The organism is Bradyrhizobium sp. B117 (assembly GCF_038969555.1).
Lineage (GTDB): Bacteria > Pseudomonadota > Alphaproteobacteria > Rhizobiales > Xanthobacteraceae > Bradyrhizobium.
Window position 1 is genome coordinate 1306683 of sequence record NZ_CP152414.1, and the last position, 112943, is coordinate 1419625.

General features: G+C 64.8%; 105 protein-coding genes, 3 tRNA genes and 1 pseudogene (2 of these 109 cut by a window edge). 60 read left to right on the plus strand and 49 right to left on the minus strand.

Annotated features, from left to right (window positions below; genetic code table 11):
• Positions 1 to 811: the 3' portion of a phosphoglycerate dehydrogenase gene (serA, locus tag AAFG16_RS06370; protein WP_283084017.1), read on the plus strand. Its footprint begins 779 nt before the window's first position; 811 of the gene's 1590 nt are visible here — the last part of the coding sequence; its start codon lies off the left edge, out of view; it ends in the stop codon at positions 809 to 811.
• Between the two features lie 331 nt (positions 812 to 1142).
• Positions 1143 to 2315, plus strand: coding sequence for a thiolase family protein (locus AAFG16_RS06375; protein ID WP_130365359.1), 1173 nt, complete (start codon positions 1143 to 1145; stop codon positions 2313 to 2315).
• Positions 2316 to 2568: 253 nt separating this feature from the next.
• Here the strand turns inward: AAFG16_RS06375 and AAFG16_RS06380 are convergent, their stop codons facing one another.
• Positions 2569 to 5922 carry a PAS domain S-box protein gene (locus tag AAFG16_RS06380; protein ID WP_342738107.1) on the minus strand — a complete coding sequence of 1118 codons (3354 nt, stop codon included), beginning with the start codon at positions 5920 to 5922 and terminating at the stop codon, positions 2569 to 2571.
• A gap of 310 nt (positions 5923 to 6232) precedes the next feature.
• Between AAFG16_RS06380 and AAFG16_RS06385 the strand changes: the two genes are divergently transcribed.
• The 9 genes from AAFG16_RS06385 (at position 6233) to tenA (ending at position 13668) form a co-directional block, all read left to right on the plus strand.
• Positions 6233 to 6616 (plus strand): phasin family protein, encoded by a 384-nt coding sequence (locus AAFG16_RS06385; RefSeq protein ID WP_342738109.1) that lies wholly within the window; start codon positions 6233 to 6235, stop codon positions 6614 to 6616.
• A 450-nt stretch (positions 6617 to 7066) separates the two neighbouring features.
• Positions 7067 to 7501, plus strand: coding sequence for a phasin (locus AAFG16_RS06390; RefSeq protein ID WP_283084020.1), 435 nt, complete (start codon positions 7067 to 7069; stop codon positions 7499 to 7501).
• A 314-nt stretch (positions 7502 to 7815) separates the two neighbouring features.
• Positions 7816 to 7892, plus strand: a tRNA-His gene (locus AAFG16_RS06395).
• Positions 7893 to 8162: 270 nt separating this feature from the next.
• Positions 8163 to 9428, plus strand: a complete 1266-nt coding sequence (locus AAFG16_RS06400) for a metallophosphoesterase (RefSeq protein ID WP_342738111.1) — start codon at positions 8163 to 8165, stop codon at positions 9426 to 9428.
• Positions 9429 to 9625: 197 nt separating this feature from the next.
• Positions 9626 to 9925 carry a hypothetical protein gene (locus AAFG16_RS06405; protein ID WP_342738113.1) on the plus strand — a complete coding sequence of 100 codons (300 nt, stop codon included), beginning with the start codon at positions 9626 to 9628 and terminating at the stop codon, positions 9923 to 9925.
• The gene (locus AAFG16_RS06410; protein WP_342738115.1) at positions 9922 to 10287 is read left to right on the plus strand and encodes a hypothetical protein; all 366 of its coding nucleotides are present in this window, start codon (positions 9922 to 9924) and stop codon (positions 10285 to 10287) included. The genes AAFG16_RS06405 and AAFG16_RS06410 overlap by 4 nt, the downstream gene beginning before the upstream one ends.
• A 139-nt stretch (positions 10288 to 10426) precedes the next feature.
• Positions 10427 to 10945: a DUF4126 domain-containing protein gene (locus tag AAFG16_RS06415; RefSeq protein ID WP_342738117.1), complete on the plus strand. Its 519-nt coding sequence runs from the start codon at positions 10427 to 10429 to the stop codon at positions 10943 to 10945.
• Positions 10946 to 11192: 247 nt separating this feature from the next.
• Positions 11193 to 12782 carry an alpha/beta hydrolase gene (locus AAFG16_RS06420; RefSeq protein ID WP_342738119.1) on the plus strand — a complete coding sequence of 530 codons (1590 nt, stop codon included), beginning with the start codon at positions 11193 to 11195 and terminating at the stop codon, positions 12780 to 12782.
• A 223-nt stretch (positions 12783 to 13005) separates the two neighbouring features.
• Positions 13006 to 13668 carry a thiaminase II gene (tenA, locus tag AAFG16_RS06425; protein WP_342738121.1) on the plus strand — a complete coding sequence of 221 codons (663 nt, stop codon included), beginning with the start codon at positions 13006 to 13008 and terminating at the stop codon, positions 13666 to 13668.
• A 202-nt stretch (positions 13669 to 13870) separates the two neighbouring features.
• Here tenA and AAFG16_RS06430 read toward each other — a convergent pair whose 3' ends face one another.
• Positions 13871 to 14815 (minus strand): AEC family transporter, encoded by a 945-nt coding sequence (locus AAFG16_RS06430; protein WP_342738123.1) that lies wholly within the window; start codon positions 14813 to 14815, stop codon positions 13871 to 13873.
• A gap of 429 nt (positions 14816 to 15244) precedes the next feature.
• Here AAFG16_RS06430 and AAFG16_RS06435 point away from each other — a divergent pair, with 429 nt between their 5' ends.
• Positions 15245 to 15613, plus strand: a complete 369-nt coding sequence (locus AAFG16_RS06435; protein WP_342738125.1) for a hypothetical protein — start codon at positions 15245 to 15247, stop codon at positions 15611 to 15613.
• A 469-nt stretch (positions 15614 to 16082) separates the two neighbouring features.
• A complete protein-coding gene (locus AAFG16_RS06440; protein WP_235547902.1) occupies positions 16083 to 16760 on the plus strand; it encodes a ParA family protein in 678 nt (225 codons plus the stop codon).
• A gap of 76 nt (positions 16761 to 16836) precedes the next feature.
• Here AAFG16_RS06440 and AAFG16_RS06445 read toward each other — a convergent pair whose 3' ends face one another.
• The 5 genes from AAFG16_RS06445 to trxB all read right to left on the minus strand — a co-directional run bounded on the left by AAFG16_RS06445 (position 16837) and on the right by trxB (position 20802).
• Complete coding sequence (locus AAFG16_RS06445; protein WP_283084046.1) at positions 16837 to 16983, minus strand: hypothetical protein; 147 nt, start codon at positions 16981 to 16983, stop codon at positions 16837 to 16839.
• 133 nt (positions 16984 to 17116) lie between these two features.
• Complete coding sequence (locus tag AAFG16_RS06450) at positions 17117 to 17263, minus strand: hypothetical protein (protein WP_342738129.1); 147 nt, start codon at positions 17261 to 17263, stop codon at positions 17117 to 17119.
• Positions 17264 to 17553: 290 nt separating this feature from the next.
• On the minus strand, positions 17554 to 18462 hold the full coding sequence (locus AAFG16_RS06455) for a 4-hydroxy-tetrahydrodipicolinate synthase (protein ID WP_342738131.1): 909 nt from the start codon (positions 18460 to 18462) through the stop codon (positions 17554 to 17556).
• Positions 18463 to 18907: 445 nt separating this feature from the next.
• Positions 18908 to 19831, minus strand: coding sequence for a LysR family transcriptional regulator (locus AAFG16_RS06460; RefSeq protein ID WP_027563737.1), 924 nt, complete (start codon positions 19829 to 19831; stop codon positions 18908 to 18910).
• Between the two features lie 5 nt (positions 19832 to 19836).
• Positions 19837 to 20802, minus strand: a complete 966-nt coding sequence (trxB, locus tag AAFG16_RS06465; protein ID WP_283084049.1) for a thioredoxin-disulfide reductase — start codon at positions 20800 to 20802, stop codon at positions 19837 to 19839.
• A gap of 265 nt (positions 20803 to 21067) precedes the next feature.
• Between trxB and AAFG16_RS06470 the strand changes: the two genes are divergently transcribed.
• A complete protein-coding gene (locus tag AAFG16_RS06470; RefSeq protein ID WP_200498109.1) occupies positions 21068 to 21547 on the plus strand; it encodes an Lrp/AsnC family transcriptional regulator in 480 nt (159 codons plus the stop codon).
• A 141-nt stretch (positions 21548 to 21688) separates the two neighbouring features.
• Here the strand turns inward: AAFG16_RS06470 and greA are convergent, their stop codons facing one another.
• The 3 genes from greA to AAFG16_RS06485 form a co-directional block, all read right to left on the minus strand.
• The gene (greA, locus tag AAFG16_RS06475) at positions 21689 to 22162 is read right to left on the minus strand and encodes a transcription elongation factor GreA (RefSeq protein ID WP_027563740.1); all 474 of its coding nucleotides are present in this window, start codon (positions 22160 to 22162) and stop codon (positions 21689 to 21691) included.
• Between the two features lie 212 nt (positions 22163 to 22374).
• Positions 22375 to 25839, minus strand: a complete 3465-nt coding sequence (carB, locus tag AAFG16_RS06480; protein WP_342738135.1) for a carbamoyl-phosphate synthase large subunit — start codon at positions 25837 to 25839, stop codon at positions 22375 to 22377.
• 143 nt (positions 25840 to 25982) lie between these two features.
• The gene (locus tag AAFG16_RS06485) at positions 25983 to 27152 is read right to left on the minus strand and encodes an MFS transporter (RefSeq protein WP_342738137.1); all 1170 of its coding nucleotides are present in this window, start codon (positions 27150 to 27152) and stop codon (positions 25983 to 25985) included.
• Between the two features lie 113 nt (positions 27153 to 27265).
• Between AAFG16_RS06485 and AAFG16_RS06490 the strand changes: the two genes are divergently transcribed.
• Entirely contained in the window at positions 27266 to 27637 is a 372-nt protein-coding gene (locus AAFG16_RS06490) for a helix-turn-helix transcriptional regulator (RefSeq protein WP_283084052.1), read from the plus strand.
• A 134-nt stretch (positions 27638 to 27771) separates the two neighbouring features.
• Here the strand turns inward: AAFG16_RS06490 and AAFG16_RS06495 are convergent.
• Positions 27772 to 27847, minus strand: a tRNA-OTHER gene (locus AAFG16_RS06495).
• 54 nt (positions 27848 to 27901) lie between these two features.
• The gene (locus AAFG16_RS06500; RefSeq protein WP_342738139.1) at positions 27902 to 28603 is read right to left on the minus strand and encodes a methyltransferase domain-containing protein; all 702 of its coding nucleotides are present in this window, start codon (positions 28601 to 28603) and stop codon (positions 27902 to 27904) included.
• A gap of 114 nt (positions 28604 to 28717) precedes the next feature.
• Between AAFG16_RS06500 and AAFG16_RS06505 the strand changes: the two genes are divergently transcribed.
• Positions 28718 to 29242 carry a DNA starvation/stationary phase protection protein gene (locus tag AAFG16_RS06505; protein WP_027563745.1) on the plus strand — a complete coding sequence of 175 codons (525 nt, stop codon included), beginning with the start codon at positions 28718 to 28720 and terminating at the stop codon, positions 29240 to 29242.
• Between the two features lie 163 nt (positions 29243 to 29405).
• Here the strand turns inward: AAFG16_RS06505 and AAFG16_RS06510 are convergent, their stop codons facing one another.
• Positions 29406 to 29927, minus strand: coding sequence for a cupin domain-containing protein (locus AAFG16_RS06510; RefSeq protein WP_342738141.1), 522 nt, complete (start codon positions 29925 to 29927; stop codon positions 29406 to 29408).
• Positions 29928 to 30048: 121 nt separating this feature from the next.
• Positions 30049 to 31239 (minus strand): glutamine-hydrolyzing carbamoyl-phosphate synthase small subunit, encoded by a 1191-nt coding sequence (gene carA, locus AAFG16_RS06515; RefSeq protein ID WP_283084055.1) that lies wholly within the window; start codon positions 31237 to 31239, stop codon positions 30049 to 30051.
• Between the two features lie 227 nt (positions 31240 to 31466).
• Between carA and AAFG16_RS06520 the strand changes: the two genes are divergently transcribed.
• From AAFG16_RS06520 to AAFG16_RS06545, 6 genes are all read left to right on the plus strand, one after another.
• The gene (locus AAFG16_RS06520; protein ID WP_342738144.1) at positions 31467 to 31922 is read left to right on the plus strand and encodes a GatB/YqeY domain-containing protein; all 456 of its coding nucleotides are present in this window, start codon (positions 31467 to 31469) and stop codon (positions 31920 to 31922) included.
• A 126-nt stretch (positions 31923 to 32048) separates the two neighbouring features.
• Complete coding sequence (locus AAFG16_RS06525; RefSeq protein ID WP_342738146.1) at positions 32049 to 33188, plus strand: epoxide hydrolase family protein; 1140 nt, start codon at positions 32049 to 32051, stop codon at positions 33186 to 33188.
• Between the two features lie 261 nt (positions 33189 to 33449).
• Positions 33450 to 35060: an acyl-CoA synthetase gene (locus AAFG16_RS06530; RefSeq protein WP_342738148.1), complete on the plus strand. Its 1611-nt coding sequence runs from the start codon at positions 33450 to 33452 to the stop codon at positions 35058 to 35060.
• Between the two features lie 9 nt (positions 35061 to 35069).
• Positions 35070 to 35537 carry a MarR family transcriptional regulator gene (locus AAFG16_RS06535; protein ID WP_283084059.1) on the plus strand — a complete coding sequence of 156 codons (468 nt, stop codon included), beginning with the start codon at positions 35070 to 35072 and terminating at the stop codon, positions 35535 to 35537.
• 79 nt (positions 35538 to 35616) lie between these two features.
• Positions 35617 to 35985: a nuclear transport factor 2 family protein gene (locus AAFG16_RS06540; RefSeq protein ID WP_283084060.1), complete on the plus strand. Its 369-nt coding sequence runs from the start codon at positions 35617 to 35619 to the stop codon at positions 35983 to 35985.
• Between the two features lie 2 nt (positions 35986 to 35987).
• Entirely contained in the window at positions 35988 to 36428 is a 441-nt protein-coding gene (locus tag AAFG16_RS06545) for a hypothetical protein (RefSeq protein WP_342738150.1), read from the plus strand.
• A gap of 105 nt (positions 36429 to 36533) precedes the next feature.
• Here the strand turns inward: AAFG16_RS06545 and AAFG16_RS06550 are convergent, their stop codons facing one another.
• Positions 36534 to 38762, minus strand: a complete 2229-nt coding sequence (locus tag AAFG16_RS06550) for an ATP-binding protein (protein ID WP_342738152.1) — start codon at positions 38760 to 38762, stop codon at positions 36534 to 36536.
• A 245-nt stretch (positions 38763 to 39007) separates the two neighbouring features.
• Here AAFG16_RS06550 and AAFG16_RS06555 point away from each other — a divergent pair, with 245 nt between their 5' ends.
• Positions 39008 to 39781: a DUF2189 domain-containing protein gene (locus AAFG16_RS06555; protein ID WP_283084063.1), complete on the plus strand. Its 774-nt coding sequence runs from the start codon at positions 39008 to 39010 to the stop codon at positions 39779 to 39781.
• Positions 39782 to 40081: 300 nt separating this feature from the next.
• Here AAFG16_RS06555 and AAFG16_RS06560 read toward each other — a convergent pair whose 3' ends face one another.
• Genes AAFG16_RS06560 through AAFG16_RS06570 form a run of 3 tightly spaced genes read right to left on the minus strand, consistent with a single transcriptional unit; the run spans position 40082 to position 41368 of the window.
• Positions 40082 to 40594, minus strand: a complete 513-nt coding sequence (locus AAFG16_RS06560) for an SRPBCC family protein (protein WP_342738154.1) — start codon at positions 40592 to 40594, stop codon at positions 40082 to 40084.
• Entirely contained in the window at positions 40591 to 41061 is a 471-nt protein-coding gene (locus AAFG16_RS06565) for an SRPBCC family protein (protein WP_283084065.1), read from the minus strand. The genes AAFG16_RS06560 and AAFG16_RS06565 overlap by 4 nt, the downstream gene beginning before the upstream one ends.
• Positions 41054 to 41368 (minus strand): helix-turn-helix domain-containing protein, encoded by a 315-nt coding sequence (locus AAFG16_RS06570; RefSeq protein WP_342738157.1) that lies wholly within the window; start codon positions 41366 to 41368, stop codon positions 41054 to 41056. Before AAFG16_RS06570 ends, AAFG16_RS06565 begins: the two co-directional genes overlap by 8 nt.
• 265 nt (positions 41369 to 41633) lie before the next feature.
• Between AAFG16_RS06570 and AAFG16_RS06575 the strand changes: the two genes are divergently transcribed.
• From AAFG16_RS06575 to AAFG16_RS06590, 4 genes are all read left to right on the plus strand, one after another.
• Positions 41634 to 43079, plus strand: a complete 1446-nt coding sequence (locus AAFG16_RS06575; RefSeq protein ID WP_342738159.1) for a hypothetical protein — start codon at positions 41634 to 41636, stop codon at positions 43077 to 43079.
• Between the two features lie 2 nt (positions 43080 to 43081).
• Complete coding sequence (locus AAFG16_RS06580; RefSeq protein ID WP_342738161.1) at positions 43082 to 43615, plus strand: hypothetical protein; 534 nt, start codon at positions 43082 to 43084, stop codon at positions 43613 to 43615.
• 226 nt (positions 43616 to 43841) lie between these two features.
• Positions 43842 to 44462 carry a LysE family translocator gene (locus AAFG16_RS06585; protein WP_283084068.1) on the plus strand — a complete coding sequence of 207 codons (621 nt, stop codon included), beginning with the start codon at positions 43842 to 43844 and terminating at the stop codon, positions 44460 to 44462.
• Between the two features lie 68 nt (positions 44463 to 44530).
• Positions 44531 to 45514, plus strand: coding sequence for a DUF3592 domain-containing protein (locus AAFG16_RS06590; protein WP_342738163.1), 984 nt, complete (start codon positions 44531 to 44533; stop codon positions 45512 to 45514).
• Between the two features lie 213 nt (positions 45515 to 45727).
• On the opposite strand, the gene AAFG16_RS06595 is transcribed toward AAFG16_RS06590, so the two are convergent.
• Positions 45728 to 46531, minus strand: coding sequence for an N-formylglutamate amidohydrolase (locus AAFG16_RS06595; protein WP_342738165.1), 804 nt, complete (start codon positions 46529 to 46531; stop codon positions 45728 to 45730).
• Positions 46532 to 46732: 201 nt separating this feature from the next.
• Here AAFG16_RS06595 and AAFG16_RS06600 point away from each other — a divergent pair, with 201 nt between their 5' ends.
• Entirely contained in the window at positions 46733 to 47131 is a 399-nt protein-coding gene (locus AAFG16_RS06600) for a gamma-glutamylcyclotransferase family protein (protein ID WP_342738167.1), read from the plus strand.
• Between the two features lie 191 nt (positions 47132 to 47322).
• Here the strand turns inward: AAFG16_RS06600 and AAFG16_RS06605 are convergent, their stop codons facing one another.
• Positions 47323 to 47886 (minus strand): chlorite dismutase family protein, encoded by a 564-nt coding sequence (locus AAFG16_RS06605; protein ID WP_283084072.1) that lies wholly within the window; start codon positions 47884 to 47886, stop codon positions 47323 to 47325.
• A gap of 337 nt (positions 47887 to 48223) precedes the next feature.
• Between AAFG16_RS06605 and dnaG the strand changes: the two genes are divergently transcribed.
• The gene (gene dnaG, locus AAFG16_RS06610) at positions 48224 to 50242 is read left to right on the plus strand and encodes a DNA primase (protein ID WP_283084073.1); all 2019 of its coding nucleotides are present in this window, start codon (positions 48224 to 48226) and stop codon (positions 50240 to 50242) included.
• Positions 50243 to 50618: 376 nt separating this feature from the next.
• Positions 50619 to 52775: an RNA polymerase sigma factor RpoD gene (rpoD, locus tag AAFG16_RS06615; protein ID WP_342738170.1), complete on the plus strand. Its 2157-nt coding sequence runs from the start codon at positions 50619 to 50621 to the stop codon at positions 52773 to 52775.
• A 112-nt stretch (positions 52776 to 52887) separates the two neighbouring features.
• Here the strand turns inward: rpoD and AAFG16_RS06620 are convergent, their stop codons facing one another.
• The 3 genes from AAFG16_RS06620 to AAFG16_RS06630 all read right to left on the minus strand — a co-directional run bounded on the left by AAFG16_RS06620 (position 52888) and on the right by AAFG16_RS06630 (position 55110).
• Positions 52888 to 53124: a hypothetical protein gene (locus AAFG16_RS06620; RefSeq protein WP_235540456.1), complete on the minus strand. Its 237-nt coding sequence runs from the start codon at positions 53122 to 53124 to the stop codon at positions 52888 to 52890.
• Positions 53125 to 53638: 514 nt separating this feature from the next.
• Positions 53639 to 53977 (minus strand): hypothetical protein, encoded by a 339-nt coding sequence (locus AAFG16_RS06625; RefSeq protein ID WP_342740858.1) that lies wholly within the window; start codon positions 53975 to 53977, stop codon positions 53639 to 53641.
• A gap of 194 nt (positions 53978 to 54171) precedes the next feature.
• A complete protein-coding gene (locus tag AAFG16_RS06630) occupies positions 54172 to 55110 on the minus strand; it encodes an OmpA family protein (RefSeq protein ID WP_342738173.1) in 939 nt (312 codons plus the stop codon).
• A gap of 150 nt (positions 55111 to 55260) precedes the next feature.
• On the opposite strand from AAFG16_RS06630, the gene AAFG16_RS06635 reads away from it, so the two are divergent.
• Entirely contained in the window at positions 55261 to 56067 is an 807-nt protein-coding gene (locus AAFG16_RS06635; protein WP_342738175.1) for a lytic murein transglycosylase, read from the plus strand.
• 266 nt (positions 56068 to 56333) lie between these two features.
• Here AAFG16_RS06635 and AAFG16_RS06640 read toward each other — a convergent pair whose 3' ends face one another.
• On the minus strand, positions 56334 to 57164 hold the full coding sequence (locus AAFG16_RS06640; protein ID WP_342738177.1) for an SDR family NAD(P)-dependent oxidoreductase: 831 nt from the start codon (positions 57162 to 57164) through the stop codon (positions 56334 to 56336).
• Between the two features lie 119 nt (positions 57165 to 57283).
• On the opposite strand from AAFG16_RS06640, the gene AAFG16_RS06645 reads away from it, so the two are divergent.
• The 4 genes from AAFG16_RS06645 to AAFG16_RS06660 all read left to right on the plus strand — a co-directional run bounded on the left by AAFG16_RS06645 (position 57284) and on the right by AAFG16_RS06660 (position 60987).
• A complete protein-coding gene (locus AAFG16_RS06645; RefSeq protein ID WP_342738179.1) occupies positions 57284 to 57658 on the plus strand; it encodes a response regulator in 375 nt (124 codons plus the stop codon).
• A gap of 67 nt (positions 57659 to 57725) precedes the next feature.
• A complete protein-coding gene (locus AAFG16_RS06650; protein WP_342738181.1) occupies positions 57726 to 58337 on the plus strand; it encodes a LysE family translocator in 612 nt (203 codons plus the stop codon).
• A 770-nt stretch (positions 58338 to 59107) separates the two neighbouring features.
• Complete coding sequence (locus AAFG16_RS06655) at positions 59108 to 60325, plus strand: GGDEF domain-containing protein (protein ID WP_342738183.1); 1218 nt, start codon at positions 59108 to 59110, stop codon at positions 60323 to 60325.
• A 35-nt stretch (positions 60326 to 60360) separates the two neighbouring features.
• Entirely contained in the window at positions 60361 to 60987 is a 627-nt protein-coding gene (locus AAFG16_RS06660) for a peptidoglycan recognition family protein (RefSeq protein WP_283084082.1), read from the plus strand.
• Positions 60988 to 61046: 59 nt separating this feature from the next.
• On the opposite strand, the gene AAFG16_RS06665 is transcribed toward AAFG16_RS06660, so the two are convergent.
• From AAFG16_RS06665 to AAFG16_RS06680, 4 genes are all read right to left on the minus strand, one after another.
• The gene (locus AAFG16_RS06665) at positions 61047 to 61439 is read right to left on the minus strand and encodes a hypothetical protein (protein WP_283084083.1); all 393 of its coding nucleotides are present in this window, start codon (positions 61437 to 61439) and stop codon (positions 61047 to 61049) included.
• A 250-nt stretch (positions 61440 to 61689) separates the two neighbouring features.
• Positions 61690 to 62031 carry a hypothetical protein gene (locus AAFG16_RS06670; protein ID WP_283084084.1) on the minus strand — a complete coding sequence of 114 codons (342 nt, stop codon included), beginning with the start codon at positions 62029 to 62031 and terminating at the stop codon, positions 61690 to 61692.
• A gap of 508 nt (positions 62032 to 62539) precedes the next feature.
• A complete protein-coding gene (rpoH, locus tag AAFG16_RS06675; RefSeq protein WP_283084086.1) occupies positions 62540 to 63439 on the minus strand; it encodes an RNA polymerase sigma factor RpoH in 900 nt (299 codons plus the stop codon).
• 216 nt (positions 63440 to 63655) lie between these two features.
• Complete coding sequence (locus tag AAFG16_RS06680; protein ID WP_342738185.1) at positions 63656 to 64663, minus strand: RluA family pseudouridine synthase; 1008 nt, start codon at positions 64661 to 64663, stop codon at positions 63656 to 63658.
• Between AAFG16_RS06680 and AAFG16_RS06685 the strand changes: the two genes are divergently transcribed.
• The gene (locus tag AAFG16_RS06685) at positions 64662 to 65006 is read left to right on the plus strand and encodes a hypothetical protein (protein ID WP_283084088.1); all 345 of its coding nucleotides are present in this window, start codon (positions 64662 to 64664) and stop codon (positions 65004 to 65006) included. The genes AAFG16_RS06680 and AAFG16_RS06685 overlap by 2 nt on opposite strands.
• A gap of 57 nt (positions 65007 to 65063) precedes the next feature.
• Positions 65064 to 65138: transfer RNA gene (locus AAFG16_RS06690), tRNA-Glu, on the plus strand.
• Positions 65139 to 65494: 356 nt separating this feature from the next.
• Here AAFG16_RS06690 and AAFG16_RS06695 read toward each other — a convergent pair.
• Entirely contained in the window at positions 65495 to 66445 is a 951-nt protein-coding gene (locus AAFG16_RS06695; RefSeq protein WP_283084091.1) for an alpha/beta fold hydrolase, read from the minus strand.
• A gap of 258 nt (positions 66446 to 66703) precedes the next feature.
• Entirely contained in the window at positions 66704 to 67135 is a 432-nt protein-coding gene (locus tag AAFG16_RS06700) for a hypothetical protein (RefSeq protein WP_283084092.1), read from the minus strand.
• 407 nt (positions 67136 to 67542) lie between these two features.
• Here AAFG16_RS06700 and AAFG16_RS06705 point away from each other — a divergent pair, with 407 nt between their 5' ends.
• A complete protein-coding gene (locus AAFG16_RS06705) occupies positions 67543 to 69033 on the plus strand; it encodes an amidohydrolase family protein (RefSeq protein ID WP_342738189.1) in 1491 nt (496 codons plus the stop codon).
• Positions 69034 to 69036: 3 nt separating this feature from the next.
• Positions 69037 to 69963, plus strand: coding sequence for a GTP-binding protein (locus AAFG16_RS06710; RefSeq protein WP_342738191.1), 927 nt, complete (start codon positions 69037 to 69039; stop codon positions 69961 to 69963).
• A gap of 13 nt (positions 69964 to 69976) precedes the next feature.
• Here the strand turns inward: AAFG16_RS06710 and AAFG16_RS06715 are convergent, their stop codons facing one another.
• Positions 69977 to 70354: a tautomerase family protein gene (locus tag AAFG16_RS06715; RefSeq protein WP_283084095.1), complete on the minus strand. Its 378-nt coding sequence runs from the start codon at positions 70352 to 70354 to the stop codon at positions 69977 to 69979.
• 169 nt (positions 70355 to 70523) lie between these two features.
• Between AAFG16_RS06715 and AAFG16_RS06720 the strand changes: the two genes are divergently transcribed.
• Positions 70524 to 71123 carry a TetR/AcrR family transcriptional regulator gene (locus AAFG16_RS06720; RefSeq protein WP_342738194.1) on the plus strand — a complete coding sequence of 200 codons (600 nt, stop codon included), beginning with the start codon at positions 70524 to 70526 and terminating at the stop codon, positions 71121 to 71123.
• 143 nt (positions 71124 to 71266) lie between these two features.
• On the opposite strand, the gene AAFG16_RS06725 is transcribed toward AAFG16_RS06720, so the two are convergent.
• Both AAFG16_RS06725 and AAFG16_RS06730 read right to left on the minus strand, forming a co-directional pair.
• Positions 71267 to 71740, minus strand: a complete 474-nt coding sequence (locus AAFG16_RS06725; RefSeq protein ID WP_342738195.1) for a hypothetical protein — start codon at positions 71738 to 71740, stop codon at positions 71267 to 71269.
• An 11-nt stretch (positions 71741 to 71751) separates the two neighbouring features.
• Positions 71752 to 72252: a hypothetical protein gene (locus tag AAFG16_RS06730; protein ID WP_342738197.1), complete on the minus strand. Its 501-nt coding sequence runs from the start codon at positions 72250 to 72252 to the stop codon at positions 71752 to 71754.
• 165 nt (positions 72253 to 72417) lie between these two features.
• Between AAFG16_RS06730 and AAFG16_RS06735 the strand changes: the two are divergent.
• The 3 genes and pseudogenes from AAFG16_RS06735 to AAFG16_RS06745 form a co-directional block, all read left to right on the plus strand.
• Positions 72418 to 72618, plus strand: a pseudogene (locus tag AAFG16_RS06735) (chemotaxis protein); the annotation flags it as partial.
• Positions 72619 to 72810: 192 nt separating this feature from the next.
• The gene (locus tag AAFG16_RS06740) at positions 72811 to 76113 is read left to right on the plus strand and encodes a carboxyl transferase domain-containing protein (RefSeq protein ID WP_342738199.1); all 3303 of its coding nucleotides are present in this window, start codon (positions 72811 to 72813) and stop codon (positions 76111 to 76113) included.
• 277 nt (positions 76114 to 76390) lie between these two features.
• Positions 76391 to 78247, plus strand: a complete 1857-nt coding sequence (locus tag AAFG16_RS06745; RefSeq protein ID WP_342738201.1) for a sigma-54-dependent Fis family transcriptional regulator — start codon at positions 76391 to 76393, stop codon at positions 78245 to 78247.
• A gap of 200 nt (positions 78248 to 78447) precedes the next feature.
• On the opposite strand, the gene AAFG16_RS06750 is transcribed toward AAFG16_RS06745, so the two are convergent.
• Together AAFG16_RS06750 and AAFG16_RS06755 are read right to left on the minus strand one after the other, a co-directional pair.
• Positions 78448 to 79002: a flavin reductase family protein gene (locus tag AAFG16_RS06750; protein ID WP_342738203.1), complete on the minus strand. Its 555-nt coding sequence runs from the start codon at positions 79000 to 79002 to the stop codon at positions 78448 to 78450.
• 57 nt (positions 79003 to 79059) lie between these two features.
• Positions 79060 to 80157, minus strand: coding sequence for an LLM class flavin-dependent oxidoreductase (locus AAFG16_RS06755; protein ID WP_342740859.1), 1098 nt, complete (start codon positions 80155 to 80157; stop codon positions 79060 to 79062).
• Between the two features lie 217 nt (positions 80158 to 80374).
• On the opposite strand from AAFG16_RS06755, the gene AAFG16_RS06760 reads away from it, so the two are divergent.
• The 3 genes from AAFG16_RS06760 (at position 80375) to poxB (ending at position 83752) form a co-directional block, all read left to right on the plus strand.
• Entirely contained in the window at positions 80375 to 81289 is a 915-nt protein-coding gene (locus tag AAFG16_RS06760) for a 2-dehydro-3-deoxygalactonokinase (protein ID WP_342738205.1), read from the plus strand.
• Between the two features lie 13 nt (positions 81290 to 81302).
• A complete protein-coding gene (locus AAFG16_RS06765; protein WP_342738207.1) occupies positions 81303 to 81935 on the plus strand; it encodes a 2-dehydro-3-deoxy-6-phosphogalactonate aldolase in 633 nt (210 codons plus the stop codon).
• 80 nt (positions 81936 to 82015) lie between these two features.
• Entirely contained in the window at positions 82016 to 83752 is a 1737-nt protein-coding gene (poxB, locus tag AAFG16_RS06770; RefSeq protein WP_342738209.1) for a ubiquinone-dependent pyruvate dehydrogenase, read from the plus strand.
• Positions 83753 to 83809: 57 nt separating this feature from the next.
• Here poxB and AAFG16_RS06775 read toward each other — a convergent pair whose 3' ends face one another.
• Complete coding sequence (locus AAFG16_RS06775; protein WP_283084107.1) at positions 83810 to 84175, minus strand: hypothetical protein; 366 nt, start codon at positions 84173 to 84175, stop codon at positions 83810 to 83812.
• A 68-nt stretch (positions 84176 to 84243) separates the two neighbouring features.
• Entirely contained in the window at positions 84244 to 85152 is a 909-nt protein-coding gene (locus AAFG16_RS06780) for a PaaI family thioesterase (protein WP_342738212.1), read from the minus strand.
• Between the two features lie 141 nt (positions 85153 to 85293).
• Here AAFG16_RS06780 and AAFG16_RS06785 point away from each other — a divergent pair, with 141 nt between their 5' ends.
• Positions 85294 to 85605 carry a hypothetical protein gene (locus AAFG16_RS06785; protein WP_342738213.1) on the plus strand — a complete coding sequence of 104 codons (312 nt, stop codon included), beginning with the start codon at positions 85294 to 85296 and terminating at the stop codon, positions 85603 to 85605.
• A gap of 99 nt (positions 85606 to 85704) precedes the next feature.
• Here the strand turns inward: AAFG16_RS06785 and AAFG16_RS06790 are convergent, their stop codons facing one another.
• Together AAFG16_RS06790 and AAFG16_RS06795 are read right to left on the minus strand one after the other, a co-directional pair.
• Positions 85705 to 87174, minus strand: coding sequence for an amidase (locus tag AAFG16_RS06790; RefSeq protein WP_342738215.1), 1470 nt, complete (start codon positions 87172 to 87174; stop codon positions 85705 to 85707).
• Positions 87175 to 87285: 111 nt separating this feature from the next.
• Positions 87286 to 88386 (minus strand): ring-opening amidohydrolase, encoded by a 1101-nt coding sequence (locus AAFG16_RS06795; RefSeq protein WP_342738217.1) that lies wholly within the window; start codon positions 88384 to 88386, stop codon positions 87286 to 87288.
• Positions 88387 to 88718: 332 nt separating this feature from the next.
• Here AAFG16_RS06795 and AAFG16_RS06800 point away from each other — a divergent pair, with 332 nt between their 5' ends.
• The 4 genes from AAFG16_RS06800 to AAFG16_RS06815 all read left to right on the plus strand — a co-directional run bounded on the left by AAFG16_RS06800 (position 88719) and on the right by AAFG16_RS06815 (position 93825).
• Positions 88719 to 91049 carry a Tex family protein gene (locus AAFG16_RS06800; RefSeq protein ID WP_342738219.1) on the plus strand — a complete coding sequence of 777 codons (2331 nt, stop codon included), beginning with the start codon at positions 88719 to 88721 and terminating at the stop codon, positions 91047 to 91049.
• A 350-nt stretch (positions 91050 to 91399) separates the two neighbouring features.
• The gene (locus AAFG16_RS06805; RefSeq protein WP_342738221.1) at positions 91400 to 91978 is read left to right on the plus strand and encodes a hypothetical protein; all 579 of its coding nucleotides are present in this window, start codon (positions 91400 to 91402) and stop codon (positions 91976 to 91978) included.
• Between the two features lie 100 nt (positions 91979 to 92078).
• Positions 92079 to 92771, plus strand: a complete 693-nt coding sequence (locus tag AAFG16_RS06810) for a response regulator transcription factor (RefSeq protein WP_027563808.1) — start codon at positions 92079 to 92081, stop codon at positions 92769 to 92771.
• On the plus strand, positions 92758 to 93825 hold the full coding sequence (locus AAFG16_RS06815) for a HAMP domain-containing sensor histidine kinase (RefSeq protein ID WP_342738223.1): 1068 nt from the start codon (positions 92758 to 92760) through the stop codon (positions 93823 to 93825). Before AAFG16_RS06810 ends, AAFG16_RS06815 begins: the two co-directional genes overlap by 14 nt.
• Here AAFG16_RS06815 and AAFG16_RS06820 read toward each other — a convergent pair.
• Both AAFG16_RS06820 and AAFG16_RS06825 read right to left on the minus strand, forming a co-directional pair.
• Positions 93820 to 94191 (minus strand): helix-turn-helix transcriptional regulator, encoded by a 372-nt coding sequence (locus tag AAFG16_RS06820; protein WP_342738225.1) that lies wholly within the window; start codon positions 94189 to 94191, stop codon positions 93820 to 93822. The two genes, AAFG16_RS06815 and AAFG16_RS06820, sit on opposite strands and share 6 nt — an antisense overlap.
• Positions 94188 to 95054: a S1C family serine protease gene (locus AAFG16_RS06825; protein ID WP_342738227.1), complete on the minus strand. Its 867-nt coding sequence runs from the start codon at positions 95052 to 95054 to the stop codon at positions 94188 to 94190. The genes AAFG16_RS06820 and AAFG16_RS06825 overlap by 4 nt, the downstream gene beginning before the upstream one ends.
• Positions 95055 to 95295: 241 nt before the next feature.
• Here AAFG16_RS06825 and AAFG16_RS06830 point away from each other — a divergent pair, with 241 nt between their 5' ends.
• From AAFG16_RS06830 to AAFG16_RS06840, 3 genes are all read left to right on the plus strand, one after another.
• On the plus strand, positions 95296 to 96261 hold the full coding sequence (locus AAFG16_RS06830) for a VOC family protein (protein WP_342738229.1): 966 nt from the start codon (positions 95296 to 95298) through the stop codon (positions 96259 to 96261).
• Between the two features lie 77 nt (positions 96262 to 96338).
• Positions 96339 to 97214, plus strand: coding sequence for a dihydrodipicolinate synthase family protein (locus tag AAFG16_RS06835; protein ID WP_342738231.1), 876 nt, complete (start codon positions 96339 to 96341; stop codon positions 97212 to 97214).
• A 240-nt stretch (positions 97215 to 97454) separates the two neighbouring features.
• The gene (locus AAFG16_RS06840; RefSeq protein ID WP_342738232.1) at positions 97455 to 99785 is read left to right on the plus strand and encodes a xanthine dehydrogenase family protein molybdopterin-binding subunit; all 2331 of its coding nucleotides are present in this window, start codon (positions 97455 to 97457) and stop codon (positions 99783 to 99785) included.
• Positions 99786 to 100010: 225 nt separating this feature from the next.
• Here AAFG16_RS06840 and AAFG16_RS06845 read toward each other — a convergent pair whose 3' ends face one another.
• The 3 genes from AAFG16_RS06845 to AAFG16_RS06855 are packed head-to-tail and all read right to left on the minus strand — an operon-like array spanning position 100011 to position 103221.
• Positions 100011 to 101207: an acyl-CoA dehydrogenase family protein gene (locus AAFG16_RS06845; RefSeq protein WP_342738234.1), complete on the minus strand. Its 1197-nt coding sequence runs from the start codon at positions 101205 to 101207 to the stop codon at positions 100011 to 100013.
• A gap of 15 nt (positions 101208 to 101222) precedes the next feature.
• Positions 101223 to 102362 (minus strand): acyl-CoA dehydrogenase, encoded by a 1140-nt coding sequence (locus tag AAFG16_RS06850; RefSeq protein ID WP_342738236.1) that lies wholly within the window; start codon positions 102360 to 102362, stop codon positions 101223 to 101225.
• A gap of 4 nt (positions 102363 to 102366) precedes the next feature.
• Positions 102367 to 103221, minus strand: coding sequence for an enoyl-CoA hydratase (locus AAFG16_RS06855; RefSeq protein ID WP_342738238.1), 855 nt, complete (start codon positions 103219 to 103221; stop codon positions 102367 to 102369).
• A 169-nt stretch (positions 103222 to 103390) separates the two neighbouring features.
• Here AAFG16_RS06855 and AAFG16_RS06860 point away from each other — a divergent pair, with 169 nt between their 5' ends.
• The 3 genes from AAFG16_RS06860 to AAFG16_RS06870 all read left to right on the plus strand — a co-directional run bounded on the left by AAFG16_RS06860 (position 103391) and on the right by AAFG16_RS06870 (position 105553).
• Positions 103391 to 103999: a LemA family protein gene (locus tag AAFG16_RS06860; RefSeq protein WP_283084122.1), complete on the plus strand. Its 609-nt coding sequence runs from the start codon at positions 103391 to 103393 to the stop codon at positions 103997 to 103999.
• Positions 104000 to 104164: 165 nt separating this feature from the next.
• Positions 104165 to 105052: a YgcG family protein gene (locus tag AAFG16_RS06865; RefSeq protein ID WP_342738240.1), complete on the plus strand. Its 888-nt coding sequence runs from the start codon at positions 104165 to 104167 to the stop codon at positions 105050 to 105052.
• Between the two features lie 3 nt (positions 105053 to 105055).
• Positions 105056 to 105553 (plus strand): TPM domain-containing protein, encoded by a 498-nt coding sequence (locus AAFG16_RS06870; RefSeq protein WP_283084124.1) that lies wholly within the window; start codon positions 105056 to 105058, stop codon positions 105551 to 105553.
• Between the two features lie 133 nt (positions 105554 to 105686).
• Here AAFG16_RS06870 and AAFG16_RS06875 read toward each other — a convergent pair whose 3' ends face one another.
• Together AAFG16_RS06875 and AAFG16_RS06880 are read right to left on the minus strand one after the other, a co-directional pair.
• Entirely contained in the window at positions 105687 to 106499 is an 813-nt protein-coding gene (locus tag AAFG16_RS06875) for an MBL fold metallo-hydrolase (RefSeq protein ID WP_342738243.1), read from the minus strand.
• A complete protein-coding gene (locus tag AAFG16_RS06880) occupies positions 106496 to 106867 on the minus strand; it encodes a Crp/Fnr family transcriptional regulator (protein WP_283084126.1) in 372 nt (123 codons plus the stop codon). Before AAFG16_RS06880 ends, AAFG16_RS06875 begins: the two co-directional genes overlap by 4 nt.
• Before the next feature lie 291 nt (positions 106868 to 107158).
• Between AAFG16_RS06880 and AAFG16_RS06885 the strand changes: the two genes are divergently transcribed.
• The 3 genes from AAFG16_RS06885 (at position 107159) to AAFG16_RS06895 (ending at position 110041) form a co-directional block, all read left to right on the plus strand.
• Entirely contained in the window at positions 107159 to 108178 is a 1020-nt protein-coding gene (locus AAFG16_RS06885; protein ID WP_342740860.1) for a hypothetical protein, read from the plus strand.
• 93 nt (positions 108179 to 108271) lie between these two features.
• Positions 108272 to 109795: a hypothetical protein gene (locus AAFG16_RS06890; protein ID WP_342738245.1), complete on the plus strand. Its 1524-nt coding sequence runs from the start codon at positions 108272 to 108274 to the stop codon at positions 109793 to 109795.
• Positions 109796 to 109876: 81 nt separating this feature from the next.
• Positions 109877 to 110041 carry a hypothetical protein gene (locus tag AAFG16_RS06895; protein WP_283084128.1) on the plus strand — a complete coding sequence of 55 codons (165 nt, stop codon included), beginning with the start codon at positions 109877 to 109879 and terminating at the stop codon, positions 110039 to 110041.
• A gap of 125 nt (positions 110042 to 110166) precedes the next feature.
• On the opposite strand, the gene AAFG16_RS06900 is transcribed toward AAFG16_RS06895, so the two are convergent.
• The 3 genes from AAFG16_RS06900 to putA form a co-directional block, all read right to left on the minus strand.
• Positions 110167 to 110814, minus strand: a complete 648-nt coding sequence (locus AAFG16_RS06900) for a glutathione S-transferase family protein (RefSeq protein WP_342738247.1) — start codon at positions 110812 to 110814, stop codon at positions 110167 to 110169.
• 151 nt (positions 110815 to 110965) lie between these two features.
• Positions 110966 to 112171: a CoA transferase gene (locus tag AAFG16_RS06905; protein WP_342738249.1), complete on the minus strand. Its 1206-nt coding sequence runs from the start codon at positions 112169 to 112171 to the stop codon at positions 110966 to 110968.
• A gap of 183 nt (positions 112172 to 112354) precedes the next feature.
• Positions 112355 to 112943, minus strand: the final stretch of a protein-coding gene (putA, locus tag AAFG16_RS06910) for a bifunctional proline dehydrogenase/L-glutamate gamma-semialdehyde dehydrogenase PutA (protein WP_342738251.1). The gene runs 2411 nt beyond the window's last position; 589 of the gene's 3000 nt are visible here — the last part of the coding sequence; its start codon lies beyond the right edge, outside the window; it ends in the stop codon at positions 112355 to 112357.

Sequence of the window (112943 nt, forward strand, 5' to 3'; positions counted from 1 at the left end):
CTTCGTCGAGGAGCCCGCGACCTCCAACGTGCTGTTCGGCCATCCCAACGTGATCTGCACGCCGCATCTCGGCGCCTCCACCACAGAAGCGCAGGAGAACGTCGCGCTCCAAGTCGCAGAACAAATGTCGGACTATCTGCTCACCGGCGCGATCTCGAACGCGGTCAACTTCCCCTCGATCACGGCCGAAGAAGCGCCGAAGCTGAAGCCGTTCATCGCGCTCGCCGAGAAGCTCGGCTCGTTCGCGGGCCAGCTCACTGAAAGCGGCATCCGCAAGGTCGAGATCACCTATGAGGGCCACGTCGCGGAGATGAAGATCAAGGCGATCACCTCCGCGGTGCTGTCGGGCCTGCTGCGGCCGATGCTGGGCGAGGTCAACGTGGTGTCCGCGCCTGTCGTCGCCAAGGAGCGCGGCATGGTGGTGGACGAGATCGTGCGTGCCTCCCAGAGCGACTATGAGAGCCTGATCACCGTCACCGTGGCGACCGAACGCCAGGAGCGTTCGGTTTCCGGCACCGTGTACCATGACGGCAAGCCGCGCCTCGTCGACGTCAAGGGCATTCGTATCGACGCCGAGTTCGGCAAGTCGATGATCTACATCACCAACGAGGACAAGCCGGGCTTCATCGGCAAGTTCGCAAGCCTCCTCGGCGATGCCAAGATCAACATCGCGACCTTCCATCTCGGCCGCGTCGCCCCCGGCAGCGATGCCATTGCCCTGGTCGAGGTCGATGGCGCCGTGCCGGCCGACCTGCTCGCCAAGGTGCAGGCCCTGCCGCAGGTCAAGCAGGCCAAGGCGCTGACGTTCTGATCCTTCACCTCTCCCGAAGGGAGAGGTCGGATCGCATCGTAAGATGCGATCCGGGTGAGGGGTTAGGCTCTTACCGTATGCTGCGGCCCCTCACCCGGATTGCTGGCGCAATCCGACCTCTCCCCGATGGGGAGAGGTGACACAGCAAGCCGACAGAGTTGGATTTTATCGCACCAGTCACCGACATATTCCGACCTACGGAACGACGCCGCCTTCCAACGAGGGCGGCGTTTTTATTTTTCCCGCGCCCGGCAATCTCAGTGTACCAATGGCGTCAGGACAATTCGTTCAGAGAACGTTCCGCTCAAATCGTTCGACAAGGGAGAAAACAATGCGTGAAGCCGTCATCGTTTCCTATGCACGCACGGGCCTCGCGAAATCCGGCCGCGGCGGGTTCAACATCACGCCGCCGATGTCGCTGGCGGCCCACGCCATCCAGCACGCGGTCGATCGCGCCGGCGTCGACAAGGACTATGTCGAGGACTGCTATCTCGGCAATTGCGCCCATGGCGCGCCGAACATCGGCCGCCAGGCCGCGCTGCTCGCCGGCCTGCCGAAGACCACCGCCGGCGTCTCGGTGAACCGCTTCTGCTCCTCCGGCCTTCAGACCATCGCGATGGCCGCCAACTCGATCCGCTCGGACGGTGCCGACTGCATCGTCGCCGGCGGCGTCGAGAGCATCTCGATGCCGGGCGGCGGCACGCCGAAGGAATCGATCGATCCTGAATTGCTCAAGGTCGCCCCCGACATCTTCATGGCGATGATCGACACCGCCGACATCGTCGCCGAGCGCTACAAGCTCAGCCGCGAATACCAGGACGAGTTCTCGCTGGAATCGCAGCGCCGCATGGCCGCGGCGCAGCAGGCGAACAAGTTCAAGGACGAGATCGTCCCGATGAAGACCAAGATGAAGGTGGTCGACAAGCAGACCAAGGCCGAGAGCATCGTCGACTACGTCGTCGATCGCGACGAATGCAACCGGCCTGAGACCACGATGGAAGGATTGGCAAAACTCGAGCCGGTGAAGGGCCCCGGCAAGTTCGTCACCGCCGGCAATGCCAGCCAGCTCTCCGACGGTGCCGCCGCCGTGGTGCTGATGGAAGCCAAGGACGCCGAGAAGCGCGGCCTCAAGCCGCTCGGCCGCTTCGTCGCCTGGGCGACCGCCGGCTGCGAGCCGGACGAGATGGGCATCGGCCCTGTGTTCGCGATCCCGAAGCTCTTGAAGCGCACCGGCCTCAAGATCGACGACATCGATCTATGGGAGCTCAACGAGGCCTTCGCCAGCCAGTGCCTCTATTGCCGCGACCAGCTCGGCATCGATCCCGCTAAGTACAACGTCAACGGCGGCTCGATCGCGATCGGCCATCCCTTCGGCATGACCGGCGCCCGTCTCACCGGCCATCTGCTGCAGGAAGGCGCTCGCCGCAAGGCGAAGTGGGGCGTCGTCACCATGTGCATCGGCGGCGGCCAGGGCGGCGCGGGGCTGTTCGAGATCTACAGCTGAGATCAGGCTGCATGAATGCGAAAGGGCACGGCGCAAGCCGTGCCCTTTTTGTTTGGGTTTTGACGGCTGAACAGTAGGAGACGCGCCGCGCTCTCACTCCCTCCCCCGCTTGCGAGGGAGGGGTGGGGAGAGGGTGTCTCCGCAACGGGACAATCTCCCAGAGGAGCGAGCCCTCTCCCCAACCCTCTCCCGCAAGCGGGAGAGGGAGCGCACCTACGTCGCGGCGGCGATCGGGCTCGATCTGGCCGCAGTCCTACGCCCCCGCCACCACCGGCGCGAACACGACTTCGATCAGCGTGCCGGAGCTGCCTGCGCTCTTGATGTTGAAGCGGGCGCGGTTGGCTTCGACCAGCGCCTTGGTCAGCGACAGGCTGAGCGCCGAATTGTCCGAGGCGTCCCCGGGCGGCGGGGTGCGGAACGGCTCCATCGCGGCGGCGAGCTCGCGCTCGGAGAGGCCGTGGCCGGTGTCGCGGATGCGCAGCGCGATCTCGCGGCGGTCGGTCATCGCGGTGGAGACGATGACCTGGCCGCCGGCGCTCGCGAGCCGGATCGAGTTCGAGATCAGGTTCATGGTGATCTGCCGCATCGCGCGCGCATCGGCTGCGACCTGCGGCAGCGCATGGCCGAGCGAGGTGCGGATGATGATGCGCTCGCGGTTGGCCTGCGGCTGCATCACCACGACGCAGGCCTCGACCAGGTCGTTGAGGTTGAGGTTGGCGAAATTGAGATCGAGCTTGCCGGTCTCGATCCGCGACAGCTCCGAGAGATCGTCGATGATCGTGATGACGCGCTCGCCGGAGGCGCGGATGTCCTTCAGGTATTCGCCGTAGCGCTCGTTGCCGAGCGCGCCGAAGCGCTCGGAGATCATCACCTCGGCAAAGCCGATGATGGCATTGAGCGGCGTGCGGATCTCGTGGCTGATCCGCGCCAGCATGTCGGCCTTGGCGTTGGCGGCTCCGTCGACGAGGCGGCGCGCCTGCGTCAATTCGCTCTCGCCCTTCTTCGCGTGCGAGAGATCGCGGAACACGGCGAAGAAGTTCGGCCCGTCAGGCCGCGTGCGGCCCATGATCATCGCGAGAGGAATGACGCCGCCCTTCTTCTCGCGGCCCAGCACCTCGCGGCCGTGGTCGAGCAGGCTCGCAATGTCCTGGCTTTTCACGCTGTCGAGATAGTCGGCGACGATCTGCTGGCTCTCGGGCGCGAACAGGTTGACGAGGTTCTGCTCGAGCAGCGTTGCGCCGTCATAGCCGAACAGCGCCTCGGCGCTGCGGTTGCAGGCGTGGATGTTGCCTTCGGCATCGAACATGACGATGCCCTCGGCCGTGGTGTCGAGGATCGCGGCGAGATCCTCCGCATCGGCATCGCCGGCTTCGGCCTCAGGCTCGACCGCCACCATCGCGACCGCTTCAGCGGCGACAGGCGCGACGACGGCCTGCGGCAGCGCGCAGATCAGCGCATGCGCGCTGTCGCCGTCCCAGTCGATGGTGTGCAGATGCGCTTCGGTGGTCGCAAGCGGCGCCTCGCCATTGGCGATCGCCGCGCTGATCGTGATCGGCGTGCCGGCTTGCGAGGTGCTGCTCGCCGAGGACACGCCCATTTCGACATAGAGCGCATCGAGCCCGCCGGCATCTTCCAGCGCGTGGATGCTGGTGTAGCCCATGCGCGCGAGGAAGGCGGGATTGGCATAGAGCAGGCGGTCGAGGCGATAGATCAGGATGCCGGTCGGCACAAGGTCGAGCAGCGCGCGGTCGCGCATGCTGTGGCCGAGCGCGGGCGGGGCGGGCTCGGTCAACCATTGCGCTGCAGTTTGCGGCGCCTCGGGCTCAACCGTCGGCGCTGCGATCTCCGCGGCCATCGGCTCGGCCGCGCTGATCGCCTCGCGCTCGCGCTCGAGCCGCTCGGAGAGTTGCCGGGCGAGCTCGTTGAACGCGCTGTTCTCGACCGGCGTCAGCGTCGGCGATCGGGCGTCACCGGGCGGGCGGAACGGCACGACATTGGGCGAAGTTTCCAAGGGTGTTTCCGAGGGAATTTCCGAGGGCGTTTCCACTGGCGTTTCCGGATCGGTTGGATGTGAATTCGCGTCGGGAGTGGGGTCGGGCAGTTCGGCGACAGGCTCAGGCGTAGGTTCAGGCTCGGGGGCGGGCGGCTCGATCGGCGGCGGCTCTGCTTCAGGCTCAGGCGCGGCGATGTCGGCGGGCGCCTCGCGCTGCGCCATTGGTTCGACGAACAGCTCGAAGCGGCGCAGCGCATCGAGCCGGTTGAGGCCATCGAGATCGCGGCAGACGCCAAAGCCCCGAAAGCCCGCAAAGTTGCGCATCCGGTCGTAGATCGGCAGGCCCGCGAGCTCGACTGGAATGTGCTCGCCGCCATCGGCCGGCCAGTTCACGGTGATGCCGGCCCAGGTGTCGTGGCTCGCCAGCGCCTGCGCGACGCGACCCTCCGGGTCGAGCGAGAATTCGTCGTCGATCTCCCGCCAGGGCCGGCCGAAGCCGGCCGCGGTGTGCGTGCCCATCAGGCGGATGAACTCGTCGGAGCCGAGCACGAAGCGGCCTTCTGCATCCATCTGCCACAGGAAGCGCAGTGGATGCTGGCGCGGTGACGCTGCTGACGGCGACTCACCCATGCCGGATGTGATCGGCGCGGCTTGGGGCGGCACAATGGCTGCGGGCGGGTTTTCAACCGGAGTTTGGGCGTCGTCGTTCGAGTTCTGGACGGGCTCCTCAGTCGCTTTGACGGCGTCCTGGATCGGGACGATCTGTGCTGCCGCTTCGCGCGCAAGCGGCTCGGACGCGCTCTCGATGGTGTCGTCCACCGTCTCGACCGGCTCCGCGAAGGCATCGAACAGGTCGATACCGGCAGGCGCGTCCTGCGATGGTGGCGCTTCGCTCCGCATCTCGGCGGCTTGCTGAGCAGCCTGAATCGGCGCGTCCGGCACGCTTGCCGGCGCAGCCTGCTGCATAGCCGGCGTGATCAGCGCGACCAGGGCGACATCGGCGCCTGTGCCGACCCGTTGCAGCACCATCCGGCCGTGAGCGATCGCCGCCTCGGCGCGGCCGTATCTCAGCGCATCGCTGCGGGCGCGGTCGAGCCCGGCTTCACCGAGATCGTGACAGCCGAGCAGGGAACGGGCGGCCTCGCTGGCGCCGGCGAACATCCCGTCGGGCGCGAACGCCGCCATCGGCACCTTGGCGCCGGCGACGAGGCGATGCAGCCGCTCGGTCAGCGGCATGCTGCGCGTCGCGGCATCCATCGCGGTGATGAGCACGCCAAAACTTCCATCGGCAAACTCGAGCCGGGCGCAGGCGCAGGTCATCAGCGTGCCGAGCCGGGCGCCAAAACCTTGTAGCCGTTCCAGCCTGACCGCGCCGCCCACCGGCAGCCGCCGCGCCAGCCGCGCGACTTGGCGGCGATGGCGCTCGGCCGGGCCGAAGGTCTTTTCCGCCAGCGCTGCAGCATGGGCCGCGCCGAAGAACTTTGCGCCGACCGGATTGGCCCACAGCACGCGGGCGCCGTCGATCGACCAGAGCCAGCTCGGCAGTGGCGAGGTCGCGTGCACCGCCAGCCGGGGATCGCTGACGCCTCGCAACTGGAAATCCGAACTCGTCATCCGACCGGCTTTAGTCTTTCGCGTCAGCATCAAGGGGAAAGGATGCCGGGAATGGCAGCCTTAAGAAAGGGTTAGTATCGCCCGCGGGCGCGGGCAGGTCCACGGCCCCCCGTCCGCAGGGGCGGCCATAAGCCGCGATAACCTTAATGTGGCCGAACCCGCAAGCCGCAAGCCCGGTTGCATCCGCAGGAATCGGCGGGGACCGGCGCCTCGCGTCATACCGGCAATACCGTCCGCCGCTAGTCTTGGCGGTGGGCGCGCCCGGGGGACGGCCGGAATGGCCGACAGCAGCAGGACAGGAGTGGAAGGGATGACCGAGCAGGGACAAGACCGTTTCGAGCTTCCGCCGGAGATGCGCGCGATGGCGGAAACGAGCTTCAAGCAGGCGCGCGACGCCTTTGAGAAGCTGCTCGCCAATGCCGAGGCCGCCGCCGGCTCGATCGAGCAGCGCGGCGCCAGCATGCGCTCCGGCGCCCGGGACATCGGCGCCCGCGCGGTCGCCTTCGCCGAGACCAATGTGCAGGCTTCGCTCGACTACGCCCAGTCCCTGGTCCGCGCCAGGGATCTGTCCGAGGTGATGCGGCTGCACGGCGACTACGTCCAGGCCCAGATGAAGACCCTGGCCGAGCAGGCCAGCGAAATCGGCCAGATCGTCAGCCGCGCCACCATGGACGCGACCCGGGCGAAGCACTGAAGCCTGATGGGATGAGGCACTCGCGCCCCGACGGCGGTGCGTTCCCTCCCCCCTTGCGGGGGAGGGCTAGGGAGAGGGGTGGCCCAGAAAAAGGTGCCGGTGTTGATGCACCGGCGAGCGCGCGACCGACAGAATCCCCATGTTGCGCTCCTCTCCACGACCCTCTCCGCAACGCGGGAGAGGGTCCAAAATCAGCATCGAGATACCGCAACCCTGAGTTCCCCACCTCGGGAACTTCACCCTTCAAGATTAAATTATCGCACCGCCCCCCTGGATCACATTGCGGTGCACAATGTTGACATGATGGGCAGCAATAGTGATGGCGCTGGGCGAGCCATCTCCATTGTTTCGCGTTTCCAGTCTTTCGTACCCGCTGAATTTGAGGCCTTCGGGGCCCGGCGGGCGCGCCAGAAGGCTCACTCCATTTTTTCATCATCGTGAGGGACGACCATGACAGGTGCGACTGATCCGTTTTCTGCCTCGATCATTCCGTTCGAGGTCCCCGAGCAGATGCGTGCGTTCGCCGAGAAGGGCGTGTCGCAGGCCCGCGAGAACTACGCCAAGTTCAAGGATGCCGCCGAGACCCATAACGGCACCGTCGAGGCCGTGTTCACCACCGCCAGCAAGGGCGCGAGCGAGTACACCGCCAAGCTGGTCGAGTTCATGAAGGCCAACAGCTCGGCCTCGCTGGACTTCGCCCAGGAGCTGCTCGCCTCCAAGACCCCCTCGGATGCGTTCACGCTGTGGACCGGCCACGCCCGCACCCAGCTCGAGACCTTCCAGGCCCAGGCCAAGGAGCTGGTCGAGCTGACCCAGCGCATCGCCAACGAGACCGCCGAGCCGATCAAGGCGAGCGCCTCGAAGTTCTACAAGCCCGCCGCCTGATCAAAACGGCGGATCGCACGCTTAAGAAACCCGGGCCGCGAGGCCCGGGTTTTTCTTCACCTCTCCCGCTTGCGGGAGAGGCCGGGAGAGGGCTCTCTCCTCACGGGGAGTGTCGCCGCCAAGCGGGCGAGGAGAGCGCAGCACCGCTGTGGTCACCATCAGGCCCGATTTAGTCGGACGGAGTGTGATTTACGCTGGTTTTTCGTCCGTTTGCGGCCTTGCCAAAAACCCCCGTTGCACCTAGTTTCCGCCCCGTCCAGCCCCCCTCGGTGACCGGCCCTCCCAGGGCGTCCCAAGGCGCGGCTCGCAAGGATGCAGTTGTAGCTCAGTTGGTTAGAGCGCCTGTCTGTGGAACAGGAGGTCGGTGGTTCGAGCCCACCCAACTGTACCAGTCCAGTTGAATTGCCCCGCATAGATCTGACGTATTTGCGCCGCCTGGCGGGCGGTACCCACCCAACCAAGCGTGGGCAGCGGGCGCAACGACGTTGATTTGCATCAAGGGTACGACAGAAACAACGTCGATAACGGCAACGAGCCGCGAACGGTGCGGTGGCGCATTCGCCTCCCTCAATCAGCGGGGATCATCATGCCATGCTCCCGGCCTAACGATCCAAGCCGTCGCCTTGTTCTCAGCGCACTTGCGGCGCTCGCAACATTCTCCATGCCGGTCGTTGACAATGCGCAGGCGCAAACAACAACCGGGCAAGCACCCGGTCCGGCCGGGGGCGGCTTTTCATTCGCTGCGGTCGGCGATACCCGACCCATGATGTACCTCCCGTTGAAAGAAGGACAACCGGACCTCAGCAAGTTCTTCGTCGAGATGTTCGGGTTGGTCATGCCGGAAAAGGTCGCCGAGGCCGTCGTCGCGAAGGATGTGAAGATGATCTTCGATCCGGTCACAAAGGACCTGATCAAGATTGTCATGCCATTCGCATCCAAGACGGAAGTGATGACCCTGACGGTAGATAAGGGTTGGGTCACCGAGGCATCCGTTGAAGACGTGAAACTGCTCCCTGGAGTCCATCGGACGATGTTCCGGCTTCAGGGCGGCGAATGGGTGACCCGTGAAATCGTGAAGGACGTTCAATCCGGTCGCGCCAAATTCGTGGTGAATAGCGGTGACGCCGTCTGGTGGGGCAATCAGGGCTTGACTGTCAGCGAGAGCCCATACTGGAAGCGCGTGAATGATACGATGTTGAAGAAGCTACCCGCGCCGGATGACGAGATGCGCGCAGCCGGTCTGGATGGGCGCTTCTTCATGAGTGTGGGCAATCATGAGGTGTGGGCCGACCCGAAGATTGAGGGCGTTCTTTCGGCGGTGCCGTATCTGAGGAAATTCGGCGTCACGCCGGAAAACCTCATCTACAAATTCGATTTCAAGGGCGCCCGCCTCATCTATCTCTGGAGTGGCAAGTACGACTACCGTTCGCCGTCGCTGTGGGACGCTGATCGGCCAAAATATGCCGAGCAGATGACCCAGCTTCAAAAGTGGATGGACGAGGCGAAGGCCAATGGCATTCGGAAGGCGTTTATCGTCTTCCATTATCCCGTGTTTGCGCGGTCAGGTTTGGGCCCGATCCCGGCTCCCGATAACCCGCACAAGGCGATTGCGTCGTATGCCAAGGACATGGAGGTGGTCGTATTGAACGGGCATGTCCACACCACGGAAATCTATGACGTAGATGGGATAAAGTATCTGATGTTGGGCGGTGGGGGCGCGGAACAAGACCCAATCCTGCCGGGGCGAACCAGCATCAAGGTGCCCGCTGACTATCCGCAGGACCGCTACTGGAAGGGCCAGCCTCCGCAAGAGGAGTACAACTACGTGCTGGTGGACGTCGAACCAGGCCAGAAGACGAAATTCACCCTCAATCGCTTCCGGCCGTGGTCGGCAGAGCCATTCGGGACCGAGGAACTCTTCAAGTGAGCAGGGCACCTGTGTTTACGGAGTGAGGTTCTGGCGACAGCTATTCTGATCATTCACGGCTTGGTATCGCGGTCGCACTGCTTGGCGCGATAACACACCAGACTTTAGCGGCATGGGGATCGGCGGGCGCGCGACGCGGCTCGTTCTTTGGCCGCTTTCGTTCCATACCGTCAGTCACGTTCGCCAACGCCGTGGTCGTGCTGTACGCCATTTCCACGCTTCTGGGTGGGACCCTTTATCTCTATTTCCGTGTGGATGTCAGACCCGAATTAGAGCGTGCGGGTCACTGGCATGCCCTTGGCTTCTTCGACCTCAAGGAACATTTTGCAGCAATCGGGCTGGCGTTGCTGCCGGCCTATTGGGTCTGCTGGCGACGGCCGCTTGCCAGCGAACCTGTTCAGACGCGCACGGCGCTCACCTCGATACTTGCTTTCATCGTTTGGTGGGGCTTTCTGACCGGTCACGTCGCTAACAACATCATGGGTTTCGGCTCATGACATCATCAGCCTCGTTCCGCCGCTTTGCATTCGCATTCGGGACCACGTTCGCGGTCCTCTACGTGATCGCGCTCGCAAGGGACCTTGCTCTTTTCACCGTTTTCCCGTCGCTCGGCATCGTGCTCGCGGGCACGCATCATACGCGAGACGTTGCTGACCCTGCGATGGGATTTCTAGCTCCAGCGATGTACTGGTACGGGTGGGCCGCGACGGCCGCGCTCGGGGCACTGATCGTCGCCCTCGTTGCTGCGTCGTTCGCCGAACGCTTGGCGCGATACGTTTGGCCGGGATGGGTGTGGGTCATTCCTGTCCTCTCGATGATCGCTTGCGTCTATCTCACACTGCCTTGGTTTCGACTTTAGCTTGGTTCCTCGGCCGCATCGCGTCCAGCCTTCCCGAGGAAATTCGAGCGCAACAATCGTTGGGGATCTCATGTCGAACTCCGATCTCGCGTTGTCGATTGCGCTTGGTGTCGGTCTTGCGGCCGCGACGGGCCTCCGGGTGTTCCTGCCGATGCTGGTTGCCAGCGTGGCCGCTTACTCGGGTTCGCTTGCTGTGGGCGACGGTTTCGCGTGGCTTGGAACACCTGCTGCAATGCTGATGTTTGGCGTGGCCGCGCTCCTGGAGGTTGCTGCGTATTTCATTCCCGGCGTGGACAATTTGCTCGATGTCATCGCCGCGCCTGTTGCCGTGATCGCCGGAGCCATCGTGTCGGCGGCGACCATGGCAGATCTTCCACCGATGATGAAATGGACGGCCGCCATCGTCGCGGGTGGCGGCGCGGCCGGCATCGTGCACGGCGTCACCGCGGCTCTGCGGGCCAAATCGACAGTCATGACGGCCGGCCTCGGCAACTCGACCGTCGCGACCGCCGAATTGGGAGGTGCGCTCCTCGTCTCAATTCTTGCCCTGGCCGCGCCGGTAGCCGCATTCGCGATCGTCATTCTGATGCTCTGGCTGGCGATACGTTTGATCCTGCGCTTGCGGAGATCAGTTCCTCGCAAGGATGCACCGGGATGACCGCGTGACCGCTCGTGCTGCTACCTTACCCACACCACGATCACCACCACCGGCAACGTAACCGCCGCCAGCAGCGTCCTCAGCGCCACCGCGCCTGACCGCCGCATTAGCTGCCGATTCACAGGAAGAAAGGGCCTGAGGAGATCCCCGAATTGGGCGCTTCTCCATCGACAACTAATGATTGCCGTTGCTGGCGGCATCCAACACGGTTTAGACTGACCTTAGGAACACATCGCGGAGATGTGCCATGCGTCGGATTTGGTCCGAATTCCTTTCATTCGCATTTTTCATCAGTGTAGGAATGCCCTCGGGCAGTTGCGTAGCACAACCGGTCATTGACGCCGAAGTCGTGCTCCAAACTTGCCAAGCGTTCTCGAAAAAGTCCGCCGAGAACATGCCAGCGATCATTTTACCGGAAGCTGGCAAGTCGTTCATTGAAATTTATGGCAGGCTCTCCGGCTTACTTGAAGGCTGTTTGTCAGCGACCGAGACCAGCCGCAATTCAGGTGGCGTCACTTTTCTGGTCCAGAATACCCGTTACGAAAGCGTCTGGTACTTTTCCACTGACGAGGGATCGATCCGACGTATTAATATCGAACGATATAAACCAGTTACTTTGGCCGATGACGAGTTATGGCAATCTCCATTTGCCATTGCAGCAGCATCCCAGGCCGCTCTTGGTATAGCAGGTCTATTAGCGGGAACAGCCGAAACAGACTCTACAGCTCCCATAACTAAAGGTGGGCCGCCCAAAGCGATAGCCCCGCCGTCCGAGCCATATACCGTGGAGTTCTTCTATGCGACGGACCGAAAAGAGTCCTCTGACGCAATAGAGTTCGAGGGACGCACCAGCGCCCAGGCAAGCGACGGTTCTACCTATAGCTCGAACGGTTGGACAGCTGTTAGCGGCTACACGGGAGAGCGCAGCCATGATCTTAGCTTCGGTGCCATTCGGGTTCGCGTCCCGGAAGGGCATCATATTGGAAAGATAGAATTGCCATCGAACCGGAGAATCTTTGGCATTACCTTGTCAAGGGATGGCCCTGATCCCAAGAAGCATTTTACGATCCGCAGCATCGCAAAAACGAGCGAAGATCAGTGGATCAAATCGCTATCGTCGACCAAGAAAAAGAAAGCCCTAATATTCGTGCATGGGTTCAACACCAAATTTCGAGACGCCGTCTTTCGCACAGCACAGATAGTTTGGGATCTTCAATTCGGCGGTACTGCAGTTTTGTTCTCGTGGCCGTCTCGTGGCGAGATAGCGGACTATCTCTATGACAAAGACAGCGCGCTTAGTTCACGTGTAGCACTACTCCGCGTGATAGATAACCTTCGCAAGGCAAAATTCGAAACCGTCGACATCATAGCCCACAGCATGGGCAACCTGATTGTAGTGGATGCATTGTCAACTACTGCGGCAACAAAATCGCCTACTGTGATTGCTCAACTGGTTATGGCTGCGCCGGATGTTGACCGCGACATGTTCATTCAGGAAATTCCGCGAGTTGCAAAGGTCGCCAAAGGCTTAACACTCTATGCATCTAAGAACGACAAGGCCCTTCAGCTTTCGAAACGAGTTGCTGGCAGGATTCCTCGCGCTGGAGACGTACCGGAGTCCGGGCCGATTATCATCAAATCCGTATCGACCATCGACGTTAGCGCTATCGGCGACGAATTGTTCGGGCTCAATCACAACACATTCGCCACAACCCGAAACGTGCTGAATGATCTCAAAATACTCCTTGAAACCGGCGCACCACCGCCAAGGCTAACTGAAGTTCGCGGCGTTCCCGAGCCTCCCCAAACAGCCTCTTATTTTCGATATGCGCCTTAACTTAGAGTGCTAACGCGCTGGCGACGAGGCGCATCATTTTCGGCAAGTATCCCGAGAAGGAATGACGGTGACAGTGCACAAAACTTTCGACGCGGGGAGGGCCCTATCCGCGACGCTGCTCAAAGCCAATTTTGTGCGCTGTCAGCGTAGCTTTTAGGTCGCAATGCGATATCGGTAGCGAGCCAAGGGCGTTCATGGAAAAGCAAGCCAGGCGGAAAAGATCGTGAGTTTCTTCGAGCGTCTCAAGACAGAAGCTTCCGTTGAGTGGCGGGCCTACACCGAACATCCCTTCACGAACGGATTGGTAGACGGCTCGCTGCCCGAAGCGGCGTTTCGTCACTATCTCGTTCAGGACTACCTGTTCCTCATCGAGTTTGCTCGCGCCTACGCGCTCGCGGTCTACAAGTCGCCCAGACTTGCCGACATGCGTGAAGCCGCGGCCGGCCTTTCGGCCATCCTCGATGTCGAGATGAACCTGCACGTGAAGCTCTGTGCCGGTTGGGGTCTATCCCCGTCCGATCTTGAACAGGCCCCTCCGGCCGCCGAGATGCTGGCCTATACACGCTACGTGCTCGACGCAGGAATGCGCGGCGATCTGCTGGCACTCAAGGTGGCGCTTGCCCCCTGCGTGATCGGTTACGCCGAGATCGCAACGCGGCTCGCCTCGCGACCCCAAGCGGATGCTGCGACGAACCCCTATCGCGTTTGGATCGCCGAATACGCCGGCGTGCCGTACCAGGAGGTCGCTGCCAGAGCGCGGGCGCACATGGAGCATCTCGCCGATCTCTATGCCACGCCGGCCCGCGAGGCAGAGCTGATTGCGATCTTCAAGGAGGCCACCCGGCTCGAGGCAGACTTTTGGGAGATGGCCTGGCGCGCGGGCTAAAGCATGATCCGGAAAAGTGCGAAGCGGTTTTCCGGAAAGATCATGCGTAAACAACAACCTAAAGCGCGATGACGATTCATCCAAATCTCATCGCGCTTTAGCGTGCTGAATAGCGGTTTCGGCAATCGTTTGGGCTCATGACCTGAAGGTCATGCGATGAGGGTGAACAGCCTCTACGAGATCTCGAAGTGCGTTGTCGCCCCTATCTCACCCCCGCCACCATCATCACCACCATCGGCAACGTCAGCGCCGCCAGCAACGTCCCCAGCGCCACCGCGCCCGACACCGGATTCACCAGCCGCTGATACTGCGCCGCGAAGATGTAGGCGTTCGCGCCGGTCGGCATCGCCGCGAACAGCACGATCACGCCGGCGGCGACCGGCGGCAGGCCGAGCAGTTTTGCCAGCACGAACGCCGCCGCGGGCATCGCCACCAGCTTGAGCGCGCACATCACCAAAATGCTGAGCTTCTCGCCTTTCACCTCGAAGCGGAACAGGTTGATGCCGAGCGCGATCAGGGCCGCCGGCGATCCCGCCTGCGCGAGCAGCTCGACCGTCCTGTCGACGACGGGATTGAGGCCGAGGCCGGTGAAGCGCCACACCACGCCGAAGCCGATCGCCAGCATCAAGGGGTTGCGGGAGAGATCGGCGAGCACGGGGCGGATCACCGACAGCGGCGAGCCGGTGCGCTTGCGGCTGACCAGCTCCATCTGCAGGATGCCGCAGAGCCAGAGCAGCGGCGTGTTCACCGACAGGATCAGCGCCATCGGCCCCGCTCCCTCGTTGCCCAGCGCCGAGAGCACCAGCGGAATGCCGAGCATCACGATGTTGCCGTAGACCGAGCCGATCGCGAACACGACGCCGTCTTCGCGGTCCTCGCGCCGCGCGCGGAGCAGGGCCGAGAGCATCAGCGCCGCGATCCAGGTGAGCGCGAGCGCGCCGTAATAGGCGCCCCACATGCGCCACGGGCTGACGTCGGGGAATTCCGACACGACGATGGTGCGGAACAGCAGGGCGGGAATCGCGATGCTGAAGGCGAATTCGCTGATGCCCTTGTGCGCGGTCTCCGAGACGAAGCGGAACAGCACCGACGCATAGCCCGCCGCGATCAGGGCGAACACCGGCGCGACGATCAATACGGTGGCCATGCGCCCCTCAACCTCACGGGGATATGGCCTCACACCCCACGCGCCCTCGATGGTGCCATCATGCCCCTGTTTTGCCCGACGAGTCAAACGGATTTCGTAAAATCCGCAAAGGTTGCGAAATTCGCGAGGCGGCCCAGTGCCATGGCTACTGTGCATGGGGTTGTTTTCGAATTTTTTGTCCGACCCACCCACCGCCGTCATCCCCCGCGAAGGCCGTCATGCCCGGGCTTGTCCCGGGCATCCACGTTCTTTGATCTGCAAGCGAAGGTCGTGGATGGCCGGGACAAGCCCGGCCATGACGCGGTGGAAGGTCCCGGCCCCACCGCTGTTGCCGAGAGCGCACAGCGGCCCGTTTTCGCATCTCCCCTCGGTTGCCAACGAACCGCCGTTCACCCACTATTCCCTCCTGTTCGACATTTGGGGGGAACGATGCCGGTGTTTCGCTTCAGACAATCCATGGCTGCCGCAGGCCTCGCGCTTGCGCTGGCCGTCCTGGTCCAGCCAGGCTCTGGCTTTGCCTACACGCCCGAGCAGCAGCAGGCCTGCACGCCGGATGCGATGCGGCTGTGCGGCGAGTTCGTTCCGAACGTCGACGCCATCACCGCCTGCATGATCCAGAGGAAGTCGCAGCTCTCGCCGCAATGCGCGGTGTTCTTCCGCCGCGGCGCGGAGCGGGGCGAGGCGGCCGCGCCGCGCGCCGGCAGGCCGACCAACGTCGCGCCGAGAAGCGCCTCGACGACCTCGAAGAAGAAGCCGGCGGCGAAGGCAAGCAAGAAGAAGAAAACCGACGAGGGCTGAACGCGGCTAGCTGCGTTCCTCGCTTGAAACCTTGTGATGCCCGGGCGCTCCCCCGGGCATTTGCATTCCGTGCTCCGCTTGTGACCGATGTCACGCAGGCTTGCCGTTCCCGGGGCGGAACGACTCCCGCCCTCAGCCTCGCGACAGCTTCCGGACTCCTTTTGTTCGCGCGAGCGCCGCGCGGATTTGCGGTCATTACGGACGCGCGCGATGGAAAAGAGTCGGTCGAAGGTTTGCGCGGGCAGGTTGCATTCCGTTTTGCCCGCCGCGCTGCTCAAAAAGCGCACAGGCGCTTGCATTACAGGCGTTTCATTGCAGTTCGCGTCTCGTCGCTCCCGGCAGTGTGACTCAAAAGCCAACACGTCTTGTTATTTCGTGGCGGCGACGCAACTCCCGATAAATTTTTCTTTCCCGAATCAGCGGGGTGATTCATTTTCGTGGCCTGGGGTCAATCTGGGAGGCCGAAGGTATGAACGTTATTGTTTTTGCATCGCGTAAAGGCGGCTCGGGGAAGAGCACCCTGGCTGCACATCTCGCCGCGCAGATCAAGGCGACCAAGCCCATTCTGCTCGTCGATGCGGATCCGCAGGGCTCGCTCACGCTGTGGCACAAGCTGCGTGGCACCAACGAGCCGCCGATCAAGGCGGCGGTGAACTCCGTCAGCGGCATCGTCTCCGCTGCCAAGCGCGACGGCTATGAATGGGTGTTGATCGATACGCCGCCGAACCTGTCGGCCGTCGTCGACGACGCGATCAAGAATGCCACCATGGTTGTCATTCCCGCCCGTCCCGGCGTGTTCGACGTCAACGCGGTGCAGGAAACCATCCAGATGTGCCGTGCGGCGCGCAAGCCCTATGCGGTCGTGCTCAACGGTGCGCCGGCCAAGCGCGACGAAGCCGAAAGCCCGATCGTCACCATCGCCCGCGAAGCGCTGGCGAAATTCCGCGCTCCGGTGTGGGGCGGCCAGATCACCAACCGTTCGGATTTGCTGATGGCGCTGAGCCACGGCGAAGGCGCGCGCGAGTATCAGGCCGAGAGCCGCGCGGCCCAGGAGATCGCAAGGCTGTGGGCGGCGATCGAGCGTTCAGTGAAGGCTATTCGCGGCACGGCGTCGGCGTCCGGCGCAATGCACAAGCAGGCAGCATAATTTCACACATCACTCCCCGGACGACAAACGCGCGGATGCCCGCGCGTTTTGCGTTTCTGCCTCCGGTGAAGGTGAGCTACGCCACCATCAGCATGTAGAACACGATGACCGGCGACAGGGTCAGGATCACCGACCAGATGCCGACGGCCCAGAGAATGTCCCCGGTGGTAAAGTTCTGCTGTGTGGCGTCGTAATGCGACGCCGCCTCGTTATGACTATTCACAAACGCCCCCGCGATTTCTTCGCTTATGGGCGTCGACGATAGGCGGGATGCTTTAAGATTCCGTCCCGCAGGCCCCTGCGCTTTTCCAGCGCATTTGCCACCACGGATTAACCATCCGCGCGGCGCGCCGCCGTCAGGTGAGCCAGACCCGAAACAGCAGCACCGGCATCAGGCCGAGCACCACCGCCCAGAATCCGAACGACGACACCACGAGAATTCCCTGCAAAAGATCGGCGGGCGCGAACTGGCTTGCGGCCGTAGGCCGGTTGCGATTCCCCATTGGATATTCCCCCTTCGGTAGACTTTGAGGGAAACGATAGGCGCCATTGCGTAAACGAGACGTGGATGCGCCATGCGGCGCCTGCGAAGGCAATTCGCGCGCGGTTAACCACGGCGCCTCTTACCCTCTCCCCTTGCGGGAGAGGGTGGCTCGCCGCGTAGCGGCGAGACGGGTGAGGGGTCTCTCTCCTCACGGGCAGTCTTGCGCGTGGACAGAGACCCCTCATCCGGCGCTTCGCGCCACCTTCTCCCGCAAGGGGAGAAGGTGCAGCGTGCTTGGGGAGAGAGTGACTACGCCGCGACTTTCATCCGTCGCGCGATCTCGCGATCGATTGTCGCCGCGAGCTCGCTGCTCACCTCCACCATCGGCAGGCGCACCTCGGGGCTGTCGATCAGGCCGCTGCGCCACAGCCAATACTTCGCCGGCGCCGGGCTCGGCTCGGCGAACAACAACCGCGTCAGCTCCGCGATCTCATTCCAGCGCGCCTGCGCGGCATCGTGGTTGCCGCGCTTGTGCTCGCTATAGATCGCCGCGAACGCCGCGGTCTCGACATGGGCCGACAGCACGATGCCGCCGTCGGCACCGTCGGTGAGCGCCTCGAGATAGTTTGCGTCCTCGCCGGTCAGCACGCGAAAATCCTTCGGGCGGTCGCGCAGCAGCGCGATCGATTGCTCGCGGCTCCCGCCGCAATCCTTCAGCCCGACGATGTTGGGATGCTCGGCAAGCCGCAGCATGGTCTGGTTGGTGATGTTGACCGCGCAGCGATAGGGAATGTTGTAGAGCGCGAGCGGCCAGGCGGCGTGATCGGCGAGCGCCTCGAAATGCGCCGAGAGCCCGCGCTGCGATGGCCGCACGTAATAGGGGCTTGCGATCAAATAGCCGTCGATCGGCCAGTCCGCGGTCTCGTCGAGGCGATCCTTCAGCCGCGCCGTGTCTGCGCCCGACAGGCCGAGGCAGATCGGGATGCTGCGGCGGCCCGCCGCCATCTCCTCGCGCACCACGGCAACGAGGCGCTCGAGCTCGGCTTCGCGCAAGGTCATGCCTTCACCGGAGGTCGCCCCCAGGATGAAGCCGTCGATAGCCTGTCCGCAGTAATGCCGGGTCAGCCGCCGCAGCGAGGTCTCGTCGAGCTTGCCGCCTTGAAACGGCGTCACCAGCGGCAGCCACAGCCCGTGCAATTGATCGCGTAGTCCGGTCATGTTCCATCTCCTTCTCGGGAAAAAACCTGAGACGGAGGCACATGAAAAAACCCCGTCCAGGTGGCGGGGTTTTCGGGATTGGCTCGCGATGACGAAGTCAGCCTAGCGCGCGCACCATTCCGAGGTCCCCGGATGGGGGCCTTTTTTCGAAACGAGGGCGCACGACTTCGTGATCATGGGCAAATGATGCGGGGTATGCCTGGAACTGTCAATACACGCGGAGGGCGAAAGCCGAATGACAAGAAAAAAAGCCGGGCCCAAAGAGCCCGGCTTAGGTATTGGCCACGTGAGGCCGACACAATCACCTTCCAAGAGGGATTACTGAACTCCCGCGCCACTGGAGGAGGGGGACAAATGCGCAACGCGAAGGCTCAGCGTGCAAACAGTATGGGCTTCTCCAGCGCCATGCAGCAACAGCCGAGGCCGCATGTCAGACATGCGGAAATCAGGACGGCCAGCGCTGCGCCTTGCTCACCACAAAGTCGCGGAACACTTGCACGCGCGCGACCGTCTTCAACTCCTCGGGATAGACGAAGTAGGTGTCGAGCTGGATCGAATCGGACTCGCCGAACAGTTGCACGAGGCGGCTCTGCTCTTCGACGAGATAGTCGGGCAGCGCGGCGATGCCGAGGCCCTGCTGACAGGCGCGGACGAGGCCGAGGATGTTGTTGACCTTGAAATAAGCCTCGCGCGGACCCGAGCCGTTGCGCGCAGCTTCGACCAGCCAATTGCGGTTCTGAAGATGCGGCGCGAAGTTGCCGTCGGAGAGCGTGATGATGCGGTGGGAGTCGAGCTCCTCCAGCGTGCGCGGCGTGCCGAAGCGCTTGATGTATTCCGGCGAGCAATAGGCGTGGAAGCCCATCGCGAACAGCTTGCGCTGGATGAGATCGGGCTGCGTCGGCTTGCGGGTGCGGATCGCAACGTCCGCCTCGCGCATGGAGAGATCGAGCTCCTCGTCGGTGACGATCAGCGAGATCCGGATCTCCGGATAGAGCGCGGTGAACTCGCCGAGCCGCGGGATCAGCCAGTTGATGCCGACGCCAGGCGTGGTGGTGATCTTGAGGTCGCCGCTCGGCCGCTCGCGGCTGTCGGTCAGCTTGGCGCGCGCCGCCTGCAGCTGCATGAACACGTCATGCGCGGTGCGGAACAGGAGGTCGCCCTGCTCGGTGAGGATCAGGCCGCGGGCGTGGCGGTGGAACAGCGAGACCGAGAGCTCCTGCTCCAGCGCCGAGACCTGGCGTGACACCGCCGATTGCGACAGGCCGAGCTGCTCGCCCGCATGCGTGAAGCTGCCTGCTTCCGCCGCCGCGTGAAACACCTTCAGCTTGTCCCAGTCCATGTCTGTAAATCCGTCGCGTGTTCGAGGCATGATCGTTATTCCGCTGCAGCGCGCTCGCTGGCGCGCAGGGACAGGAATCGTTCGGCTTCGAGAGCTGCCATGCAGCCGAGGCCCGCGGCCGTGACCGCCTGACGGTAGGTCTCGTCGGCAACGTCGCCGGCGGCGAACAAGCCGGGCACCGAGGTCGCGGTCGAGTTCGGGGCGACCTCGACATAGCCCGACGGTTTCAGCTTGACCTGGTCTTTCACGAGCTCGGTCGCCGGCGCATGGCCGATGGCGATGAAGATGCCGTCGGTCTTCACGTCCTTGAGCGCGCCGGTCTTGACGTTCTTGAGGCGCACATGGGTGACCTTGTTCGGGTTCTCGGTGCCGCAGATCTCGTCGACGGCAGAGTCCCAGATCACCTTGATCTTGGGGTGCTTGAACAGGCGCTCCTGCAGGATGCGCTCGGCGCGGAAGTGATCGCGGCGATGCACGATGGTGACCTGCGAGGCGTGGTTGGTGAGGTACAGGGCCTCCTCGACCGCGGTATTGCCGCCGCCGACCACCATGACGTCCTTGTTGCGGTAGAAGAAGCCGTCGCAGGTGGCGCAGGCCGAGACGCCGCCACCCTGGAACTTCACCTCGGACGGCAGTCCAAGCCAGCGCGCCTGTGCGCCGGTGGCGAGAATCACGCTGTCGGCGAGATAGACGTCGCCACTGTCGCAGGTGAGGCGGAACGGCCGCTGCGAGGTGTCGAGCTTGATCACCAGGTCGGAGACGATCTTGGTACCGACATGGACCGCCTGCTTCTCCATCTGTTCCATCAGCCAGGGGCCTTGGATCACGTCGGCGAAGCCCGGATAGTTCTCAACGTCGGTGGTGATGGTGAGCTGGCCGCCCGGCTGGATGCCCTGGATCAGGATCGGCTCGAGCATCGCCCGCGCGGCGTAGATCGCCGCGGTGTAGCCGGCGGGGCCGGAGCCAATGATGACGACCTTTGCATGAACAGGAGCGGACATTTCGATGGACGCCTTTCACGGGGGATTTGCAGCGCGGGCGCGGAACGTGCCGGGAGGCCTCGCGGAGGCGCTGAAATATCAGAGCTAATCTAAGCCTTCTGGTGAGCCATGCAAGAATTGCATTCCCTCTCAGCGGATTTTTCCAACACGGAACAAAAGTCGATTGCGCTGCACGCGCAATAAAATTGCGCTGGCCGCGCGGACTGGGTATGAGGATTGCGACAAACCACCCAATACCGCCGCAAAGGCCAGGAGTTCCAATCACGTGTCGCGGAACCTAGACGAGATCGACCTGAAAATTCTGACCGAAATCCAGGCCGACGGTCGAATCACGAATGTCGAGCTGGCCAAGCGGGTCGGCATCTCGCCGCCGCCGTGCCTGCGCCGGGTCCGGACGCTTGAGGAGGAAGGCTATATCCACGGCTACCGTGGGCTCCTCGACGCCCGCAAGCTCGGCTTCGACGTCACCGTGTTCGCCGCCGTGCACCTCTCCAGCCAGGCCGAGGCGGATTTGCGCGCCTTCGAGGAGTTCGTCCGCGCCGAGCCCTTGGTGCGGGAATGCTGGATGCTATCGGGCGAGGTCGATTTCATCCTGAAATGCGTCGCCCCCGACATGGCGACCTTCCAGGATTTCGTCACGCACCTCACCGCCGCCCCGCACGTGCGCAACGTGCGGACCTCGCTGGTGCTGCATAATTCGAAATACGAGGCCGCCGTGCCGCTGGACGTGAAGGGAAGAAGGTAGGGCGCAAGCCTGTTGGATCCGTCATCCCTCGAGGCTCGCCGAAGAGGCGAGCACCTCAGGCTGACGGTGAAAGAGCGGCCCGCCAAAACAAAAAGGCCGCGCATCGCGCGGCCTTTTGAACATCAGCGCAGCGGGAAAACCCTACCGCCACTCTACCTTGGTGATCTCGTACGCCTTGGCGCCGCCGGGCGTATTCACCTCCACGGAGGCGCCCTTCTTCTTGCCGATCAGCGCGCGGGCGAGCGGCGATGTGATGGAGATGCGGCCCTTCTTGGCGTCGGCCTCGACCTCGCCGACGATCTGCCACACCGTCTTCTTCTCGGTGTCCTCGTCGACCAGCGTCACGGTGGCGCCGAACTTGATGGTGTCGCCGGAGAGCTTTGAGATGTCGATGATGTCGGCGCGCGCGAGCTTGTCCTCAAGCTCGGCGATGCGGCCCTCATTGTGCGACTGTTCTTCCTTCGCGGCATGATATTCCGCGTTCTCCGACAGGTCTCCGTGCGAGCGCGCCTCGGCGATATGCTCGATGATCCGCGGACGGTCCACGGACTGGCGCTGCTTCAATTCTTCCCCGAGCGCGACAAAGCCGGCCTGGGTCATCGGAACCTTTTCCATCTCTTCTCTCGTCCTTCGGCTTCGCGCCCCCGCAAACGGAGGGGCGCGGCAACCTTGATTCGTCGCTATGTCCGGGGCTGAGCACGCGGCCACGGAGGGTTATGTGGGTCTGGCGCCGGAACAGAACAACCACATGGCCGGACAGTTCCTCCGGCCATTGTGGCTTCATTGCCAATCACTTAGCGGAAAGGCTGAGCTTTCCGCGCCCGCGATCAGGTTTCCGAAAAGTAGCTCTGCAGGGTACGAACCTCAAGGTCCCCGCCCAGATAGGCGCGGATGCCCTGCGCGGCCGCCACGGCCCCGGAAAGAGTGGTGTAATACGGCACTTTATGCAAGAGGGCCGCGCGCCGCAGTGAACGGCTGTCCGCCAGCGCCTGCGGGCCTTCCGTGGTGTTGAAGACGAGCTGGACATCGCCATTGGTGATGGCATCGACGATGTGCGGCCGCCCTTCCAGCACCTTGTTCACCTTCTCGGCCGGGATGCCCTCGTCAGTGAGGAAGCGCGCCGTGCCTGACGTCGCCAGCACCTTGAAGCCGAGCGAATGCAGTTCGCGCACAGCGTCCGCGATGCGCGTCTTGTCGCTCTCGCGCACCGAGACGAACACCGTGCCCTTGCGCGGCACCCGCGTGCCGCCGCCGAGCTGGCTCTTGGCAAAGGCGACCTCGAAATTGCGGTCGATGCCCATGACCTCACCGGTCGAGCGCATCTCCGGGCCCAGCACGGTGTCGACGCCGGGGAAGCGTGCGAAGGGAAACACCGATTCCTTGACGCCGACGTGCTTGAACTCGCTCTTCTTCAATTTGAAGTCGGCGAGCTTCTCGCCGGCCATGATGCGCGCGGCGATCTTCGCGACCGGCGTGCCGATCACCTTGGCGACGAAGGGCACCGTGCGCGAGGCGCGCGGGTTGACCTCGAGCACATAGATCTCGCCGTCCTTGATGGCGTATTGCACGTTCATCAGGCCGACGACGTCGAGGCCGAGCGCGAGCTCGCGGGTCTGCCGCTCCAGCTCGTCGATCATCTCCGCGTCGAGCGAGTGCGGCGGAAGCGAGCAGGCGCTGTCGCCGGAATGGATGCCGGCCTCCTCGATGTGCTCCATGATGCCGACGATGAAGACGTCCTTGCCGTCGCAGAGACAGTCGACATCGACCTCCGTGGCGTCCGACAGATAGCGGTCGAACAGCAGCGGGTTCTTGCCGAGCACGGTGTTGATCTGCCCGGTCTTGTCGTTCGGATAGCGCGCCTTGACGTCGGCTGGCACCAGCTCCGGCAGCGTGCCGAGCAGATAGTCGTTGAGCTGGTTCTCCTCGCGGATGATCTGCATCGCGCGGCCGCCGAGCACATAGGACGGGCGCACCACCAGCGGCAGACCGAGATCGGCGGAGACGAGCCGCGCCTGCTCGACCGAATAGGCGATGCCGTTCTTCGGCTGCTTCAGCCTGAGCTTGTCGAGCACGCGCTTGAAGCGGTCGCGGTCTTCGGCGAGATCGATGGCGTCGGGCGAGGTGCCGAGGATCGGCACTTCGGCAGCTTCCAGCGCGCGCGCGAGCTTCAGCGGCGTCTGGCCGCCAAACTGCACGATCACGCCGTGCAGCGTGCCGTTGCTGCGCTCCTTCGCGATGATCTCCAGCACGTCCTCGGCGGTGAGCGGCTCGAAATAGAGCCGGTCGGCGGTGTCGTAGTCGGTCGACACCGTCTCCGGGTTGCAGTTGACCATGATGGATTCGTAGCCGGCGTCATGCAGCGCGAAGCAGGCGTGGCAGCAGCAATAGTCGAACTCGATGCCCTGGCCGATGCGGTTGGGCCCGCCGCCGAGGATGATGACCTTCTTCTTGTCGGACGGCGTGCTCTCGTCCGCAGGCAGGCCCGCAAACGGCGCCTCATAGGTCGAATACATGTAGGCGGTGGGCGAGGCGAATTCGGCGGCACAAGTGTCGATGCGCTTGTAGACGGGGCGGACGTCGAGCGCGTGGCGCTTCGCCGTCACCTCGGCTTCCGTCATATGGGCGAGCACCGCGAGGCGCGCGTCGGAGAAACCCATGGCCTTGAGCGTCCGCATGCCGAAGGCGTTGCCGGGCAGGCCATTCTTCCGGACCTTCTCCTCCATGTCGACGATGCCGCGCATCTCGCCGAGGAACCACGGGTCGATCTTGCAGGACTTGAAGATCTCCTCGTTGGTCCAGCCGAGGCGCATCGCCTGGGCGACCTGGAGCAGCCGGTTCGGCGTCGGCGTGCCGAGCGCGGCGCGGATCGCGTTCTTGTCGTCGTCGCGGCCCAAACCCTCGATCTCGATCTCGTCAAGGCCGGTCAGTCCGGTCTCAAGCCCGCGCAAGGCCTTTTGCAGGCTTTCCTGGAAGGTGCGACCGATCGCCATGACTTCGCCGACCGACTTCATCGACGTGGTCAGCGTGGTGGAGGCGCCGGGGAATTTCTCGAACGCGAAGCGCGGCACCTTGGTGACGACGTAGTCGATGGTCGGCTCGAACGAGGCGGGCGTCGCGCCGCCGGTGATATCGTTGGAGATCTCGTCGAGCGTGTAGCCGACCGCGAGCTTGGCGGCGACCTTGGCGATCGGGAAGCCGGTGGCCTTCGAGGCCAGCGCGGAAGAGCGCGACACGCGCGGGTTCATCTCGATGACGACCATGCGGCCGTCCTCGGGATTGACGCCGAACTGCACGTTGGAGCCGCCGGTCTCGACGCCGATCTCGCGCAGCACCGCCAGCGAGGCGTCGCGCATGATCTGGTATTCCTTGTCGGTCAGCGTCAGCGCCGGCGCGACCGTGATGGAATCGCCGGTGTGCACGCCCATCGGATCGAGGTTCTCGATCGAGCAGACGATGATGCAATTGTCTTTCTTGTCGCGCACCACCTCCATCTCGTACTCTTTCCAGCCGAGCACGGATTCTTCGATCAGCACTTCGTTGGTCGGAGACGCGTCGAGGCCGCGCTCGATGATGTCGAGGAATTCTTCCTTGTTGTAGGCAATGCCGCCGCCGGTGCCGCCCATGGTGAAGGAGGGACGGATGATCGCGGGCAGGCCGATCTCGGACAGCGCCATCATCGCCTGTCCGAGCGCGTATTCCTGATAGCGCTTGCGGCGATCGCCTTCGCCGAGGGTCCATTGCCGGTCGAGCTCTTCGAGCGCTGCGCCCGACAGCTTCTCGCGTTCGGCGTGGTATTTGTCGCGGAACGACTTCTTCAGCTCGGACGCGTTGGCGAGCCGCGACTTCGGCGTCTGCAGCCCGATCTTCTCCATGGCGTTGCGGAACAGCTGGCGGTCCTCGGCCTTGTCGATCGCATCCGCGGTGGCGCCGATCATCTCGACGTCGAACTTCTCCAGCGTGCCCTGCCGGCGCAGCGACAGCGCGCAGTTCAGCGCGGTCTGGCCGCCCATGGTCGGCAGCAGCGCGAAGCCGCCGGGAATGACGTGGCGCTCCTTCTCGATGATCTTGGCGACGATCTCGGGGGTAATCGGCTCGATATAGGTGGCATCCGCCAATTCCGGGTCGGTCATGATGGTGGCCGGGTTGGAATTGACGAGGACGATGCGATAGCCCTCTTCCTTCAGCGTCTTCACCGCTTGCGTGCCCGAATAGTCGAACTCGCAGGCCTGGCCGATCACGATGGGACCGGCGCCGATGATCAGGATGGTGGTGATGTCTGTACGTTTGGGCATCAACTCTCGCCGGACTGGAATTTGGGCACAAAAAAAGGGCGCGCCTGTTGCGCGTCCCTTTGGCCGAGAGCGCGGTGGTCTCCCTCGCGCGCGGGTGGGTCTTAGACCAGTTTTCGGGGCGGCGAAACCCCGAAAAACGCCCATCAACCGGCAATTTTAACGGGTTTTGGCCGTGCCTGCCAGCCGCGGGCGAGGTGCACCAGAAGCGAGGCCGCAACGCTCGATCCGCCGATCCAACCGAGGTCGGTTGCCGACAGGGTGGCGAGCACCGCGCCGCCGAGCGCCCCGCCGATGGCGAAGCCGAGATACATCGCGGAGGCATTGAGCGAGAGCGCGATCATCGAGGCCTGCGGCTCGATCCGGATGATGCTGGCGATCTGGGCCGGATAGAATGCCCACCCGGAGAGGCCCCAGAGGAAGATCGCGCCCAGCACCGCGTAATGCGCCTGGCCGGGCATCAGCTTCAGGACCAGCGAATGCAGGATTAGCGCGCTCGCCATGCCGGCGAGACCGAGGGCCGCGGTTGCGAGCGTGCCGAACCGGTCGGCGAGGATGCCGCCAAGCATGTTCCCGATCGCGGCGGCACCGCCGAACACCAGCAGCGCGAGGCTGATCTGCGGGGCATCGAAGCCGAGGCCATGCAGCGGGACCGCGAAATAGGTGAACACGGTGAAGCCGCCGAGCGCCCAGAGAATGGTGATCAGCAGCGCGATCACGACATTGCTGTGACGCGCGACCGCCAGCCGTTCGCCGAGCGAAGCCGTGTTGCGCGGCAGGCCACGGGGCAGGCCGAGCAGGAGACCCGCGAGCGCGACGGCGCCGATCAGCGCGACCATGGCGAAAGTCGCGCGCCAGCCGAGCAGGCTGCCAATGAGATTGCCGAGGGGGACGCCAATGACCGTCGCAACCGTGAGGCCCGAAGTGACCAGCGCCACCGCGCGGCCGCGCCTCTCGGGGGAGGCGACGGCCACCGACACGGCGAGCGCCGTCGGCATGCATAGGCCGGAACCCAGCGCCATCAGCATCCGCGAAGCCAGCAGCAGCGCATAGTTGCTCGCCACCATGGCCGCGAGATTGCCAGCGATGAAGGTCGTCAGCGCCAGCGCCAGCACGGTGCGGCGGTCGATATTGTTCAGCGCCACCGCCAGGATCGGCGATCCCACGGCATAGGTGAGGGCATAGGCGGTGACCAGTTGGCCCGCGGCGGAGACCGATATCGAGAGATCATTGGCGATCGCCGGCAAAAGGCCAGCAATGACAAAGCCTTCGGTGCCTATCGCGAAGGCCCCGAGGGCCAGCCAGAATACGCTCATGTGCAGTTGATCCCTATGTTCAATGTTTATTGAACTATCGAAAGCAATGGTTTCAGTGTCAGTTGGTTCAAGAACTATTGAACATTGCGGCCGCTTTGCTATGATTCCGGACCATGAGCCGCACGCCCCTCCATCCCACCCGCGAGCAGATCGAGCTGCCGATGGTTCTGGATTGCCTGAGCGATCCGATCCGACTGGCGATCGTTTACCAGCTCGCGCAGCAGGAACGTGTCAGCAGTGAACTCTGCTGCGGCGACTTCTCCGCGCTCGCCGGCAAATCCAACCTCGCCTATCACTTCGCAAAACTGCGCGAATGCGGCCTGATGCTGACGCGCGTCGCCGGCACCAACCGCTTCATGCGGCTGCGCCGCGAGGATCTGGATGCGCGGTTTCCGGGCTTGCTCGATGCCGTGATCAGCTCGGCGGCCAAGGATGCGGACCGGCTTCAGCTGCTTCCGGAGTGCGAGGTGGTTGAGGCGGACTGAAGTTGAGACGATTGCGTGCGATTTGGCCGGCAGTCCGTCTTCGCTTTCGCTTCGCTCCAGCTACGCCGGACACGCTTCGCCCCTTTCGGGCCTTGCGTGGCTGCGCCACGCGTAGCCCCGAAAGGGGCGAAGCGTGGAGACCCGGCCTGGATTTGAACCAGGATGAAGAGCGTTGCACCGCCCTCGCGTAGACGCTTCCGCCACCGGGCCGTCGCGATCATGCCTGATCAGGATACCGCGGGCCACCTCAGCTAATTATTATGCTTAACGAACCAAAGGCGGCCGCGCGATGAAGGTCATGCGCCAGCGATTGTGGCCGATATTGCCGTGGGCGCGCTGGACCGCGAAGCCCGCGGCCCTCAGCTTGGCGGTGATCTCGTCCTCACTGTAGCGCTGGAGCCCGATGCGCGAGCGCAAGTGACGGTAATCTGACAGCGCGGTGCTGATCAGCCCGACCAGCGCATCCTTCAGAAAACCGTGCCGCAGGCCGAAGCTGAGCAGCGCCATCACGTCGCGGCCCATGCCCACATTGGGCTGCAAGATATCGCCGAGCACGAGCTTGCCGGAGGGCTTCAGGATGCGGCGGATGTTGAGCAGTGCGGCGTCGAGCTCGTCGGGTGTCATGTATTGCGCGACCGAGTTCATCACCGCGAGGTCGATCGACTGGTCCTGCATCTTGCGGACGTCGTCGAGCGAGCGGACGCGGATCTTCGTGTTCGGGGCAAAGCGCGCGATCAGCCGGCCGCGCACGCCGGGGGCCGGCTCGGCGAGGATCAGCTTGCCGCAGGCCGATGCCACCTGGCCCGCCGACAGCGCCTCGCCGCAGGCATAGTCCAACACCGTCGCGTCGGGCGAGGGGATGTAACCAATGATGTCCCGCGCGATGATCTGGAAGTGCAAATCGCGATGCAGCTTGCTGACATAGATCGTATGCGTCGAGTCGTAATAATCGATCCAATCGTCCATGATATCCGAGGGTCCGGGCCGAATGGTTCCTGCCAAGGAACCGGCGCTGGCCGCCTTGCGTTAGGGGTGCGACGGCGCGCCGTCAATGTCCGCGTCCTAACAGGAAGGTTCATCGTGAGCAAAGCCCCCAGCAAGGTCTCGCCCGACCTCGACACCCCCACCGATTTGTCGTCCCAGGCGGTCAACAAGGTTTCGGAGGCGCTCAATGTGCTTCTGGCCGACGCGTTCGCGCTGTATCTGAAGACCAAGAATTTCCACTGGCACATCAGCGGCCGGCATTTCCGCGACTACCATCTGCTGCTCGACGAGCAGTCCGACCAGATCTTCGCCACCACCGACCAGCTCGCCGAGCGCGTCCGCAAGATCGGCGGCACCACGCTCAAATCGATCGGCCAGGTCGCAAAGCTCCAGACCATCAAGGACAACAACGAGGACTACGTCCCGCCGCGCGAGATGCTGCGCGAGCTGATGCAGGACAACAAGCATGTGGCCGCCGCGATGCGGAAGGCGCATGAGGTCTGCGACGAGGCCGGCGATGTCGCGAGCGCCAGCATCCTCGAAGTCTTCATCGACGAGACCGAGCGCCGGACCTGGTTCCTGTTCGAAGCCACACGGCAGGAAGGTGGCAACGAGGCGTAAGGGCCGGCTGCTGTAGCTCCGTAGGGTGGGCAAAGCGACTTGTCCGCCGTAGCTCGAAGAGCGAAGGCGGAAGCGTGCCCACGAACTGCATCTTGCCGGTAGGTTTGGTGGGCACGGCGCGCAAGAGCGCGCCTTTGCCCACCCTACGGCACCGTCTTTGTAGCTACCGCCACAACCGCATCAACGCGCCATTCTTGCCCGTCACCGGATCGGTCGGCGGCAGCGCCACCTTCGGAATCGCCTTCAATGCCTTGGCGTGATTTTCCGGCGTCGCGCGCGTGATCTCCATCTTCGCACCCGGCGGATAAGCACCGATCACGCAGAAATCACTACTCGCCCTGACGCACTGATGCCCGGTGCCGGCGGGCAGGATCGCGGCGTCGCCCGCCTTGATCTCCAGCTCCTGGCCGTGATCGCCGCCGAAGCGGACCCGCGCATGGCCGCGCGCGACGCCGAGCACTTCATGCACGGTCGAATGATAGTGGAGATAATCGTAGACGCCGTTGCGCCACGTGCCGCCCCAGTCATTCGCCTCGAACAGGTTTTCGATCGTCTCTTCCGGATGCTTGGGATCGAGCTTCACCGCACCCTGGTAGACCAGGAAGGGAAGGATGTTGTTCGGCACGAGCCCGTCATCCTCGAACACGATGGCGAGCGGCTCGGCCTTGTCGCGAACGACGGACATGGCTGGGGCTCCTGCGTGAGCGTAGCAGGGAACAACGAGGGGCGGGAGACGACGTTCCTCTGACGAAGAAGCCCGGGACCAGGCCCGGGCTCGATGCGTGACACAGCTTTGCGAGCGCGCCTTACGCGCTCTTCTTCTGCCGCATCAGATCGGCAAAGCGCTGGAACAGATAATGCGAGTCGCGCGGACCCGGCGAGGCCTCGGGATGGTACTGCACCGAGAACACCGGCTTGCCGTCGAGCTGGATGCCGCAATTGGATCCGTCGAACAGCGAGATGTGGGTCTGCGTCGCGCCCTTCGGCAGCGTCGTCTCGTCCACGGCAAAGCCGTGATTCATCGAGGTGATCTCCACCTTGCCGGTGGTCTCGTCCTTGACGGGATGATTGGCACCGTGATGGCCCTGATGCATCTTCTTCGTCTTCGCGCCGACGGCAAGACCCAGCATCTGGTGGCCGAGGCAGATACCGAAGGTCGGCGTGCCCGACTTGATGACGTCCTGGATCACGGGCACGGCATATTTGCCGGTGGCGGCCGGATCGCCTGGACCGTTCGACAGGAACACGCCGTCCGGCTTCATCGCCAGGATGTCTTCCGACGAGGTCGTTGCCGGCACCACCGTCACCTTGCAGCCGACACCGGCGAGCAGGCGCAGGATGTTGCGCTTGATGCCGTAGTCGATGGCGACGACATTGAACTCCGGCTTGTCCTGGCGGCCAAAGCCCTTGTCCCACAGCCAAGGGGTCTCGTCCCAGGTGAAGCGCTGGCCGCTCGTGACCATCGGCACGAGGTCCATGCCCTCGAGGCCAGGCCATTCGCGGGCTTCTTCCTTGAGGCCGTGCAAATCGAATTCGCCGGTCCTGGAATGCGCGATCACGGCGTTGGGCATGCCCTTGCTGCGGATCAGCGCGGTCAGCGCCCGGGTGTCGATGCCGGAGAGGCCGATGATGCCGCGCGCCTTAAGCCAGGCGTCGAGATGCTTGGTGGCGCGGTAGTTCGAGGGATCGGTGATCGCGGTGCGCAGGATCACGCCGCGCGCCCCTGGCGTCGCTGCCATGTTCACCGTCTCGATGTCTTCCTCGTTGGTACCGACATTGCCGATATGCGGGAAGGTGAAGGTGATGAGCTGGCCGGCATAGGAGGGATCGGTGAGGATCTCCTCATAGCCGGTCATCGCGGTGTTGAAGCAGACTTCACCGACGGCGTGGCCTTCGGCGCCGAGACCGAAGCCTTCGAGCACCGTGCCATCGGCGAGCACGAGGAGCGCGGTCGGTTTATGGTCCGGCCAGGCGGTATCGTTTTCATGTTGGGTCATGAGCCCGCTTCATAAGCCCCCCACGGGCGCCCGTCAAAGCGCAGAAGCGCCGATTCACATGCGTTTTTGCATATTTGACGGGCGGCTTCAGGCACTTAGGCAGGAACCAGCAACTTTGCGCCATTTCGGCCCCTGATGGGGAAACAAAGCACCGGCAGCCGGTCCAGTCTGGCCTCTTGGCCGCGAACGGCTTAGATCAGGCGCGACAGATTGAGAGGATCCCGGCCATGCTGCGCGACGACATCAACAATGCGGTCAAGGAGGCCATGAAGGCCAAGGACGAGCGCAAGCTGTCCACGCTGCGCATGGTCAACTCGACCATCAAGAACGCAGACATCGACGCGCGCGGGCAGGGCAAGCCGCCGCTGACCGACGCCGACCTGCTCGCAGTGCTCCAGAAGATGATCAAGCAGCGCCAGGAATCGGTCGAGCTCTACGACAAGGGCGGCCGCGCCGAGCTCGCCGCGCAGGAGCGTGAAGAGATCGCGGTGATCTCGGCCTATCTGCCGAAGCAGATGTCGGACGACGAGGTCAAGAAGGCGATCGCGGACGCCATCGGCGAAACCGGCGCTGCCGGCATGAAAGACATGGGCAAGGTGATCGCGGTGTTGCGCACGAAGTATGCCGGCCAGATGGATTTCGGTAAGGCGTCCGGATTGGTGAAGGCCGCTCTGACGGGCTAGCCGTCATTCCGGGGCGACGCGAAGCGTCGAGCCCGGAATCCATCGTGCTGCTCAGTCCGTTGCTTAATGGATTCCGGGCTCGCGCTACGCGCGCCCCGGAATGACAAGAAAGGGAGAGCAAAACCGATGACCGGCGCGATCAAGCCGTTCTACATCGCCATCAGCGACGACATCCTCGCCGACCTCAAATCGCGCCTCGACCGCACGCGCTGGCCGGAGGCGGAGCTGGTGGACGATTGGAGCCAGGGCGCGCCGCTGCAATGGATCAAGGAGATCTGCGGCTATTGGGCGAGCGGCTACGACTGGCGCGCGCGCGAAGCGAAGCTCAATCGCTTCGATCAGTTCACCACCGAGATCGACGGGCTCGACATCCACTTCATCCATGCCCGCTCGAAAGAACCGTCCGCGCTGCCGCTGATCATCACCCATGGCTGGCCGGGCTCGATCGTGGAATTCCAGAAGGTGATCGCGCCGCTCACCGATCCCGCCGCGCATGGCGGCAATCCCGCCGATGCGTTTCACGTGGTCTGCCCGTCGCTGCCGGGCTTCGGCTTCTCGGCCAAGCCGAAGAGCACCGGCTGGGGTGTCGACCGCATCGCCGCGACCTGGGCCAAGCTGATGGACCGGCTCGGCTATAACAGTTACGGCGCGCAAGGCGGCGACTGGGGCTCGGCGGTGACGACCTCGCTCGGCGCGCAGGACGCCGAGCACTGCGCCGGCATCCACATCACGCTCGCCTTCAACGCTGCGCCGAAAGTCGAGGGCGAGCCGACGGCGGAGGAGAAGCGCGCGCTCGCCGGCCTCAAGCACTATGTCGATCTCGACTCCGGCTATTCCAGGCAGCAATCGACGCGACCGCAGACGCTCGGCTATGGCCTGACGGATTCGCCGAGCGGGCAGGCAGCCTGGATCCTCGAAAAGTTCTGGGCCTGGACCGATTGCGACGGCCATCCCGAGAACATCTTCAGCAGGGACGAGCTGCTCGACAACGTCATGCTCTATTGGGCGACCGAGACGGCGACATCGTCGGCGCGGCTTTATTGGGAAAGCTTCGGCAAGCGCCGCACCACGCCGGTGGTCAAGGTGCCGACCGGCGTCGCAGTGTTCCCGAAGGAGATCATCACGCCGGTGCGGCGCTGGATGGAGCCGAACTTCCACAACATCACGCATTGGAGCGAGATGGAGAAGGGCGGTCATTTCGGCGCCTTCGAGCAGCCGGAGCTGTTCGTGCGCGATGTCAGGACGTTTTTTCGGACGGTGCGGTGAGGCCCCACTGTCATTCCGGGGCGCCCGCAGCGCGAACCCGGAATCCATCGGGCCGCAGCAAACGCTGCGCAATGGATTCCGGGCTCGACGCTGGCGCGTCGCCCCGGAATGACGCCTGAGAAACAAGATGCCTCCCCATCGTCATGCCCGGGCTTGTCCCGGGCATCCACGCGCTTAAAGTGGCTGTTCAAGCAAGAAGAACGTGGATGGCCGGGACGAGCCCGGCCATGACGCCGAGACTCCGGGAAGACGACCAAGCCCATGCTGACCGAAGCCGCAACCTACGACGAGCTCTATCGCAACTTCCGCTGGGACATCCCGGCCCGCTTCAACATGGCGGAGGCGTGCTGCGACCGCCATGCCGATGGCACCGGACGCCTCGCGCTGGTCTATGTCGACGAGAACGGCGCGACCACGCGCACCTCGTTCGACGAGATCGCGGACATGTCGCGGCGCTTCGCCAATGTGCTGAAGGCCGACGGACTTGTGCGCGGCGACCGCGTCGCGGTGTTCCTGTCGCAATCGCTGGAATTGCCGATCGCGCATCTGGCGGCATTCCGCGCTGGCCTGATCTCGATCCCGCTGTTTGCTCTGTTCGGCGAGGACGCGCTGGAGTTCCGCCTGTCGAATTCGCAAGCAAGAGCCATCGTCACCGACGAGGCGGGCTGGGAGAAGCTGACGAAGATCCGCGATCGGTTGCCGTATTTGCAGGACATCTATGTCACGAGCGGCGCGGTTCATGCCGGCGCAAAACCGTTCTGGTCGGCGATCGAAACCGCGTCCGAGGACTTTGCGACCGTCGATACTTCCGCCGACGATCCCGCGCTGATCATCTACACCTCAGGCACCACGGGCAACCCGAAGGGCGCGCTGCATGCGCATCGCGTCGTGCTCGGCCATCTGCCCAATGTCGAGATGTGCCACAACTTCCTGCCGAGGCCCGGCGATCTGATGTGGACGCCGGCGGACTGGGCCTGGATCGGCGGCCTCATCAACGGCCTGTTCGCATTCTGGTATCACGGCATTCCGCTGGTGGGACACCGAGCGCGAAAGTTCGAGCCGCAGGCGGCGATGCAGATGATGGCCGATCTTTCCGTCCGCAACGTCTTCCTGCCGCCGACAGCGCTCAAGCTGATGCGGCAGGCGGGCGTGAAGCATCCCGGCGTCAAGCTGCGCAGCATCTTCACCGGCGGTGAATCGCTCGGCGGCGAGCTGCTCGGCTGGGTGCGCGAGACCTTCGGCATCGACGCGCACGAAGTGTTCGGCCAGACCGAGTGCAATCTCGTGATCGGCAGCAACTCGAACCTGTTTCCGATCCGCCCGGGCGCGATGGGCAAGGCCACTCCAGGCTTCGACGTCCGCATCGTCGACGACAAGGGCGAGGAACAGCCGCGCGGCCAGCGCGGCATCATCGGCGTGCGCCAGCCGTGCCCATGCACGATGCTTGAATACTGGCGCAATCCGGAGGCGACGGCGAAGAAATATGCTGGTGGATTTCTCTTGACCGGCGATCTCGGCGTGCAGGATGAGGACGGCTATTTCTGGTATGTCAGCCGCGAGGATGACGTCATCACCACCGCCGGCTATCGCGTCGGCCCGTCCGAGATCGAGCACACCTTGATGAAGCATCCGTCGGTCGCGATGGCCGCGGTGGTCGGCATTCCCGATCCGATCCGCACCGAGTCCATCAAGGCGTGGATCGTGCTGCGTCCGGGCTTTACCGGCAGCGATGCGCTCGCGCGCGAGATCCAGGACTTCGTCAAGGTGCAGCTTGCCGCCCATGAATATCCGCGTTTCGTGGAGTTCGCCGAGACGTTGCCGATGACGGCGACGGGCAAGGTGCTGCGGCGCGAGCTGCGGGCGAGGGGATAGCTTCCGACAATGGCAAAGGCCTCTCAAGCCGCGGGGCTTCACCGCGCCTCGCTCGACAAGCTGCACGATCTCGATGCGGCGCTGGAGCTGATGTATTACGGCTGGCGCGGCATGACGCTGGAGGCCGACGAATATCTTGCGAAGCAGGGCCTGTCGCGTCCGCATCATCGTATCCTCTACGTGGTGGCGCGCCGGCCCGACATCGCGATCGGCGCGCTGATCGAAATCCTCGGCATTTCCAAGCAGGCCCTGAACCGGCCGCTCAATCTGCTGCTGGAGCGCAAGCTGGTGACGTCGAAGCGGTCGCCGGAGCAGCATCGCTCAAAACTGCTGCGCCTGACCGCCGCGGGCCAGCGCATCGAGCAGAAGGCCTCGGACCATGAGCGCAAGGTCCTGCGCGAGGCGTTCGACCGGGTCGGGGCGCCGGGGGCGGCGGCATGGATGGCCGTGATGGGATCGATCGCCGACAACAACTGACGAATCCTGAAGTCAACATAGTTGACATGAGGCGCGCGCTTTGCCACCTTCCCGGCAACGAGCCGGGGAGGGCTGCCTCATGGGCGCAAAGAAAATGGATCGCGCGGCCGCCGAGCGCTTCGTCGCGGCTTGGTGCGCGAACTGGTGCAAAGTCGACATCGACGCGGTCGTCGCGCATTTTGCCGATGACGCACAGATGCGCAGCCCTCTGGCGCTGTCGCTGACCGGTTCTCCCGTCGTCACGGGCGCCGAGAACATCCGTGCCTATTGGCGCCAGGCCTATGGCCACATCGAAAGCGCCGACCTGAAGATCCTGAGCTGGAGCTGGGACGAGGTCATCGCGCGCCTGATCGTGTGGTGGCAGCTCGGCGACACTCGCGCCAGCGAGTTCATGGATTTCGACGATGCGGGCCGTGTGGTGCGCAGCGAAGCTTTTTACGGAAAATGACCATGCACCTTTCGGATTTCGTCCTGCCGCTCAACGCGCTCTGGTTCGGCGGCGCCTTCGTTCAGTTCAGCATCGCCCAGCACAACACGCTGAAGATCTTGCTGCCGCGAGAAGAGCGTAGCAATCCGATCGCGCCGACGCTTGCGGCCAGCGTTGCGTTCCTCGGCGGGATGAATCTGCCGATCGGGTTGTTGTCGCTGTATCTTCTGGCCGCTCGCCCCTCGTTCTTCCAGCCGGTCGAGGCGCAGCTCGCGCTGTTCCTGTTCTTCGCCGCCTGCCACTTCAGCCAGTTCGCCTACAATCTTCCGGTCCTGATGCGCGGAGGGCGCGTCGGGGTGGCATACTGGCCGGTGCTCAAAGGCCCGATGCTCAGGATCTTCGTCATCGACGCGGCGCTGTTCGCGGCCAATCTCGGCGTGGCGCTGCTGCTCGTATCTCGCTGACTTGAGCATGATCTTTTCGGAAAAGTGCGCAGCGGTTTTCCGGAAAGATCATGCTCAAACATTGACCCAAAGCGCGATGACGATTCATCCCGATCTCATCGCGCTTTAGCGCGACGGCGCCGACAGGGCCGACCGCAGCGTCGCGGCGAGGTCCTGCCGCCGGAATGGCTTTGTCAGGATGCGGGCGTCGACCCCATCCGGCGTCTTCACCGGATTTTGGCTGTAGCCGGACGTGAAGAGCACCTTGAGCCCGGGCCGCAATTGGTTTGCTTGCCTCGCAAGCTCCGGCCCGAACATGCCGCCGGGCATCACGACGTCGGTGAACAGCAGATGGATGTCCCCGGGCTGGCGCAGCACCTCCAGTGCCGCAGGCCCGTTCGACGTTGCAATGACGCGGTAGCCGAGGGTTCTCAGCTCGCTCTCGACATAGGCTCGCACCATCTCGTCGTCCTCGACGACGAGAATGGTCTCGTGTCCGTCGGGGGCAACGATCGGCTCCGCTGGTAACGACTCCTCGCTCGGCGCCGTCGCAATACGGGGGAAGAACAGCCTGACGACGCTGCCCTGTCCCGGCTCGGACTGCAATTGCACGAGTCCGCCGGATTGCTGCGCAAATCCGTAGACCATGCTGAGGCCGAGGCCGGTCCCCTTGCCGACCTCCTTGGTCGTGAAGAACGGCTCGAACGCGCGGCTCGCGGTGTCCGCCTCCATGCCGCAGCCGGTATCGGTCACGGCCACCATGACATAGTCGCCCGGCCGCGGCTCGCCGTTGACGTCGAGATCGGATTCGCTGAGCGAGTTGTTGCGCACCTCGACCGTCAGCTTGCCGCCGTCAGGCATGGCGTCGCGCGCGTTGAGCACGAGGTTGAGCAGGGCGGTTGCCAGCTGACCGGGATCGACGCTGGTCAACCATAAACCCGGTCCGAACGCGAAGCTGCACTCGATGTGCTCGCCCAGCGTCCGACGCAGCAACTGCTCCATGCCGAGGACTCTTTCGGCAATGTCGATCTCGCGCGGCCTCAAGGGCTGCTTGCGCGCGAAGGCGAGCAGGCTGCGTGTCAGGTCGGAGCCGCGCTCGGCGGCGGTCGCGATGTCGTCGGCGATCCCTTGCAGTTCCTTGTTGCCCGCCAGCCTGTCGGCGAGATGCTCGGAGTTGCCGAGAATGACGGTCAGCAGGTTGTTGAAATCGTGCGCCACGCCGCCGGTGAGCTGGCCCATGGCTTCCATCTTCTGGGACTGGCTGAGCTTGTGGCTGAGGTCGGCGATGGCGGCACGTTGCTGCTCGAGCGACTCGGCGGTGCTGTTGAGGAGCATCATCAGTCCGCCGAGCTCGCCCCCCGGATAAGGCGGCGGAATGCGTGCGCTGAGATCGCCGAGCCCGAGCCGTTTCGCCATCGCGGCAAGCCGCCCGACCTGGCGCCCGACGCTGACGGTCGCGAGGATCCAGACGCCGGCGAGCAGCAGCAGCGAGGCCACCGCGAGAATCGCCATATCCTCGTAGAGCCGGCGGTTCGCCGCCGCGACCAGCCCGTCCTTGGAGCGTCCAACGATGATATAGAGGCCGGCCTTGCGCATCGACGGTGAGCGGGCGACGGCCCAGACCTGCGCGCGGCCTTCGCGATCGGTCAACTCGCGCGAGGCCTCGCCGTCGGACGAGGCCGCGAAGCGGAACAGGTCCGAGCCCGCGATCGACGCGCCGACGGGCTCGCGCCAGCCACCTAATCTGGGCGCGACCAGCACCGTGCCCTTGCTGTCGACGAGCAGGATCTCCTTCTCGGCGAGCAGACGCTTGTCGTGAAATTCCGCGAATTTGTTCAAATTGAACGAAGCGAGCAGGACGAATTTCAGCGCGCCAGCGTCCGAGCGCACGGGATAGGCGATCTGGAGCACCGATAGTCCGGTGAGGCGGCCGAACACCGGCTCCACCGCGACGACGCCTTGCGAGACCTTCGCCTGCTTGAAATAGGCGCGGTCATTCAGATCGAGCGTGCGGTTCGTCCGCAGCGAATCGCAGAACAGGCTGCCGTCGGGATCGATAGTCAGGATTCCGGTGAACTGCGGGTATTCCTCGCGCACATCGGACAGGAACGCCGAGCATGCCGCCTTGTCGCGCGTGTCAACGTCGCGGGCGCGGGCGAGGCCATAGTGGAGCTGGGCGGTGCCCTGGATCTTCTCGTCCAGGTCGCTGGCGATGTCCTCGGCGGATGCCGCGAGATTGGCCAGGGCCGCGTTGATCTCGCCCGTCCGGTTCTGCACGAAACGCAAGCCGACGAGGATTGCCGGCACGAGCATGGCCGCGATGACGAGGATCAGTAACCGGGTACGCAGGCTCATCGGTGGGGCGGATCCGCTCTTCGCGCGTGTTTGTTCGGAGGTACAATTTGCGGCACGATCGTCTGCTCAGTCCATAGGGATGGGCTCGAAAATCGCACGGAAGAGACAAGCATCTCGCTTTGCGCGTATTGTATCATCATTGCAATCTTCGCGTCATCCGCCATCGTTGCATGTGGGCGCGGCAGCGCTAATATTGTCATCCGCGCGCGACGAAAGATCGCGCCGGCAGACGAGGGAGGAAGCCGATGTCCATCTCGGGCAAGGTCGATCCGGTGGTGCGTGCCGTCGCGGCGACCGACATCGCGGAGGCGCTGGTCGAGGGCCTGCGCGATTTCCAGGCGCTGCCGCTCTACGGCCTTGTCTTTGGCGCGCTCTACGCCGTAGGCGGTATCGTCATCATGCTCTGCCTCACCGCCTTCGGCATGGTCTATCTGGTCTATCCCCTTGCCGCCGGCTTCGCGCTGATCGGGCCTTTCGTGGCGATCGGCCTTTACGAGGTCAGCCGCCGCCGCGAGCGCGGCGAGCCGGTCTCGTTCGGCGCGATCTGGTCGACGATACGCTCGCGCAGCGAGATCGGCTGGATGGCCTTCGTCACGCTGTTCGTGTTCGTGATCTGGATGTACCAGGTGCGGCTCCTGATCGCGCTGCTGCTCGGCCTGCATGCCTCGTTCTCCAGCCTTCAGGAATTCATGACGGTGGTGCTGACGACGAACGAGGGCCTGCTGTTCCTCGCGATCGGCAATGCGGTCGGCGCCGCGCTGTCGCTGATTCTGTTTTCGCTGACCGTGGTGTCGTTTCCGCTGCTGCTCGACCGCGAGGTCGATTTCGTCACGGCGATGGTGACGAGCGTGCGCGCGGTGGTGACGAGCCCGCTGCCGATGATCGGGTGGGCCGCCGTGATCGTGATGCTGCTGATCGTGTCAGCGCTGCCGTATTTTCTCGGACTGGTGGTGACGTTGCCGGTGCTCGGGCATGCGACCTGGCATCTGTATCGGCGGCTGGTGGTGCCGGTGTCGTAGTCATCCCGGCCTTCGCCGGGGCCACTCAGTGCCGTAGCGTGGGCAAAGCGAAGCGTGCCCGCCGGTCAGTCGTGGGCACGGCGCAAGGGCGCCTTTGCCCACCCTACGATTTTGATGGTGTCGTGTGATGGCGTTGGTGCCCATCAAGGTCGTCGCCCCCGCGAAGGCGGGGGCCCATAACCCCAGGGAGACGTGTCGGGCGAGCCGATAACCGCGAGTCTTCGCCAAACCTCTTCCTGTGGCTATGGGTCCCGGGCTCGCGCTTCGCGCGCCCCGGGACGACAGCTTGATCTGTAACGCCTACGGCGTCTTGATCCCCATTGCCTTCAGCGCATCGAGCATGCGCTGCGGCGGCCCCATTTTCACCACCAGCGGCTTGCCGGTCTCGAGCACGCTCTTGAGGCTGGAGAGAATCGCGGGCCAGCCGGAGCGGCCGCCGGCGAGGATGTCGTCGCTGAGCGGCCGGTCGTGGCCTTCGCTCATGGTCAAGCGCACCGCCTCGCCGACCTGTTCGATCTCGTAGGTGACGAGCGTCGGTCCAAGCTTCTCGATCAACTCGGGCCAGTTCACGTTGAACGTGACCGAGAGCTTTCGCGGCGGGTCGTAGGCGAGAACCTCGCCGCTGATGTGCAGGGCCCCATCGGGCGTGCGCACGACGAACGCGCCGCCAAGGCGCGGCTCGACCTCCACGCTGTTGCCGAAGAAATAGAGCTTGCTGAACCCGGCCGAGGTCAGCGCCTCCCAGACTTTCTCCGGCGTCGACGCGATGTAGATGGTGTAGACAGTCAGAGGCTTGAACTGATCGAGGTTCATTTTGCGTCGAATCCCTTGTTGAGGGCTGCGCGTGGGATGCCGAGCAGCTTGCCGGTCTCGAGCAGGCTCTTGAGCTGGGACAGGATCGCCGGCCAGCCATTGGAGACGGCGCCGAGATATTTACCGCCTTCGACGAAGCCGTCATGCAGCACGGTCAAACGCACGAGCGAGCCGAAAGGTTCGATGGTGAAGACGACGCGCGAGATCGGCTCGCCGCGCAGTTCCTCGAATTTGTGGTGCTTGAAGCTGTAGGACAGGCGTCGCGGCGGATCGGCTTCGAGAATTTCACCGGAATCGGTGACCTCGCCGTCGAGCATGAGCGCGAAGGGAGAGCCGACCTTCCAGTCCGACTTCACCTCGGCGCCGAACCAGTATTGCCGCGTGAACTCGCTCGACGTCAGCGCCTCCCACAGCTTTTCCGGCGTGGTCTCGATGTAGCTCACATAGACGAATTGGGGCTTACTCATCGCGCTTCTCCAACTGGCGTTTCAACTCGCTGAGCGCGCCGAGCTTGCCGCGCTCGAACTTCTTGATCCAGCGTTCGCCGATCTGATGGATCGGCACCGGATTGAGGTAGTGCAGCTTCTCGCGGCCATGCCTGATGGTCGTGACCAGGTTGGCCTCTTCGAGAATGACAAGGTGTTTCGTAACGGCCTGCCGCGTCATCGCGAGGCCTTCGCAAAGTTCGTTCAGCGTCTGGCCGTTTCTGGCGTGAAGCCTGTCCAAGAGCGAGCGTCGTGACGCGTCGGCGAGCGCTTTGAAGACCTCATCCATGGTGGCAATGATAGGCAGCCAGATGGTTGCATGTCAAGTGCAGCGTCATTCCGGGGCGCGCCACCGGGTCCGCGCAAGGCGCGGCCCGATGACAGGCTCCGCGCGAACTATGGTGCGCAATTGCGCACCTGAGAATCTCGAGATTCCGGATAACCGCTGCGCGGTTTCCGGAATGACAACTTGAGAAATCGTGTTTTGGTCGCCAACAATCGGCCGTGCTAGCGTTGAAGCTCAGCCAACACAGATTGGTTCCGGGAGGACTTTGATGTTCCGTTGCGTCCTGACTGCTGCCTGCCTCGTCCTTTTTGCCGGCAGCACTGTTGCCCACGCGCAAAAGCAAACCATCGGCGCGCCGCCGGAAGCTTCCAACATGAAGCTGGTCGGCAGCAACGACCTCCAGGCGCGCAGTGCCTATCAGCCCACCATCCATCACCAGGGCGATCGCTGGATCGCCTATATCGGCCATCACGGCGGCACCGACGACGTGCCGGCTCCCGTCAATTCGATGACGGGGCAGGCGGAGCCGAACGGAACCTCGATCGTCGATGTCACCGATCCCGCGCGTCCCAGATATCTGCGGCATCTGCCGGGGCAGGAAGGCAAGTATGAATCCGGCGGCGCGCAGATGGTGCGGGTCTGCGACGGAAAATCGTTGCCGAAAGGCGATCCCAACGCGGTCTACATGCTGCGCACCTTCGGCAGCGAAGCGCATGAGATCTGGAACGTCGCCGATCCCGCCAATCCGGTGCTCCTCACGCGCATTGGCGGTCTGAAGGACACGCACAAGAGCTGGTGGGAATGCGACACCGGCATTGCGTTCCTCGTCTCGGGCGCGCCGGACTGGCGCACGCGGCGCATGACGCAGGTCTATGATCTCAGCGATCCCGCGCATCCGCAGAAGATCCGCGACTTCGGCCTGCCCGGCCAGGAGCCGGGTTCGACCGGCGCAGTGCCGACCGAATTGCACGGGCCGATCTCGACCGGGCCGAACGGCAATCGCGTCTATTTCGGCTACGGCACCAACAAGGGCGGCATCCTGCAGATCGTCGATCGCGAGAAGCTGTTGAACGGGCCGAAGGAGCCGACGCCGGACAATCTGCGCTATCCCGAGATTTCGCGGATGCCGATGTCCGCCTTCAACGGCGCGCACACGACGTTTCCGATGCTCGACATGCCCGTCGCCGAGTTCGCCGAGGACAAGGATGGCAAGACGCGGGACATCGTGATGATCGTGGACGAGGCGATCCTCAACGAATGCGGCGAGGCGCGGCAGATGGTGTGGTTTGCCGACGTTACCACCGAGACGCGGCCGATGATGATCTCGAGCTACACCGTGCCGGAGGAGAGCGGGCGGTTCTGCCAGCGCGGCGGGCGGTTCGGCTCGCATTCGTCGAACGAGAGCATGGCCCCGGTCTATTACAAGAAGATGGCCTTCATCGCCTTCTTCAATGCCGGCGTGCGCGCGCTCGACATCCGCGATCCCTATCATCCGAAGGAGGTCGGCTATTTCATCCCGGCGATCACGTCCGCCACCGACAAGCGCTGCATTCCCGTCGAGGGCGGCGAGCGCTGCAAGATCGCGATCCAGACCAACAATGTCGAGACCGATGAGCGCGGCTACATCTACATCGTCGACCGCGCCAATACCGGCCTTCATATTCTCGAGCTGACGGGACCTGCGCGCACCGTGGCCGGCCTGCCGAAGAACTGACGATGCGACGCGCGGCGATCATGCTGATGGTCATGCTGGCTCTCGGCGCGCCGTGGCGCGTGTGCGCAGATGAGGCGGAACGCGTCGGGCAATGGCGGGAGATCAACTGGCCGTTTTCCCGCGATGGCTGGCCCACGGGCCGCGCGTTCCGCTGCACCGCGGGCGGATGCAATGGAGCCGAGCTCTACGTCCGTGCCAAGCGCGGTTTCTGCAATTGCGACACCGGCGTTGCCGATGACGACGAGGTCGACCGCGTCACCGATATCGATCTGGTCAGCCCGCGCTTTACCGCGACTGCACCAGGTGAGGCGGTGCATGTCGGCGAGCTGCACGGTCGTGCGCGGCGCTATGATCTCGTCCTGTATGACGGCGCGAGCCACGTTGCGGTCGGCATTGCCGTTTCACGTCGCTGCGATCTCTTTGTCGCGGCGGCGCAGGGACAGGGCGATGCCAACGCGATGCAGCATGCGGCGCTCGCGTTCCTGGAGACGCAGGATATGAGAACGTGGGTGACAGCGGCGCTGGACGGAAAGTGAGGGAGACACGGTCGCGCGACCCATTCGGCTGTCATCACCCGCGAAGGCGGGTGATCCAGTACTCCGAGGCGGTCGTGGGGTACGGAGAAGCCGCAGCGTACTGGATACCCCGCCTTCGCGGGGTATGACACCGCTGGTTGGGCGCGCGCCCTGCGCTCAACTCACTTCCGTTCCCCTCCATCCCATGCATTAATATCCCCAAACCCTCCTCAGCCGAGTCCCGCCCATGATGTCCATGCAAGCCTATCTCGCCTTCGTCGCCGCCTGCATTGCGCTGGCGCTGCTGCCGGGGCCGATCGTCACTCTCGTCATCGCCAACGGCCTGCGCCATGGCACGCGCGCGGCGCTGACCAATGTCGCCGGCGCGCAAGCCGGCCTCGCCATCGTGATCGGCATCGTCGCGATCGGCCTGACCTCACTGATGGCGACCATGGGCTACTGGTTCGACTGGGTGCGCTTTGCCGGCGCGGCCTATCTGGTCTGGCTCGGCGTCAGGCTGATCTGGGCGCCGGTCGAGGGCGTCAATGTCGACGAGCCGCCGGCGCCGCCGCGCGGCGGCTTCTTCCTGCAAGGCTTTCTGGTGCTGCTGTCGAACCCGAAGGTGCTGGTGTTCTTCGGCGCCTTCATCCCGCAGTTCATGGACATGAACCAGCCGCACTTTCCGCAAGTCGCATTGCTGGGCGCCACCTTCATGGTCACCGCCGTGATGACCGACGCGCTCTACGCCATCGCCGCCGGGCGCGCCCGGAAATTCTTCTCGGCTCGCCGCACCCGGATGATGTCGCGCGTCTCCGGCGGCTTCATGATAGGCGGCGGTATCTGGCTGGCGCTGACCCGGGCCAAATGAGCCCCGTTGAACCTTCGTAGGCGGCAATGCGTCCAAGGGAGCATTGCCGCTGACGAAGGATTATTGCCGTGCCGAATTTACCTCCGCTCGTTTACGCGATGCTGCTTGCGCCGCTCGCGCTGATCCTGATTGCCGCTGTCGTGAAGACCTGGCAGGCGCGCGAGGCGCGGAGCTGGCCGCAAGTCGCCGGCAAGGTGGTCACCTCAGTCGCCGAAGTGCGCGAGGTCAAGGTCTCCGACGACGAGCGCGAGGACGGCTTTCGCACGGAGAGCCGCAATTTTGCGAATGTGACCTATGAATATGCGGTCGGCGGGCACAAGCTGAGCTGCAACCGCATCTCGATCGGCGAGGACCTCGGCAATTTCCAGGTCGCCGAGAAGCTTGCGAAATACCCGGCCGGCAGCATTGTCACCGTCTATTACAATCCGAAGCATCCCGATCAGGCGGTGCTGGAACGCGATCTGCCCAAGGGCCTGTGGGGCTGCCTTGGCATCGGTTCAGTGATCGTGATCGCCATCATCTTCGGCTCGACCTTCGGCCTCAACCAGAGCTACCAATATTTCGCGCACCACATCGGCCGGCCCGATCTTGCGGGTCTCGTCGTCGGCTTCGGCGCTTTCGGCCTGGTCATCGCGCTGATGGCGTGGGCAGTGCAGCGGCAGGCCTCGATGGCGACGCGCTGGCCGGTGGTGCCGGGCACCATCAAGCTGTCGGAGATGGAAGAGTATCACGAGGCGAGCGAGCGGGGCGAGGCGCGCGGTCTCGAGATGTTCGCGCGGCGGGTGTCCTACACCTACAGCTATCAGAACGTCCGCTACACCAATGAATGCGCGCGAGTCGCGGCGGAAACGCCAGCGGCCTCCGGCAAGATGCTGGAGAAGCTGATGGCGCGCTACCGGGACGGTGCCACCGTCGAGGTTCGCGTCAATCCCGACAACCCGGCCGAGGCCACGCTGGACGCCCGCGGCGACGGCCGCTTCGCCTACGTGCTATGGGGCATCGCCGCCGTCTTTGCCGCACTGGCGGTGTTCGTCGCGACGCGAGGCGGCTAGAAGTGAGAGAGGCCGATCAGTTCGTCGTACTCCGCTGCGCTCCCTCCCCCCTTGCGGGGGAGGGCAGGGGAGAGGGGTAGCCCAGCAAAGACTGTATCCGTCGTCGAGAAGAATTCTCGCTCTCATGAGAGAGCGCGCCGTGTGGCACCCCTCTCCCTAACCCTTCCCCGCAAGGGGGGAGGAACGCACCGCGTGTCGTGGCGGCACTTTGCCTTACACCAACAGCTCCGCCCGCAACTCCACCTCGATCTTTGCAAAGATCCTTCCCAGCCGCTCGGCCCATTGCTGCTGGCCGGCCTGGTCGGCGATGAGGTCCTGGCGGATCTCGATGCCGGTGTTGACGAGGCCGCGGGCTTCGCCATGCACGGGGATGGTGTAGTCGCTGAGGTCGCTGACCGCATAAGGCTCGTTGTCGCCGACGACGAGGTCACCCTCGCTGCGCAGATGTTTCAGCAAGAGCTGCGGCAGCACGGTGTCGCGGTTGTAGAGCGCGCCGATGTGCCAGGGCCGCGCGACGCCGGCATAAACCGGCGTGAAGCTGTGCAGCGACACCAGCACGGTCGGCCGCCTGTCGTGCAGGCGGCGGTCGATCGCGGCATCGATGCGATGATGATAGGGCTCAAAAATCTCGCGCCGCCGCGCCGCGCGCTCGCTCTCGGTGATGCCCTCGTTGCGCGGAACTCTGGTGGCTTCGGAGATCACGGGGATCGAGCTTGCAACGCCGGGCGAGCGGTTGCAGTCGATCACGAGCCGCGAATAGCGCTGCGCGATCAGATGCGCGTCGAGCATTTTTGCCAGCCGCTCGGCAACGCCGGCGATGCCGATGTCCCAGGCGATGTGTCTGACAAGCTCGCTCTCGGCGACGCCGAGATCGCCCAGCGCGCGCGGCAGCACCCGTCCGTAATGATCCGAGGTGAGCAGGAACGGCGATGCGCCTTCTGCATTCACTTCATGCACCGGTGGAATGTCCCCCTCGCCAAGAAGTTGATCGGCCGTGTCGACTGCGTCCAGCGTCATTCCTGATTGCCTAACGAAAATGCAATTGCCCCTCGAAATCAGGCAGGAATCGCCTGTCCGAAATTGATCCAGCTTGCCGGACGATGCCGCCACCCGCGATTCATCTCAAGACCGAATATCGCGCGCTCCCGCCCTTGATTGGGGCGACATTTGCCACGCGCGACGCTGTCGCTTCGCGTGATTGGCGGTTATAGACACGCCATGACCTCCGATCGTCTCTTCGTCTACGGCACCCTGATGCGCGGCTTCGACCATCCGATGGCGCGGCTGCTCGCGGGCCATGCGGATTTCCTCGGCGAAGCGACCTGCCGTGGCCGGCTCGTTCTTGTGAAGCATTATCCGGGCCTGCTGATGTCGGATGCGGCCTCCGACATCGTTCACGGCGAGCTGTTTCACCTGCGCGTGCCGGACGAGCTGCTGCGCGAGCTCGACATGTACGAGGCTTGCGGCGAAGGTTTTCCGGAGCCGACCGAATATCTGCGGCAGCTGATCGACGTGACAGGCGCGGATGGCAGCACAGGCAAGGCCTGGACCTACGTCTACAACTGGCCGGTCACCGACCTGCCGCGCATCGAGTCCGGGCGTTTTCTAGAGCACTAACCGCGGATGCCGACTTCACCTCGCCCCGCTTGCGGGGAGAGGTCGGATTGCATCGAAGATGCAATCCGGGTGAGGGGGAGCCTCCGCGAGTCCAATTCTCACCGTCCTTGCGGAGACTCCCCCTCACCCCAACCCTCTCCCCGCAAGCGGGGCGAGGGAGCAGACCGTCATCGTGGCTGCTTTCTGGCTCACTAAGCCGACAGCACTTCCTTCACCACGCGCACGTCGACCTCATGCTCGACATAGGTCCATTCCTCGGTTTGCCTGAGCATCCCGACCAGCTCCTCGAACAGCGAGGCGTCCGCGGGGGCGAATTCGAACCAGGTCAGGAAATCGAAGGGGCCGCCGAGGTCGCGGCAATGATAGAGCTGGCGCGCGATCGCGGGCAGGAAGCGAAGACTGCTCGCGATGTGGTGCGACTTGTCCTCGAAGATCTTGCGGCGCTCTTCCTGCGTCAGCTCCCACCACGCCTGCGATTTGCGGATCGGGATCAGCGCCGCGCTGGTGGCTTCCAGCCGGCCGAGCCCGGCCTGCACGGCCACGAGCTGCTCCTTCTCGGCCCGCTCGGTGTAGCGCAAGCTAGAGGGCACACCGACCAGCCGCCAGGCATTGCGCGAGGGTACCAGCGGCAACGAGACGGCATCGCTGTCGGTGACCGACAGCGCCGGCACGAAGGGCAGGGGCTCGCCCGTCACCGGTGAAATCGAGGTGACGCGCCAGCCCCCGCTGTGACCGCCTCGAAAGGTCCTGAACATGGAGCCATGGAAGCGTGGAAGCGGGCTGGGTTCAAGCCTTACCACCATCATTCCGGGATATTGGTCCCGTCATCCTGAGGTACTCACACTGCATAGCTGTGTGAGCCTCGAAGGATGAATCGGCCCGGATGCAGCCCGGCCGTCGCCCTTCGAGGCTCGCCGAAGGGGCGGCACCTCCAGCGACAATGGCTTCGCCATTGCGCGGGGGTGACGGGACCAGGCCCTGTGAATAGGTCGAATAAGCCGGATAACCCGCCTAAACCTGGCCTTTAACCCGGCCGCACCTATATCCCTGATCCTTCGCCCGACTCACCCCGGTTTGCGCTACACCCAGGCCATGCGCTTCACGCCCCAGTTCCTCGACGAGCTTCGTGCCCGGCTTTCGGTTTCCGAAGTCGTGGGCAAGCGCGTCAAGCTGAAGAAGGCGGGGCGGGAGTGGAAGGGGCTGTCGCCGTTCCAGCAGGAGAAGACGCCGTCCTTCTACGTCAACGACCAGAAGGGATTTTACCACGACTTCTCCTCCGGCAAGCACGGCGACATCATCACCTTCGTGATGGAGACCGACGGGCTGCCGTTCGCTGAAGCCGTCGAGCGGCTCGCGGGCATGGCGGGCCTGCCGCTGCCGGCGGTGACGCCGGATGCGGCGCGATTCGAGCAGCGGCGCAAGTCGCTGCATGACGTCATGGATCTCGCCGCGAAATTTTTCGCGGAGACATTGGCCTCGCGCGTCGGAGCCAAGGCGCGCGGCTATCTCGCCGACCGCGCCATCTCGCCGGCGACGCAATTGCAGTTTCGCCTCGGCTATGCGCCGCCGCCGCCCGAGCGCTTCGCGCTGAAGGAGCATCTCGGCAAGCTCGGTGTCTCCGTCGAGGACATGATCGAGACCGGCCTGCTCGTTGCGGGCAACGACATTCCCGTTCCTTATGATCGCTTCCGCGACCGCGTGATGTTTCCGATCACGGACTTACGCGGTCGCGTCATCGCCTTCGGCGGGCGCGCGCTGGAGAAGGACGTTCCGGCAAAATACCTGAATTCGCCGGAGACGCCGCTCTTCCACAAGGGCGACAATCTCTACAATCACCAGACCGCGCGCAAAGCCACGCATGATGGCGGCGCGCTGATCGTGGTCGAAGGCTACGTCGACGTCATTGCCATGGTCACCGCCGGTTTTCCAGGGGCCGTCGCGCCGCTCGGCACCGCGCTCACCGAAAGCCAGCTCGCGCTGCTCTGGAAGATGGCGGACGAGCCGATCCTCTGCTTCGACGGCGACCGCGCCGGGCAGAAGGCCGCGTATCGCGCTGCCGACCTCGCGCTGCCCTTCCTCGCACCGGGAAAAAGCCTGCGCATTGCACTGCTGCCGGAAGGGCAGGACCCCGACGATCTCGTCCGCTCAGGTGGGCGCGGCGCGATCGAGGAGGTGATCACAGCGGCCCGTCCGCTCGCCGACATGATCTGGTCGCGCGAGCTCGAAGGCGGCAATTTTGCCACCCCCGAGCGCCGCGCCGCGCTGGAAGCGCGCATCAAGGAGCTCACTGGCGGCATCCGCGACGAGGTGGTGCGGCGCTATTATCGCGACGATTTCGTCGAGCGGCTTCAGCGCACCTTCGCTCCGGAGGGCGGGCGCGGCTTTGGCGGCCGGGGCAATTTCCGCCCCGGTCAGGGCGGACGGTCGTTCCAGCCCAGGGGCGGGGCCGGCGCGAATCGATTCGGCGGCCAGGGATTCGGCGGCCAAGGGCGCCGCGGTCCGCCCGGTCCGACCCTGTTGCCGTCCGGCCCCTACCAGGCGGCCAGTCCCCAGCTGGCGGCCAGCCCGATCATGAAGGGCCAGCGCAGCGCCATCTCCCGCCGGGAGGCCCTGATCCTGCAATGCCTGATCAATCATCCCTGGCTGCTGCATGAGCACCTCGAGGAGGTCGCCGCCCTGGAGCTGGCCCACCCCGAGGCTCACAAGCTCAGGGCCGGCATCATCGCCGCCTTCGCCAACGACCATCACCACTCCCCGGACCCCGAGGAGCAGGCCGAGAAGATGCGTGGCGACCTCGAGAAGAGCGGTTTTTCGCAGCTCCTTCAAAGGGTTGAGAATGCCATCACCACCGCTGCGGTGTTCGGGGCCCGCGAGGGCGCGGCGCGGGATGACGTTCTTGCCACCTGGCACCAGCTCGTTGCCTTGCATCGGCAATACCATTCACTACTTAGAGAGCTGAAAGACGCCGAGCTGGCCTTGGGGGAAGACCCCAGCGAGGCCAATTTGGCGTGGCTGCGCGACGTGAAGGCTCGGCTGGCCGAGGTCGACGGTACCGAGGCCCTGATCGAGGGTTTTGGCGAGCTGTCGGGCCGGTTCCAGAAGAGCGTGTGATGAAAGAATCATGCGGACGGCCGGGGTCGGAACCGCTAAAAGACTCGCCAAATCCAAGGTTTGGCGGCAAAAACAGGGTTAATCGAGGCTTAACGGTCTTGTAGCACTTTGGCCACCAGGCGGCCGCAGGCAGAACAGACGCGTCAGGAATGAATCCGCGCAATCGCTGTTGGCACTACACCTGCATCCGCTGCGACAAAGAGGCTCACGAAGCGTTAGGCAAATCCGGCGAGAGAGAGTTGGGGGTGGCGAGAGACACGTGCGCCGCCTTTTCCGTGTCGAGAGCTGCCGAAGCGAGAGCGTCGAGCAACAGGTTCAAGTGGATTCACGCGGGGCGCGGCGATCGTCTCGCATGAAGCGCGTTTAGGAGCAATGGATGGCCACCAAGGCAAAGACGCTGCAGGCGAAGGACAAGGAAAAAGACGACAAGGCAGCGGATGCTCCCGAGAAGGATTCCCAGGACGCGCCCTCGCCGTTGCTCGATCTGTCCGACGCGGCAGTGAAGAAGATGATCAAGCAGGCCAAGAAGCGCGGCTTCGTGACCTTCGATCAGCTCAATGAAGTTTTGCCGTCCGACCAGACCTCGCCCGAGCAGATCGAGGACATCATGTCCATGCTCTCGGACATGGGCATCAACGTCACCGAAGCCGACGACAGCGAGGGCGAAGAGGAGAAGGACGAGGCCGACGACGAGACCGATAACGAGCTCGTCGAGGTTACCCAGAAGGCCGTCACCGAGGTCAAGAAGAGCGAGCCGGGCGAGCGCACCGACGATCCCGTGCGCATGTATCTGCGCGAGATGGGCACGGTCGAGCTGCTCTCCCGCGAAGGCGAAATCGCGATTGCCAAGCGCATCGAGGCCGGCCGTGAGGCGATGATCGCGGGCCTGTGCGAAAGCCCGCTGACCTTCCAGGCCATCATCATCTGGCGCGACGAGCTCAACGAAGGCAAGATCTTCCTCCGCGACATCATCGATCTCGAAGCGACCTATGCCGGCCCCGACGCCAAGGGCGGCATGAACACCGCGATGATCGCCGGTCCCGCCGGCGAGAACGGCGAAGCGCCGGCCGAAGGCGGCGAGGCTGTCGCCGCCACCGCTGCGCCCGCGCATGTCGCCCCGCCCGCCGCGCCTCCGTCGCCGACCCCGTTCCGCGCCGCGCAGCCCGCCCCTGGCGGTCAGGGCGGCGAGGAGAAGGATCCGGGCGAAGCCGCCGCCGAAGCAGACATGGACGAGGACGACGAGTTCGAGAACCAGATGTCGCTCGCGGCCATCGAGGCCGAGCTCAAGCCGAAGGTCGTCGAGATCTTCGACAAGATCGCCGAGAGCTACAAGAAGCTGCGCAAGCTTCAGGAGCAGGACATCCAGAACCAGCTCGAGAGCACCTCGCACGGTCCCTCGCTGTCGCCGCACCAGGAGCGCAAGTACCGCAAGCTCAAGGACGAGATCATCGTCGAGGTGAAGTCGCTGCGCCTCAACCAGGCGCGTATCGACAGCCTCGTCGAGCAGCTCTACGACATCAACAAGCGCCTCGTCTCGCACGAGGGCCGCCTGATGCGTCTCGCCGACAGTCACGGCGTCGCGCGCGACGACTTCCTGCGCAACTACACCGGCTCGGAGCTCGATCCGCGCTGGCTCAACCGCGTCTCGAAACTTTCCGCAAAAGGCTGGAAGAACTTCGTCCACCACGAGAAGGACCGCATCAAGGACCTTCGTCACGAGGTGCATCAGCTCGCGGCGCTCACCGGCCTCGAGATCATCGAGTTCCGCAAGATCGTGCACTCCGTGCAGAAGGGCGAGCGCGAGGCACGCCAGGCCAAGAAGGAGATGGTGGAAGCCAACCTCCGTCTCGTGATCTCGATTGCGAAGAAGTACACCAACCGTGGCCTGCAATTCCTCGACCTGATCCAGGAAGGCAACATCGGCCTGATGAAGGCGGTCGACAAATTCGAGTATCGCCGCGGCTACAAGTTCTCGACCTACGCGACGTGGTGGATCCGGCAGGCGATCACCCGCAGCATTGCGGACCAAGCCCGCACCATCCGCATCCCCGTGCACATGATCGAGACGATCAACAAGATCGTGCGCACGTCCCGCCAGATGCTCAACGAGATCGGCCGCGAGCCGACCCCGGAAGAGCTCGCCGAGAAGCTCGGCATGCCGCTCGAGAAGGTCCGCAAGGTTCTCAAGATCGCCAAGGAGCCGCTCTCGCTGGAGACGCCCGTCGGTGACGAAGAGGATTCACATCTCGGCGATTTCATCGAGGACAAGAACGCGATCCTGCCGATCGACGCCGCGATCCAGTCCAATTTGCGCGAGACCACCACGCGCGTGCTGGCGTCTCTGACCCCGCGCGAAGAGCGCGTCCTGCGCATGCGCTTCGGCATCGGCATGAACACCGACCACACGCTGGAAGAAGTCGGCCAGCAGTTCTCGGTGACGCGCGAGCGTATCCGTCAGATCGAAGCGAAGGCGCTGCGGAAGCTGAAACATCCGTCGCGGAGCCGGAAGCTGCGGAGCTTCTTGGATAACTGATTGTATCGTCATGCCCGGGCTCGACCCGGGCATCCATCCAAACGAAAACGGCGGGCCGAAAGCCCGCCGTTTTTCTTTTATGCCGCTGCTTCGCGCGACCCGCGCGCAGCGCCTACTTCTTCTTCGCGCCCACCCGCTCAATCCGCTTGATCTCGAGCGCCGGTCGCCCGCTCTTCTCCGCGATCTCGCGGTCCTGCTCCATGATGAAGTTGCGGGCGGGTTCGTCGCCGTCGAGGCCGCCGAGCAGCTCGGCGGGGACGCGGCGATTGGAGCGTTGGGAATCGTCTTCATAGACGACGTTGAAGAAGGCGAATTCGCCTTTGGGATTGGTTCCGGGTTTCTTGGCCATGGCGGCTTGTCGTCGATCAGGGCGCCGCAGTCAAATGACTTCGCGACTTGTCAAACGCGAAAGTCAGCGTCAGCCGCCCTTGCCATCGATCGACGATATCTGTTCGTGAGATTGAAGCGCCCGGCGCTTCGCGAGGTTCGAAGCGAGCCCTCAATAAACGGCGGGCCGCGAAAGCCCGCCGTCTATTTTTGGTCTTCAGCGTTGCCCGGGGCTGGCAGGGCAACAACCTAGAATAGAAGCGTATAGACTGCGTCATGCGGTGGCAAGACAAATCACGGGAGCGCCGATGTCGCAGCGAGCGCAGCAGATATGCGCTTGTCGTGGTGTCGAGTTCCAATGCAGCATCGAAGCAATTGTTTGGATTATCAAAGCAGTTTGTTCGCATCTGCGGCTCTTGCGATGCAGCGAGAGCGATCCGGCTTGTAGGAATACGCACCGATTTGCACGTTATCCCGTCCGCGTGTGGATCGCGCGATAACATATGTTAATGGCAGCGGCGCCACGCGACGTGCGTTCACCTTGTCCGGGCGCGCTTCGCCAGCTCCTGCGCGGCGAGTCGCGATCCCTGGCCGCCACGTCCGCCGTCATCGTCCTTGCGCCCCTGCGCCATGATCGCGCTGCCCATCGCCGTGGAACCGAAGGTGATGAGGAACGACGCCAGCAGCAGTCCAAGCGCAATCCCGCCGGCGTGGTCGGCGAAGATCAGCTCGCGCAGATGCGCGGGGTTCAGCCAGAGCAGTCCGCCGACGAGCAGCACTGCGGCGCAGGCGCCGATCGCGAGGTTGATGGCGAGCAGACGGAAGAGGGGACTGCGGAGGAGATGGGGCGGTCGAGGTTGCTGATTGTTGGGCATGGCCTGCTGCCTCATGCTGGCCCAACGCACCAACTGACGGCGCCGCGCGAGCATCGATACTATAGCGGCCAGTCTCTCATCCGTCACTCCGGGCGCGCGTTGCGCGAGCCCGGAATCCAAGTACTCACCACCTCTGCTGCGTGATGGATTCCGGGTTCGCCCTTCGGGCGCCCCGGAATGACGAGAGCAGGGGGTTACGGTGCCACCAGCTCGACCCGCCGGTTCAGCGCGCGGCCGGCGTCCGTTGCGTTCGAGCCGACCGGCGCCAGCAGGCCGACGCCGGCGGTGCGCAGCCGCGTCGGCACGATGCGAAAGCTCTTCACCAGCTCCGCTGCGACGGCCTCGGCGCGTCGCTTCGACAGATCGAGATTGTATTCATAGGCGCCCTGGCTGTCGGTGTGGCCGACGATGAAGACGCTCAGTTGCGGCTGGCTGGTGAGGAGCTTTGCGATCTGCTCCAGTGTCGGGCGGCTCTCGGGTTTCAGCACGGCCTTGTCGGTGTCGAAATAGATACCGTAGAGCGCGATGTGGCCGGTCTCGCCGAGACCTTTCGCCATCGCAGCGGCATCCACCATCTTGTTCGCGATCGCACCTAACTCGGCGACGGTAACCTGCGCATAGATGTCCTGGTTGTTCTGGCTGACGAGGACGCTGGCAAAAGTCTCGCGGCCGCCTTCGGTCTTGCGGCCGGCAAAGTAGCGGTAGTTGAAGCCGTCGACCCACATCTGCGGCACCGGGAGTGTGTCGATGCTTTCGGTGAAGGGAATGGCGCCGCAGGCATCGGTGTCGCAGGCAAGCAGCGTCTCGAAGCCGGCCTTGGCCAGCTGCGTCTCGAAATTGCGCGACACTTCCAGGATCGAGGGGCCGGGATTGGTGCGATAGGCGATGCGGACAATGCGGCCCTCGAGCCGCCGTGCGTCCGTCGGCTGGCCGTCTTTGAAGGGCGCCGCCTGCATCCGCGCCGCGTCAAAATCCTTCACGACATAGCCGGTGATGACGCTGCCGGCGAAGCGGCCGATGCCGGGATAGTCGCGGGAGCCTGCGACGTCGCGCGTCTGCGCGGAGGCGGCAACGGTGTGGAGCGAGAGCAGAGCGAGGACGGCGAGCATCCGGCAACGAATGGGCATGGTCATCTCGATCAGGTTGGGGCAGGGGTGAGCGCTGCTCCTTAGTCGCGTTCGCGGCGGGATCGGTTCTGGCGAGTTTTGCCGCTTTGACGCGAATCCGGTTCCCGGGCATGATCGCCTGCTGCTTTCCTACGCAAATTCCAAAAGGACCTCCGCATGTTGAGACCGCTTCTCGCCGCCGCCTCCATCCTCTTGCTGGCCGGCGGGTCGGCGCAGGCTGCGCGCTGCGGCGGCGACTTCAACAGCTTCGTCGCCAGCGTGGCTGCGGAGGCGCAAGGAGCCGGCGTCTCGGCGAGTGTGACCAGCGCGGCCTTCAGCGGCATCACCCAGGACGGCGCGGTGCTCGCCTTCGACCGGCGCCAGCGCTACACCTTCAACAAGAGCTTTGAGCAGTATGTCTCGACCCGCGTCGGCGCCGGCCGCATCAATGGGGGCCGCGCGCTGCTCCAGCGTCATGCCGCACTGCTCTCGCGCATCGAGCAGCAGTTCGGCGTGCCCAGGCAGATCCTGGTCGCGATCTGGGGGCTGGAGAGCGATTTCGGCAAGGGCGACATCGGCAAGCTGCCGGTGATCCGAACGCTGGCGACGCTCGCGCATGACTGCCGCCGCACCGATCTGTTCCAGGGCGAGCTGCTCGCCGCGCTCAAGATCGTGCAGCGCGGCGACCTGCCGCTGCGCGACCTCATCGGCGCCTATGCCGGCGAGATCGGCCAGACCCAGTTCCTGCCGTCGTCCTACATCAAATACGGCGTGGATTTCGACGGCGACGGCCATGTCGATCTCCGCCACAGCGTTCCCGACGTGCTCGCCTCGACCGCGAACCTGTTGCACACCAACGGCTTCAAGATGGGCCAGTCCTATGGCGAAGGCAGCGCCAATTTCGAGGCGATGCGCGAGTGGAACAGGGCGGTGGTGTACCGGAAGACGATCGGCTATTTCGCGGACCGGCTGATGGGGCAGTAGGGGCTGAGCGGCTGAGCGTGCGCCACACATTCACTGTCATCGCCCGCGAAGGCGGGCGATCCGGTACGCCGCAGCAGCTCGATTCTAGCCGCGCCGTCTCGGAGTACTGGATTCCCCGCCTTCGCGGGGAATGACAGTTCGTAGGGTGGGCAAAGGCGCAAGGCGCCGTGCCCACCATTTCCGTCCGTTATCGGAAGTCGTGGGCACGCTTTCGCTTTGCCCACCCTACGACAGCGGTGGGTGAGGTGACGCCATCGCGTCCCTGACTACGTCCCCTTCGCCATCTTCTCCAACCGCCGCTGCAACGGCGCCCAGTATGTCCCCGGGCGGAAGCGCTGGAGCAGGTCCATGAAGCGGGCGTCGTTGCCGATCAGGATGCGCGGCTCGTTCCGCTCGATGCCCTTGATGATGCGCAGCGCCGCGTCCTTCGGCGTGGTCTTCGCCGCGGTCTCAAACCGCTCGATCATCTGCGAGCGGCGCTCATTGTCGGTGACGCCGACGCCGGTGCGCGAAGAACGCGCAATCGCGGTGGCGACGCCGCCGGGATGGACGACCGACAGCTTGATGGGACTGCCCGCCACCGCAAGCTCGTGCCGCACGCTCTCGGAGAAGCCCCGCACCGCGAATTTCGCGGCGGCATAGGCCGATTGCCCGGGCGGGGCAATGATGCCGAAGATCGAGGAGAGGTTGACGATATGCGCCTCTGGCTTCGTCTTCAGATGCGGCAGAAAGGCGCGCGTGCCGTGCACCACGCCCCAGAAATTGATGTCGAACAGCCACTCCATCTGCGCCTGGTTGATCTCCTCGAACGTCCCCAGCAGCGCCACGCCGGCATTGTTCACGACAATGCCGAGCGCGGGATGCGCCGCGATCGCATCGGTCGCGAACTGCGCGATGTCGCTCGCTTCGCCGACATCGACGCGGTGCACGCTCACCTTTCGCTGTCCTCCGATCTCCGAAGCGAGCGTCTTCAGCCCGGCCTCGTCGCGATCGGCGAGCGCGAGATCGCAGCCGCGCCCGGCGAGCTCGATTGCGAGCGCGCGGCCGATGCCGCTGGCGGCTCCCGTGATGGCGGCAGCGCCGCGAATCGCAGTCATGATGTTCCCCCAAGCCCCTGATGATGGAACCACGATTTACATTTTTTTGAAACGAAACCGAACCCGTAGCCCCTCCCGGTTTTTAACATACGTTACGAAAGCAAGCATTGGAGTCGCTGATGGGACAAGCAAAACCATTTCGCGCGACAGCGCTGATCGTTGAAGACGATGTCATGCAGCGAGAGATGCTGTGTGTCCTGCTGGAAGAGAGCGGCTACCAGGTGATTCAGTGCGAAAGCGCCGAAGCCGCCGAGCGCATCCTCGACAAGAACGCGGGCGCGCTTTGCCTGATGATGACCGACGTGCAGCTCGCCGGCCGCATGAACGGGGTCGAGCTCGCGCACGTCGCCAAGGATCGCAACCCCCGGCTCGACGTGGTCGTCACCTCCGGCCGTCCCCTGAAGCAGCCCCTGCCTGATGGCGCGAAATTCTGGGCCAAGCCGTGGGCGCCGCTGGATGTGCTGCGCGAGGCCGAGCTGGCGCAGATGTCTTGATGGGCCCAGTTGTCCTGAAGGCCAAGTCCGGCTTTCTTGCAGTGAGGCGGACTGCTAAGGTCCGGCCATGACCTGGTCCTTCCTGCTCACTTCGCTGATCGTCGTCGCCTCGCCCGGCACCGGCGTGCTCTACACATTGGCGGCGGCGCTGACGCGCGGCTCGCGCGCCAGCGTGGCGGCCGCGTTTGGCTGCACGCTCGGGATCGTGCCGCACATGATGGCGGCGATGCTCGGGCTTGCCGCCGTGCTGCATACCAGCGCGCTCGCTTTCGCCGCGCTGAAATGGTGCGGCGTGCTCTATCTGCTCTACATGTCCTGGCAGGCGCTGCGCGAGACGGGGGCGCTTGCGGTCGAGGGCAGGATCAAGGAGCGGTCGGCCGGCCGCGTCATCGTCACCGGCTTCCTGATCAACATCCTCAATCCGAAGCTGTCGATCTTCTTCCTCGCCTTCCTGCCGCAGTTCATCGCCGCGGACGAGGTCCATGTGCTGGCGCGGATGTTGGAATTGAGCGGCGCCTTTATGGCGATGACCTTTGCCGTGTTCGTCGTCTACGGCCTCTGCGCCTCCTCCGTGCGCGAGCGCGTCATCTCCCGTCCCGCCGTCATGGCCTGGCTGCGCCGGAGCTTTGCCGCGGGCTTTGCCGCACTTGGCGCCAAGCTGGCGTTTGCGGAAAGGTAAATTCCTCACCTCGTCCCGCTGCTTCCTTCACCTCTCCCCGCCTGCGGGGAGAGCTCGCATCCCATCGCAGATGGGATGCGGTGAGGGGGGCAGGTCCATCGACGATCTCGCGTGTTGAGAGGCCCCTCACCCAACCCTCTCCCCGTAAGAACGGGGAGGGGGAGAAACAGCAGCGCAGCGCGCCCAATAAAAAAGCGGGCCTGTTGCCCGCCACCTTCAAACCAGCCGTGCCCGATACCCGGGCGGAGCGAGGCTCCACCCGGGCAAAGAAAAAGAAGCCTCGTTACTTCTTCTTCGCCTTCTTGGCCTTTTTCGCCTTCTTCTTCGTCGCCTTCTTCGCTTTCTTAGCCATAGGATCCTCTTAAGGGTTAATGGTGAAACGCGACACGAGGAACGCTCGGCGGAGGGCCAGCCTCGCAACATCCTCAAAGACGAACTCAGCAGATTCGCAGCTCTCTGCCCCGCGTTGTCACATCTGTGTCATCCCGTTATCCACAGCTCAGATGCATTTTTAGGTGATTTTGACCCGCGAATCCGCGTCGCGACGCGCGGCGAGGCGACCGTGCCTCGACACAGACGACGTGCCTAACGATCCGATAGTCGCGGCACGGCGTTCATGAATTCAAAACCAAGGGCGCGCTTTCGGCGATCGCAGTGAGGTTCCGTTAAGCGCAATCCGCGCATGATCTTCCGCAAGAACACGGGGACGGGGTCATGGACGAACTTCTGCCAGAGACAGGGGGCGGGACGCTGCGCGTATCGCGGGCGCCATGCTGAACGTACCGACGCTTTGGACCGTCATCATCATCAATTTTCTCGCGCTGGGTCTGATCTGGGCCTATGTCGCCCACGCCTATCCGAAGTTCGAGGCGGCGCGGTATTGGACCGCGGCTGCGGTGTTGGCGGCAGTCGGTGCGGCGATAACGATGCTGCGCGAAGTGATGGATCCGGGCTTTCCCTTGATCGCAGGCGGCGCCCTGATGATCTTTTCGTCGTGGCTCGCCTGCATGGGAGTGGCCAGATTTTATCACCGTCCGGTGTCCTGGACCGTGGCCGTCGCCAATTCTTTCTTATGCAGCGCTGGCCTCGCATTCTTCCTGCTCGTCACCGACAACATGCCGATGCGGGTCGTGATCTACTCGCTGGCGCAATCGACGCCGGTTGTGATGACGCTGCCGCTGCTCCTGCGCAGGCAGGAGGGCCGGGAAAATCCGGGTGCGCGTCTTGCTGCGATCGTGGGTTTTCTGCTGTTGTCCATCCACGCAGTCCGCTCTGCCGCGGTGCTGTTCGGCTATGGCGGGGCGATCACCGCGATCAACTTCAACGGTCTGCAAGCCCTGATGATCCTGTTGCTGGTGTTCCTGGCGATGGGCTGGAATTTCGCCTGTCTCCTGATGGCGATCGAACGATTGCGGGGCGAGGTCGCCGACCTCGCGCTGCTCGACGATCTCACGGGAGTGGCCAACCGCCGCCATCTGTTGCAGCGGCTGTCGGAGGAATGCGCCCGTTCCGAGCGCAGCGGCGAGCCGTTCTCGCTGCTGGTGATGGATCTCGACGGCTTCAAGACCATCAACGACACCCATGGCCATGCCGCCGGTGATGCCTGCCTACGGCACTTCACCCTGATGGCGCAGACGCGCCTGCGGCCCGGCGACATGCTCGCCCGCACCGGCGGCGACGAGTTCTGCGTCGTGCTGCCGTCCTCCTCCTTGCGCGAGGGAGCCACGATCGCCCGCCGCGTGCTCGAGGTGTGCCGGCAGGATGCCGTGAGCTGCACCGGCACCGACATCCCGATCGCGATCTCGATCGGCGTTGCCGAGTGGGACCGCAGCGTCGGCCAATTCCCTGACAGGCTGATCGCGCATGCCGACCACGCGCTCTATGCCGCCAAGAAGAACGGCAAGAACGATTTTGCGGTCTACGATCCGGCCCCGCCGCTCGCGCCCGAGCCGGGCGGCTTAGCCGAGACCGCGCGCAAATTCGCGTAAAGCCTGCTAGGGTTCGAGTTCGTTGTTGGACCCGCATGATGATCTCCCGCCTGCTCGCGGCGATTTTCGCCGCACTCCTCCTGACCGCACCAGCCGCCGCAACCGACACCGAGCTCGCAAAGCTCGCGCGCGCCTCCGGCACGCCCGACATTCCCGGCCTGAAGATCGTCTGGCTCGCGCCGTGGGGCGACGTCCAGAGCGCCCATGCGTGGCGCAACATCATCGTGCACCAGACCGAGGGGCCATCAGGCTCGGCGCGAGGCGGCGCGGCGGAGCAGGCGAAGAATCCGACCCGCCGCGGCGTCACGGTGTGGGTCGAGACCGACGGCACGGTCTATTGGGCGGTCGCGGAAAACCTGGTGCCGACCCATGGCGACGGCGCCAACCGCAACGACAACAAGTACATCGACAACAGGTCGACCTACCGCCAGGTGGTGCGCGACAATTCGATCGGCGTCGAGTTCGCCGGCAACTATCCCGATGTCACCACGGGTCCGACCGATGCGCAGGTCGCAGCCTGGAAGATCCTCGTGAAGGTGCTGCGCGCGCGCTACGACATCCCGCTCGACCACGTCTATGCCCACAACTGGATCGACCACAAGGACGCCCGCTATTGCGAAGGCTGCTGGCTCGCGACGCTGGCGCGGGTGTGGGGGGAGTAGAGCTAAAGCGCGATGACGATTCATCGAAATCTCATCGCGCTTCAGTGAGCCTTCCCCGTTCAGGGGAACGCCTTGGGGAGGTCGGCCGACGGCTTCGTGACGATCTGATGCGCATCGCGCCAGATCACCTCACGCTGGTGCGAAGTCGTGATCGTGCGCACCGGCAGGCCGCCCTCCTCGAGCAACCAGGCGCAGTAACGCGCGCGGCTGACCGCTTCGCGGGCCCGGGGATCGAACCAGCAAATGCCCCAGATCGAATCGCGCCGCTTGAAATGCCGCGCGATGCGCCCGGGAAGCGGCAGATGCTGTGCGAACCAGTCGAACTGGTCCGAGAGCTCCTGCCGGATCCAGTCGGGACAATTGGTCCGCTGGATGTACCAGGACGCACGGAAGAAGCCGCTCTCCACACGGCTGCGCGGGTGGATGAGCGGTGTAACGAACCGCAAATACATGACGACACGGCGTGACGCCGTGTTGCGTCACGCCCCTCGTAACCAGATGGGATGAAATGGAAGAACAGCCGCGAAGCGGCGTTCAGCTCAGGACCGGTTGCCGGTCGCGGATGGGCGGCGGCGGTCGGAACATGTCGATCTCAACTTCATGCCGCCTCCCTTGTGAGCGTGAGCAAAGCGGCGCGGTATTGCGCCGGGGCCGCAGCACATACACCAGCCGACGTCGTGGGACAAGCGTGGCGAGGTGACCTCACACCGGCTGCGCCATCCAGCCGAACAAGCGCCGGATCAATCCCGGTTGCCGCGGCACCTCCGGCGGGCCGTCCGCCGCCAGCACGCGCTTGAAGAAGTAGTCCAGGAAGACCATGTCGTTCGGCTCGGTGACGGTGAACGTCTCGTCGCCGAAAAACACGCTGTAACTGAAGAAGAACGGGCCCATGAGTGGGATCGTCGCTGTGCCCGCATAGTCCTTGGAGATCACGAACTCGGACGGCTCGAGCCCGTGCTCGCGCATGGCTTGCTCGACCAGCGGCAGCTTGCGCATGAACTGGGCGGAGAAGCCGCCGACGGTGGACTGCAGGATGATCGACACGGTGTCCGTCCATGGATGCTGTCGGTCATTTTGGGTCGGTTGACCGGCCGCGCGGGTTCAAGGCAAGCTTGGTTCTGAACGATGTTGGGTGAGGTTGATCACCCAATGGGCGGATCGGCAGGCCCGACTCGGTATAGGCATCAGGCATGGGAACACTGACATTCGAAGAACGCGCCGTGGAATATCAGTGGGCCAGCGATACGGCTTTCGACGGTATCCGATTGGAAGTTCTTTCGAGCGGAGGGGATGTGCTCTTCGACGTGAGCGTGCCGGACAGCGATCACTGTCAACACGTTCGGTAAAGACGTCGCCGCAAACCTGCTGATGGTCGCGATCGAGGTTGCGCAACGCCCGCGATAGTCAGTTCGCCTCTCTAGGAGCGGGCACGCCAACATCATATCCGGCGATCGCCGAGAAACCTGCACGTCGCCCAAACAAAAAAGCCGGCGTTGCCGCCGGCTTTCCGTCTGTCTCGATCCGCCAATTCGTAGGCGCTAAAATCTCGCTTTTACAGCGCGGCTTCCAGTGCGGCCTGTTCCTGCCTTGCGATCGTGCCCTTGACCGCGGACTGTACCTTCTCGAAGGCGCGGACCTCGATCTGGCGGACGCGCTCGCGCGACACGCCGAACTCGGCGGCAAGATCTTCCAGCGTCATCGGCTCATCGGCGAGGCGGCGGGCCTCGAAGATGCGGCGTTCGCGCGGGTTGAGCACGCCCATGGCGCCGTTCAGCGCGTCACGGCGGTGATCATACTCCTCGTGCTCCGCCATCAGGGCTTCCTGGTTGGGCGTGTTGTCGACCAGCCAGTCCTGCCATTCGCCGGCTTCGCCGTCGTCGCGGATCGGGGCGTTGAGCGACGCGTCGCCACCGAGGCGGCGGTTCATGTCGATCACGTCCTGGTCCGTCACGCCGAGGCGCTTGGCAATGGTCGCGACCTGGTCGGGGCGGAGATCGCCTTCGTCCAGCGCGTTGATCTTGCTCTTCGCCTTGCGCAGGTTGAAGAACAGCTTCTTCTGGTTCGCGGTGGTGCCCATCTTCACGAGCGACCAGGAACGCAGGATGTACTCTTGAATCGACGCCTTGATCCACCACATCGCGTAGGTGGCGAGACGGAACCCCTTCTCGGGTTCGAAACGCTTCACCGCCTGCATCAGGCCGACATTGCCTTCCGAGACGACCTCGGAGATCGGCAGGCCGTAGCCGCGATAGCCCATGGCGATCTTGGCGACGAGCCGGAGGTGGCTGGTGACGAGTTGGTGCGCCGCGTCGCGATCGTCATGCTCACGCCAACGCTTGGCGAGCATGTATTCCTGCTGGGGTTCCAGCATCGGGAACTTGCGGATCTCGGCGAGGTAGCGAGAAAGGCCGGATTCTCCATTGAGAATCGGCAAAGCAGCGGTACGGGCCATAGTGCGCCCTCCAAAGGTTCAGGCCCCCGATAGCGGCGGGCCAGGCAGACGACCGCTGTGTCAAAGCCGGCCGGGCTGCGATGTTCCGCGTTGGTGAATTTCAACGCAGGGGCAATATACCCCATGGGGGGTCGAAAAGGGAAGGATTGCTGACGTCACGTCCCCGTGTGGCAGCTATAACTTTTTGTAAGGTAACACTTTTCTGAAACGCCTGCGTCATAGCGCCGCTTTTAGCGTGCTCTGAAGGAGAAGCAAATCCTCCGGCAGCGGCGCTTCCCAGTGGAGTAATTCTCCCGTCCTGGGGTGCTCCAATACCAGCAGATAAGCATGCAGGGCCTGCCGTCCGAGCGCCGCGAGAGCGGCCTGCGACTCTGGGCCGAGCTGGTTCGCCTTGGTCTTGAAATGCGGGCCATAGACGGCGTCGCCCATCAGGGGATGGCCGATATGGGCAAGGTGGACGCGGATCTGGTGGGTGCGGCCGGTCTCGAGCTCGCAGGCGAGCAGGGCGGCAACGTCCTTGCCGTCGCGCCCGGCAAAGCTCTCGATGATCTCCCAATGCGTCACGGCCTCGCGGCCGCCCTGCCGCACCGCCATCTTCTCGCGCGCATGCGGATGGCGGTCGATCGGCGCATCCACCGTGCCGCGATGCCGGCCGGGGAGCCCCCAGGCAAAGGCCATATAGCCGCGCCGCATCTCGCCGGTGCGGCCGTGGTCGGCGAACTGCGCCGACAGCGAGGCATGCGCCATGTCGTTCTTGGCGACCACCATCAGCCCCGTGGTGTCCTTGTCGAGCCGATGGACGATGCCGGGCCGGCGCACCCCGCCGATCCCCGACAGCGAAGCGCCGCAATGGGCGATCAGCGCGTTCACCAGCGTGCCGGTCTCGTGGCCGGCTGCGGGGTGCACGACGAGGCCCTTGGGCTTGTTGATGACGATGATATCGTCGTCCTCGAACACGATATCGAGGGCGATCTCCTCGCCTTTGGGCTCCGCCGGGGCCGCCTCCGGCACGTCGATTATGATCGTATCGCCGGATGCGACGTGATAAGCGGGGTCCCGAATGGCGGCGGCCTTCAGGCTCACCGCGCCCGCCAGGATCAGGGTTTTGAGCCTCGATCGCGACAGGTCCGGCAGGCGCGCCGCCAGCACGCGGTCGAGCCGGGCCGAGCCCTCGTCGCCTTCGACCACGACCTCCAACCTTTGCGCTGACCCAGAGCTTTCCATGACGACGTCTGATACCGCTATTCCCGAACCGACCCCCGAGCAGGCCGCGCTGTTCGCGCGGGTGCGGCGGATGATGCTGATCGCGGGGTTGACCACGGCGCTGGCGATCTGCGCCGTCCTGATCGCGGTGGGCTACCGCCTTTTCAAGTCGGAGGGAAGGGCGGTTGAGACCGCCGGCGACGTCACCGCGACCCTGCCCAAGGGCGCCAGAATCGTCTCGACCGGGGTCGCGGGCGACCGGCTGGTGGTGACGCTCGATATCGGCGGGGTCACCGAGATCCGCACCTTCGATGCCCACACCCTTAAGCCCGCCGGAAAGCTGAAATTTGCCAATGAGCCGTAAAAGGGCGGTTCGGGTCCTTGCGGCGGACAAATTTCGAGGCTATTGGCTACCCCTCACGCTCCCTTCGTCTAGCGGTTAGGACGCGGCCCTCTCAAGGCTGAAACAGGGGTTCGATTCCCCTAGGGAGCGCCAAATCCGCGATATTCCTCGACTTTCTGCGACAACATACGACATCGGGCCGCGCGACGGCGCCCGGTCATAGGTTGCGCGCCGCAGCGTCGCCGCTGATGAAGTGATCGCGTGAACCCGCCTTGCATTCACTCCGGCGCAAAATGAACCACATCGCGCCGTCGCTGCTGCGCCGCGCGATGGTTGCATGACGAGCGCATGGCTCGGGCTCCTCTCAACGCCTGTTCGAGCCGTGATCGCGAGAGGAGCCCTGGCCGCAAGTCCTGGCCGCAAGTCCGGCCGCAGGTTCAGTGATGCGCCGAAATGCTCCTGACGGTGCGCGGGAGCAAGCTTGCGTACGGCTCGGCGCGGGCGCTCTCTCACGCCGTCGTGCCGTCGATCGAGCGGCGGATCACCCGCTGCACTTCAGCATTCGAAAGAAACAGATCGTGGTTGATGATGCCCCAGCCTTCCTGGGAGGCATCGACCACGCGCACGCCGAGCCGCTGAATGACATCCTTCTCGGCGGCGCCGACCCTGGTCATTCCACCTGCGATCTGGCCCGACAGCGCGAGTGCGCGATCGTTCGTCGCGGCGATCACGGTGATCTTGCCGGCGAGCGGACCGATGCGGTGGATTGCCGACGAGAATACGTCCATGTCGATATCGGGCGCGGCAAACACGACCGCGCCGATCTTGCTCGTCACCGTGTCGCCGTATCGCGCGTAGAGCTGACGCAGGCTTTCGAGCGTGAGCATGGTTCCCATGCTGTGTGCAACGATATGCACGCGGCCGCCTGGAGCCGACACCAGCGCAGAGAGCACGCGCTCGAAATCGTCGCGAGACCACATCGCGCTGTCGCGGTCATAGGCATAGTCGAACAGTCCTGCCTTGGAGGGCCAGGAGAATGCCATGGTCCGGCCGCGGAACTTGATCCCATCGGAGAGATGGGCGGCATCCAGCACCGCCGTCTCGAATGTCTGCTTGAAGCCGTGCACATAGATCAGCACGTCCCCTCCGCCGGCCTGCGCGGCGAGATCGCCGGCGTCGGCCGACACCGGCTCGATCCGGTCAAGGCGCCAATCGCCGAGCCCAACCGAGGCGAGAGACAGGCGGCTCTCGTCCGGCGCCACCAGCTTGGCCCGCGCGACCGTCATGCTCGTCGCACGTTCCGGCCCAAACCAGGGTTTGGTGCGGCCGCCGTTGATTGGCTTGCGCGTGGTGGTGACAAGCAAGGTGGGATCAACGGAGAGTGACGACGCGTCGAAACGCGCGCCGGTCGCGCCCAGGCCGGCGCATCCGCCGAGCGCGAGGGCACTGCCTGCCGACACAAGCCCGCCGAGCAGTGCGCGGCGCGAAACAGAAATATGAGAATCGCGTTGCAGATGACGTCGGACGATCACACGGAACCCCAGGGAACTTTGCCCACCGTAAGCCGCCCCGCCTGACTCCCTGAATGACAATGCGGGCGAGAAGACGGCAGAGCAACTTCGCGCTCGGTTGCGTGGACGTGGCGTTCGCGTACGGCGCCGCCGGACTTGCGAGCGTCCGGCGAAGTTCCCTAACCGTGTCCGAGAGTGGACATCAGATCAGCCGACGATTTCGATCTCATGCAGCGCGCACCACTCGCGCAACGCTCGCTCCGTGGCTTTCGCCTGGAACGCATGCCAGCGATCGATCGCGCCTCTTCTGGCAAGCAGCACTTTGAATTTCGGATAGGCGCCCCGTTTGCTGAAGAAATAACGGACGTCGTCGACATCGTCCGGCAGAAACTCGCGGGCAAAATCCAGCACCAGTGGCTTGCCCAGGCCGAGTTCACGCTTGTCAGGGAGCGGGACGTACTTCTCCTCGTCGTCGATGTCGTCAGGCGGGTCGTCGTCGAAATCTTCTGAGTCCAGGCCCTTGGTCTGATAGTAGATCTTTCCGGTCTGTCTGCACACGAAGGCACGAAACTGCGCCACGCCGCCGTCGGTGTTGGCGAACTCGAAGGCTTCGGTGATGTCCCCCAAACTCACTGGCACTGTGTTCTCCATCAACGACAAAATACAGCAACACGCAGATATTGTAACAGGGGTAAGGTCCTCGATCGCGAACTGCCCGTCGGACAAAACAGTCCGTCACTGCCAACGCCTTATGCCGAAATATTACCACGTTACCGAAATTCTGATTTGTCGCAGCTATCGGCCCTTCGTTCAGCGCAGGAGTTATGGGTGCCAGCTGGCGCCCGGTCTTCCCTGCGCCCCTTCTTTCGAGAGGCTGCGAAGAAGCGCAGAGCTCGGGCAAGTCATGCCGCGAGATTGCGAGCGCGTGTCTGCTATTCGCCTGCCAAAATGCTACCACATGCGGGCATGATGCATCGGCATCAACGAGGGTGGTCGTTGTTCGCGGAATCTGCCTTGATGCGATTTCAGCGCGGAGGAGTTTTGATATGAGCGGTTTGGTGATCTCTGGCGGCCGGGTAGTGGATCCCGCGAGCGGGATGGATGCCGTCGGCGACGTGGCGGTGGTGGACGGCAGGATCGCCGCGGTCGGTACAGGCCTCGGCGGCGCCGAGCGGGTGATCGACGCCGCCGGCCTCGTGGTCGCACCTGGCTTCATCGATCTGCACGCGCATGGCCAGTCGATCCCGGCCGACCGCATGCAGGCGTTCGACGGCGTGACGACCACGCTTGACCTTGAGGCCGGCGTGCTGCCGGTCGGGTCCTGGTACGAGCGCCAGGCGCGGAAGGGCCGCGTGCTGAACTACGGCGCCGCCACCAACTGGGCCTTTGCCCGCATCGGCGCGATGACGGGCTCCAATGCCGAGAGCTCGCTGGAGGCGTTCGGCAACGCGATGCGCGACCGCCGCTGGATGGACAATGTCGCGAGCGATGCGGAGGTCGCCGGCATCATCGAACGCCTTTCGCGCGGCCTCAACGAAGGCGGCATCGGCATCGGCATTTTGAACGCCTATGCGCCGGGCGCCGGCGTGCAGGAGCTGACCGCGGTCTGCCAGCTCGCCGCCAAGCAGGACGTGCCGACCTTCACCCACGTCGCCTACATGTCGCGCATCGACCCCGAAAGCGCGGCGGAGGCCTATATCCGCCTGATCGGCTATGCCGGCGCCACCGGCGCGCACATGCACATCTGCCATTTCAACTCGTCGAGCAAGACCGACATCGAGCGCTGCCGCGTGCTGGTCGAGAAGGCGCAGGCGCAGGGCCTGCCGATCACCGTCGAGGCCTACCCTTACGGCACCGGATCGACGGTGCTCGCCGCCGCGTTTTTCAGCGATCCGCAATTCGTCGAGCGCAACGGCACCGGCTACGACTCCGTGCAGCGCGTGACTGACGGCTATCGCTTCCACGACCGCGAGGAGCTGCTCAAGGCGCAGGCCGAGGAGCCGTCCTCGCTGGTGCTCTGGCACATCCTCGACACCGAGAACAATGCGCATCACCGCGACCTGCTCGACATGTCGGTGCTCTATCCCGGAGGCGCGATCGCGTCGGATGCGATGCCGTGGACGACGTCGGATGGCAAGACCTATACCGGTGACGCCTGGCCGCTGCCGGACGATGCCACCTCGCATCCCCGCTCGGCCGGCTGCTTCACGAAGTTCATTCGCGAATGGGTGCGCGAGCGCAAGACCGTGTCGCTGCTCGAAGGCGTGCGCAAATGCGCGCTGATCCCGGCGGAGATCCTGTCGCAAAGCACGCCCGCAATGCGCGCCAAGGGCAGGCTTGCGAAGGACGCCGATGCCGACATCGTCGTGTTCGATTATGAGAAGCTCTCGGATCGCGCGACCTTCACGGCGATGAATCGTCCCTCGGAAGGCGTGCGGCATCTGATCGTGAGCGGCCAGGTGTTGATCAGCGACGGCGTGCTCGATATCGCGGCGCGGCCCGGAAAGCCCGTGCGCCGCCCGATCGTCGAGGGCTGACCCATGCCGGTCCCCATTCTCCTGGTGACAGGCTTTCTGGGGGCAGGCAAGACGACTGTCGTCAATCACCTGCTGGCGAACGCGGAGGGGCGGCGGATTGCCGCCGTGGTCAACGATTTCGGTGCGATCAACATCGATGCGGAGTTGATCGCGGGCGCGAGCGACGGCGTGGTCAGCCTTTCCAATGGCTGCATCTGCTGCTCGCTCGAAGGTGATCTACTCCGTACGCTCTCGACGCTGCTGCGGCGCGATCCGAAGCCGGACTACATCGTCATCGAGACCAGCGGCGTCGCCGATCCCGGCGACGTCGTGCGCAATTTGATGGACCCCGTGATCCTGCGCGAGGCTCCGCTGGAGACTGTGCTCTGCGTGATGGACGCCGCGACGCCGCCGGCTGCGCTCGACGACGCCCTTCAGCGCTCGCAGTTGCGCGTCGCCGATATCGTCGCGCTGAGCAAGCTCGATCTGGCGGACGAAGGCGCGCGCGCGCGAATGCGCGAGGCCATCCGCGCGCGGCGCGTCCCCGCCGTGGTGGTCGATGCCAGGCACGGTGAGATTCCGTCCGCGCTGCTATTCCCAGCGCCCCCGGATCGCGCGTCCGCGCTGCGCGATCCGGGGCCGAAACGCCCGGCCGAAGAGCGCTTCGAGACGCTGAGCTGGACCTCCGAGCAGCCGCTCTCGCTGCCGCGCTTGCAACAGGCCATCGGCCGGCTCGCACCAAAGCTTGCGCGCGCAAAGGGCCTGTTCGAGACGATCGAGCAGCCCGGCCGGATGATGGTGTTCCAGTTCGCCGGCGGCCGCGCCACGCTGGCGCCGGGCGAAGCTCCGGCGGAAGGCGTGCCGCGCGCGCGGATCGTCTTCATCGCCGAGCTCGGCGTGCTCTCGAAGGCCGAGCTCGACGGGATCATGGACGCGTGCGTTGCGGGCTGAAGCTGTCGCAGCCTCACGCAAACTGCGCGATGCCGTTTCCGACCGACCAGTTCTCCGCGGGCGCATCGAGCACATTCACGAACACGTCCTCGGGACGGATGCCCGGGTTTTCGCCGAGCAGCTCCGCGATGCGCCGGTACAGCGCCTTCTTCTGCTCCGCCGTGCGCGAGGCGAACACGGCGATCTGGATCAGCACGGCATCGTCGCTGCGCTTGACGCCGTAGGCGTTGCCGCAGCGGAAGTTTGCCGGCGAAAGCTCGCTGATGGTCATGAACTCGTCGCCCTCGGGCACGTTCAGCGCCTCGCGCATGGCGCGATAGAGGCTGTCGAGGATCGCCTGCCGGTAGGCGTCCGGCTTTCCGGCGCGCATCGAGATGTGGAGGAGAGGCATCAGCTGGTCCCTTTGCATGCGGGGCCGATCGGCCGCGGCGCATGCAAGCGCCGGCCGTCCGGCCCATTGACGAAACGGGCTATCAATCCCAATTTATTTTTGACACGATGTCGAGAAACCATGTTATTGACATCGTGTCAAATATTATTGCGGGCAAGAGGAGCAGGATTTGAGGCCGCGCGAGTTCGACCAAGACGAGGTGCTGCGCATCGCGTTCGACCAGTTCTGGCGCAAGGGCGTGCGCGGCACCTCGCTGTCGGACATCGCGCGCGATGTCGGCGTTCAGCGCGGCAGCCTCTACAATGCCTTCGGCAGCAAGGAAGCGCTGTTCCTGCTGGCTTATGAACGCTACGCGGGCGATTACCTCGTCGCCCTGCAAAAGGCGCTCGGCGCGGGCAGCTTGCGCAAACGCCTCACCGCGTTCTTCGACCTGACCATCACCAACTTCCGCTCGGGCTCGCCGCCACGCGGATGTCCGACCACGCGCGGATTGATGGAGCTCGGCGCGGCTGAAGGCGAGGGGCTGGACGAAGAGGCGCGCCAGGCTTTTGCGAGCCTCGTGTCGCGCATCACCGCTCTGGTTCAGAACACGTTGGCGGCGGGTGCGGAGCGCGGCGAGTTCAGCGGCAATCCCGCGGCCGTAGCGCTTCACATCGTCACGGTGACGCGGGGCCTTGCCGTGCTCGAACGCGCCTTCGATGACGAGCCGCAGCTACGCAAGATCGCGGCCCACACGATCGATCTCGTGCTCGGCAAGAAGGGCGGCTAGGCGATAATCACGAGAACGACGACCCCAGCGGTGGTTGCGCTGGGATCGTCTGGAGGTTTCATGGAGGGCATCGAGCTCTGCGTCTCCATGGCGATGTTGATAGCGCAAGCCGGCTTTATTGGCGAATAGAACCCGTCAAAGCATCAGCACAAGGCGAGCGCATTGACCGCGCGCGTGGCGGCAGCCTCCGCCCCGGAGGGAACGAACTGGCACATGATGGCCTCGAGCTCGCCAGGCTGCTTGCGTCGCGCAACCGCCAGCAGCCGCATCAACTCTGCCTCGTCCTGCGAGAGGCGCCGGCACGACGGCGGCATGAAGCACAATTCGCAGGGCCGGCCGCTGCGCAGGATCCTGACCAGCGCGGCCGCCCGCGCCACCAGCAGCGGGCTGTCGGCGATGTCAGGCGCCTCGTCGGCATAGCGATACGCCGCCTCCCAGCAATCGGACGCGCCGGTCGCATAGGCCGCGCCGATGAAGCGGAACAGCGACAGCGCGATGCGGCAAAACTGATCGTAGCTTTCGACGCTTCGCGGCGTCGCATGCACAGCCTGAAGCGCACAGCGCGGCGACTGGCCCGCTTCCGGGATCGGCGCGGAACCGCACGCATCCTGCATCATGAACGATCTCGTCAATGCAGCGTGGGGCTTCCGACCAGCCAGCTCTTCATCGCCATCGTCCGATCATGATCGAAGGATTGAACATGTCGGTCGGGCAGGATCAGGCCGGCCATGCGGAAGATCGTTGCGAGCCCCCGCACGGGCGCGAGCGCCCAATCCGCACCCACCGGCGGCAGCCAGGATTCGAACTGCTCGCGCGCGACGTCGATGCGTTCCTGCTGCGCGGCGGCGATGGCGTGCAAAATTCCGTGCTCGCTTTCGCTCATGCGCGGACAAGTCGGGCAGTGCACCTCGATCGCCGTATGGGCGGTGCAGGCAAAGATCTCGATGATGGACTCCAGAGAGGGCACGGCATCGCCGACGCGGAAATGATCGTACACCTGCTGGATGTCGGCCGCGGTCGGCACGGCACTGCCGCTGCGCGCCTTTGCCCGAAATCCCCAGATGAACAGCCGCTCCGCCGCGCACAGCGCGGGAAGGTCGAGGGACCTGCGATATGTCGATTGATGCATTGAGCCTCCGGCCCTTGGCGTGCGCGCATGCCGTAATATGCGCTGACGATCTGTGCCGATGGTTCGGTCAGGGCCGTCTGCAAGTCAACGCGTGGAGGGGCGATATCGAAATGTTCTAGATTGGAAGAGCTTGCATCTCGGGCGCGGCTGACGGGAACCCGAATGCAGGCGATCGCGCACAGCGTGCAGGAGGACGCGTCCGGCACCGACCAGGTCTCGCAAAACATCTCCGGCGTCACCGATGCGACGGCGGAGACCGGCCAGGCCGCAGGCCTCGTGCTGCAATCGAGCGGACGGTTGACGCAGAAGCTGCAATCGCTGGAGAACGAGGTCAGCGCCTTCGCGGCGGGCGTGCGAGCGGCCTGATACGGCGCCGACAGCGTCTGCCGTGGTGCGGATAATTCGCTGCGTCGCGGCGCATGCGGGACATTGATATTCCGGCCTGCGGGACCGGTCATCGCGACCGGCTTTCCCGCCCTTGACGGCTGCGGCTAAAGTGAAGAAGCAGGATCATCGAACCTGCCGACCCGCGGCCCGCGCGGGCATGGAGACCGCCGCATGTCGTTCAAGAAGCTCCTGATCGCCAATCGCGGCGAGATCGCCATCCGCATCGCGCGCGCGGCGGCTGACGCCGGCATCGCGACGGTCGCGATCCATCCCGCCGACGATGCGCTGTCGCTGCATGTGCGCGTCGCCGACGAGGCGGTCGAAATTCCCGGCCGCGGCGCGCGCGCCTATCTCGACATCGACGCTGTGGTGAAGGCGGCCAAGAGCGCGGGCTGCGATGCCGTTCATCCCGGCTACGGCTTCCTCAGCGAGAACGCGGCGTTCGCAAAAGCCTGCGCTGATGCAGGCATTGCTTTTGTCGGACCCAAGCCGGCGGCGCTGGAGCTGTTCGGCGACAAGGTGGCCGCACGGCAGCTGGCAAAGCGTTGCGGCGTGCCGATCATCGCCGGCACCAGTGGGCCGTCGAGCCTCGACGAGATCAGCGCGTTCTTCGAATCCCTCGGCAAAGGCGCCGCGATCGTGATCAAGGCGATGGCCGGCGGCGGCGGCCGCGGCATGCGCGTGGTCGAGAATGCGGCGGATCTGGCCGAGGCCTATGCGCGCTGCCAGTCCGAGGCGAAGGCCGCGTTCGGCTTCGACGGCGTCTATGCCGAGCGGCTGATCCGGCAGGCGCGCCATATCGAGGTGCAGATCATCGGCGACAAGCACGGCGCGATCTCTCAGCTCTGGGAGCGCGAATGCACCATCCAGCGCCGGCACCAGAAACTGATCGAGGTCGCGCCGAGCCCGTCGCTCAGCGACGGCTTGCGCGGCCGTATCATCGAGGCGGCGAAGCAGCTCGCGGCTGCGGCCTCGTATGATAATCTCGGCACGTTCGAGTTCCTGGTCGACGGCGCGGCCGAGGACAGCTTTGCTTTCATCGAAGCCAATCCGCGGCTTCAGGTCGAGCACACCGTGACCGAAGAGGTGCTCGGCCTCGATCTCGTCCGCGCCCAGCTCGCGGTCGCCGCCGGTGCCTCGCTGGCCTCGCTCGGTCTGGCACAAGGTTCGGTCCCGAAGCCGCGCGGCTATGCGATGCAGCTCCGCGTCAACATGGAGACGCTGGACGAAACCGGCGCGACCCATCCGACCGGCGGCGTGCTCACCGTGTTCGAGCCGCCGTCCGGGCCCGGCGTGCGTGTCGATAGTTTTGGTTATGCCGGCTACAAGACCAGCGCCGCATTCGACTCGCTACTTGCAAAAGTCATCGTGCATACGCCGGGCGAGGCCTGGCATGACGTCGTCGCAAAGGCATCGCGCGCCTTGCGCGAGTTCCGGATCGACGGCGTCGTCACCAACATCGCCTTCCTTCAGGCCGTGCTGGCCCATCCTGATTTCAGGACCAACCGCATCGCGACCGATTTCATCGACCGCAACGTTGCGAAGCTGGTCGAGGCAGCGGACGGGGCGGCCAAGCCGCTCTACTTCGCGGCGACCGAGCGCGGCGATCACGGCGTGGAAGCGCATATCGCGCAAGTCGTGCCCGAAGGCGCGGTGATGGTCGCAGCGCCCTTGCAGGGCACCATCGTCACCATCCAGGTGAAGGAAGGCGAGATCGTCCGCCCCGGACAGCAGCTCGCCGTGATCGAGTCCATGAAGATGGAGCATCTGGTCATGGCCGAACAGGGCGGGCGGGTGACAAAACTCGTCGCCGGCGACGGCGTCACGCTGATGCATGGCGAGCCGATCATGTATCTCGAGCCGCTCGACGTCGCGGCTGACAGCGCCGCGGCGGAAGCCGACATCGATCTCGACCATATCCGCCCTGACCTCGCCGAGCTGATCGCGCGCCAGGCCAATACGCTTGACGCCAACCGCCCGGCCTCGGTCGAGCGACGCCGCAACACCAACCAGCGCACCGCGCGGGAAAACGTCGCGCAGCTCGTCGACGACGGCTCGTTCATGGAATATGGCAGCCTTGCGATCGCGGCGCAGCGGCGCCGGCGCAAGCTCGACGATCTCATCAAGAACACGCCGGCCGACGGCCTCGTCATGGGCGTTGCCACCGTCAACGCCGGGAAGTTCGGCGGAGACGCCGCACGCTGCATCGTCGTGGCCTACGACTACACCGTGCTTGCTGGCACGCAGGGCCACATGAACCACAAGAAGATCGACCGCATGCTGACGCTTGCGGAAGACTGGCGCGTGCCGCTGGTGTTCTACGCGGAGGGCGGCGGCGGCCGGCCCGGCGATACCGACCGGCTCGGCATGACCGGCCTCGACGGCCCGTCCTTCGTGCAGTTCGCAAAACTCTCCGGCCTCGTGCCCGTCATCGGCGTCGTCTCCGGCTATTGCTTCGCCGGCAACGCGGCGATGCTCGGCTGCTGCGACGTCATCATCGCCACCAAGAACGCCTCGATCGGCATGGGCGGCCCGGCGATGATCGAAGGCGGCGGGCTCGGCGTCTATCATCCGGCGGAGGTCGGCCCTGTTACGTTCCAGTCGCCGAACGGCGTCATCGACATCCTGGTCGAGGACGAGGAGGAGGCGACGCGCGTCGCGCAAAAGTATCTGTCCTATTTCCAGGGCGCGGCGCAGGACTGGGAGGTGGCCGACCAGCGCCTGCTCCGTCGCGCGATTCCTGAGAACCGGCTGCGCGTCTACGACATCCGCAGCGTGATCGACCTCGTCGCCGACAAGGACAGCGTGCTGGAGCTGCGCCGCGACTACGGCGTCGGCATGATCACCGCGCTGATCCGCATCGAAGGCAAGCCGTTCGGCCTGATCGCCAACAATCCGCGCCATCTCGGTGGCGCCATCGATGCCGATGCCGGCGACAAGGCGGCGCGCTTCCTCCAGCTCTGCGATGCCTTCGACCTGCCCATCGTCTCGCTCTGCGACACGCCCGGCTTCATGGTCGGGCCCGAGGCCGAGAAGACCGCGATCGTCCGCCACGTCTCGCGCATGTTCGTGACGGGCGCGAGCCTCACCGTGCCCTTGTTCGGTATCGTGCTGCGCAAAGGCTATGGCTTGGGGGCGCAGTCGATGATCGGCGGCGGCTTTCACGCCTCGTTCTTCACCGCGGCCTGGCCGACCGGCGAGTTCGGCGGCATGGGTTTGGAGGGCTATGTCCGCCTCGGCTTCCGCAAGGAGATGGAGGCGATCGCCGATCCCGAGGAGCGCGAGACCTATTATCGCAACAAGGTTGCCGAGCTCTACGCCAACGGCAAGGCGGTCTCGATCGCCTCGGTGTTCGAGATCGACAACGTCATCGACCCCGCCGAGACGCGGCGCTGGATCATGGCGGGGCTCAGGTCCGTGCCGAAGCCGGCGCCGAGGGCAGCGAAGAAGCGGCCGTGTATCGACACGTGGTGAGGGCGGTGCAGCAACGCGCGCTTTAACGATCTGGGCAATCTGCGTCCACACCGTCATGCCCGGGCTTGTCCCGGGCATCCACGTTCTTTCGCATACGCGGCATAGATGTGGATGGCCGGGACATAGGCGAGCGGAAGCGACGCCGTCCTTCGGACGGCTATGGCCCGGCCATGACGATGAAGAGACAGCGCGCCGTGCTTGCGTTCCCGGTTCCCGATTGACATCCCCGCGCGTGCTGCCAGACTTTGCACGATAATACAGGGTGGAGACGTCCGCGATGGCCAGCCTTTCGGCCTCGAACCATGTCGCCCGTGTTCTGTCCGTCGCCAATCATGTGGCCGACGTCGATGCCTCCTCGCGTATCGCCAATTCGTGGCGGCGCTGCCTGATCAGCCACAAGCTCGATCCCGCCCGCCAAGGTCCGCCGCAGACGCTCACCGAGGCCGAGATCCGTCACGTTGCAGGACCCATGGAAGAGGTGATCAGGCTCGCGACGCCCGACCTCGACGATCTCGCCCGCGTGCTGCGCGATGCCGGCTATTGCGTCAACCTCGCTGACGCGAACGCGACCATGCTGTTCAGCCGCCTGCCATGCGAGGCCGACGCAAAGATGTTCCTGGACTGGAAGATCTACACCGGTTCGAACTTCGCCGAGACGTTCGAGGGTACCAACGGGCTCGGCACCGCGCTTGCGGAGGAGAAGCCGATCCTGGTGCATCGCGACGAGCATTTCCGTGCGCAGTGGCACATGTTCTCCTGCGCGGTGGCGCCGCTTTTCGACCAGGCCGGCCGTCTCGCCGGCGCGATCAACATCACCTCCTGCCGCGAGGATCTCGAGCGCACCGCGCACCAGCTGGCGTTGGCGGTGACGATGGAGGCGACGCGGCGGGTGGAGGGCGCGATCTTCCGCGGCCATTTCCGCAACGCCTGGATCGCGACCGTGCCGGGCGACGGCGGCAGCGGCCTCATCGCCTATGACGACGACCGCCGCATCGTGGGCGCCTGCCGCTCGGCGCGTGCGCTGCTCGGCCTTACCGATGGCATGATCGCCTCCGGCATCGATCTGTCGCGCTACCTCAAATTCGATCATCACGCCGGGCGTAGCTCGGACGATGTCGTCGCGCTGCGCCGCGCCGACGGCAGTGCCTTGGGCCAGGGCCATATCGCGCCGCCGCAGCGTGCAAGGTCGCCCGTTCCGCGGCGAGATGTGCCCGCGGATCGCTTCGACGCGCTGAACCGGCTCGCCGGCCGCGATCCAGGCCTCGTCAAGAGCGTCAAGCGTTTGAGGAACATCGGCGATCACAATCTGCCGGTGCTGCTGCATGGCGAGACCGGCGTCGGCAAGGACGTGTTCGCGCGCGCGATTCACGCCGCCAGCAACCGCGCGCGCAACGATTACGTCGCGCTGAACTGCGCGGCGATGCCGGAAAGCCTGATCGACGCCGAGCTGTTCGGCTACGAGGCCGGCGCCTTCACCGGCGCGCGGCGCGAGGGGTCGAAGGGTCTGATCGTGCAGGCCGACGGCGGCACGCTGTTCCTCGACGAGATCGGCGACATGCCAATCGCGCTGCAGACGCGCCTCTTGCGGGTGTTGGAGAACCGCGAGGTCTGGCCGCTCGGCGCGCGGAGGCCGGTGCCGGTTGACATCCGCCTGATCAGCGCCACCCATCGCGACCTCGGCCGCATGGCGGAGGAGGGCGCCTTCCGCGCCGACCTCTATTTCCGCCTGCGCGGCATGGAGGTGCGATTGCCGGCCTTACGCGATCGCGCCGACAGGGACGATATCATCCGCCAGATCGCGCGCGAGGAAGCGCCGAACTGTCGTCTTTCTGAAGAGGTCTGGGCGCTGCTCTCGGCCTATCCCTATCCCGGCAACATGCGTCAGCTCCGCCACGTGTTGCGGCTCGCCGGCTGCACGGCAGAGAACGGCGTCATCACGGATGCGGACCTCGATCTGCCGCCGTTCGGCGGACGAGGAGCGGAGCCCGATCTTGCCGCGGCCGAGCGCGCCACGATCGTCGAGGCCTTGCGCAAGCACAGCGGCCGCGTCACCGAAGCGGCCCGCGCGCTGAAGCTCAGCCGCGCCACGCTGTATCGCAAGATCAAGCAGCTGAAGATCGAGACGGCGCAGTAGGGTTTAATTGCACGCCGCGAGCATTCTTCCCCTCTCCCCTTGTGGGAGAGGGTGGCTCGCCGCTTAGCGGCGAGACGGGTGAGGGGTATCCATCCGCGAGTCCAATTCGCATTGGAATACGCAGAGACATACCCCTCATCCGGCGCTTCGCGCCACCTTCTCCCGCAAGGGGAGAAGGTGCAGCGAGCTAGCCGCGCCGCTTACGAAAAATCCGTCCAGCTCAGATGTCGCGAGTCGAGGTCGCCGACTGAAACGGTCTCGCGGATTTCGTCAGGGACGTGGAAACTGCTCCGCAGATAGACCAGCGGCCTCGCCGCGTCCGAATGCGATACCCCACGCACCTCGCCGACGAAGATCGAATGGGTCTTGGTTTCGAACTCCTGCGCCAGCACGCAGTCGAACGCGGCGACCGCATCGCTGAGCACCGGTGCGCCGGTCGCGCCGCGCGCCCACTGGCCGAAGGCAAAACGATCGTCGCCGTTGACGCCCTTCTGCCCGCTGAAGGTCAGCGCCAGCAGCGCGTGATCCTCGTGCAGGAAGTTGATCGCGAAGGCGCCTTCCTCGCGGATGCGCGCATGCGCGCTGGCGTTGCGGTTGACGCAGACGATCAGCGACGGCGGATTGTCGGACAGCGAGCAGGCCGACGTCACGGTCAATCCGGTGCGCTTGCCGTGCTCGGCGCCGACGGTGACCAGCGCCACCGCGCCGGCGCATTGGCGCATGGCCTGCTTGAAATCCTTTGCGTCGACGCTCACGCCGAAATCTCCGAAATGAAAGCGGGTGCGGCACGATCGCGCCGCACCCGCATCGGGTCAAGCTGCCTTGCGCGCGGAGCCGAGATGCGTCAGGCGCGGCATCACCTCGTTCTTGAGCAGCGAGAGCGAATGGTGCCAGGCTTCAGCCTTGTGCTTGTAGTCAAAGCCGAACACCAAAAGCACGCCGAAGCCGCCGACCTCGTCGTAGATCTTCTCGATCTTCTCGGCGACGGTCGCGGGCGAGCCGACGATCCAGTTTCGCTTGGCGCAATATTCGACCGTGACGTCGCTGTCGGGCACGTCAGGTGCGTGCTTGAGATAGTCCTTGAAGCCGAAATGGCCGAGCAGCGGGAGGAAGTACTCGTGCATCATCCGGCCCATCATGTCACCGGTCGAGAGCCTCCAGGCCTCCTCGTCGGTGTCGGCGACGAACACCTCGCGGACCAGCCGCCAGTCCTGGCGGTTCGGCTTGCGCCCAGTCTTGGCGGCGCCGATCTCGACCGAGTCCCAGTGGCTCGAGACGTAGGCCGGATTGAGGTTGAGGCTCATCGGGATGAAGCCGCGCTCGCCCGCAAGCTTCAAGGTGTCCGAGTTCTTCGAAAGGCCTGCAACGCCGATCGGCGGATGCGGCGCCTGCAGCGGCTTGATGTGCGGTTTCAGGAAGTCGAACATCGTGTCCGGCTTGGTCACCGTCCAGTATTTGCCCTTGTGGGTGAACGGCGCCGGTTCGGTCCACAGCTTCAGGATGATCTCCAGCGCCTCGCGGGTCATGTCTCGGTTCTGCCCGCTCATGCCATCGACGTTGAACATCGCCCAGTCGCTCGGCAGGCCGCTCGCCGCGACGCCGAAATTGAGCCGGCCGTCGGACATATGGTCGAGCATCGCGACGCGGTTGGCGAGCTCGGCCGGGTGGTGATAGGGCAAGAGGAAGCCGCCCGGCCCGATGCGAAGCTTCTTGGTCTGCATCAAGGCCTGTGCGATCAGGAGGTCCGGCGTGGGATTGGGTTCCCAGGGCGCGGTGTGGTGCTCGCCGACCCAGGCCTCCTGATAGCCGAGCTCGTCGAGCCAGCGCATGACCTGCAAGTCCCAGTCGTTCCCTTCCTTCAGGCCGCACTCCGGCGGATGCGAAGGCATCGTGAAATAGCCGATCTCCATGGGTTTCCTCATCTGATGTTGACGCGTCTTGCTGCGCGGTTCACGGATGTGAGTAGGAAGGCTTCAGCAAGGCGTGTGCCAGCGCGGACCACGGCTCAGACCCGCGAGAAAAGGCTGGTTTGCGGCCGCAATAGCCGATATCCCGGGGCGGATTTGCAAGCGTCCGTCTCATTGTCGCGAGACGCGTCTTGCCGGTGAGACAAGGATACACGCCACGATGACCGAACCCGCTTTTGTCGCGGTGGACTGGGGCACCAGCAGTTTTCGGCTGTGGCTGGTCGACCGCGCCGGCCATGTGCTGGCCGAGCGCCGCAGCGGCGAGGGCATGCTGGCCGCGGCGAAGACCGGTTTTGCGGGCGTGCTGCAATCGCATCTCAGTGCGGTCGAGGCGCCCACTCATCTGCCCGTTCTGGTCTGCGGCATGGCCGGCGCCAAAACCGGCTGGGTCGAGGCCGGCTATGTCGACACGCCGGCGCCACTTGCCGCCATCCTGAAGCAGGCCGCGCGCGTGCCGGGTGAGGCGCGCGACATCCGCATCCTGCCCGGTATCGCGCAGCGCGATGCCAAGGCACCCGACGTGATGCGCGGCGAGGAGACGCAGCTGCTCGGCGCGCTTGGCCTCGATGCCGCCGGCGAGGCGCTGGTCTGCATGCCCGGGACTCATTCGAAATGGGTGCGCGTCACGGGCGGCACCGTCGCGCATTTCTCCACCTTCATGACCGGCGAGCTCTTCAGCGTGGTCTCGCGCGAGACGATCTTGTCGTTCGCGGTTGCCAATGCCGACGACGCTGAAGATGTCGCGAGCTTCAAGGCGGCGGTGAAAGCTGCGTTCGAAGCTCCGGCCTTCGCCGCCAATCTCCTGTTCGGCGCGCGGGCGCGGCAGCTGCTGTTCGGCGGCACGCCGGCTGCGGCGCGCGAAACGCTGTCGGGCACATTGATCGGCGCCGAGCTCGCTGCCGGGCTTTCCGGCGCGGTGCCGAAAGCGGGCATCACGCTGATTGCGTCGGGGCGCCTGGCGACGCTGTACCGGCTCGCCTTCGATGCGCTGTCGGTCACCGTGCAACCGGTCGATGCGGATGAAGCGGTCCGCCGCGGCCTGTCGATGGCCGCTGCTGCGATCTGGACCAAGTAAAAGGATTTTTGAGATGAGCGTTCCTTTTCCGCCGATGCAGCGTCCGCTGGTCGCGATCCTGCGTGGCGTCAAGCCGGAGGAGACCGAGGCCATCGTCGGCGTTCTGATCGAGGCCGGCATGACCGCGATCGAGATTCCCTTGAACTCGCCCGATCCGTTCCGCTCCATTGCAACAGCCGTGAAGCTCGCGCCGGCCGGCGTACTGATCGGCGCCGGGACGGTCCTGACTGCCGCAGACGTCGACCGCCTCAACGATGTCGGCGGCAAGCTGATGGTCTCGCCCAATGTCGATACTGACGTGCTGGCGCGCGCGCATCAGCACGGCATGGTGACCTTGCCCGGCGTGTTCTCGCCGACCGAGGCGCTGCTCGCGGCACGCTCCGGCGCATCGGGCCTGAAATTCTTTCCGGCGAGCGTGCTGGGGGCATCTGGCATAGCGGCGATTCGCGCCGTGCTGCCGGCAGGCGTGATGATCGCCGCCGTCGGCGGCGTCTCCGATCAGAACTTTGCCGAGTACATCAAGGGTGGCGTGACGGCGTTCGGGCTGGGCTCGAGCCTCTACAAGCCCGGCATGTCGGCCGCCGATGTCGCGGCGCGCGCGAAGGCGACGATTGTGGCCTATGATCGGGCGATTGCGAAAGACTGAAGCATCAATAAACCAGCCGTGATGCCGTCACGGTCGCGCTTTATCCTATCTTGCTCTACCGGCGAGATCAGGAGACCGACATGGCGATCAACAACGTGGCCGATCTGTTCGTGGCAACACTCGAACAGGCCGGCGTCAAACGCATCTACGGCATCGTCGGCGACAGCCTGAACGCCCTCACCGAGGCGCTGCGCCGCCGTGGCACCATCGAGTGGATCCATGTCCGGCACGAGGAGGTCGCAGCCTTCGCGGCCGCCGGCGAAGCCGAGATGACGGGAAGCCTCGCGGTCTGCGCGGGTTCCTGCGGCCCGGGTAATCTGCATCTGATCAACGGCCTGTTCGACGCGCATCGCAGCCGTGTTCCCGTGCTGGCGATCGCGGCGCAAATTCCGACCGCAGAGATCGGCGGCGGCTATTTCCAGGAGACACATCCGCAAAACCTCTTTCGCGAATGCAGCCATTATTGCGAGCTGGTCTCGGACGCGAGCCAGCTTCCTTATGTGCTGGAGAACGCGATCCGCGCGGCGGTCGGTCTGCGCGGCGTCGCCGTCGTCGCCATGCCCGGCGATGTCGCCTTCCGCTCGCCGCCCAAGCGCGAGATATCGACGACGCGCGGGCTTGCGCTGGCCGCGCCAAAGGTCGTGCCGCAGGCCGATGAGCTCAAGGCGCTGGCGGATCTCCTCAACGGCGCCGAGCGCATCACGCTGTTCTGCGGCCGCGGCTGTGCCGGTGCGCATCCGCCGCTGATGCAGCTCGCAGAGAGCCTCAAGAGCCCGATCGTCCACGCGCTCGGCGGCAAGGAGCATGTCGAATACGACAACCCCTACGATGTCGGCATGACCGGCTTCATCGGTTTCTCCTCGGGCTATGCCGCCATGCACGCCTGCGACGCGCTGGTGATGCTCGGCACCGATTTCCCCTACAAGCAATTCTTCCCTGTTGATGCGAAGGTCGCGCAGATCGACATCCGTCCGGAAAATCTCGGCCGGCGCTGCAAGATCGATCTCGGCCTCGTCGGCGACGTCAAGCTGACTATCGAGGCGCTGCTGCCGCTGCTCAAGACCAAGACGCAGCGCAGGCATCTCGACGATGCGGTCGCGCACTACAAGAGGGCGCGCGAGGGCCTCGACTCGCTTGCGAAGGGCACGCCCGGTAGCAAGCCGATCCATCCGCAATATCTGGCCAAGGTCATCAGCGACCACGCGTCCGACGATGCCGTGTTCACCGCCGATGTCGGCACGCCCACGGTGTGGGCCGCACGCTATCTCGACATGAACGGCCGGCGCCGATTGATCGGCTCGTTCGCGCACGGCTCGATGGCCAACGCCATGCCGCAGGCGATCGGCGCGCAGGCTGCGCAGCCCGGCCGGCAGGTGATCTCGCTCTCGGGCGACGGCGGCTTCACCATGCTGATGGGCGACCTGATCACGCTGACGCAGATGAAGCTGCCGGTGAAGGTCGTCGTCTTCAACAACGGCGTGCTCGGCTTCGTCGCGCTGGAGATGAAGGCGGCGGGCTTCGTCGACACCAATGTCGATCTGGAGAATCCCGACTTCGCGGCGATGGCGCGTGCGATGGGCATCTTCGCCAAACGCGTCGAAGACCCCGGCGAGCTGCCGGGCGCGACGAAGGAGATGCTGGCGCACAATGGCCCCGCGCTGCTCGATGTCGTCACCGCGAAGCAGGAGCTGTCGATGCCACCGACCATCACGGCCGAGCAGGTCAAGGGCTTCAGCCTCTGGGTGTTGCGCGCCGTGATGAACGGCCGCGGCGACGAGGTGCTCGACCTCGCGAAGACCAATCTGCTGCCGCGGTGATTTCAGCTGAGGAAGTTCGGTTCACCTCTCCCCGTCGGGGAGAAGTGGGCACCCGATTCAGCTGCGCTTTGCGGACGGCAATGGCAGCCGCTCGTGGCGGCGTTGGAAGCGCTGCCAGTGCAGCACGATGCCGATCAGCAAGGCCGGCAGGAAGCCGAGCGCGATCAGGAAATGCGGCAGCTGCGTCGGCGAGATGAACGCCATGGCGATGTCGGATATCAGCCAGAGCGCCGCGAACATCACCGCGAAATCGGTGCGTGGGCAGCGCAGATAGTAGAACACGGCGGTGATGACGATGGCGGGCCCGATCGCAATCCCGATCATCACCGCCGTCAGCTCTTTCGGCGTCAACGCGTCGAGCACCATCGCTGCCAGCAGCCAGAGCGCGGCGAACATGGCGACGATGTCGAGCGGATGCCGCAACCCAATACCTCTCGCAGGAAATGCGCTATCGTTGTGGCCCGGCCCCCTGCCGTCAAGGGAAAATACGCCTATTCCTCGTCGCTTCCGGGCGTTGGCCGCAGCATGAAATGGCCGAAAGCGGTGGCGATCGGCTTGTCCGCATCGTCTTGCCAGGCCCGCGCCTCGAAAGCGACGATGCGCCGGCCCTGCTTTACGATCGAGACATCGGCAATGCTGTCGAGCGCGCGGCCGGAACGCAGATAGTTGACGGTGAGCCCGATCGGCTTGGGCAGCGCGGCGATGCCGAGCTCGCGCGTTACACCGACGATCGCGGTGGTCTCGAGAAAAGCGCCGGTCATGCCGCCATGGATCGCGGGCAGGATCGGGTTGCCGATGATTTTCGGCGAGAACGGCATGGTCAGCGTGCCGTCGTCATTGATGCGGATGCCGAGGCAGCGTGCGAACGGGCTGCTCGCGAACGGGCCGTCCGGGTCCTCCGGTGCTTCCAGCGTCGGGATGCTGCGCGCATCCATCCTGCGGTCGGCGAGCATGTTGGTGCGGTTGGCGCCGATCATGAAGCAGGCGGTCGCGGTCGCGACCGGATCATCCTCGGACTCCTGATACGCCGTGGAGCGCACGAACGCGATCGAGCGCGTCGTACGGTAGCAGACCGAATGCGCCTTGATGTCGAGACCCGGCGTTGCCGGCTTCTGGTAGTCGATGCGCAAGTCCAGGGTTGCGATCGCTCGTGTGCCGTCAAGCGCGAGTTGCACGGCCATTCCGCAGCTCTCGTCCAGCATCGCGGTGACGACGCCGCCATGCAGCACGCCGGTCTCGCTATCGCCGACGAAGACGGGGCGGTAGGGCAGGCTGGACCAGGCTTCGCCGGCCGCAAAGCGGTCGAGCTGGAGCCCGCTGATATGGCCGTAATCGGAACGGCGGCCCTTGATCGCCTCGGCGAGTTCCTCGAAGGGGAGGGTGGCAGGTGGAGTGGACATGACGACGTTCTAGACCAGTGGCGGGCGCGGCGCAAAACCCCCGAATGCGCCGGCAGGCCGGGCCGGTTGGGCCTCGACAGGGCGGTCGGAAGCAACGATGGTGGGCGCTTCGTTCGTTTCGACCAGCCGCAAGGAGCGCCCATGACCGACCCCGAAACGCCCGCTCAGGGGCCCGTCACCATTTCGAGCTCGAGCTCGGAGCGCGCGCCGATCATCTATTTCGACGGCGCCTCCTGCTTCGGCCATCACAACGGCGCGATCCAGATCGAGCTCGCCGCGAACCTGCTGATGCCGGTCGGCGCCGCGGTCAGGGTCGACGTGGTCCAGACCGCGCATCTGCGTTGCAGCGTGGCCGCCGCGCTTGCCTTGCGTGAAGCGCTCGACAAGGCTCTGGCGATGTACAAGCAGGGCCAGCAGCAGCCAACGGAGGACATTCCGGCGGTGAAGAATTGAGATCACCACGAAATCAGACCTCATTCTGAGGGCCCGCCAACGGCGGGCGTCTCGAAGGATGGCCGCAAGCGCGCGGCCATCCGCAGCGAATAGCTTCGCCTAGCTCACATGCACCTTCGGCTTCTTGCCGCCGTTCCATTTGCCGTCGAGCGCGCGCTCGATGTGGGCGGCGAGTTGCAGCAACAGGCCGTCATTGGCCTGCTTGGCGATCGCCTGGATGCCGAGCGGCAGGCCGTGGTCTTGCGCCGCCATCGGCATCGAGATCGCCGGCATGCCGCAGAGATTGGCGAGCGGCGTGAAGGCGAAGAAGCGCCAGAGATTGCCGAACCAGTCGAGCACATCGGGATTGTCGGAGATGGTGAGATATTCTTTTGTGCCGACCTTCGGCGTCGGCAGCGCGGTGATCGGCGTCAGGATCACGTCCCACTGCTCGAAGAACGCGCCGAAGCCGCGCGAGGTGGTGTTGAATACGCCCTGCATCTTCGCGCGCTCGGCGAAGCTGGTGTGACGGCCGGCTTCCCAGATCCGGATATTCATGGGCTCGATCAGGTCTTCCGGCGGCTTTTCAAGCCCGCGCGCGGCGAGCATGTTGGAGATCACCACGGCAAAATTGCTGATGTAGCAGGTGGTCTGTGCCGCGAAGGCAGCGCGGAAGTCGAGCTCGGGCAGCGCGTAGTCGACGTGATGGCCGAGGCCTTCGAGGAAACGGCCGGTCTTTTCCAGCTCGGCGGCGATCTCCGGCGTCGCGGTGTAATCGCCCCAGGTGTGGGACAGCGCGATACGGAGCTTGCCCGGATCGCGCTTGATCATCTCCGAATAAGGCTGCGCCGTGGTCCAGAACGGCATGAACTCGCCGGGCGCGGGCCCACGGGCGTGATCGACGAAGGCGGCGGTGTCGCGCACCGAGCGCGACTGGCAGCCCTGGATCGAGACCAGGCCGGTGAGGTCGGACATGTGCGGCGCGAGCGAGAACACGCCGCGCGAGACCTTCAGGCCGATATTGCCGTTGACGCCGGCGGGAATGCGGATCGAGCCGCCGCCGTCGGTCGCATGCGCGATCGGCACCACGCCGGCCGCGACCATCGCGGCGCTGCCCGCCGATGATCCACAGGTGGTGTAATCGGTATTCCAGGGATTGCGTGTGACGTAGACGGCGGGATTGTCGGCCGAACTGCACACGCCGAATTCCGGCGTCGTGGTGCGCCCGATCAGGTTCAGTCCTGCCTGGCGGAATTTGCCGGTGAGGAACGTGTCGGCGGCGGCGCGATTGCCGCGCATCAACAGCGAGCCCATCTCCTGGAGCCGGCCCTTCATGGTCGGGCCGAGATCCTTCATCAGGAAGGGCAGGCCTGCGAAGGGACCTGCGAGATTGGCGCCGTCCTTGGCGGGCTCGGCGATCACGTCCTCGAACAGCTCGACCACGCCCGACAGCGCCGGATTGACCTTGGCTACGCCGGCGGCCGCCTGCCGCGCCAGTTCCTTGGCCGTCAGCTCGCCCTTGCGGACGCGCGCCGCCAGCGCGACGCCATCGTGCTGCGCCCATTCATTCCAGCTCATCGGCAAAGTCATGAAGTCAAATCCCCTAAGATGCGGGCGCCACCTTTTTCGCAAGGAACCGCATGAATCAACCGAGCCGGCGCGAAGGGCAGGGTTGCGCCGGGCGGAGGGGTCGCGGCGTCATTAAGGCAGCCGCGCGATGACCGCAACCGGCCCGCCGCCGGCCGGCCCCTGATGCTCGGCGCCGCCGGAGACGTAGATCGCGCCGGTGCCGGCAAGCCCCGCGATCAGGCCGCCGACCGCGGCGCGAGCATGGCGCGTCGAGCTGATGTCGGTGTCTTCCAGCATGGTGTGCCGGTAGCCGCGCACTGTGCCATCAGGCGAGGCCTCGGCCTTGGCGAAGATGTTGACGAGCTCGCGGCCCGGCTGCGGCGTCGTGCCAAGCCCGACGCTGTTCAGCGCCGACACCACTGCAGGGGCATCGATCGCATCACTCATCACGGCATGCCCGATCTCGAGCTCGCTCGCTGACGACGCCGAGTTGCCGAGCACGATGACGACATTGTGCATCAGCTCGATGCCTGATGAGGTCGAGGCGACGTTCGAGAACAGGTCGTAGCGCCGCAGCACGTCCTCATCGCGAATGTCAGATGAGGTTTCACCGAGCGCGACCGCAACCCCGAGCGCGGAGGCGCCGCGCGAATAGGCCATCGAGCTGTAGGAGCTCGTCGTCGCCGTCTTGTTGCCGCGCGCGATTGCCGCCGCGAACCGTTCGCTGGTGAGCAGCGGGCATTTGATCTGGACGAAATGAACGTCAGTGGGATCGGTGATGCCGGCATCGTCCATGGCGGCTTTCACGGCCGTGGCCGTCTCAGCGATCTGAGCGGTGCGGCCAAGCTCCTCGGGCAGGAAGTCTCTCGTATGCGCCATGCCGATGCTGAGCCGCTTGCCGGAGAGGCTGGCCGTTCGCTCGGCCTCGCGGCGCGTGAATACCGTGATATGCGGGCTGAGCACGCCTTCGGTGCCGCCGGACATCACGAAGGCGATGCGTTGCTCGACGGCCTCTGGCGACAGCCCGAGCCTGGGCGCCAGCGCGGTGCACAGCGCGGCGACGGCATATTCCCGGGTAAAATCGTTGACGCCGCCATTGCCCTCGGTCTTGCCGAGAATGGCGAGGATTGTTTTGGGATCGATCGCGCCGGAGCCGATCATGGCCATCAGGCCGGAGACGTCACCGGGGCCCCTGGTGGCGATCTTGAAGACGCCGACCGCAGTTGTCCGCATGATAGTCCTCGTGTGGAGTTCGGTGGTCCGGCAGATCAAACAGGCGCGGAACACGGGGCTGATGTCAAGCGGCACGCGTCATCTCTGACCGTCGCCCTTAGGTGCGCCTCCTCGGCGAGCCTGACGGGTCTGCTGTTCTGGTCTGCCGTGACGCAAGCGAGAAGCCGCCGACATCCCCACGATTGTGGCGAGATCGCATCGGTCTGGCAAAAAAATCCTCTGTCGACGGTTGCGCGGCGCACCTTGATGAATCAACCTTGGTTGGTCCATAAGCGGCGTCCCGCGGCCGGATTTCGGTCTGCGTCGCGTGCTTGGATAGAGGGAATTCTCGCGTGGCAAATATCAACCAGAAAATTGCGCAGGAGCTTGGGGTTCGGGCCGAGCAGGTCGAGGCGGCGGTGACGCTGCTCGACGGCGGCGCCACGGTTCCCTTCATCGCCCGCTACCGCAAGGAAGCGACCGGCGCGCTCGACGACGCACAATTGCGCACCCTGGAGGAGCGCCTGGTCTACCTGCGCGAGCTCGAGGATCGCCGCAAGGCCATTCTGGAGTCGGTGCGCGAGCAGGGCAAGCTCGATGCCGCGCTCGAAGCGTCGATCATGGCCGCCGACAGCAAGGCGAGGCTCGAAGACATCTATCTGCCGTTCAAGCCGAAGCGCCGCACCAAGGCGGAAGTCGCCAAGGAAGCCGGCCTCGAGCCGCTCGCCAATCAGCTCATCGCCGAGCCCGGTAACGATCCGAAGGTTGTAGCCGAGGGCTTCATCAACGCCGAGAAGGGCGTTGCCGATGCCACTGCGGCGCTCGACGGCGCGCGCGCCATCCTGGTCGAACGCTTCGACGAAGACGCCGACCTGATTGGCGCCTTGCGCGAAGACGTGTGGACCAATGCGCGCATGGCGTCCAAGGTGCGCGACGGCAAGAAGACCGAGGGCGAGAAGTTCGCCGACTATTTCGAGTTCTCCGAGCCCCTGACGAAACTCCCCTCGCACCGCATCCTCGCGATGTTCCGCGGCGAGAAGGAAGAGATTCTCGATCTGCAGATTCAGGCCGAGGAAGCGCCGCCCGCCGGCGTTCCGGGCGCCTATGAACTGAAGATCATGAAGCGGTTCGGCATCGCCGACCTCAAGCGCGCCGGCGACCGCTGGCTGATCGACACCGTGCGCTGGGCCTGGCGCACCAAGATCCAGGTGCATCTCAACATCGATTTGCGCATGCGGCTCTGGAACGCGGCCGAGACCGAGGCCGTCCGCGTGTTCGCCTCCAATCTGCGCGACCTGCTACTCGCGGCGCCCGCCGGCACCCGCGTCACCATGGGTCTCGATCCTGGCTACCGCACCGGCGTCAAGGTCGCTGTCACCGATGCGACCGGCAAGGTCGTCGATACCGCGGTGATCTATCCGCATGAGCCGCAGCGGCAGTGGAACGAGTCGCTGGCGACACTCGGCCGGCTCGCCATGAAGCATCGCGTCGAGCTGATCGCGATCGGCAACGGCACCGCCTCGCGCGAGACCGACAAGCTCGCAGGCGATCTCGTCAAGGGCCTCGCCGAGCTGAAGATGTCCAAGATCGTGGTGTCGGAAGCCGGCGCGTCGGTCTATTCGGCCTCCGCCTTCGCCTCGGAGGAATTGCCCGGCCTCGACGTCACCCTGCGCGGTGCGGTCTCGATCGCCCGCCGCCTGCAGGATCCGCTCGCCGAGCTCGTCAAAATCGAGCCCAAGGCGATCGGCGTCGGCCAGTATCAGCATGACCTCGGCCAGGCCAAGCTCGCCAAATCGCTCGACGCCGTGGTCGAAGACTGCGTGAACGCGGTCGGCGTCGACGTCAACACCGCCTCCGCGCCGCTGCTGGCCCGCGTGTCGGGCGTCGGCTCGGGTCTTGCCCAGAGCATCGTGGCGCATCGCGACGCCAACGGCCCGTTCAAGTCGCGCAAGGCGCTCAAGGACGTGCCGCGGCTCGGGCCGAAGGCGTTCGAGCAGTGCGCCGGCTTCCTGCGCATCCTCGGCGGCGAAGACCCGCTCGATGCCTCCGGCGTGCATCCGGAAGCCTATCCGGTGGTGCGCCGGATCCTCGCGGCCACCAAGAGCGACATCAAGGCGCTGATCGGCTCAAGCGAGATCGTTCGCACGCTCAAGCCGAAGGACTTCGTCGACGAGACCTTCGGTCTGCCGACCGTCACCGACATTCTGCGCGAATTGGAAAAGCCCGGCCGCGACCCGCGTCCGGCGTTCAAGGCCGCGGTGTTCAAGGAAGGCGTCGAGGAGATCAAGGACCTCCAGAAGGGCATGATCCTCGAGGGCACCGTGACCAACGTCGCCGCCTTCGGCGCCTTCGTCGACATCGGCGTGCACCAGGACGGCCTCGTGCACATCTCGGCGATGTCCCGGAACTACATCAAGGATCCGCGCGAGGTGGTGAAGCCCGGCGACATCGTCAAGGTGAAGGTGCTGGACTTCGAGGTCGCCCGCAAGCGCATCTCACTCACCCTGCGCCTCGACGACGAGGTCGGCGCCAAGAAGGACGCGCCGGGCATGCAGCGCGACAACTCGCGCAACACGAGCCGCATGACCTCGTCGGCGCCGCGCAAGCAGGAATCGTCCGGCGGCGGCGCCCTCGCCGAAGCCATGCGCCGCGCCGCCGAGAAGAGCAACGGCAAGCGGGCTTGATTTCTTTAACCTCTCCCCGCCCTTTGCGGGGAGAGGTCGGAATTCGCGCGCAGCGCGGATTCCGGGTGAGGGGCAGTGCAAACTCTCGACCAGATCAATGGTCCATCCGGCTCCTGTGCGCCCTCAATTTAAATCGAATTCGTGGACACAGCCCCTCACCCCACCCTCTCAGCGCGAGCCAAGCTCGTCGCGCCCCCGTAAGAACGGGGAGAGGGAGTGCACGAGCTGGGCCTCCCTAACACCCGCGTCAGAATCTGGCGCGTTTGTAAGTTGAAGCTGCCCGTTCCTTCCCCTCATCTGATCATCCTCGTGCGGCGCGGTGACCGCCGCAGTGCAAGGAGGATGCTTCGATGAACAACAGGCTTCTCAAAAGCTTCACCGCGGCGACGCTCGCAGCGATGATGGCGGTTGCTTCACCAGTGCTCGCGCGTGGCGGCGGTGGTGGCGGTGGCGGCGGGCACGGCGGCGGCTTTGGCGGTGGCGGCTTTGGTGGCGGCGGCCATGGCGGCTTCGGCGGCGGCGGGCATTTCGGCGGCGGCGGAATGCATGCGGGTGGCTTCGGCGGCGGCATGCATGGCGGAGGTTTCGGCGGCGGCATGCGTGGCGCAGGTTTCGGCGGCATGCGTGTCGGCGGGATGGGCGGCGCCAGCTTCGCCCGTGTCGGCGGGCCAGGCTTTGCTCGACCTGCCTTCGGCGGACCACGCTTCGCGCATGCGGCGATCGGACCGCGCTTTGCCGGCGCCGGCTGGCACGGCAGGACCTTCATCGGCCGCCACGCCTTCTTCCGGCATAATCACTTCCGTCGTTTCGCTTTCATCGGCGGGCCCTTCTACGCCGATTATTACAACTATTACGACGATGGCTGCTGGCGCAGGAGCTTGACGCCCTACGGCTGGCAATGGGTCAATGTGTGCGGAGACTATTGGTAGACGCATCGCCGTACCGCACCATTGTCGCGATCGCCACCGGGCGGTTCCGCTCAGCCCCGGAACGGGATAGTCTGGTGGCGATCGTCGCGCGGAGTTTCGCATGACCGGAGGTCACCGCCGCATCCTGGTCGTCGAGGACGATCCGGAAACCGCAGGCCAGCTCGTCGAGGAATTGACCACCTCGGGCTATGAGGTCGATCTCGCCGCGACCGGGCGCGAGGCCCTCAGCCACGGCGCGGCACGCGACTATGCCGTGATCACGATCGACCGCATGCTGCCCGATATCGACGGCATCACCGTGATGCGGCAGTTGCGCGATGACGGCATCGCCGCGCCCTTCCTGATCATCTCGGCGCTCGGCGAGGTCGATGACCGCGTGCGCGGCTTGCGCGCCGGCGGCGACGACTATCTCGTCAAGCCGTTCTCCTTCGTCGAGCTTCTTGCTCGTCTTGAGGCATTGGGCCGTCGCAGCGAGACCATCGCCAAGGAAACCATCTTGCGCGTCGGTGATCTCGCCGTCGACCTGATCGCGCGCAATGCCAGCCGCCGCGGCCGCAAGATTCCGCTGCTGCCGCGCGAATTCCAGCTGCTCGAATATCTCGTGCGCAACGAGGGGCGCGTCGTTTCCCGTGCGATGCTGCTCCAGCATGTCTGGGATCTGCATTTCGATCCTTCCACCAACATCATCGATGTCTATGTTGGCCGCGTTCGCCGCAAGGTCGACGATGCCCAGGCCTATCCGCTGATCCACACCATCCGCGGCATCGGATATTGCCTCCGTGCTCCTGGCTAAGACGCTCCGCTCCTCAACCTTTCGCCTTGCGCTGATCGCGATCGCGGTGTTCGGGCTGATCGTCGCGGCGATCATGGCCTATGTCTATTTCGGCACGCTTGCCTATGTGCGGAGCCGGGTCGGCAATGCCGGCGATCACGGCGATTTCACCGCGATGATCGGGCTCGCGATGTTCGCGGTCGCGATGCTCCTGGCCATGCTTGCGGGCCTTGCGGCAGTGCTGGTGACGCGGCGCACGGTCGGCCGGATCGAGGAGATCAATGCCACCAGCCGCGCCATCATGCTGTCGGGCCTCGACCGGCGCATTCCCTTGCGCGGCAGCCACGACGAATGGGACCGCGTTGCCGAGAACCTCAATCAGATGCTCGATCGCATCGAGACGCTGATGGGCGAGGTCAAACAGGTCAGCGACAACGTCGCCCATGATCTGCGCACGCCGCTGACGCGCATGCGCGGCCGGCTGGAAAAGGCCTACCACACCCCGCGCGGCAGCGAGGCCGATGCCGCGCTGATCGGCGACACCATCGCCGATCTCGATGCCGTGCTCGGCATGTTCGCCTCCATCACGCGGATATCGGAGATCGAGACCCGCGCCCGCAAGGGCGCCTTCCGCAGGCTCAATCTCGTCGAGGTTGCCAGCGAGGTGGTCGAGCTCTACGACGCCGCCGCCGAAGAGGTCGCGACCCGTCTCAGCATCAGTGGCGACCGCGAGGTCTCCGTGACGGGCGACCGCGACCTGCTGTTCGATGCCATCGCCAATCTCGTCGACAATGCGATCAAGCACGGCCGCGCAGGCGGGCAGGTCACGGTGACCTGCCGCAGCGCCGAGGGCGGCGCTGACATCGCGATCGCGGATGACGGTCCGGGCATTCCCGCCGAGCAGCGCGATCACGTCTTCAAGCGTTTCACCCGGCTCGAACAGAGCCGCTACACGCCGGGCAACGGCCTGGGCCTCAGCCTCGTCGCAGCCGTCGCGCGCCTCCACGGCGCCGAGATAACCCTGCACGACAACGCGCCGGGTCTCACGGTCCGGCTCAGCTTCCCCACGTCATAGCTCGATCACGCCGCGGCGTGCGGCATGTGCGACCGCATCGGTGCGGCCGGTGGCATCGAGCTTGTCCAGCAGTGAGCCGACATGGAATTTCACCGTGTGCACGGAGATGTTGAGCTGGCGCGCGATCATCTTGTTGGAGGCGCCCTCAGCCATCAGCGCCAGCACGTCGAGCTCGCGCTGCGTCAGCGCGATATCGTCGGGCATGCGGCGCGGATCGCGCGCGATGATCGTCGCTGTGGCGGTCTCGCCCGGCGCGGCAAGACGAAGCCCCGCGACGCTGGCGAGCAGCGTTGCGAGGCGATCGGCAAGGGCGGGATCGTCGATCTCGAGGGACAGAACGATCTCCGGCGTCGTGTCCGCGCTCACGCCTCCGGCCTCTCGCCGATCGTGACCTTGAAGCTGGCCGGCTCGCCGCCGCGGCGCACCGCGACGTCGACCACCGTGCCGACGCTCGCCGGCCCCAATGTCCGCGACAGCGCCCGCACGCCTGAGAGCTTCTGGTCGTTGACCGCGACGATCACGTCGCCCTGGCGAATGCCGGCCGCGGCGGCCGGCCCCGCCTTGTCGACATTCATCACCATCGCGCCGACGCCGTCGTCAAGTCGCACCGGCTGGAGCCCGAGACCGAGATAGCCGCGGGCGATGCGGCCGCGCGTCTCGAGCTGCGCCGCGACGCGCTCGATCGTCGCTGTGGGAATGACGAGCACGCGCCGCGGCCCGAGCACGGCCATGCCGAAGGCCTCGCCCGATGCATCGAGCGCGAGCCCGCCCTCCTGGCTATCGCGCAGGCGCAGGTCGAGCTCGATCCGCGCATCGATGTCGCCGCCGCGTAGGGAGCGCCAGCCTTTGCCCGATGCCGATACCATTCCAAGCGCCGCGCTCGGGGCGTCGCGATCGGTGGTGACGACGACCGAGAGCGAGCCGAGGGGAGGGGCCGTTGCGGCCAGTTTCACCGGCGCGATATCGGTGTTGGCGCGCAGCAGCGCGATATCGGTGGTGTGGTCGCGGCCCGCGATCGTGGCGACAGCGGTGCTGCCGTCGGGCAGGCCGATCTGGACCTCGCCCTCGTCGGCCAGCGCCTCGTCGGCGGTGACGATCAGGCCGGGCTTCCAGACGAAGCCGGTCGAGCGGGAGCGATGCGAATGCACGGAGACGATGGACGGCGCGGTGCGCGCCACGACGTCCGCGAGCGCGGACGAGAGTGAAGACAGAGGAGTGGGGTCGGTCATAGCGGGCTCCTGTAAGCTGTCCACAATCTGGGATGTCGCCGGCATTTGCGAAACTGGCCGGGTGGCCAGGACTTCGCGTCAGGACTTCGCGTCAGGACTTCGCGTCAGGACTTCGCGTCAGGACCTGGCTTCCGTAAGAACCACGGCCGACGAATATGTGATTGGGAGGCGCTCACGAGAACGTGTAGCAATCGCCAAATTGCACCGCCCGGCCTCGAGCCTTTTCCGCGAGCCCTGACTGATGACCATCGATCTCACCCGCCGCACCCTGCTTCAACTCGCCGGCGCCAGCTCGCTCGCGATGGCCGCCGCGGCGGCTGCGCGTGCCGAAGGCACGCCGCAAGGCGGAGGACCGACCTATGCCAGCCGCACGCCGATGCGGGTCGGCATGGTGACGCTGCGGGTGAAGAACCTGGACACGGTCGCGGATTATTACCGCGACGTGATCGGGCTCACCGTGATGGAGCGCTCCGCGACGGGTGCAAAGCTCGGCACGGCCGGCATCCCGCTGCTGGTGCTGGAGGCCCGTCCCGAGGCCGCGATTGAGTCGCGCAGCGCCGCCGGCCTCTACCACACCGCCTTCCTGATGCCGACGCGCAAGGATCTCGCACGCTGGCTGGTACACGCGGCCTCGCACCGCGTGAAGCTGTCAGGCTTTGCCGATCATCTCGTCAGCGAATCCGTCTATCTCGATGACCCCGAAGGCAACGGCATCGAGGTCTACGCCGACCGAGATCCTTCGCAATGGCAGTGGAGCGAGGGCAGCGTGAAGATGGCGACCGACGAGCTCAACATCCCCGACCTGTTGTCGCTGACCAACACGCGCGTGCCCGATTATGCCAAGGCGCCGGACGGACTGCGCATCGGTCACATGCATCTGCGGGTCGGCGATCTCGCGCAGGCGCAGAACTTTTACCATGGCACAATCGGCCTCGACCCGACCCGCAGCCGTAACGGCGCTGCGTTCCTTTCGTCGGGCCGCTATCACCATCATCTCGGCATGAACGTCTGGCAGAGCCAGGGCGCCGGCCAGCGCGACGAAACTACGACGGGCCTTGCCTGGTTCTCCCTGGTGATGGCGAAGCAGGAGCTGCTCGCCGCGCAGGAGGAGCGCCTGCGCAAGGGCGGTGCGAAGGTCACCGCGCTTGCGGAGGGCGTGGAAGCGATCGATCCCTGGGGCACGCGGGTGCGGCTGATCAAGGTTTGATCGCCGGCGCGGGCATTGGTAAGACCGGTCAGGCGCTAGCCAGCTTTCGTGGCCAGCTTTCCGGGGGCCCACCTGACATGACCGATTTCCACGGCGTCTTCCCCTATCTTGTCTCGCCCGTCGATGCGGATGGCGCGATCCGCACGCAGGTGCTCGCAAAGCTCTGCGACGATCTGATCGGCGCCGGCGTGCACGGGCTGACCCCCCTGGGGTCGACCGGCGAGTTCGCCTATCTCAATTCCGCGCAGCGGATGGCGGTCGTGCAGACCACGATCGAAGCCGCGAAGGGCCGCGTGCCGGTCGTGGCCGGCGTCGCCTCCACCTCGACGGCGGATGCGGTGGCGCAGGCGAGGGCGTACCAGAAGTGTGGTGCTAGCGGCATCCTGGCGATCCTGGAGGCGTACTTCCCGCTCGCCGATGCCCAGGTCGAATCCTATTTCCGCGCCATCGCGGACGCCGTGGACATTCCCGTCGTCATCTACACCAATCCGCAATTCCAGCGCTCCGATCTGACGCTCGACGTGATCGCGCGCCTCGCCGAGCATCCGCGCATCGGCTACATCAAGGACGCCTCGACCAATACCGGCCGGCTGCTCTCGATCATGAACCGCTGCGGCGATGGCTTGCGCGTGTTCTCGGCCTCCGCGCATATCCCCGCCGCGGTGATGCTGATCGGCGGGCTCGGCTGGATGGCGGGCCCGGCCTGCATCATCCCGCGCCAGAGCGTTGCGCTCTACGACCTCTGCAAGGCCGGCCGCTGGGACGAGGCCATGGCGCTCCAGCGCAGGCTGTGGCGCATCAACGAAGCCTTCGCCCGCTTCAACCTCGCCGCCTGCATCAAGGCCGGGCTTGCGATCCAGGGCTACGACGTCGGCGATCCCGTCCCGCCGCAGGCCCCGCTCACGGCGGATGCGCACAAGGTCGTGGAAGCGGCTTTGAGGGAGCTCGATTAGCGAGCCGTCATTCCCGACACGATCAGTGCCGTAGGGTGGGCAAAGCGTAGCGTGCCCACGATCTTCGCGTCCGTCGAGCGATGGTGGGCACGGCGCAAGCGCGCCTTTGCCCACCCTACGGAATCGCAGATTTACGGGACGGCATGCCGAAATCGCGGATATTCCGTCCAAAACCGCGGCTGGCCTCGCATGCCTCGATCCGCTAAAAGGCGCCCGCACTTTGAGGCTTAGAGGACCCCAATGAACATTCTTCCCGGCAATTTGCGTTTCGGAGCGGGCCAGCCCGTCAAGCGTTTGGAAGACCAGCGGCTGCTCACCGGGAAGGGGCAATTCATCGACGACAAGCCGGAAGACGGCGCGTTGTGGTTGCATGTGCTGCGCTCGCCGCATGCGCATGCGAAGATCGTCTCGATCGACACCAGCGCCGCGGCCGCGATGCCCGGCGTCACCGCGATCTACACCGGCGCAGATCTGATCAAGGACGATATCGGCGCCATCCCCACCTTGAGCATCTTCAAACGCCCCGACGGCAAGCCGATGACGGTGCCGCCGCGCCGCCTGCTCGCCCATGAGATCGTTCGTTACGCCGGCGAAGCGGTGGCGGCAGTCGTGGCTTCCTCTCGTGCTGAGGCGCAGAGCGCGGCCGAAGCGATCGTGATCGAATACGACGTGCAGCCTGCGGTGGTCGATCCGGTCGAGGCCGTAAAACCCGGCGCGCCCGCGGTGTGGCCGGAGGCGCCCGACAACATCGTCGGCGCAATGAGCTATGGTGACGCTGCCAAGGTGGACGAGGCCTTCGCCAAGGCCGCGCATACCGTCGAGCTCGACCTCGTCAGCCAGCGCCTCGTGCCCTCCGCGATGGAGCCGCGCTCGACCATTGCCGAGATCGACAAGAAGTCCGGCCGTCTCCTCCTGCACGTGCAGTCGCAGACGCCGGCCTCGACCCGCGACGTGCTGGCGGAAGCCGTGCTGAAACGCCCGAAGGACAGCGTGCGCGTGCTGGTCGGCGACATCGGCGGCGGCTTTGGCCAGAAGACCAACCTCTATCCCGAGGACGGCATCGTCGCCTATGCCGCGACCAAGCTGAACAAGAAGATCCGCTGGCGCGGCGACCGCACCGACGAGTTCGTCGGCGGCACCCACGGCCGCGATCTCACCTCGACGGCGTCCTTCGCGCTCGACGAGAAGGGCAAGGTGCTGGCCTATCGCGTCAAGTCGATCGGCTGCACCGGAGCGTACTCGTCGGGCGCTGCGAACATCATTCCGCTGGTGCTCGGGCCGTTCGTGCAGACCGGCGTCTACGATCTGCCGCTGGTGCATTTCGAAGTGCAGTCGGTGATGACCCACACCGCACCAGTCGGTGCCTATCGCGGCGCAGGCCGCCCCGAGGCGGTCTTCATCGTCGAGCGCCTCTTTGACGCCGCAGCCCGCAAGATCGGCATGGATCCGCGCGCGATCCGCAAGGCCAACTACATCAAGCCGGCGCAGCTGCCCTACACCAACGCCGCCGGCCAGGTTTACGATTCCGGTGCCTTCGCGCACATGCTCGACCGTGCCGTGAAGCTTGCGGACTGGGACGGCTTTGCCGCGCGCAAGAAGGCGGCGAAGAAGAAGGGCCTGCTCTACGGCCGCGGCCTCACCTCCTACATCGAATGGACCGGCGGCCGCGCCCACACCGAGAAGGTCAGCCTGCACGCGACCTCGCAGGGCCGCGTCGTGCTGCATTCCGGCACCATGGCGATGGGGCAGGGCTTGCAGACCACCTACACCCAGATGATCTCCGACACGCTCGGCATCTCCATGGACAAGATCGACGTCGTCCAGGGCGACACTGATCTTGCGATGGGCTTTGGCAGCGTCGGCTCGCGTTCGCTGTTCGTCGGCGGCACGGCCGTGGCGGTGTCCTCCAACGATCTGATCCGGAAGGCGCGCGAGAAGGCGGCGAACGTACTGGAGACCTCGGTCGAGGACATCGAGTATCAGGGCGGCGTGCTCACCGTGGTCGGCACCGACCGCCGCATCAGCCTGTTCGATCTTGCCGAAAAGGAAAGCGGCGCCAAACTCAGCGTGGATTCCGAGGGCGAGGTGGACGGTCCGAGCTGGCCGAACGGCACGCATATCTGCGAGGTCGAGATTGATCCGGAGACCGGCGTCTCCAAGGTCGTGCGCTACACCACCGTCGACGACGTCGGCATCGCCGTGAATCCGATGCTGGTCACCGGCCAGATCCATGGCGGCGTCGCGCAAGGCATCGGCCAGGCGCTGTATGAAGGCGTCTCCTACGATGCCGACGGCCAGCTCCTCACCGCGAGCTACCAGGACTATTGCATCCCGCGCGCCGACGACGTGCCGCCGATCGTGGTGACGCTGGATGATTCCGCACCCTGCCGCACCAATCCGCTCGGCGCAAAAGGCTGCGGCGAATCCGGCGCCATCGGCGGCCCGCCTTGCGTCACCAACGGCGTGATGGACGCGCTCGCCGAGCTCGGCATCACCCAGCTGAACACGCCGCTGACGCCGCAGAAGATCTGGCAGGCGATCCGGGACGCGAAGGTGGTGGCCAAAGCGTAGAGTTATTGCGCGCAAGCTGTAGCCGCATTCTCAACCGTCGTCCCGGACAAGCGCGCCACAGCGCGCGCCGATCCGGGACCCATAACCACAGGGAGTAGTTTGGCGCGAAGCTGGCAACTCCGAGTCCCCGTAACCACATCTGCCTGTGGTTATGGGTCCCGGATCTGCGCTTACGCTTGTCCGGGACGACAGCGGAGGGTGTCGCGCCAGTGGGGGCTACAACGCTCAAATCCCCAGCATCATCTTCGCAATAATATCGCGCTGGATCTCCGACGTGCCGCCGAAGATCGTGTAGGCCCGGCCGTTGAGATATTCCGGCACCACCGTCAGCATGTCCTCAGGCGTTGCCGGCTCGTGGTTCAGCCTGTAGAGCGGGCGCATCGGCTCGACGGCGAGGGCGTCGTGGCCGATCACGTCGGCGCCGAGGCGCGTCACGGCCTGGCGGATCTCGCTGTTGCGCAGCTTCAGGATCGACGACACCGCGCCGGGATTTTGCCCGGTCTGGAGCGCCGAGAGCACGCGCAGCTCGGTCATCTCGAGCGCGTCGATGTCAACCTCGACCTCGGAGATGCGCGTCGCGATGTCGGGGCTGTCGATCGCGCGCCCGGTCAGGTCGGACTCCGCGAGCTCCGCGATGGCCTTCAACCCTTCGCGCAGCTTCGCTGACGCGATGCCGGAGCCGCGCTCGAACTCCAGCAGATACTTGCCGTAGGTCCAGCCCTTGCCTTCCTCGCCGACGCGGTTGGCGACGGGCACGCGCACGTCGTCGAAAAACACCTGGTTGACCTCGTGGTCGCCGCCGATGGTGAGGATCGGCCGCGTGGTGATGCCCGGCGTCTTCATGTCGATCAGGATGAAGCTGATGCCGTCCTGCTGCCGCGGCCCGTCGCTGGTGCGCACCAGCGCGAACATGCGGTTGGCGTGGTGGGCGTGCGTGGTCCAGATCTTGGTGCCGTTGATGACGTAGTCGTCGCCGTCGCGCACCGCGCGCGTCTTCAGCGAGGACAAGTCGGAGCCGGAGCCCGGCTCTGAATAGCCCTGGCACCAATAGTCCTCGCCGGAGAGAATCCGCGGCAGGTAAAAATTCTTCTGCTCGGGCGAGCCGAAGCCGATGATGACGGGCCCTACCATCTTCACGCCCATCACGTTGACATTCGGCACGCCCGCGCGCGCGGACTCGGTTTCAAAGATCCAGCGCTGCGCCGGCGTCCAGTCGGGCCCGCCATATTCGACCGGCCAGCCCGGCGCGCCCCAGCCGCGGCTGTGCAGCGCGCGCTGCCAGGCCATGCCGATGTCAGGATCCGAGAACACCGACGGCGTCAGCGCGGTCGCGCGCTTCACCTCGTCGGTGAGGTTTTTGGCGATGAAGCCGCGCACCTCGTCCTGGAAGGCGCGCTCCTCGGCATTGAACGTGAGGTCCATCATGCGCTCCTGGGGTCAGGCCGTGCGGCCAAGCTGGGCGTGGCGGGCATAGTGGTGGGCGCTGCCGCCGAACAGCGTGTCGAAGGCGACCAGCCGCTTGAAATAGGCGCCGACCTCGAGCTCCTCGGTGACGCCCATGCCGCCATGGAGCTGGATCGACTGCTCGCCGACGAAGCGGGCGCATTTGCCGATTTTCGCTTTCGCGCCTGATGCCGCCCGAGCACGCTCGACCGGCGCGGCATCCGCCTTCAACGCAGCCCGCAGCGCCATCGAGCGCGCTTCGTCCACCTGCATCGCCATGTCGGCGAGGCGATGACGGATCACCTGATTGGCGGACAGCGGCCGGCCGAACTGTTTTCGAATTTTGGTGTAGTCCAGCGTGGTGTCGAGCAGCGTCTGCATGATGCCGACGGCTTCTGCGCCAAGCGCAGCCATGGCGCGGTCGACGGCCCATTCGATCGCGGGCAGTGTGTCGCTATCGTCACCTAGGAGAGCATCCTGCGGCAGCTCTACGCCTGATAGCTCGATGTTGCAGGCCCGTCCGCCGCCGAGACGTTGATAGTCACTCATGGCAACGCTCGGCGTTTTCGCCGGTACCAGGAACAGGCCGATGCGCCCCGACGGTCCCCGATGATCGTGGATATGCGCGGAGACGATGATCTCATCGGCAGCGTGGCCGTCGAGCACGCCGATCTTGCTGCCGGAGAGGCGCCAACCCTCCGCTGTCTTGTGAGCGACGGTTGCGACCTTGGCGAGATCGAACCGCGCCGCGCGCTCGGAATGCGCAAAGGCGAGTTTTAGCGATCCATCCGCAACCTTCGGCAGCAGCGCCTCCTTCTGCCCGGTGGTGCCGCACTTCTCGATCAGGGCCGCTCCAAGCACCACGGTCGCGATGTACGGCTCGGACACCAGCCCGCGGCCAAACGCTTCCATCAGAATCCCGATCTCGACCGGGCCGCCGCCGAGCCCGCCACACTCCTCAGGGATCGGCAGCGCCAACCAGCCGAGCTCGGCGAACTGCTTCCAGACATCGGGGCTGAAGCCAAGCGGATCGCTCGCCATCTTGCGGCGGTGATCGGCATCGTAGCTTTCGGCCACGAAGCGCTCCGCGCTCTCGCGCAGCAGCCGTTGCTCGTCACTGAGATTGAGGTCCATGTCGCTACTCCGCGGCCGCCGGCGGCTTGCGCACGGAGGGATGCAGGCCGGACGGATCGACGATCATGCCGAACTCCTGAAGGTTATGGGCGTGGCAGAGCTGATGCAGCGCAAAGGCCTGGTCGATCGCGGCAGGCTGGCCCATCACGTCGACCGAGCGGTTCACCGCCTCCTTGGTCAGCTTCAACGCAAAGGACGGCTTTGCTGCGATCCGGCGCGCCAGCTCCAGCACGCGTGCCGACAGCTCCGCACGCGGCACGACCTGGTTGACCATGCCGAGCTGATGCGCCTCTTGCGCGCTCCAGCTGTCGGCGGTGAACAGAAACTCCTTGGCCTTGCGCGGGCCGAGCTCCCAGGGATGCACGAACCACTCGACACCGCAGACGCCCATGGTGACGACGGGGTCGCAGAACTGCGCATCGTCGCTGGCGACGATGAGGTCGCAGGCCCAGGCCAGCATCAATCCGCCCGCGATGCACTTGCCATGCACCTCGGCAATGGTCGGTTTTGCCAGATTGCGCCAACGCCGCGTGATCTGGAGATATATTTCCTGCTCGCGTGCGAAGCGGCCATGCGCATTGGGTTCAGCAAATCCGCCCCAATTTCCTACCGGCGGAAAATCGACGCCTGCGGCATTCTTAGCCCCGGGGCGGAGGTCATGGCCCGAGGAGAAGTGCGGGCCATTGCCGGCGAGGATGATGACCTTGACCGCGTCGTCCTGCACCGCTTCGTCGAAGGCGGCGTTGAGGTCGTAGGTCATTTGCAGGTTCTGCGCGTTGCGCGCATCTGGCCGGTTCATCACGATCCGGGTGATCGCCGGCTCCGGCCGCTCCACGAGGATGGTCTCGAACGAGGACATCGCGTTCCCCCTGGCGTTTCCATTGTTGTTTTGCCGGAGTTGACTATGCCAGCCGGGGATAGGCAAGAGGCTTGCGTCTGTCGGCTGCCTTTAGTGTCGTCGCCAAGACGTCTGGCGTCTCGCGCATGCAATCTGGTAGTTTGCACCAGATTCCACCGGGAGAAATTTGATGCGCAAGATCCTCACCGTGCTGGCGGCGCTGGCCTCGCTCAGCCTCACCAATTGCGGCTACAACGCGATCCAGACCGAGGACGAGCAGATCAAGGCCAACTGGTCCGAGGTCGTGAACCAGTATCAGCGCCGCGCCGATCTCGTGCCCAACCTCGTCAACTCGGTGAAGGGCTTTGCGCAGCAAGAGAAGGACGTGCTGCTCGGCGTCACCAATGCCCGCGCCAAGGTCGGCAGCATCCAGGCAACGCCGGAAGTGCTGAACGATCCCGCCGCCTTCCAGAAATTCCAGGCCGCCCAGGGCGAGCTCTCCAGCGCGCTGTCTCGGCTCCTCGTGGTCACCGAGAACTATCCGCAGCTCAAATCGGATGCGCTGTTCAAGGATTTGATGTCGCAGCTCGAAGGCACCGAGAACCGCATCACGGTTGCCCGCAACCGCTACATCAAGGCGGTGCAGGACTATAACGTCACCATCCGCTCGTTCCCGAGCAACTTCACCGCCATGGCGTTCGGCTACAAGGAGAAGCCGAATTTCTCGGTCGAGAACGAGAAGGAGATATCGACCGCGCCGAAGGTGGATTTCAACGCCGCGCCTGCGCCGTCGAAGTAGCCGCGTTCGGCACAGATGCGCGCCCCACCCACCACTGTCATTCCCCGCGAAGGCGGGGAATCCAGTACGCCGCGGCTCCTCCGTATCCCACCGGCGTCTCTGGAATACTGGATCGCCCGGTCGAGCCGGGCGATGTCCGCGAGGGTGTGGCGGGCTCGTTCGGTCATGCTCTCTCGGATTGCCCTCGCCGTCGCGCTGGTCCTCACCTTTGCCGTCCCCGCCTTTGCCGACGTCGCCGTGCCCCAGCTCACCGGCCGCGTGGTCGACCAGACCGGCACGCTCTCCAGCAGCGACGTCGCCACGCTCACGCAGAAGCTGCGCGATTTCGAGACGCGCAAGGGCAGCCAGGTTGCCGTCCTGATCGTGCCGACGACGGAGCCGGAGACGATCGAGCAGTACTCGATCCGCGTCGCGGACGCCTGGAAGATCGGCCGCAAGAAGGTCGACGACGGCGCGATCCTGGTCGTCGCCAAGAACGACCGGCATTTGCGCATCGAGGTCGGCTACGGCCTCGAAGGCGCGCTCACCGACGTCACCTCGCGGCGGATCATCGACGAGATCATCACACCGAAATTCAGGACGGGTGATTTTGGCGGCGGTATCTCGGACGGCGTCGATCGCATGATCCGCGTCATCGACGGCGAGCCACTGCCGGTTCCTTCACCGAGCGTGAATTTTGGCAATCTGGACGACCTCGGACCGCTCTTCATCGTGACGCTGTTCGCCTCGATCGGGGTGGGCGGGTTCTTTCGCGCCATGCTGGGGCGGCTGGCCGGATCATTGGTGACCGGCGGCATCATCGCCGCGCTCGCCTGGTTCATTCTCGGCTCTTTCGCACTCGCCATGGTCCTCGGTGTCGTCGGCTTCATCATTGGGTTCATTGCCGACCTGTTCTCGGCGATGGCGCCAAGCACGAGGTCGTCGCGCGGCGGCTCCTGGTCGAGCGGCAGCTCGGGAGGCGGCTGGAGCAGCGGATCGTCGTCCAGCGACAGCGGCAGTTTCAGCGGAGGCGGTGGCAGCTTTGGCGGAGGCGGCGCCTCGGGGAGCTGGTAGGTCATGAGCATCAGGCGTATCACCAGGCATCTGCTCCAGCACCATTGGCGGGCGAAGCAGATATTTCCGCAAGCCGTGCTCGACCGCATCGAGCAGGCGATCAAGAGCAGCGAGACAACCCATTCCGGCCAGGTCCGCTTCGTGGTCGAAGGCGCACTCGACGGCCGACCGCTGTTCCGCAACCAGCCGGCGCGCGCGCGTGCGCTCGACGTGTTCTCGCATTTGCGGATCTGGGACACCGCGCACAACAACGGCGTCCTGATCTATCTGCTGCTCGCCGACCGCGATGTGGAGATCATCGCCGACCGCGGCATTGATGCGAAGGTGGGTGCCGAGGGCTGGGAGAGCATCTGCCGCGCGATGGAGGCCGAGTTCGCCGCGGGCCAGTTCGAGCGCGGCGTGATCGGCGGCATCGCCGCGGTGTCGCGGGAGCTGGCCAAGCACTTTCCGCCGGGCGGCCCGCATCCGAACGAACTGCCGGATGCGCCGGTGGTGATGTAGCCGGGGCGATAGTCCACCCCCCGTCATTGCGAGGAGTCCCTGCGACGAAGCAATCCAGACTGCCACCGCGGAGACATTCTGGATTGCTTCGCTGCGCTCGCAATGACGGGTTTGACAGAGGCGCTCGCAAGCCTCAATCATCCAGCTTGTTCAGGTCCCGCACCGACTGCATGATCGGCTCGAAGTTGGAGCGCGCGTCAAGCGCGTCGAACAATTGCGCGGTGTCTTCCAAGAGGCCATGCGAGCGTGCGATCGCAATGCGGACGTCCTCCTGCGGGGTGTCGGACAGCCGCCCATGTCCCGACAGCAGGATCTTCGAGTCCAGCCCCTTCAGCCGTTCCAGCGACTGGATGTAGTCGGCAATGCTGCCGGAGCCGAATACGCCGCCCATCACCCCACCCGGCATCAATGTGTCGGCGGCGAACAACAGGCCCTTGTCCTGGTCGTACAGCGTGATGCAGGCCGAGGTGTGGCCCGGCGTATGCATCACGTTGAGACGGAAATTGCCGAGGTCGATCAGATTGCCTTCCTCGAGCCAGATGTCGACATTGATCGGCACGTTCGGCTCGTTGAACATCTTGCGCAGCATCGAGAAGTCGTCGCGCAGCATGATCTTGTTGGCGGCGAGCCGGTGCGCGGCGATGAAGGTGCGACGCTCGTTGAAGTGCCAGGCGGCGCCGATATGGTCGAGATGCTCGTGGCTCAGCACCACCATGTCGATTGTCTCCGGCGGGCACTCGGCGAAGTTCAGGCACTCCACCATCGCCGGATAGTTTGAGGACAGCCCGACATCGATCAGAATGGTGCGCGCCGAGCCGCGCACGAGATAGGCATTGGCGGCGCGGTTGGCGAAGCGGATCTGGTAGACGTCGTCGGCGGCCTGGATCAGCGAGCAGGTGTCGTTCTTCATCAGGACCGGGAAGGGCGTCGGCTTGCGGTCGCTCATGATTGCGCCGCCCGGTAGGTGACCGCGTTGGAGGCGCGCAGGCGTTTCGAGAGCGCATCCATCACCATCAGCGCGAACGCCGGCTGCTGGCTGACGAGATAGACGAAGCGGGCGTGATTGATCCGCATCACCCTGGTGTTCGGCGCCGCCGCGATCGCGGTCGCCGAGCGTGCCGAGCCGTCGATCACGGCCATCTCGCCGAAGAACTCGCCCTTGCCGAGCTTGACTATGGTGGTCCTGCTCGCGCCGTTCACCTTGGCGATCTCGACCTCGCCGTCGAGGACGACGAACAGCTCGCGGCCGGTCGAACCCTCCTCGAAAATGACGTCATCGACACCAAACACGTTGATGCATTTCTCGATCGTCATGGCACCCCCTTGGCACCCCCAAACGCCTTCTGGCTGACGGGACCGCCCATGTTAGCCGGAGGCCGATGACGGGCAAGCAGCCCCTTCGGCTAAGGCGAGGGTACGCCGCACAGCAGCATCGGCTGACGATTTGTTGCACGCCGCCACGCCGGTTCCATTTTCCCGACCCAATTCGGCCCCCGATGAGTTCCTAAAATTTCGGTAAGCGGGTCCGGAGGTAAGGATTTCGCAAGCAATGAAAGTTACCAAAAGGTCAATCCAGACTGGAGTATTTGAGCCGTGAGCGAACCAATGCCCGAGCAGGCTGCCCAGGAGACCGGCGAACAGACGAGCGTCGTCGAAGCCGCCGCGACCGCGCCGCAGGCCGTCGAGGCTGCCGCCAGCATCGAGGCCCCCTCGATCGCCCCCGATCATGAGGCGCCGCCGAAGCCTGATCCGGTGAAAACAGATGCCCCCAGGATCGAACCGCCCCGGATCGAGGTGCCGAAGTTCGAAGCCAAGACCGAGACCAAGACCCAGACTAAGCCCGAAACCAAGCCCGAGCCAAAGCCCGGCAAGCTCATCGTCATGGCGCCCTCGGACCGGTCCTGGGAGCGCGAGGAGTTTGCCCCGCATGTGAAGCCGGACACCCCGCGCGCGACCAGCGACCAGCGGCGCCTGTCGGCGATGGCCGCGGTGGTCGCGATCGCCGCTTGCGTCGGTGCCATCAGCGGCGCGCTGGCGACCGCGGGCATGATGCATTTCGCAGCCCCGGCCCCGGCCCCCGCGCCGGCGCAGGTCGCGGACACCAGCGCGCTGGAATCCTCGGTCGCCAGGATCGATGCCGACCTCGTCGCCCTCAGGGCGAATGTCGAGCACACCTCCAAGACCGGCCTCAGCCAGTTCAACCGGGCCAATGACCGCCTCGACAAGCTCGAGAAGGCGCAGGCCGAGCCGATGGCCAAGATCGCAAAACTGTCGGAGACCATCGACAAGCTCCGCGCCACCCCGCCCGTCGCCCCCGCACAGGCTGCGGCAGCGCCCGCCAAGGAGACCACCGGCTCGATCGCTCCGACCCAGGTTGCGACCGCGGCCGCCACACCGGCTCCCGCGCCGGCCGCGCCCAAGACCGAGGTCGGCCGCTTGCCGACGCTCGAAGGCTGGAGGCTGCGCGACGTCGCCAATGGCGGCGCACTGATCGAGGGCCGCGACGGCCTATATGAGGTCTATGCCGGCGATCCCATTCCCGGGGTCGGCCGCGTCGATGCGATCCGTCGCCAGGACGGCCGCTGGGTGGTCGTCACCAGCAAGGGCCTGATCGTCGCGCGCTGAGTCGCTAATATCTTGTTTTTAAGGAGGCGCTTCACCACCGTGTGAAGCGCCTTTTTACTTGAATAGGCTGGCACACGCGGTGTTACTGGAGGCATGAGCCGCGCGTTGCGAATTCTGGTTGCTGTTGCCGCATTGGCCGGCGGCTCTGTTCCGCTTTTCGCGGCCGAGAGCGCGCTGATGCGCGGCACGGCGATCACCGATCCCGATCTGCTGAAGAAGCTCGACGTGCTGACGATCCCCCGGCTGCTCTGGCCGGAGCGGAACGCGAACGTTCCACTGACGACCGACCAGATGTTTTCGCAGCTGTCGCAGCTCAAGCAGATTCCGCCTGCGATCGACGCGGAGCTCGAGCGCTACGTCGCGCAGCAGAAGGCCGCCTGGCCGAGCGAGACCATCGGCGTCGGCGAAGGCTTTGACGTCCAGCTGTTCGACCGGGCCAATCTGAAATCGCCCGACACGCGTTTCGTGCTGGCCGGCATCGTCAACCGCATGGACCGCGCCTATGTCTCGGAAGAATCCTGCGGCGAGATCCGGCTGATCTATCGTCTCGCGCGTTTCGACAACAAGCCGGACGGCGGCAAGACCGCAACGCGCCTGCCGATGACGTTCAATCTGGTGATGAAGGCGAGGGACCCGCACCAGACGGATGCGAGCGGCAAGCCGCTCACCTGTGCCGAGGTCGCGCGGCGCTGGCTCGACAATGGCGACTGGCAGGGGCTGATCGGCGGCAGCGTTCATCCTTCGGACGTCACGCTCGACCGCATCGAGACCAATATCCAGGTCTCCGTCGCGCCGAAATCGGCGCTGCACGATTTCCGCTCCGACTATCTGCTCAAGGTGTTCAAGTACGACGCCGCGACGAAGACGTTCGAGGAATCGACGCTGGAGAACCAGATCGATCGCGACCGCATCCTCGCGGACGATGCGCTGCGGCGCGATTTCAAGGAATGGCTGCTCGCGCCGGATAATCTTCGCGCGTTCGATCGCGGCACCGTGCTGATCCCCGAGAAATTCCTGGCCAAGGCCGCGGTGGTGCCGACGCCCGCCGGGCTCGATGCCTCCGCGTTGCAGCCGGAATTCGGCATGATGGCAGGTGAGAGCAGGGACAATCCGGTCTTCACCGACAACGACGTGGTCGGCGCGCTGAAGCAGGCCGCCGCGCGCGGCGACATGCAGAACGTCCGCTCGGTCGCGGGCTTCCAGCGCCGCCTCAACGACGTTACCTGCGCCGGCTGCCACCAGACCCGCGGCATCGGCGGCTTTCATTTCCCGGGTGTCGACTGGCTCGCGGACAAGCCGTCCAACTCCACGATCGTGCCGGCCTCGCCGCATTTTGTCGGCGACCAGGTCCGCCGCCGCGACATCCTGACCGCCTTCGCCGCGGGCAATCGTCCTGATTTCTCACGCGGATTTGCCAGCCGGCCGCAGACCCGCGGCAGCCAAGAGCTTGCCGGCACCGAATATCAGGACGGCTGGGGCGCGCATTGTTCCCTGCAAAATGCGGGATCGGGAACGCGGGATGAGAGTTTTACGTCATGGAGCTGTGCTACAGGTTTGACCTGTCAGGCTGCCGCGGCCTCGCGCCGCATCGGCATGTGCTTCATCAAGACGCGTTAGCGCGTGATCCGAAAAAGTGCGTAGCGGTTTTTCGAAAAGATCACGCGCAAGATAAGGCCGGCAAGCGATTTTGGATGACCCATGACGGATACCAGCGACGCCGATAAGGAGCGCAATCGCGAGATCGCGCGCAATGAAGAGGCCAAACAGATCACCGGCAGCGTCCGCGTCAGCACCTGGGCGGTCGCGGTGGTGGTGATCGTCGGCGGCATCCTGTTCACGCTCGGCTGGCTGGCGCTGAGGTAAGCCGCGCTTTCTTTCGTCATGCCCGGGCTTGTCCCGGGCATCCACGTTCTCGTCTCCGCGCTCAAGATCGTGGATGGCCGGGACAAGCCGGCCATGACGGCGGTGAGGATTTAACGCAAGCAACCTCACTTCGCGTAATTCGTCATCCGTTTCCCCGGCAGCAGCTCATACGCCGATTTCCAGCCAGGCAGCGCCGCCATGCGACCGAGCCAGGCATGGATGGCGGGATGGCTCGCCGCGAAATCGAAACCGTGCTCGTCGCTGGGATAGTGCAGATACGCCATCATCGAGATGTCCGCGACCGTCGGCCTAGCGCCGATCGCGAAGGCGTTGTGCTGGAGATGGCCCTCGAGAATGCCGAGAAAGTCGTCGAGCCGCCGGCGGAAATGCTTCAGCACCTGCGGATCGTTTTTCTCGGTGAAGGCCCGCATGAAGCGATAGGTCGCCATGTAGCCGGTGAGCTTGTGGTTGTCCCAGAACAGCCAGCGCAGCAGCTCGAATTTTTCATCCTCGGTCTCGGCGCCGAAGCGGCCATATTGTTCGGCGAGCTTCAGCAGGAGCGGCGCGGTCTGCGTCATCTTCACGCCGTCGATCTCGAGCACGGGAATCTCGCCCATCTCGTTGACGGCCTTGCGCCATTCCGCCGTGCGCGTGACGCCGCCGCCGAAATCGGTCCATACCGGCTCGAACGTCTCGCCGCACAGCGTCAGCATCAGCGCCAGCTTGTAGCTGTTGCCGGACTCGGGGAAGTAGTGCAGGCGGTAGCTGGGCATGGGACCTCGCGCGGTGGGACGTCGGCGGTGAAGCTACATCGTCTCGCATCGTCATTGCGAGCGCAGCGAAGCAATCCAGCAATGCATCCGCCGAAAGACTCTGGATTGCTTCGCTGCGCTCGCAATGACGGAGTTTGCGGAGACGATGGGGCTAACCCACCGCCCCCGAACCCCTCAGCGCCTTGATCGCCTGCTCGTCGTATCCCGCCCCGCGCAAAATCTCGTCACTGTGCTCGCCGACCGCGGGCGGCTTGCGCGGCTGGACCTTCTTGGCGCCGTCGATCCAGATCGGGCTGGAGATGGTGAGCATGGTGTCGTTCTCGAACGGCACCAGCACCTCGTTGTCGAGCATCTGCTTGTCGGTGGGGATGTCGTCCAGAATGCCGACGATGCCGAACACGAGCCCGTTGCCGTCGAGAATTTTTCGCCATTCGGCGATATCCTTGGTGGCAAAGGTCTCGTCAAAAATCTTGATCAGCTCGACCGAGCGGACGTGGCGATCCGCCTTGGTGGCGAAACGCGGATCGGCGATGAGGTCTTCGCGTCCGAGGCACTTCGCCAGCGTCGGAAACTGCTTCTCCTCGCTCAGCAGCGACAGGATCAGCCAGCGGCCGTCCTTGCACTGGTAGTGATTGGCCACCGCGTTGAGCGCTCGCTCGCGTGGCCGTCGCTCGGCGAATTTGGCGCCGCTCAGCTTTGCCTGTGCCAGCACGCTCGCCGCCCAAATGCCGTTTGCCATCAGATTGGAGGCGACATGCGAGCCCTTGCCGGTCTTCTCGCGCTGATAGAGCGCCGTGACGATCGCGCTGTAGAGCGCCATGGCGCAGGGGTGGTCGCCCATGCCGGCGACCGAGCGGGCCGGAGTGGTGTTGGTGTCGGCGCGGACGAGGTCCATCAGACCGGAGCGTGCCCAATAGGCGTTGCTGTCGAAGCCGGGCTTGTTGGCCTCTTCGCCCTTCTCGCCATAGCCGGTGAACGAGGCGTAGATCAGCCGGTCGTTGAGATGGGCGAGGTGGTCATAGGTGATGCCGAGCTTGGTGCGCACAGGCGGCGGCATGTTGGTGATGAAGACGTCGGCCTCTTCCACCAGCTTGTAGAGCACGGCCTGCGCCTCGGGCTTGGCGAGGTCGAGCGCGATGCTCTTCTTGTTGCGAGCCTCCAGCAGCCAGGCGTAATTGTGCTCGCTGCTCGGATAGCCGGGAATGTTGGGCAGATTGCGATAGGGGTCGCCGGCGCCGGGCGGCTCGATCTTGATGACATCGGCGCCGAAATCCGACAGCACGGTCGCGGCCGCGGGCGCTGCGATGAAGCTCGCGCAGTCCAGAACCTTCAGGCCTGCAAAAATGCCCTTTTCCATCGCGGCGTAGCTCCCTCGCTCTTGTGTTTCCCGTGCGCTGGAATTGGCGCAGGCCAAGTCATGCCAGCATTAGACCGATGTTTCGACGGGATGCAACGGCGCTAGGCGCAGGGCTTGCTTTGTCCAGAGGATGACGGAACTGCTATCGTGCGCTGATGCGGGCCGCGAATTCAGAAGCGGCGCTCACTCCTCTCCCGCCAGCAGTGCCGCATTGCCACCCGCGGCCGCGGTGTTGATCGTCACGGTCTGCTCGGTCGCAAAGCGCGCGAGGTAGTGCGGGCCGCCGGCCTTGGGGCCGGTTCCGGACAGGCCATTGCCGCCGAACGGCTGCACGCCGACCACGGCGCCGATCATGTTGCGGTTGACATAGATGTTGCCGACCTGGACGCGGTCGATGATCGCCTCGATGGTGTCGTCGATGCGCGAATGAACGCCGAGCGTCAGCCCGTAACCGGTGTGCGCGATCGCCTGCAGCACGTGCTCGAGGTTTTCCGCGCGGTAGCGCACGACGTGGAGGATCGGGCCGAACACCTCCTCCTTGAGCTGGCCGGCGTCCTTGAGCTCGAAGATGTGCGGCGCGACGAAGCAGCCTTCGGGCGCCTTGCCGGCAAAGTGCAGCTTCGCCTCGCGCGTCATCCGCACGATATGCGCATCGAGCCGCTGCTTGGCCTCCTGGTCGATCACCGGGCCGACATGGGTTGCGACCTCCGCGGGATCACCGATCTTCAGCTCGCGCGCCGCGCCCGCGATCATCTCGATCATGCGGTCGGCG

Coding starts and splice junctions, on each gene's coding strand:
- AAFG16_RS06430 (WP_342738123.1), bottom strand. CDS start 14,815: ATGGCCACCGTATTGATCGTCGCGCCGGTGTTCGCCCTGATCGCGGCG.
- AAFG16_RS06500 (WP_342738139.1), bottom strand. CDS start 28,603: ATGGACGATTGGATCGATTATTACGACTCGACGCATACGATCTATGTC.
- AAFG16_RS06490 (WP_283084052.1), top strand. CDS start 27,266: ATGAGCCGCACGCCCCTCCATCCCACCCGCGAGCAGATCGAGCTGCCG.
- dnaG (WP_283084073.1), top strand. CDS start 48,224: ATGCGCTTCACGCCCCAGTTCCTCGACGAGCTTCGTGCCCGGCTTTCG.
- AAFG16_RS06420 (WP_342738119.1), top strand. CDS start 11,193: ATGCGTCGGATTTGGTCCGAATTCCTTTCATTCGCATTTTTCATCAGT.
- rpoD (WP_342738170.1), top strand. CDS start 50,619: ATGGCCACCAAGGCAAAGACGCTGCAGGCGAAGGACAAGGAAAAAGAC.
- AAFG16_RS06745 (WP_342738201.1), top strand. CDS start 76,391: ATGGCCAGCCTTTCGGCCTCGAACCATGTCGCCCGTGTTCTGTCCGTC.
- AAFG16_RS06650 (WP_342738181.1), top strand. CDS start 57,726: ATGACCTGGTCCTTCCTGCTCACTTCGCTGATCGTCGTCGCCTCGCCC.
- AAFG16_RS06780 (WP_342738212.1), bottom strand. CDS start 85,152: ATGTCCACTCCACCTGCCACCCTCCCCTTCGAGGAACTCGCCGAGGCG.
- AAFG16_RS06605 (WP_283084072.1), bottom strand. CDS start 47,886: ATGTTCAGGACCTTTCGAGGCGGTCACAGCGGGGGCTGGCGCGTCACC.
- AAFG16_RS06460 (WP_027563737.1), bottom strand. CDS start 19,831: ATGCCTCGAACACGCGACGGATTTACAGACATGGACTGGGACAAGCTG.
- AAFG16_RS06835 (WP_342738231.1), top strand. CDS start 96,339: ATGACCGATTTCCACGGCGTCTTCCCCTATCTTGTCTCGCCCGTCGAT.
- AAFG16_RS06380 (WP_342738107.1), bottom strand. CDS start 5,922: ATGACGAGTTCGGATTTCCAGTTGCGAGGCGTCAGCGATCCCCGGCTG.
- AAFG16_RS06560 (WP_342738154.1), bottom strand. CDS start 40,594: ATGAACCTCGATCAGTTCAAGCCTCTGACTGTCTACACCATCTACATC.
- AAFG16_RS06585 (WP_283084068.1), top strand. CDS start 43,842: ATGATGTCCATGCAAGCCTATCTCGCCTTCGTCGCCGCCTGCATTGCG.
- AAFG16_RS06845 (WP_342738234.1), bottom strand. CDS start 101,207: ATGGACCTCACGTTCAATGCCGAGGAGCGCGCCTTCCAGGACGAGGTG.
- AAFG16_RS06545 (WP_342738150.1), top strand. CDS start 35,988: ATGCACCTTTCGGATTTCGTCCTGCCGCTCAACGCGCTCTGGTTCGGC.
- AAFG16_RS06620 (WP_235540456.1), bottom strand. CDS start 53,124: ATGGCCAAGAAACCCGGAACCAATCCCAAAGGCGAATTCGCCTTCTTC.
- AAFG16_RS06635 (WP_342738175.1), top strand. CDS start 55,261: ATGTTGAGACCGCTTCTCGCCGCCGCCTCCATCCTCTTGCTGGCCGGC.
- AAFG16_RS06730 (WP_342738197.1), bottom strand. CDS start 72,252: ATGCATCAATCGACATATCGCAGGTCCCTCGACCTTCCCGCGCTGTGC.
- AAFG16_RS06855 (WP_342738238.1), bottom strand. CDS start 103,221: ATGTCCTCGTTCGAGACCATCCTCGTGGAGCGGCCGGAGCCGGCGATC.
- AAFG16_RS06810 (WP_027563808.1), top strand. CDS start 92,079: ATGACCGGAGGTCACCGCCGCATCCTGGTCGTCGAGGACGATCCGGAA.
- AAFG16_RS06795 (WP_342738217.1), bottom strand. CDS start 88,386: ATGCGGACAACTGCGGTCGGCGTCTTCAAGATCGCCACCAGGGGCCCC.
- AAFG16_RS06740 (WP_342738199.1), top strand. CDS start 72,811: ATGTCGTTCAAGAAGCTCCTGATCGCCAATCGCGGCGAGATCGCCATC.
- AAFG16_RS06865 (WP_342738240.1), top strand. CDS start 104,165: ATGCTCTCTCGGATTGCCCTCGCCGTCGCGCTGGTCCTCACCTTTGCC.
- carB (WP_342738135.1), bottom strand. CDS start 25,839: ATGCCCAAACGTACAGACATCACCACCATCCTGATCATCGGCGCCGGT.
- AAFG16_RS06645 (WP_342738179.1), top strand. CDS start 57,284: ATGGGACAAGCAAAACCATTTCGCGCGACAGCGCTGATCGTTGAAGAC.
- AAFG16_RS06485 (WP_342738137.1), bottom strand. CDS start 27,152: ATGAGCGTATTCTGGCTGGCCCTCGGGGCCTTCGCGATAGGCACCGAA.
- AAFG16_RS06385 (WP_342738109.1), top strand. CDS start 6,233: ATGACCGAGCAGGGACAAGACCGTTTCGAGCTTCCGCCGGAGATGCGC.
- AAFG16_RS06565 (WP_283084065.1), bottom strand. CDS start 41,061: ATGAGTAAGCCCCAATTCGTCTATGTGAGCTACATCGAGACCACGCCG.
- AAFG16_RS06410 (WP_342738115.1), top strand. CDS start 9,922: ATGACATCATCAGCCTCGTTCCGCCGCTTTGCATTCGCATTCGGGACC.
- AAFG16_RS06715 (WP_283084095.1), bottom strand. CDS start 70,354: ATGCCTCTCCTCCACATCTCGATGCGCGCCGGAAAGCCGGACGCCTAC.
- AAFG16_RS06630 (WP_342738173.1), bottom strand. CDS start 55,110: ATGACCATGCCCATTCGTTGCCGGATGCTCGCCGTCCTCGCTCTGCTC.
- AAFG16_RS06680 (WP_342738185.1), bottom strand. CDS start 64,663: ATGGAAAGCTCTGGGTCAGCGCAAAGGTTGGAGGTCGTGGTCGAAGGC.
- AAFG16_RS06685 (WP_283084088.1), top strand. CDS start 64,662: ATGACGACGTCTGATACCGCTATTCCCGAACCGACCCCCGAGCAGGCC.
- AAFG16_RS06435 (WP_342738125.1), top strand. CDS start 15,245: ATGCCGGTGTTTCGCTTCAGACAATCCATGGCTGCCGCAGGCCTCGCG.
- AAFG16_RS06870 (WP_283084124.1), top strand. CDS start 105,056: ATGAGCATCAGGCGTATCACCAGGCATCTGCTCCAGCACCATTGGCGG.
- AAFG16_RS06555 (WP_283084063.1), top strand. CDS start 39,008: ATGTCCATCTCGGGCAAGGTCGATCCGGTGGTGCGTGCCGTCGCGGCG.
- AAFG16_RS06375 (WP_130365359.1), top strand. CDS start 1,143: ATGCGTGAAGCCGTCATCGTTTCCTATGCACGCACGGGCCTCGCGAAA.
- AAFG16_RS06520 (WP_342738144.1), top strand. CDS start 31,467: ATGCTGCGCGACGACATCAACAATGCGGTCAAGGAGGCCATGAAGGCC.
- AAFG16_RS06660 (WP_283084082.1), top strand. CDS start 60,361: ATGATGATCTCCCGCCTGCTCGCGGCGATTTTCGCCGCACTCCTCCTG.
- AAFG16_RS06890 (WP_342738245.1), top strand. CDS start 108,272: ATGAGCCGCGCGTTGCGAATTCTGGTTGCTGTTGCCGCATTGGCCGGC.
- AAFG16_RS06880 (WP_283084126.1), bottom strand. CDS start 106,867: ATGACGATCGAGAAATGCATCAACGTGTTTGGTGTCGATGACGTCATT.
- AAFG16_RS06640 (WP_342738177.1), bottom strand. CDS start 57,164: ATGACTGCGATTCGCGGCGCTGCCGCCATCACGGGAGCCGCCAGCGGC.
- AAFG16_RS06440 (WP_235547902.1), top strand. CDS start 16,083: ATGAACGTTATTGTTTTTGCATCGCGTAAAGGCGGCTCGGGGAAGAGC.
- AAFG16_RS06625 (WP_342740858.1), bottom strand. CDS start 53,977: ATGCCCAACAATCAGCAACCTCGACCGCCCCATCTCCTCCGCAGTCCC.
- AAFG16_RS06575 (WP_342738159.1), top strand. CDS start 41,634: ATGTTCCGTTGCGTCCTGACTGCTGCCTGCCTCGTCCTTTTTGCCGGC.
- AAFG16_RS06655 (WP_342738183.1), top strand. CDS start 59,108: ATGCTGAACGTACCGACGCTTTGGACCGTCATCATCATCAATTTTCTC.
- AAFG16_RS06765 (WP_342738207.1), top strand. CDS start 81,303: ATGAGCGTTCCTTTTCCGCCGATGCAGCGTCCGCTGGTCGCGATCCTG.
- AAFG16_RS06710 (WP_342738191.1), top strand. CDS start 69,037: ATGCCGGTCCCCATTCTCCTGGTGACAGGCTTTCTGGGGGCAGGCAAG.
- AAFG16_RS06850 (WP_342738236.1), bottom strand. CDS start 102,362: ATGGACCTCAATCTCAGTGACGAGCAACGGCTGCTGCGCGAGAGCGCG.
- AAFG16_RS06905 (WP_342738249.1), bottom strand. CDS start 112,171: ATGGAAAAGGGCATTTTTGCAGGCCTGAAGGTTCTGGACTGCGCGAGC.
- AAFG16_RS06665 (WP_283084083.1), bottom strand. CDS start 61,439: ATGTATTTGCGGTTCGTTACACCGCTCATCCACCCGCGCAGCCGTGTG.
- AAFG16_RS06525 (WP_342738146.1), top strand. CDS start 32,049: ATGACCGGCGCGATCAAGCCGTTCTACATCGCCATCAGCGACGACATC.
- AAFG16_RS06535 (WP_283084059.1), top strand. CDS start 35,070: ATGGCAAAGGCCTCTCAAGCCGCGGGGCTTCACCGCGCCTCGCTCGAC.
- AAFG16_RS06510 (WP_342738141.1), bottom strand. CDS start 29,927: ATGTCCGTCGTTCGCGACAAGGCCGAGCCGCTCGCCATCGTGTTCGAG.
- AAFG16_RS06875 (WP_342738243.1), bottom strand. CDS start 106,499: ATGAGCGACCGCAAGCCGACGCCCTTCCCGGTCCTGATGAAGAACGAC.
- AAFG16_RS06900 (WP_342738247.1), bottom strand. CDS start 110,814: ATGCCCAGCTACCGCCTGCACTACTTCCCCGAGTCCGGCAACAGCTAC.
- AAFG16_RS06595 (WP_342738165.1), bottom strand. CDS start 46,531: ATGACGCTGGACGCAGTCGACACGGCCGATCAACTTCTTGGCGAGGGG.
- greA (WP_027563740.1), bottom strand. CDS start 22,162: ATGGAAAAGGTTCCGATGACCCAGGCCGGCTTTGTCGCGCTCGGGGAA.
- AAFG16_RS06840 (WP_342738232.1), top strand. CDS start 97,455: ATGAACATTCTTCCCGGCAATTTGCGTTTCGGAGCGGGCCAGCCCGTC.
- AAFG16_RS06830 (WP_342738229.1), top strand. CDS start 95,296: ATGACCATCGATCTCACCCGCCGCACCCTGCTTCAACTCGCCGGCGCC.
- AAFG16_RS06860 (WP_283084122.1), top strand. CDS start 103,391: ATGCGCAAGATCCTCACCGTGCTGGCGGCGCTGGCCTCGCTCAGCCTC.
- AAFG16_RS06885 (WP_342740860.1), top strand. CDS start 107,159: ATGCCCGAGCAGGCTGCCCAGGAGACCGGCGAACAGACGAGCGTCGTC.
- AAFG16_RS06455 (WP_342738131.1), bottom strand. CDS start 18,462: ATGACCGGACTACGCGATCAATTGCACGGGCTGTGGCTGCCGCTGGTG.
- AAFG16_RS06895 (WP_283084128.1), top strand. CDS start 109,877: ATGACGGATACCAGCGACGCCGATAAGGAGCGCAATCGCGAGATCGCG.
- AAFG16_RS06755 (WP_342740859.1), bottom strand. CDS start 80,157: ATGGAGATCGGCTATTTCACGATGCCTTCGCATCCGCCGGAGTGCGGC.
- AAFG16_RS06725 (WP_342738195.1), bottom strand. CDS start 71,740: ATGATGCAGGATGCGTGCGGTTCCGCGCCGATCCCGGAAGCGGGCCAG.
- AAFG16_RS06570 (WP_342738157.1), bottom strand. CDS start 41,368: ATGGATGAGGTCTTCAAAGCGCTCGCCGACGCGTCACGACGCTCGCTC.
- AAFG16_RS06705 (WP_342738189.1), top strand. CDS start 67,543: ATGAGCGGTTTGGTGATCTCTGGCGGCCGGGTAGTGGATCCCGCGAGC.
- AAFG16_RS06540 (WP_283084060.1), top strand. CDS start 35,617: ATGGGCGCAAAGAAAATGGATCGCGCGGCCGCCGAGCGCTTCGTCGCG.
- AAFG16_RS06790 (WP_342738215.1), bottom strand. CDS start 87,174: ATGACTTTGCCGATGAGCTGGAATGAATGGGCGCAGCACGATGGCGTC.
- AAFG16_RS06760 (WP_342738205.1), top strand. CDS start 80,375: ATGACCGAACCCGCTTTTGTCGCGGTGGACTGGGGCACCAGCAGTTTT.
- AAFG16_RS06600 (WP_342738167.1), top strand. CDS start 46,733: ATGACCTCCGATCGTCTCTTCGTCTACGGCACCCTGATGCGCGGCTTC.
- AAFG16_RS06805 (WP_342738221.1), top strand. CDS start 91,400: ATGAACAACAGGCTTCTCAAAAGCTTCACCGCGGCGACGCTCGCAGCG.
- AAFG16_RS06785 (WP_342738213.1), top strand. CDS start 85,294: ATGACCGACCCCGAAACGCCCGCTCAGGGGCCCGTCACCATTTCGAGC.
- AAFG16_RS06400 (WP_342738111.1), top strand. CDS start 8,163: ATGCCGGTCGTTGACAATGCGCAGGCGCAAACAACAACCGGGCAAGCA.
- AAFG16_RS06550 (WP_342738152.1), bottom strand. CDS start 38,762: ATGAGCCTGCGTACCCGGTTACTGATCCTCGTCATCGCGGCCATGCTC.
- poxB (WP_342738209.1), top strand. CDS start 82,016: ATGGCGATCAACAACGTGGCCGATCTGTTCGTGGCAACACTCGAACAG.
- rpoH (WP_283084086.1), bottom strand. CDS start 63,439: ATGGCCCGTACCGCTGCTTTGCCGATTCTCAATGGAGAATCCGGCCTT.
- AAFG16_RS06580 (WP_342738161.1), top strand. CDS start 43,082: ATGCGACGCGCGGCGATCATGCTGATGGTCATGCTGGCTCTCGGCGCG.
- AAFG16_RS06450 (WP_342738129.1), bottom strand. CDS start 17,263: ATGGGGAATCGCAACCGGCCTACGGCCGCAAGCCAGTTCGCGCCCGCC.
- trxB (WP_283084049.1), bottom strand. CDS start 20,802: ATGTCCGCTCCTGTTCATGCAAAGGTCGTCATCATTGGCTCCGGCCCC.
- AAFG16_RS06530 (WP_342738148.1), top strand. CDS start 33,450: ATGCTGACCGAAGCCGCAACCTACGACGAGCTCTATCGCAACTTCCGC.
- AAFG16_RS06825 (WP_342738227.1), bottom strand. CDS start 95,054: ATGACCGACCCCACTCCTCTGTCTTCACTCTCGTCCGCGCTCGCGGAC.
- carA (WP_283084055.1), bottom strand. CDS start 31,239: ATGACCCAACATGAAAACGATACCGCCTGGCCGGACCATAAACCGACC.
- AAFG16_RS06390 (WP_283084020.1), top strand. CDS start 7,067: ATGACAGGTGCGACTGATCCGTTTTCTGCCTCGATCATTCCGTTCGAG.